The organism is Pseudomonas sp. ASL4 (assembly GCF_056680395.1).
Genome location: NZ_CM155280.1, coordinates 5254555 through 5366094, shown reverse-complemented (window position 1 = coordinate 5366094; position 111540 = coordinate 5254555). Strand labels below are relative to the sequence as shown.

The window sequence follows — 111540 nt, the reverse complement described above, 5'->3', positions numbered from 1 at the left end:
CCGGTGACGATGGGCAGCGGCGCGATATTGCCGCCGAACCAGAGGGTGAACAAGTCCCGGACCTTTCCATGGCGATCTTGCGGTGGGACGTAGCCAATCGTGTGCTTCTCGATCAGCGGGGCGGAGGTTGTTGCGGAGGTGACCATGACGAACTCCAAGGCAATATGAGTACGTGTACGTACTTCGGTGAGCGCCACGTGAGCGACGCTTTTCTTGTTGGAGTGATCATGTGCAATGCTTCGGGATAGATAAATTAGTAAGTTTGTTGCTTCAAACCTTAAAAAATATATGCCCGGGGTTTTGGCGGCTCCGGTATGTTCTGGGTTGATCATTTGCCCAAAATCTTCAGGTCTGACACGGACCTGTGGCGAGCGAGCTTGCTCGCGCTGGGCTGCGGAGCGGCCCCCAAATCCGGGATCGATTGTAGATTTTGTGAGTGCTACGCACTCAAGCGGGAGCAAGCTCCCTCGCCACAACAGCATATGGGTGCACCCCGATGTTTTCTGGAGGTCCGCATGGCCGCTTACAACCTGCGACAGCTTCGCTATTTCGTCACCACCGCCGATTGCGGCAGCGTGGCGGAAGCTTCGCGCAAGCTCTATATCGCCCAGCCGTCGGTGTCGACGGCGATCAAACACCTGGAAGAAAGCTTCGGCGTGCAGCTGTTTATCCGGCATCACGCCCAGGGTGTTTCGCTGACGCCGAGCGGGTCGCGGTTTTACCGCAAGGCGCTGGAGTTGCTGCGGGTCGCGCACGAGTTTGAGCAGAACGCGTTGGCGGACAACGACGTGGTGGCGGGGCAGATCGATATTGGTTGTTTCGAAACGGTGGCGCCGCTGTACCTGCCGCGCCTGATCGCCGGTTTCAAAGAACGCTGGCCCGGCGTGGAAATCCGTATTCGCGACGGCGAGCAGCAGGAGTTGGTGCATGCACTGACTGCCGGCAGCATCGATGTGGCGATGCTGTTTGAACACGATCTGGACAGCACGATTGAGACCGTTGCGCTGATGCCGCCGCAGCAGCCTTACGCGTTGCTGCCGGCCGATCACCGTTTTGCGCAACAGGCAAAAGTGTCGCTGGACGACCTGGTGCTGGAGCCAATGATTTTGCTCGACGTGGTGCCGAGCCGGACCTACTTCGTCAGTATCTTCGAAGAGCGCGGGCTGACGCCGCACATCGTGTTCAGCTCGCCTTCAATCGAGATGGTGCGCGGGATGGTCGGGCGCGGTTTTGGCTTTTCGATCCTGGTGACCAAGCCGTTTTCGCCCTACACCTATGACGGGCAAAAAGTGGTGTGCGTACCGCTGGCGCAAACCGTGACCGGTTCCGGATTATCGGCGGCATGGTTGAAAAGGTCGCAGCTGACCAAACCGGTGCAGTTGTTCGTCGATTATTGCCAGGAAGAACTGGCCCGACTCTATACCTGAGCGTCGGGCCAACCCTCAGCAGCAGATCGATAGCAGCATCCGTTGCAGCATGGCGTCGCAGCTATTCAGTTGCTCAACGCTGACAAACTCGTCCGGTTTGTGGCCTTGATCCATGCTGCCTGGACCGCAAACCACTGTTGCAATTGCGGCAGCGTCAAACAGGCCACCCTCGGTGCCGAACGCCACTGTGCCGAACTCCCGAGAGCCCGAAAACGCAGCGATCAACTCAGCGGCTTCGCTGTGCGCATCGGTGGCCAAACCGGGGTACGCCGACAACTCGCTGAAGCGGATTTCACTCTGATCACTCACGGCACGCATACGCGGCAAAACGTGTTGTTCGGCGTAGGCTTTCAGCTCCTGCGCGACATCGCTTGGGTCGTATGAGGGCAGGGCGCGGATTTCAAAGTCGAAACGGCAATCGGCGGGAACGATGTTCAAGGCTTTGCCGCCAGAAATCACTCCGGTTTGCACCGTGCTGAACGGCGGATCGAAGCGTGCGTCGTGAAGCTCGGGGGCTTTGAGTCGTTGGCCGATGCGCCCGAGCTCACCGATCAGTTCGGCGGCGTATTCGATGGCATTAACCCCGAGCGGCGCATACGCCGAATGGCAGGCTTCACCATGAATGTCGCAGCGCATCGCCAGTTTGCCTTTATGGCCGAGCACCGGTTTGAGCTCGGTCGGCTCGCCAATGATGCAGAGCATCGGTTTGACCGGGCGCTGCTCCAGCACTTTGAGCAATGAGCGGACGCCGAGGCAGCCGATTTCTTCATCGTACGACAGCGCGATGTGCACCGGCAGCCGCAGCGAGGCCTGCACCAACGATGGCACCAGGGCGAGTACGCAAGCGATGTAGCCTTTCATATCCGCTGCGCCGCGCCCGTATAGCTTGCCGTCGCGCTCGGTGAGTTCGAATGGCGGTACGGTCCACGGTTGGCCATCGACGGGCACCACGTCGGTGTGCCCCGACAGCACGATGCCCGGTCGATCCGCCGGGCCGATGGTCGCGAACAGATTAGCCTTGCTGCGTGGCTCGTTGTAGACCAGTTCGCACGGCACATCGAAGCTGGCGAGGTAGTCACGGACAAACTCGATGAGGTGCAGGTTGGATTCGCGGCTGGTGGTGTCGAACGCCACCAGCGTTTTCAGCAAATCGCGACTGTGGCTCATCGGTCGTCTCCGGCGACGCCGTAACCAGGGGATTTGTCCGGGGCGAGGGCGCGGTCGATGTAGTCCTGAACTTGTGGGCGATAGGCGTCCCACAAATGTTCCAATTGGCCGATTGGGTCTTCATCGGCCCAATCGACGCGCAGGTTGATGATTGGCCAGGTCAGTTCGCCGACCACCACCATCGCCGACGAATGCACCGGCCCGGCTTCGCCGCCCGCCACGATGGCGGCTTGCATTGCCGCCAGCAAGCGATCGGCCAGTTGACCTTCGCCCTGTTCGAATGCCCGGACCATCGCCTCTACAACAGAACGATCCGCCAACATGTTGCCGGCTGCGACGCATTGTTCGCCGCAGACCGCGTTGTGGTTGCCGAGGGTTTGCGCGCCGCTGAAGTGCGCGGTGCGACCGAGGTGGTCAATGGCGGTGATCTGGCGATATTGGCTGTAGCCGTTGCGGGTCAGGACTTTGTCCAGCGCCTCGGCAGGCGCGAGGCCTTGCTCAATAAGGGCGAGGGTTTCCGGGCCGAGGGATGGCAGGGTGATGTTTTGAGTGGAAACGGCGCCAACGCCGGGCAGCAGCCACGGGCAGCGGGCGCCGACGGCGATGCTGGAGGAACTGATGGCGATGCCGAGCTGACCGGTTTCGGGGCAGCGGGCGGCGATGGAGAAGGTCATGGTTTTGCTCCTTGTTTTGCCTTGGCGAAATGGTCGTCTGTGCGGGCGCCTTCGCGAGCAAGCCCGCTCCCACATTTGATCTTCGTCGTACATAAATCTGTGCCCACTGGAGATCTAGTGTGGGAGCGGGCTTGCTCGCGAATGCCGCGACGCGGTCTACCGGTGTTTACTCAGGAATCACCGCAATCACATCAATCTCCATCAACCACTGCGGTTGCCCCAACGCCGACACCACCAACCCGGTCGAAATCGGAAACACGCCTTTCAACCACTTGCCCACTTCCTGATAAACCGGCTCGCGGTAACGCGGATCGATCAGGTAAGTGGTGGTTTTCACGATGTGGCTAAGGTCGCTGCCAGCCTCTTCCAGCAACTGTTTAACGTTGCGCATGGCTTGCTCGGTTTGCGCCCGTGGGTCACCGAGGCCGACCAGTTTGCCCTCGAAATCGGTCCCGACCTGACCACGAACATAAACGGTATTGCCCGCCCGGACCGCTTGGCACAGGTCATTGTCCAGGCTCTGGTTCGGGTAGGTTTCTTTGGTGTTGAACATGCGAATACGGGTGTGGGTTGGCGTGGACATTTGCAGCTCCTGAAAAGAATTCGACGTGGCGCGCTTAAGCGCTGACCGTGGTTTTATGGGCGAGCGGGGCGGCTTGCGCTTCGCGTTGCTCTGCATCGCGGTAGTCGAGGTACGAACGCTGGATGCCGATGTGATCAGCCACGTACTTGGCGTCGTGCCAAACACCCCAGATAAACGAAGAACCGCGCCGCGACTGCCATGGCAGACCAAGGAAATACACGCCTGGCTCGCTCGAAACGCCGCGCTGATGTTTTGGTTTGCCGTTTTCGTCGAAGGCATCAACCTTCAGCCAGCTGTAATCCGTGGCGAAACCGGTGGCCCAGATGATCGAGGTCACGCCGGCCTGGGCCAGGTCGAGTTCCAGAATCGGGTTCGTCACGCAGTCCGGATCCGGGAAGGTGATGCGGGCTTCAGGTTCTTGCGGCAGGTCCAGGCCATTGCGCTCGATGTAGGCGTCCGCAGCATTGAGCAGCGCCAGATAGTTTTCATCGCCGCGTGCCAGGTTGTCGGCCAGGTTCGGTTGGAAGGTGGCCACGGAACCGTTGAACGATTGAGTCAGGCCGACCAGCGTCATGCCGCGATGGGCCAGGCCACGGAAGTCCACCGTACGACCGCCGTGCGCACCGCTGACCGCGATGGTCACGTGTTCCCGGCCGGGTTTCATGGCCGCTTGATCCCACTCACCGAGCACGCCCAGCCACCAGCAAAAATCACGGTTGCGATAGGCGCGAGGAGGGCGGTCATGGGCGCCGACCGAGAGATAAACCTTTTTGCCAGAACGCTGCAGTTCATCGGCGATCTGTACCCCCGACGACCCGGCGCCCACCACCAGCACAGCGCCTTCAGGCAACTGCTGCGGATTGCGGTACTCGGCGGAGTGGATCTGGGTGAATGGCGCGTCTTTCGGCGCAATCGGCGGAATGACTGGACGCTGGAAAGGCCCGGTCGCGGCCACCACGCGGCTGGCTTCGATCACACCCCTAGAGGTTTCAATGGTGAAGCCCGGACGACCGATATTGCGCTCGACTTTCAGCACGTCGACGCCCGTTTGAATCGGCGCCTTGAACTTCTTGGCATAGGCTTCGAAATAGTCGGCCACTCGCTCTTTCGGGGCAAAGCCGTCAGGGCTGACGTCGTCGAACTCAAGGCCCGGAAACCGGTCGTGCCAGGCCGGACCATTGGCCACCAACGAATCCCAGCGCCCGGTGCGCCAGCGCTCGGCAATGCGGTTACGCTCGAGCACCAGGTGCGGCACTCCGAGTTCGCTCAAGTGCTCACTCATGGCCACGCCAGCCTGACCGGCGCCGACAATCAAGGTGTCTGTTTTTATTGTTTCTGTGGTCATCTCTCTACCCTTCGAAGTGGGAGTCAGGTCGGTTATGGCCTGCCATCTCTTGGGTTAAAGACTAGGGATCACCTTGGTATCGGTAAAATATTATTAAGCTGGGAACTGAGCATAAATAACGGAGGCAGAGCGTATGGTTCAGGATTGAAAAGGTTTAAAGGGAGATAGTGAGCCATGAACAAGCACGCACTCAGCGACACCTATCGCGCCTATATCGACTGCCTCAACCGACAGGATTGGCCAGCCCTGAGTCAACTCGTCGATGAAAACGTGCACTACAACGGCCTGCGCGTCGGGCTGTCCGGTTACCGGGCGATGCTGGAACGCGATTTTCGCTCGATCCCCGATCTGCACTTTGTGATCGACCGCCTTATAACCGACCCGCCGCATATCGCCGCCAGGCTGTGCTTCGATTGCACGCCAGTGGGGGAGTTGTTCGGCCTACAGGTGAATGGTCGGCGAGTGGTTTTTACCGAAAACGTGTTCTATGAGTTCAAGCACGCAAGGATCTGCAACGTCTGGTCAGTCATCGACAAGGCTGCGGTCCAGGCGCAGATTATTTAAAAGGGGCAGATACACTTTTCGAAGTACCCACGAACCCCTATGGGATGATCCTTTAAAAGGGGACTGGCTTATTTTCGAGAAAGTAAACCTGCCCCTTTGTCGTTTAAAGATCAGGCCTGCTAGATTGGCCCTTCAATCAACCTGATCAGTACCACCCTACGATGACCGACCTGAACAACGGAATGTCCTTGCCCGCGTCACAACCCGCCGATGCCTCCATGCGTCGCCGATCTTTACTGGCGGCTTGCAGCGCGCACGCCGTGCATGATGGTTTGACCGACGTTATCTACGTGTTGCTGCCCCTTTGGCAGTTGCAGTTTGGCCTGAGCTTCGCGCAGGTCGGGCTGTTGCGCGGCGCCTATTCCGGGGTGATGGCCAGCATGCAGCTGTTGGCGAGCCGTGCGGCCAAACGTTGGGGGCGCGGACGCCTGCTGGTGGGCGGAACAGCACTGGTTGGGGTGGCTTATCTGTGTGTGGGGCTGGCGGATGGGTTGCCGTTGCTGTTGCTGGCCCTGATGTTGGGTGGGTTGGGCGCGAGTACCCAGCATCCACTGGCGTCTTCGATGGTCAGTGATACTTTCGAGGCGGGCGGCGGGGTCAAGGAGGCCTTGTCGCAATACAACTTTGCCGGCGACATCGGCAAGATGCTGATACCGGCACTGGTCGGCGTATTGCTGACGGTCGTCAACTGGCGCACCAGCGTGACGCTGATGGGTTTGCTGGGCCTGGCTGCAGCCGGGTTGTTGGGGTGGTTAATTGCGGCGCGCGGCGTGCCAGCCTCCCGTTTGAAGAAAGCCCCCAAGGTGTCGGCCGGGAACGGCTCGGTCGGCGGGTTGCGGGCACTGCTGGTGACCGGCATCCTGGACAGCGCGGTACGGATGGGGTTTCTCACCTTCTTACCCTTTCTGTTGACGAGTAAAGGTGCCGGGACGGCGGGTATCGGTCTGGCGTTGGCGTTGTTATTCGTGGGCGGCGCATTCGGCAAGTTGCTGTGCGGCTACCTGGGCGCCCGGATCGGCATGATGAAAACCGTGTGGCTGACGGAATCCGCGACCGCACTATTGATCGTTCTGGCGGTGTATTTGCCGCTGACCAGCATGATGGTGATGTTGCCGCTGCTAGGGCTGGCGTTGAACGGCACATCGTCGGTGCTCTACGGCGTGGTGCCGGAGTTATCGAATGCAGACAAACGTGAACACGCCTTCGCACTGTTCTACACCGGCACCATCGGTGGCGGGGCGCTGGCGCCGGTGTTGTTTGGGCGCCTGGGGGATGCTACCGGGATCCCGGTAGCGGTGATGACGCTGGCGGCGATTCTGTTGCTGACACTGCCATTGGCCTGGTGTGTGCAGCGGGGGCTGGACCGCAATAGTGGCCTGAGTCAAAGCCAGGCTTAGAGCAAAAGGGGCAGATACACTTTTTGAAGTACCCACGACCCCCTGTGGGAGCGGGCTTGCTCGCGAAGGCGGTGTGTCTTTAGCATTGATGATGACTGACACACTGCCTTCGCGAGCAAGCCCGCTCCCACAGGGATGATAGAAATCGATCAGGCTTTACTGGCGGTCAGGTAGGCGCCAAGACGCTGGCCCATTTCTGCGCCCAACGCCTGTAAGCCGCTCAGCGGACGGACCATGACTTCAAATTCAACGATTTTTCCTTCTTCGTTGAACCGGATCATGTCTATCCCTTTCAGCTCTTTGCCGCCAACCGTCGCGCTGAATTCCAGCACGACATTCAACCCGTCCGCCGTCGCCAATTCGCGGTGGTATTCAAAATTCTCGAAGACGTCGAGCACTGTTGCGAGAATCATCGCAACCACGTTCGCGCCCGGGTAAGGCGTGTGCGCCATGGGCGAGCGGAACACCGCTTGCGGGTCCAGTAATTCGGGCAGGGCTTTCAAGTTCCCGGTGCTGATCATGTGGTGCCACTGCTTCAGGGACTCCGCGGCGTTGGGGTGCAAGTTCAGTTCAGACATTTTCAACTCCTGTTTTATTGTTGTTCTGCAAGCGTCAAACGGTGCGCGTTGGCCCGTAAAGACTCAGCCATCGCGACAAAGCGCTGGCGGGTTTCATGTTCGAAAAGACGGTTGGCCAGCGAGTCGGGCAACCATTCCAGCTAACGCGACCGTAAATGTACGCTAAAGGTGTAGATCAACTCCGAGGTGTTGTCATCGAGATCACGATGGTGCATCGACGCGGCCCACCACTCAAATACGCCTTGCGGCTCGACCAACAGGGCCGCTGCGACCTGTGCAGGCTGAAGGTTGACGAAACGGGCACGCATTGAAAAATAACGTTTCCAGCCCGTTACCGGAGGCGATATCGGTTTTCAGGCACCAGGGTGGGGAAGGTCGGCTTGAGGTGCGCGCGCTGATCGGGTGGATTGAAGAGCAATTGCGAAGTGAGCGCTGACCTGAACGGGGGCTGCAACGCTACCGGAAAACCCCTCCAAAGCGCGGCACTCTCGGATACACTCCGGTGATGCCAAAACATCATCACGCGCCCCTGAATCTCGCCCGCATCGGTAACAGCATCGTCACGCGACTGCTGATATTGGCGTTGTGCATCGTCATTTTCGGTGCCGTGGTGCGCTATTACGTGTTGACCAACTTCTTGCGCGAAGATTTGAGCGCAGTGGTGGAGGGCCAGCAGTTAACGCTGGCCACTTACGTCGCCCGCGATATCGATAACAAAATTGTTCAGCGCCAGCAGTTGTTGGAGCATCTTGCCGCCACCGTCCCGGCTGATCTCCTGACGCAGCCCGAACGGCTGAAAGCGTGGCTGAAAGAGCATTACGACGACCAAACGCTGTTCACCGCAGACTTGTTCATCGTGAACACAAAAAGGCGTTTACTTGCGAACTATCCCGTCCTGGATACCGATTACCCTGACGGTGATTACATTCAGGCGGGGTTGGCGGGGCGTCCGTTTATCGGACAGCCGAGGATGGGGCGCGCCACTAAAGCACCGATCCTGCCGATGTCGGCGCCCATCAAGGATGCCGGCGGTGAGGTCCAGGCTGTGCTGGTTGGCGTGACCGCGCTGGGTGCTTCAGGGCTGCTTGATTCGTTGCTTCAAAGCCGCGTGGGCGACGCCGCCAGTGATTTCCTGTTGGTGTTCCCGGACAGCAAGTTGTTTGTCGACACCTCGACACTGAATGTGCAGCTCAAGCCAACGTCGTCTCCCGGCATCAATGCGCTGCACGATCGAGCCATGGCCGGGTTTCGCGGCGCCGGGATAACGCTCAACGCCAAGGGTGTCGAGGAGGTGGCGGCGATGGCTTCTGTCCCAAGCGCCGGTTGGTTCATAGTTGCCCGTTTGCCGACCAGCGAAGCGTTTGCCACCGTGGATCGAACCCAGCACTTTTTGATCAAGGGTGCGTTTTTATCGATTCTGTTTTTTGCCACGTTCGCCTCCATCGGTTTGTACTTTGTCTTTCGTCATCTGTTTAGTGCTGCCGCCCAGGCGGACCGCATGACCCGAGATGAATTGCCGCACGCGCCGTTGGCGGTTGTTCGGGATGATGAAGTCGGGCACTTGATCTCGGCGTTCAATCGTTTGCTGGTCAAGTTGAATGACAAGCAGGACGAACTGAAAAAGATCGCGCATCACGACACCCTGACAGGGTTAACCAACCGGCATTATCTTTCCGGCCGGCTTAGGCTGGTGTTGGCCCAGGCACAACGCAACCAGACGCAGGTGGGCTTGTTGTTTATGGACCTTGATGGGTTCAAGCACATCAACGATTCCCTCGGGCACGAGGCTGGCGATGAGGTTCTGCGGCAGGTAGCGCGGCGTTTTTCAGCTGTCGTGCGAGTGAGCGATACCCTGGCCCGCATCGGCGGAGACGAGTTTGTGGTGCTGCTCAATGACCTCGGCGACAATGCCGAAGAGACATTGACCCGCGTGGCGACGCAATGCATCGATGCCTTGGCCGCGCCGTTTTTTATCTCCGGCTCGGTGTGCATCGTCGGCGTTTCGATTGGTATCGCGCTGGGAGACGGGCAGAGTTCTGCCGATAAACTGTTGCTGGCCGCTGATCGAGTGATGTACCAGGCCAAGAAAACCGGGCGCGGTCGGTATCTGACCTACAAGCTTTAGGCCGCTACGACGTTTAACCCGAGGAGCACCAAGATGACCCAGACCCTGGAACGAGCCATTGCCATCGCTGCTGCCGCCCATGCGGGACAGGTCGACAAGGGCGGGGCGCCTTACATCCTGCATCCGCTGAAAGTCATGCTGCGGGTCAACACCCTGGAAGAGCGGATCGTCGCGGTGCTGCATGACGTGGTTGAAGACACCGGCATCAGCCTCGAAGACTTGCGGCAAGAAGGCTTCAGCGAAACGGTGCTGACGGCCATTGCCTCGGTCACCAAGGTGCCGGGGGAATCCTATGAGGCATTCGTCGAGCGTGCGGCGTTGAACCCGATTGGCCGGGTGGTCAAACTCGCGGATCTGGAAGAGAACAGCGACCTGTCCCGGATTGCGCAACCGTCCTGGGAAGATCTGGAACGGATCGAGAAGTATCGGCGGGCGATCGGAGTTCTACGCTCTTAAGCGCTACGCCAAACCTTGTGGCGAGGGAGCTTGCTCCCGTTCGGTTGCGCAGCAACCGCCTTCAAGGGCCGCTACGCAGCCCGGCGGGAGCAAGCTCCCTCGCCACAGGTTTTCATTGCACCACAGGACCTGTTCAACTCTCCCCATACCTTTGTCGCACGCTGCAAAGGCGTAGACTCGCCAAGTTGTGTCCTGAAAGCGCTGCTCCAATCCCGATTTCCTCATCAAATCGACCGCTGATTCACGCGCCGGGTCAGTTCTTCAGCTGACTCCTTGCGCTCCGAATAGCGGTCAACCAGATCCGGACGATCCCGAAGCAGCAGCGTGAACTTCACCAGCTCCTCCATCACGTCCACCACCCGGTCATAAAGCGCTGAGGGTTTCATGCGGTTGCCTTCGTCAAATTCCAGATAGGCCTTCGGGACCGAGGATTGATTGGGGATGGTGAACATCCGCATCCAGCGCCCCAGCACGCGAAGTTGATTAACGACGTTGAAGGATTGCGAACCGCCACACACCTGCATCACCGCCAGGGTCTTGCCCTGGGTCGGGCGAATCGCGCCAATGGCCAGCGGCACCCAGTCTATTTGAGCCTTGAACACCGCAGACATGGAGCCGTGGCGCTCCGGTGAGCACCAGACCTGGCCTTGCGACCACTGCATCAGTTCCAGCAGTTCCTGGACTTTCGGGTGGTCGTTCGGTGCGTCGTCCGGGAGCGGCAAACCGGATGGATTGAAAATCCGCGTCTCGGCGCCGAAGTGTTCGAGCAAACGCGCCGCTTCCTCGACCAGCAATCGACTGAAAGAGCGGGGGCGGGTTGAACCGTACAACAGCAAAATCCGGGGTTTGTGCTGGCCGTTTTGATCGGTGGCGATGGGTTGAGTCAGTGATGGGTCGAGGTTGGGCAGCGGGTGAGTCATGAGGCGCTCCAGTTACAGCGTGCCGATGCGGTCGAGTTCACGCTTCAGCGCATCGCGATCAAGTTGGGCGAAGGGCAGTGCCAGAAACGCCCGGCAACGGGTTTCGATTCGCGCCAGGGTCGAGTGAAAGGCGGCGGATACGGCCGCTTCGTCCCCCGTGACCTCCGACGGATCTTCCAGTCCCCAGTGGGCTTTCAACGCCGGCCCGAAATACACGGGGCAGGCCTCACCGGCGGCCTTGTCGCAGACGGTGATGACGATGTCCGGTGGGTTGCCCTCGAAGGCGTCATTGCCTTTGCTGCTCAAGCCATCAATGGCGATGCCGGCTTCTTGCAGTGTGGTCAGGCTGCGCGGCAAGACCTGGCCCTTGGGAAAGCTGCCGGCGCTGACCGCCTCGAAACCTTCTGGCGCCAGGTGATTGAACATCGCTTCGGACAGGATGCTGCGGCAGCTATTGGCGGTACACATGAACAGAATGCGCATGGAGACTCCTTTTGTCAGGCGGACAAGCCGAGGCGCAGGGCCAGGGCGGATAAGGTGATGAACAGGATTGGCACGGTCAGCACGACACCGACCTTGAAGTAGTAGCCCCAGGTAATACGCAGGCCTTTACGTTCTAGAACGTGCAGCCAGAGGAGCGTCGCCAGGCTACCGATCGGGGTGATTTTTGGTCCCAGGTCACAGCCGATGACGTTGGCGTAGATCATGGCGTCGCGCACCACGCCAGTGGCGTCGCTCGCCTGAATGGACAGCGCGCCCACCAGTACCGTGGGCATGTTGTTCATGCCCGAGGACAGCGCTGCCGTCAGAAAGCCGGTTCCCAGCGCGGCGCCCCACACGCCGTAGTTGGCCAGGTAGTTCAGGGCTGTGGTCAGGTAGAGGGTCAGGCCTGCGTTTTTCAGTCCATAAACAACCAGGTACATGCCCAGCGAAAAGATCACCACTTGCCACGGCGCCTCGCGCAACACCCGCCGCGTCGAAATCACATGGCCGCGTGCAGCCACGGCGAACAGCGCGGCAGCACAGACGGCGGCAATCGCACTGATGGGAATGCCCAGCGGCTCCAGTGCAAACAGGCCGACCAGTAACACGACCAACACACACCAGCCGACTCGAAACGTCAGCGGGTCTCGCACCGCGAGACGCGGATCTTGAAGCTCTTGGACGTTGTAGCTGCGCGGTATATCGCGCCGGAAAAACACGTACAGCGCGCCCAGCGTGGCAGCCACTGCCACGAGGTTGACCGGCACCATCACCGAGGCGTACTCGCTGAAGCCCAGGCCGAAGTAGTCGGCCGAAACAATGTTGACCAGATTCGACACCACCAGCGGCAGGCTGGCCGTATCGGCGATAAAGCCAGCGGCCATGACAAACGCCAACGTAGACGCCGGCGAAAAGCGCATCGCGATCAGCATCGAGATAACAATCGGGGTCAGAATCAGTGCTGCGCCGTCATTGGCAAACAGGGCTGATACGGCGGCGCCAAGCAGTATCGTAAAAGCGAACAGGCGACGACCATCGCCTTTGGCCCAACGCGCCACATGCAAAGCAGCCCACTGAAAGAAGCCCGCTTCATCCAGCAACAAACTAATGATGATGACCGCGATAAACGTGGCGGTCGCGTTCCAGACAATGCCCCACACCAGTGGAATGTCGTCCAGCGTCACCACGCCTGTGGCCAGCGCCAGAATGGCACCCAACGATGCACTCCAGCCAACGTCCAAGCCCTTGGGTTGCCAGATGACCAAGACAATGGTGAATAGAAAAATCGAAACCGCAGCCAACATGAGAGCGCTCGATGAGTAAGAGAGTCAGCAGCACGCTGCAGTATTGAGAGGCCGGTCGCCCATCTGTCTGAGCCGGGCGCTGTTTTCTTCAAGCCAGTCGGCGTTGGCTTGCAGCGTGGTCTCAAGGACAGCGCGTACCCAGGCAGGCAGTTCGGGATTGAGTCGGTAATACACCCATTGCCCCTGGCGTCGATCAAGCAGCAAGCCGCACGCCCGCAGTTGTGCCAGGTGACGAGAGATCTTCGGCTGACTGTCGTCCAGGGCACAGACCAGCTCGCAGACGCATAACTCGCCTTCACGGGTGATCAGAAGGGTGGCGCGGGCGCGGGTCTCGTCGGACAGGCATTTATAGATGGCTGGAGGGCTGAGCATGGGGCTGCCTATAATGTGTGGAAATCCGAATATACGGATATCCATATGTATTGCGCAAGACGCTTTTTTGTTTGAGTTGAGGCAGGACTCCTCTCGCTGGAGTGAAATGTACGCAACGACAAATGACCGGGTTTGAATCAGCACATCGAAAAAGCTGTCGCTGCTATTCGAAACCTTCCTGATCTTCCGTTTACCTCAAGTCCTTCGGCATTAAAGATCCTGATTTTCGAGGTGTTTTTGGAAAGCCCCAAGCGCCGTACTGATCTGTGGGCCCATCACAGGATCATCGGCAATGCTTTCGGCACTCAACTGGGTGGACAGGAGGTTAACCGTAATTGACGCTTCCTCAATGAGGCGAGCTGACATCGTATCTAAAACCAGCCGCAGTGCGGCCTGCGCATGGCTGGCTCTGGGCGAGGCGTTGAAAAGTGCGACCGATTTGCCCGGGAAGGCTTCACTGCTGACGAGCCAATCGAGCATATTTTTGAACGAGCCCGGAATCCCTCGAGCGTATTCCGGGCATGAAATCAGAAGCCCATCGGTCTGGGCGATAATCGAGTGTAATTCCAGGATTTTCTCAGGAGGATGTTCAATCAAGTCCGGGTTGAAGTGCGGTAGCTCACCGATCCCTTCGTAATGCGTGATCAAGACCCCTTTGGGGCGCAAAAGCTCGGTTGCACGTAGCAAAATCGAGTTGGAAGAGGCCTGGCGCAGACTTCCTGAGACCGCAAGCAAATGCACCATTTCAACACCATCCGTGATTTATAAGTCGGTGGAGTTTCGCACGAGGCAGACATGACTGCCATCGCCCCACCCAGTACTCGCCCCTTCGCCAACCATTCGTCCAATCGATAGTCATCATCAAAAAAAGCGAGTTTCGTTTTTCCAGCAACGGAGGAGGATAGCGCTATACCGATCTCGCTTCTGAAGGAACCTGCGCGATGAGAATCTCAACTGTTTTGGCCCTTATCGCCGTACTGACCAGCGGTTTTGCCGCCACCGCCCCGGCCTACGCTGGCGACCCACAAGCCTGCCATTTCCTGCCGATGGGCGACAGCAGCGCCAACCTGAAGCATTCCCAGTCGGTGGGTGTGCTCTACAGCGAAAACACCGTCAACACTATCGAATACCTTGAGCGTTACCATTCTGTTGCGGTGAACGGCAGCAAGAACCCTGCACTCGATTCGCGCATCAGCAACGCGTTCGTCAGCAGCTCTGATCCGAAACTGGCGATCAACTGGCTGATGAGTTCGCTGCAAAAAGAATTCGCCTCGGTGACCGTCTACGACAACCTCGACGCACTGGTGCAAGCGCACCCGGACGTGGTGGTGATGCTTGACACCTACAGCCGTCTGGTCAGCAAACGCAATGATCAGGTCGAAGCACGGTTCCTCGCCAAGTTCTACGATTCGAACCTGCAATACATCGGCCAGGCCGAAGGCTCCCGTGAACAGAAAATGCCTTCGGTATGGGTTCACGGCAAAGCAGCGTCGGAGATTGCTGCGCAGATCGACCAGCAAACCGCATTGCAAGTGAACGCCTTGAAGCAGTTCGATGCGTCGCTCAAAGCGTTGGTGACCTCGGGCAATGTGGCTCAGGTGGCGAACAACTGAGGATGCGGTTATCTGGCTGTTGCGCTCAGGAGTTTTGCACGATACTGGCTGCCCATCATGATAGTCAGAGCGCAAATGATGCCCGTATCACCTGATCAAAATCCGTCGCTTGTTCTGGTCCCTGCTCAACAAAACGACCTGGACCCACTTGTCGCCATTCGAATTGAGGCCATGCGCGAAAGCCTCGAGCGCGTCGGGCGATTTGATCCGGTGCGTGCGCGTGAACGTTTTGCCAGCGGCTTTGACCCCACTAGCACACGTCACATCGAAGTGGCCGGTGAGCGGGTTGGTTTTGTGGTGGTCAAGCATCACCTCAATGAACTGCTGCTTGATCACTTGTATGTGAAACCGGGGGCGCAGGGATCAGGGATTGGCGCCGCTGTTCTTGCTCATGTTTTCCAAGAGGCGGATGCAGCCGCGCTGCCTGTCAGGGTGGGCGCGCTCAAGGAAAGCGCTTCCAACCGCTTCTACATCCGCCATGGCTTCCAATTCGTGGAAAGCGCTGAATTCGACCATTACTATGTTCGGCCGAGCGTTCCTGCAACTCGTCCAGCCGATTAGCCTGCGGTCATCCGTTGGCTACGTTTAACCACACCGACACACGCAAACCGCGGTTTTGTACCTCATCGGCGAAGCCCAGGCTAACCCGTGCCCCGGTACGCTGCGCAATCGCCTGAACAATGGACAACCCCAGCCCGGACCCAGCCTCATCGGTCCCCAGGCTGCGATAAAACGGATCAAACACCCGCGCTCGCTCTTCCACCGCGATCCCTGGCCCCGAGTCCTTGATCTGCAGCAGCGCCGTGCCGTTATCCATGACCACAGAAAGGTCAATCCGGCCACCCTCCGGTGTATAGCGGATCGCGTTGTCCACCAGGTTCTTGACCAGTGTCATCAGGTCCATTTCGTTGATCAGTACTCGCACGTCTTGCTCACCCTCGACGCCAACGTCGAGGTGTTTTATATCGGCCAGCGGCAACAGATCTTCCAGCACTCGACGATAGACCTCATGCACCGAAACCGGCGACGTCGGCGCGCTGGTTTCGGCTTGCACCTTGGCCAGGGTCAGCAGTTGATCAATCAGGTTTCTGCCGCGCTCAATGCCCCGGCGCAATGGCACCAGACGCTCATGGGCCACGGCCGACATATCGGCGCCAGACAGGCGTTCGGCCTGCAAGGAGAGGGCGGTCAGCGGTGATCGAAGTTCGTGGGCTGCGTCGGCGACGAAGCGGCGCTGGGTTTCCATCGCATTCGCCACACGTTCGAGCAAGCGATTGATCGCCACCACAAAGGGCCGGATCTCGGTCGGCAAATGGCTTTCGTTGATTGGATGCAGTTCCTGCTCGGCGCGCTGATCGATTTCAGAAGAGAGTGTCGCGATGGGTCGAAACAGCTTGCGCACCAGGTCGCCGACCACCAGCAACAGCACCGGAAATAAAATCAAAAACGGCAGCAGACTGCGCCAGGCACTTTCGCGGGCGTCCTTGTCACGGGCGCCGGTTTCCTGGCCAACGGCAATGCGTTCGCCACGGGCGGTGGTCCTGACCAGCACGCGAAACGCTTCGCCGCCGACATTCACCGTGGACAAGCCATCGGCCAGCGTCGTCGGGAAGGGCAGCGGTGCAGTGTCGTCATCGTTACCGGAGGCTTTGTTGCCATCGGCCAGGTGCTGAATGATCAGCCGGGATTCTTCATCGTCGCCGGCAATGCCTTTGCCTTCGGGATATTTCAGCGTCATGTGTTGCCGATCAAACAGCACGGCCACCTGGCGCAAGGTGTCATCCTGCATTTCGTGGGCTTCGTCGAACGCGGAAATGAACGCAAAGACGCCGGCCACAATCGCGACGATCAGGATCGCCAGCGACAGGGTGACGGACAGCCTGAGTTGTACCGATTCGCTCAAGCGTTTTTTGAAACCATCCATCCCACACCCCTAACGTTCTTGATGACTTGGCTACCCAACTTGCGCCGCAATGCATGGATCAAAAACTCCACGGCGTTGCTTTCCACTTCATTGCCCCAGCCATAGAGGCGGTCTTCGAGTTCGCTGCGCGAAAGGATCGCGCCCGGCCGGATCAACAACGCCTGCAGCAGGGCGAACTCGCGGGCCGAAAGCTGCACGCCGGGACTCTCTGCGGTCGAGGCTTCTTTGCTGACCAAGTCCAGCGACACCACGCCGTTGTCGAGCACGGACAGGGCGCTGCCGCCCTTGCGCCTTAAAACCGCGCGCATGCGCGCCAGCAACTCGGCCATGTCGAAGGGTTTGAGCAGGTAGTCGTCTGCACCGCCATCGAGGCCGCGCAGCCGGTCGTCGAGGCTGTCTCGGGCGGTGATGATCAGTAACGGCACGGGATTGTTGTTGGCGCGAATGCGGGTCAACACGTCGAGGCCGTCCTTGCCGGGCAAACCGAGGTCGAGCAGCACCAGGTCGTAGTGTTGAGTCTCCAGCGCCGCCAGGGCGGTGAGGCCGTTCTTCACCCAGTCGGCGGCATAACTCGCATCGTTCAGTGCACCGTGGATTGCATCGCCAATCATCGGGTCGTCTTCGACCAGCAGTATCCGCATGTCCCGCTCCGGCAAAAAAAAGGCGCGAGGGTCATGACCCGCGCGCCTGTATTGAAGCATCTGTGCCCGGTTACTGCTTCCCTTTCATCGAGTCGAAAGCCTTCAGCAAGTCATCCATCGCAGCTTTGCAGTCGCTCTGCTTCGGGCTGCTGGCACGCACGGCATCGAGGGCGCGGTCGATGGCTTTGTCTACCACGTGCCAGTCGCTCGCGGCGCGGGGCTTGATGCCGGCTTCTGCCGAGTCCCAGGAGGTTTCCAGGTCCTTGATGCGGGCCTTGGCGGCGGGCAGATCGTTTTTGTCGACCAGGCCGGCAACGTCGGCGGCGATGTTGCGGAACTCGGACAAGTCGCCCAGTTTAGAGGCCGAACCCTGGGTCATCTCGACCGCCGAAGTCGTATCGGCCTTGGGTTTGTCGGCCGGTTTCGAGCAACCGGTGGCGATGCTCAGCATGAAAATGGCCGAGACAATGCACACGTGACGAATGAGGTTTTGAACGTGGCGCATGGTGATTCCTTAATGGCTTTTGAATGAGTTATTGAGTGATTGCTTTACGATTGCCGACGCTCATTTGCGCTACGGCGACCAGAATGACGATGACGCAGAGGAACAGCGCGCTGGTCCACATGGCACCCATGCCGAGGCCGCCATAGGTTTTGGCCTGGGTCAGCAAGTCGCCCAGGGACGCACCGAATGGGCGGGTCAGGATGTAGGCGATCCAGAAGGTCAGCACCACATTGCCGCCCAAGCGCCAGGCCAACAGGGTGGCGGCGATCAGCGCGCCGAAAATTACCGCGCCGAGGGTGAAACCCAATCCCAGTGCTTCGGTGGCCAGGTCACCTGCCGCGGTGCCGAGGGCAAAGGTGCAAAGTACGGTTGCCCAATAGAACAGCTCGCGCCGTGGCGTGACGATTTCGCGGATCGACAGGCTGTGTTCCACCCGGTACCAGACCCAAAAGTTGACCGCCAGCAGCACCGAAAAAATCGCCGTGCTGGTGTACAGGCTGACGTCGAGCTTGTCGGTCAGGATGTCAGTGATCTGCGTGCCGACGATGCTCACCAGCACCACGGTCAACCAGTAAATCCAGGGTGTATAGGCCTTGGTCCGCAGTTGGCAGAACAGCGCGATCGCCAACAGGACCGCCATGCCGATACTGGTCCAGCCCGCACCGAAGCCGGCATCGACGGCCAGGAAATCGGCGCCGGTTTCGCCCACGGTGGTGGACATGATCTTGATCACCCAGAACGACAGGGTGACCTCGGGGACTTTGTTGAGCCAGCCGGCTAGGGTCGGATTCATCTGGATTGTCTCTCCTGAGCAAGTGCTTTAAGTGCGTGAGGGAGAGGCTACGGGCCGAAACTTAGCTGAGACTGAGGCGCGGGAAATTAATCGGGTGGTGCAGCTGAATTGTGTTTGCCTGGCGCTTTGGCTAATCTCGCATAAACCCGCAAAAGCAGGCATTACCATGCAAGGTCAGCATTCCATCGCCGAGCTTCCTTCGTTGCGTCGGCAGAAAATCCTGTTGATCCTGGAGCGTGACGGCAAGGTCATGGCGTCCGAGCTCAGTCAGCATTTCGCTGTGTCCGAAGACACCATCCGCCGCGATCTGGCAGAACTGGACAACGCCGGCCTGGTGCAGCGGGTGCATGGCGGGGCGCTGCCGCGACCCAAGGACACCGGCAAGGACTTCTTCACCCGGGTCGGCGAAACCGATGAGGTGAAAACGAACCTCGCGCAATTTGCTGCCCGGCGCGTGCAGGATGGCCAGATTGTGATGTTCGATTCCGGCTCCACGACGCTGCAGATCGCCCGGTCGCTGCCAGCAGACATCACCATCACTGCGGTCACGGCTTCACCGATGATCGCGATCACCCTGGCCGAATACAAAGGCATCAAAGTGATTCTGGCCGGCGGTCAGCTCAACCCGGCCACGATGTCGGCGAGTGGGCATGAAACCCTGCGATTGCTTCAGGGCATCAAGGCTGATCTGGTGTTCACCGGTGTGTGCGCGATTCACCCCGACGTCGGCATCAGCTCGCTGCATTTCGATGAGGTGCCGGTGAAGCAGGCGATGCTCGACAGCGCTGCCCATGTGGTGGCCGTCACCACGGCGGACAAGCTGGGTGCGGTAGAACCCTTTGTTGTCGCGCCTTGCGGGCGCATCCATACGCTGATCACCGAGCGTCATGTGGCCTCGGGCGATATCGAGTCTTATCGACGGCTGGGGATCGAAGTGGTGCAGATGGACGCATGAAGCGCCTCGAGCATTCAACCTCTGAGCCGTTAAGTCAGGTTGTGTGAGTCAGCCAGTTAACAAACAGAGCGAACGCTGAATAACCTGTGGCGAGGGAGCTTGCTCCCGTTGGGCTGCGCAGCGGCCCCAACGTCTATAAACCGCTGCCGATTTTTGTGAGTGCTGCGCACTCAAGCGCGAGCAAGCTCGCTCGCCACAGGTTTAGCGGTTATGTCGCAGCAACTCGATCTGCTCTGCCGGGATCAGCGTCCTCAAGGTTTTGTAGAGGGCACGGGTTTCCAGCAGGTTCCATACCCGCAGCATGGTTTCCAGGGCATCCAGCGGTTTACTGATGAAGTCCTTGGCGCCCAACGCCAGGGCGCGCAGGCGAGTGTCGCGGGTGGCGTCGGCGGTGAGCACGAGGATCGGCAGGTATTCGCCGTGCGGGATGCGTCGGTTGAGTTGTTCGAGTACCGCAAAGCCATCGAACTCCGGCATGTGCAGGTCGAGAATGACCAGGTCCGGCTCGAAGCTGTTGAACAGGTCCAGGGTTCGCAGCGGCTGGGTGCTGCTCAGCACGTTGGTCAGTCCCTCGCGCACCAATAGTTGTTCCACCAGATCGAGATTGGGCCGTTGGTCGTCGATGATCAGAATGCGCAGGTCGGTGTTCACACGGGCTCCGGAAAATACTGGTCGAGGTGGGCGAGGAACGAGGGGACGTGAATCGGTTTGGTCAGAACCGCCGTCGCGCCGGCTTCGCACAAGGCCAAATGGGTGAGGTCGCTGGCGTCGGCGGTGATCATCAGCACCGGCGTGGTCCGGGTGATCACCGACTGGCGCAAACGCTGCAGAACGTTCAGCCCGTCGATGTCCGGCAGTGAGACGTCGAGCAGAATCAATCGCGGCGCGTGTTGCGCGGCCAGGTCCAGCCCCAGTTGGCCTTGCATGCTCGACAGCAACTTTATCCCCGGCCGGCGTTGCAGCAAGGTTTCGATCAGCGCCAGGCTAGAGAGGTTGTCTTCGATGCACAACACCTTGCCCTGAATGTCAGGGCCGGCGAGGGTGGGGGTCAGTGGTGGCTGCTCGACGGGCGCAGCAGCGGCGGTTTGCTGCAGGCGCACAAAGGGCAATTCCAAGGTAAATCGGGAACCGGCGCCGGGTTGGCTTTGCACGTTCAGGCTGCCGTTCATCATCTCCAGTAGGTTCTTGCTCAGCGCCAGGCCGAGGCCGCTGCCTTCCACGTTCGGGTCGGTCTCGAGGCGTTCGAAGGGCTTGAACAGCTGACCCAAACGATCAGCCGCAATGCCCTTGCCGGTATCGCTCACAGACACGGCAATACGTTGTTGATCGATCGCGACCTCGATACTCACCTGACCCTGAGGCCGGTTGTACTTGATGGCATTGGACAGCAAGTTCAGCAACACCTGAGTCAGGCGTTGTCGATCCGCGACGATTGCTTGGTCAGCGGCCATCGTCGGCAATGGAACCAGATGGATGCCAGCGTCGGCGGCCATCGGTGAGACCAGATTCAGGGCTTCTTGCAGCGCAATCGCCAAGGGCACCGACTCGATGTTCAGTGGCAGGCGTCCGGCTTCGATCTTGGCAATGTCGAGCACTTCGTTGATCAGCGTCAGCAGGTGCTGGCCGGCGCGCAGGATGTGACCGATCTGGGCCTTTTGCCCGGGCGGCGAATCCATGTCCAGCAACTGCGCAAAACCCAGGATCGAGTTCAGCGGCGTGCGCAGTTCGTGGCTCATGCGCGAGAGGAATTCGCTTTTGGCCCGGCTGGCGCGCTCGGCTTCTTCGCGGGCGGTGCGCAGCGCAATTTCGGCGGCGCGGCGGTCGGTAATGTCCCGGGTGATCTTCGAGAACCCACGCAACGCTCCGCTGCTGTCGTATTGCGCAGTAATCACCACGCTGGCCCAGAAGCGGCTGCCATTCTTGCGAATGCGCCAGGCTTCTTCCATGTAGTGACCGTTGCGCGTGGCCTCACGCAGGGCCATGTCGGGATGCTGCGGGCACTCTTGCGCGAGGTAGAACACCGAGAAATGCTGGCCGATGATTTCCTGTTCCGTGTAGCCCTTGATCCGCTCGGCACCGGCGTTCCAACTGGTGACATAGCCTCGGGTGTCGAGAGCGAAAATCCCGTAGTCCTTCACGCCGTCGATGATCAGTCGCAAGCGTTCTTCGTTGTCACGCAATGCGCGCTCGCGTTCGGCCAGTAGCAGGCCGGCCTCCACCAGGCGGGTGCCCAACTGACCAATCTCATCGTTCTCCGGCGGTTGCGGCAGCAACGGCTTACCGAGGGCCAGGCGTTGGGCATTACCCTGGACTTTCTGCACTCGGGCAACGATGCCCTTGGACAAAAACAGCACCGCGACAATGGCGCCAAACAGTCCGCAAAGGGCCGCCAGTAACGTCGAGAACAACAGCCGTTGGCGGGTCGCAGACGCGGCGGCAGTGCGCTCGGCCAGCAACGTGTCCTCAAGGGTGAGCATGGTGCTGATGTGTTCGCGCAATTCGTCGAGGATGTGTTTGTTGCTGATCAGGATGCTGGTGATCGCTTCGGGTCTGGCGTCGCGATCACGGAGCATTTCCTCCAGTCCTTCGACTTTGTTGTTGATCAGCGGCGTGATCGCGGTGAGCTGCGCGCGCACCCGTTCATCGCGCACGTTGCTGTCGAGCCGACGCAGGGCTGATTCGATCAGCGGCTTGGCTTTCAGGTAACCCGGCAGGAAATCTTCGCGATGGGTCAGCAGGTAGCCGCGCACGCTGGCGGCCGCTTCGGCGAGCAGGGTGTGCACAGTCTGGATGTCGCCTTGAACCAGCAACACCCGACGCACGTCTTCTTCGGCGCGGGCGGTCTGGCGCTCGGTGATGTAGATCAGCACCAGCGACAACAACAGCACCACCAACGGCAGGGAAATCACCACCAGGGCTTTGCCCCGCAGTGGCAGATCGGCCCAGCGTCGGGCGTAAAACACCTTCATGGTTGAGTCACCAGGCCCAACGCAATTCCGCGCACGGCAGCCTGGGTCCGATCTGCCGCCCCGAGTTTGCCAATGACCCGTTCGACGTGGGCTTTGGCGGTGCCGGTGGTAATCCCCAGTTGCTCGCCAATTTGACGATTACTCATACCGTTGGCCACCAGCGCGAGGACCTGGCGTTCCCGTGCGGTCAGGTTTTCGGACGGTGTGCTGCCACTGGCATTGCGCTCGGTCATGCGCCGTAGCAGACGGGCGCTGACTGCACTATTCAGGGCTTCTTCGCCAGCGGCGACCCGCTGCAAGGCGTCGATCACTTCATCACGGCTGGCGTCTTTGAGCAGGTAGCCCACGGCGCCGGCATTCATCGCCGCTTCGAGGTGATCGGGGCTGTCGTCCATGGTGAAAATCACCACTTTCAATGCCGGCAGGCGTTGTTGAAGCAGGCGTGCGGCGCCGAGGCCGTTGAGCACCGGCATGCGAATGTCGAGGATGACGATGTCGGGCAGCAGCTGTTCGCACAGTTCGACCGCTTCCTGGCCATCACGGGCCTGACCAACCACTTCGAATTGCGGATGACCGGCCAGCAGCGCGACGAAACCGGTGCGTGTGACTTCGTGATCGTCGGCCAGCACCAGGCGTAAGGCTTGGCTCATTGCGGTGTTCCATTCAGGTCAAAAGGTACGCTGACGCGCAGGTGCGTTCCGCATTCGGCACTGCTGACACAGGTGAGTTGCCCGCCCAGCAGGCTCGCGCGCTCCTGCATGGCCGCCAGCCCCAAGTGCCGGGCGCCGGCCGTGTCGAGGCGTTGTTCGACGGCAAACCCTTTGCCGTTGTCGTCCACCCGCAGCAAGGCCTGGCCTTCGTGCAGTTCCAGTGCCAGTTGTGCGTGGCTGGCGTGCGCGTGTTTGAGGATGTTGTTGATCGCTTCCTGGGCGATCCTGAACAAGGCGATTTCCACCTGGCTGGGCAACCGCGCCTCGCAGCGGGTGACCCATTGCACGCTGATCCCGGCATCGCGCAGGCGATCGGCTTCTTTGTCGACGGCTTTGAGCACACCGAAATCGTCGAGCACTGTCGGACGCAAGCCGCCGATCAGTTGCCGGCCTTCCACCACGCAATGCTGGGCCAGCGCCAAAATGGCCTGCAGGTCTGCACCCAAGGTGTCCGGCAGTGTCGGGCAGCGTCCGGCAAAACCTTGCAGGCGCTGGTGCAGCCCGGCGAGGGTTTGGGCCAAGCCGTCATGCAGGTCGTAGGCCACGCGTTTGCGTTCGTCTTCCTGGGCGCGAAACAACCGGTTGACCAGGTCCGACAGCGTGCGATCCCGCGTCTTGAGCGTCGTCAGCAGTCGATCGTTTTCAAGGTGCGCGGCCAGCAGGGTGGCGAGCAAGTGCAGGGATTCGATGTCTTCGTTGTCGGGCGCCCGCAGGCTGACGCTGTTGGCCAGCACCAGTGCGCCAAAGGCATTGCCGTCGCCGCCGCGCAACGGCACCCGCAGCACGTTGGGCAAGGCATCCCCCGGACGATCCTGCCAGCACGGCGTGCGCATTGTGCTGTCGGCAACCGCTTCCAGGCTGTTCACTTGATCGAGGCTGCCATGTCGGGCGGTGATACTGACGCGGCCGCCGGCGTCCCATTCCAGCAGCAGCCCGTGGTCCATCGCAAGGAACGCGCAAGCCCGGGCCAACACGCATTGGCGCATGGCGTCCGGGGCCAGTTGGGTCAACGCTTGCCCGGTGTCCACCAACAATCGCAGGCGCGCCGCGCGACTTTGGGATTGTCGATACTCAGTGCGAAAGGACAGGGCGCTACCGGGGTCGTGCGGTGGGCTTTGCATGGTTCGGCTCCGGATTTAGACAGGCCCGCGGGCGCACGGGAAAGTCATTAAACCTTGTTAACGGGGGCGGGCGCTATCTGCCGAATGGCATAGGCAAATGACTCCGGTTGGCCGATGTCGCACGCTTGGCGAGTCGGCAAAGTGTGCTCATCGACCACCCCTGGAGCATCGTAATGAAATTGAAGATCCCGGCCATCGCCCTGTTTTTTGCCCTCAGCGCCCCGTTTGCACACGCAGCAGAGCCGGCCCCGCACGTTTACCGGTCGGTCGCCAAACAGCCGGTTAATGCCAAAGACCGGGAAATCGCTGGGCTGTTTGACCGCTGGAACAGCGCCTTGAAAACCGGCGATGCGCAGAGTGTGACCGCCCTGTACGCACCGAATGCTGTGCTGCAACCGACGGTGTCCAATCAGGTGCGCACCACGCCCGCAGAGATCAAGGACTACTTTGATCACTTCCTGCCGTTGAAACCGGTGGGCCAGATCAACTACCGCGAGATCCGCCAACTGGGCAGCAACGTGGCCATGGACAGCGGCGTCTACACCTTCACCCTGACCGAGCCAACCGACAAGACCAAGCATGTGCAGGCGCGCTACACCTTCGTTTACGAACAGGTCGATGGTCAGTGGAAGATTCTCAACCACCACTCTTCGGCAATGCCGGAAGCGCAGGCGCAACACGCGTCGAAGTGATCGTGAACCCAGCGTCCATACCCTTCGAGGGTGGACGCTTTTTGCGATCCGCTAGCGCAACAGGTGCACGGCCAGACCGATCAGCGCACAGCCGATCAAGACCTCGATCACCCCGCGCTTGAAGCGAAACAACGCAATCGCTGCCGCAATGGCAATCAGCAACGAAGGCCAGTCGAGGTGACCGCTGAAGCCATTCGGCCACAGCACGTGGTAGCCGAAAAAGCACGCCAGGTTGAGGATTACCCCGACCACAGCGGCGGTAATCGCGGTCAGCGGTGCGGTGAATTTCAGTTCGTTATGCGTCGATTCCACCAGCGGTCCGCCGGCGAGGATGAACAGGAATGAAGGCAGGAACGTGAACCAGGTCACCAGCGTGGCGGCGAGAGCGCCGGCCAGAAACACGTGGTCGGCACCGAACACCTGTTGCACATAACCCCCGATGAAACCGACGAACGCCACCACCATAATCAGCGGTCCGGGGGTGGTTTCGCCCAGTGCCAGGCCATCGATCATCTGCGTCGGCGTGAGCCAGCCGTAATGGCCGACCGCGCCCTGATACACATACGGCAGCACGGCGTAGGCGCCGCCAAACGTCAGCAATGCGGCTTTGGTGAAGAACCAGCCCATCTGGGTAAAGGTGCCATCCCAACCGAACAGCGCGGTGAGAATGCCCATTGGCACCAGCCACAAAACGGCGCCGACGACGGACAGTCGCAACAGTTTTATCGCGCTGAAACGCGCATGTTCAGGTGTCGGGGTGTCGTCATCAATCAATGCCGTGCCGTAGGATTTTTGCGCTGCACTGTGGCCGCCAGTCTTGAACGTTTCCGGCGCCAGACGTCCGCCGAGATAACCGATAACCGCAGCCCCCAGCACAATCAACGGAAACGGCACATTGAAGGCGAAAATCGCCGCGAACGATGCCGCCGCGATGCCCCACAACCAGTTGTTCTTCAGCGCCCGTCCGCCGATTCGATGGGCCGCTTGCAGCACAATCGCAGTCACCGCGGGTTTGATTCCATAAAACAGCCCGGCCACCACCGGCACGTCGCCGAAGGCGATGTACATCCACGACAACCCGATCAGGATGAACAGCGACGGCAGCACAAACAGCACACCGGCAATCACGCCGCCCCAGGTCCGGTGCATCAGCCAGCCGATGTAGGTCGCCAACTGCTGCGCCTCCGGGCCCGGCAGCAGCATGCAGTAGTTGAGTGCATGCAGAAAGCGCCGCTCCGAGATCCAGCGTCGGCGCTCGACCAGTTCCTGGTGCATGATCGAAATCTGCCCGGCCGGGCCGCCGAAACTGATGAAACCGAGTTTGAGCCAGAAGAGGAAGGCTTCGCGCAGGGGAATTGCCTGAGGTTTTGGTTGAGCCTGTTCGAGTACGTCACTCAAGAGAGGAGCCTTTTTTCAGAGACCGGCGGGTTGCTTACAGTAGCGGGGAAGGGCCGGTTCGGATAGTCGGATAGTCGGCTAGGGGCGTGAGGTGGGCGTCGTGGGTGTCGGGCAGGGGCGGACTTCTCGAAATGGCAGCGCGGTGCGCCATTTTAGAGGCCCGGCGGTTCAGAGATTAGTCAGCTAAAAGGCATTTACCCTATTAGGGTGGCTCATGAATCGAGCCACCTGTGAGAACTCTAGCCAGGCAAACCCTGTGGCGAGGGGCTTGCCCCCGTTGGGTCGCGAAGCGGCCCCGGCATTCTTCCAGTCTTACCGTGCAAGCAGGTATTGCGACTGCTTCGCAGTCGAACGGGGGCGAGCCCCCTCACCACAGGTTTTGGTGAATGCTCAGGTGTGGGGCGCTTCAGCCCTTATAACGCAACGCATCCAGCAACAGCGCAAACGCCGGTGACGCCTGCCGGCGGCTCGGGTAGTAGAGGTGGAAACCGGCAAACTGTGGGCACCAATCTTCAAGCACTCGCACCAATCGGCCATCCGCCAGGTGCGGCGCCACCAGGTCTTCAGGGATGTAACTCAAGCCGAATCCATCCAGCGCCGCGTTCAGGAGTTGATAAACACCGTTGAACGTCACCTGGCCAGACACCCGAACATTCAGGCTTTCCCCGGCCTTTTTAAACTCCCAGGCGTACAAGCCACCGTTGGTGGGCAGCCGCAGGTTGTTGCATTGATGCTCAGTCAGGTCGCGAGGTGTCTGGGGACTCGAGCGGTCGGTAAAGTAGGCCGGCGAACCCACCACGGCCATGCGCATGTCTGGGCCGATACGGGTGGCGATCATGCCTTGGGCGACGTCTTCGCCCAGGCGCACACCGGCATCGAAACCTTGCGCGGCGATGTCGACAAAGCTGTAGTCGCAACAGACTTCGACCGAGATGTCCGGGTATTTCGCCAGGAACGGTTTCAACACCGGCCACAGGATGAACTCCAGCGCGTGGTCCATCGCGTTGAGGCGAATATTGCCGGCCGGTGTGTCGCGCAGGTCGCTGAGGGCCGCCAGCTCAATTTCGATTTCTTCGAAGTGCGGGCCGATGGTTTCCATCAGCCGTTGCCCGGCTTCGGTCGGCGACACGCTGCGGGTGGTGCGGGTCAGCAGACGCAATCCCAGTCGCGCTTCCAGGCCACGAATCGTATGGCTCAGCGCCGATTGTGAAACCCCCAGTTTGGCGGCGGCCTTGGTGAAACTCCGCTCCCGCGCAACCGCCAGGAAGGCGAGCAGATCATTGGCGTTTTCCCGCAACATCCATGAGTCCCCCTCATAAGTCTTTTCGAATTGTAGCGGCTAATCAGGAGAATACGCGGCTGATAGATTGAACGCACTTTCATAGGCTCAGGAGACCCCGATGCTGACCGTTACCCCCAATGGCTCTCAACCTTCGGCCAAAGGCCCCGCCGACTATTTCACCGGGACCGTGCGTGTCGATGCGCCGTTCAAAGGCACCGAACCGGCTCAGGTCAGCGGCGCCACAGTCACCTTCGAACCCGGTGCCCGTACGGCTTGGCACACTCATCCGCTAGGGCAGACGTTGATCGTCACCGCAGGCTTGGGTTGGGTGCAGGAATTGAACAAACCCGTTCAACAAGTCCGGCCGGGCGACACCGTATGGATTCCACCCCATGTGAAACATTGGCATGGCGCCACCGCTACCACCGCCATGACCCACATCGCGATTGCCGAAGTGCAGGACGGCAAAGTGGTGGACTGGATGGAGCAGGTCAGCGACACGCAATACCCTGCCGCGCAATAACCCCTTCAGATCATCGCGGGCAATTTATCCAGGATCTTGTCCAGCGTGATCGGATACTCCCGAACCCTTGCGCCGGTGGCGTTGTAGACCGCGTTGGCGATGGCCGCACTGACGCCGCACAACCCCAGTTCGCCGACACCTTTTGCCTTCATCGGCGACGAATAAGGGTCGGTTTCATCGAGGAAAATCACTTCTTGATGCGGGATGTCCGCATGCACCGGCACCTCGTAGCCAGCCAGGTCGTGATTGACGAAAAAGCCCTGGCGTTTGTCCACGGCCAGCTCTTCCATCAACGCCGCGCCCACGCCCATGGTCATCGCGCCGATCACCTGGCTGCGCGCCGAGGTCGGGTTGAGGATTCGCCCGGCGGCGCACACGGCCAACATGCGGCGTACGCGGATTTCCCCGGTGGCGCTGTCGACTGCGACTTCGACAAAGTGTGCGCCAAAGGTCGATTGCTGGAACTGTTTGGCCAGATCACCAAACTCGATCGAGTCTTCGGCGACTATTTCTCCGGCCTGCGCGGCATCGCGCAACGGCACGCTTTTATCGCCGGCGCGCACCTGGCCATCGGTGAACAGCGCATCCTCTGCGTTCAGGCCCATCTGTCGCGCGACCGCTTCGCGCAGCTTGACGCAAGCGGCATAGACGCCCGCCGTCGAGCAGTTGGCGCCGAACTGGCCGCCAGAACCGGACGACACCGGAAAGCTCGAATCGCCCAGGCGCACGACCACGTTGTCCAGCGGCACGCCCATCATTTCCGCTGCCGTCTGAGCAATGATCGTGTAGCTGCCGGTGCCGATATCGGTCATGTCGGTTTCCACGGTCACCGTGCCCTGGCCATCAAGCCGAACCCGTGCCCCGGACTTCACCAGATTGTTATTGCGAAAAGCCACGCCGACACCCATGCCGATCAGCCAGCGACCGTCACGTTGTGTGCCAGGTTGTGGGTGACGCTGGCTCCAGTCGAACTGTTCGGCGCCGGTGCGCAGGCATTCGATCAGTTGCCGCTGCGAGTAACGCCGTTCTGGATTGGTCGGGTCGACCTGGGTGTCATTGAGGATGCGGAACTCGATGGGGTCGAGGTTCAGTTTCTCGGCCATTTCGTCCATGGCGATTTCCAGTGCCATCAACCCCGGGGTTTCACCCGGTGCGCGCATGGCGTTGCCCTCAGGCAGGTCGAGGGTGGTGAGGCGCATGGAAACCACGCGGTTGGCCCCGGCGTACAGCAATTTGCTTGGCTGTGCAGCCCGCTCGACTTTGCCGCCGGGCAAGTCGCCCGACCAGCCTTCGTGGGCGATGGCGGTGATTTTGCCGTCGCGCGTGGTGCCGATACGGATTCGTTGAATGGTGGCGGGACGGTGCGTCGAGTTGTTAAACATCAGTGGCCGGGTCAGCGCCACTTTCACCGGCCTGCCGGCCATACGCGCGCCGAGGGCGGCGAGCACCGCATCAGCCCTGAGAAACAGTTTTCCGCCGAAACCGCCGCCGATGTAGGGCGAGATCAACCGCAGGTTTTTCCTTGGCATGCCCAATGTGGTCGCGATGTCGGTAGCGGCCCAGTCGATCATTTGATTGGAGGTCCATACCGTCAGTTGATCGCCGTTCCAGACCGCCGTTGAGGCGAAGGGCTCCATCATCGCGTGGGCCTGGTCGGGGGTGGTGTAGGTCGCATCCAGTTGCACCGGCGCGGCGGCAAATGCGCCCTCGAAATCGCCGTGGACAACATCTGGCATATCCTTGGGTTCCAAACCGGAGTCGCGAATGCTGGCGAGATCGAAGGCGCCGTCGGTACTGGCGTAGGTGATGTCGAGCAACTGCGCGGCGGCCCGCGCTTGTTCGAAGGTTTCAGCCACGACTAATGCGACGGCCTGGTGATAATGCTCGATGTCGGGTCCGGCGAGCAGTTTTGCGGTGTTGTATTTGCCCTTGCCGAGTTTTCCCGCATTCGCGGCGGTGACAATCGCAATCACCCCCGGCGCAGACTTCGCCTCTTCAAGGTTCATCGATGTGATGCGGCCCTTGGCGATGGCCGAGCCGACCACGAAGCCATAAGCCGGGTTCGAGGCGACGTCGTGGTGTTCGTAGGCGTAAGGCGCGCGTCCTGTGGTCTTCAAGTGCCCTTCAATACGTGTCGTTGGCTTGCCGACGACCTTCATCTGGTCGATGGGGTTGGTGCCGGCCGGGGTCTCGAACTTCATGCGTGAGTCCTCGCTTGCGCCATCACCGAAGCGAGCGTGCGCTCGACCAGCGTCAGCTTGAAGGCGTTTTGATCGGTGGGTGTGGCCCCGGCGAGCAACTGCGCCGTGACCGCTTTTGCGCCTTGGGACATGGCGGCTTCGGCGCTCTCGTTGCGCCAGGGTTTGTGCGCGACGCCGCCGAGCGCGATACGGCCTGAGCCATCGTTCTGAATGACCGCAGCCACCGAGATCAGGGCGAAGGCGTAAGAGGCGCGGTCGCGAACCTTTTGGTAAATGTGCGTGCCGCCGAGTGGTGCGGGCAGCGTGACGGCGGTGATTAACTCGTGCGCGCCGAGGGTGGTTTCGATGTTCGGTGTATTGCCCGGTAGGCGATGCAAGTCTGCAATCGGAATGCTTCGGGTGCTGCCGTCCGGGCGGACTGTCTCGACCTGTGCGTCGAGCAGCCGCATTGCTACCGCCATGTCGCTGGGATGGGTGGCGATGCAGGCTTCGCTGACGCCGATGATCCCGAGCGGGCGACTGAATCCGCCGATGGCCGAACAACCACTGCCGGGCTGGCGCTTGTTGCAGGCCTGATTCGTGTCATAGAAGTACGGGCAACGGGTGCGTTGCAGCAGGTTGCCGGCGGTGGTGGCGACATTGCGCAACTGGCCGGAAGCGCCGGCGAGCAGGGCGCGGGAGAGCACCGCATAGTCCTTTCTGATCCGCGGGTCGGCAGCCAGGTCGGTGTTTCGTACCAGTGCTCCGACTCGCAAACCACCCTCAGGCGTGGCTTCAATCCGGTCAAGAGCAAGGCCATTGACGTCGATCAGGTGCGTCGGCGTCTCGATGTTCAGCTTCATCAGGTCCAGCAGATTGGTGCCGCCGGCAATGAACTGCGAGCCGTTGATCTGCGCTGCCAATGCCGCGGCTTCGGTTGGGGACTGGGCGCGAGAATAGGTAAAGGGTCTCATGCGCTAGCCTGCGCAACGTCGGTGATGGCCTCGATGATGTTGGAGTACGCACCACAGCGGCAGATATTGCCGCTCATGCGTTCCTGCAATTCACTGGCGATCAGCCGGGGTGGTTCGGTAAGGCTGGGGCTGGCATGACTGGGAATCCCTTGGCGGATTTCCTCCAGCACGGCGACAGCGGAACAGATTTGCCCCGGCGTGCAATACCCGCACTGGTAACCATCGTGCTTGATGAAGGCCGCTTGCATCGGGTGAAGTTTTTCAGGACTGCCAAGGCCCTCGATGGTGGTGATTTTCGAGCCCTGGTGCATGACCGCCAGGGTCAGGCACGAATTGATCCGCCGACCATCGGCAATCACCGTGCAGGCGCCGCACTGGCCGTGGTCGCAACCCTTTTTGGTGCCGGTCAGTTGGAGGTGCTCACGTAGCGCGTCGAGCAGGGTGGTACGGGTATCGAGGTCCATGTCGTGCAGTTCGCCGTTGACCTCGATGGACAGTTTTGACAGGACCGGCCGCGCGGCGTTGGCGGCACTGGCTTGCGCGCAGATGAAGGGCGGCAGGGCGATGGCCGTCGCGGTCACGGCGCCGATAATTAGAAAGGTGCGGCGGGAAATCGGCTTCTGCTCACGGGCGTCCATGGGGTCGATTCCTCTATCTGGCGTTTTTCGCGCAGCAACGTGCCTGCGCCATGGCGGTACTCGTTAATAAGAGTGACCTGCGCGCGAGCGAAATGTTTTTGCGTTATTCGTCTATAGAGTTATGCGTAGGGCTCATGAATCGTCAGAACTGTAGAGCGAAGCTTGCTCGCGAAAGCGGTATATCTGTCACATCGTCGCAGGATGTGCCGCCGTCTTCGCGAGCAAGCTTCGCTCCTACAGGGGGAGGAGTGCGCTGGAGATTTATTGAGTACCAAACATCGCCGTCCAGTAAATCCCCGCATCGCTCTTCGGGTCCACCGCATACGCTGCGCCCAGTTCACGGAACTGCGGGTTCATCAGGTTGGCGCAGTGCCCTGGGCTGCCGAGCCAGCCATCGACGACTTTGCGGATGGTGTCTTGCCCGGCGGCGATGTTTTCGCCGATTTGCTGGTAACTGTAGCCGGCGAGTTCAGCGCGGTCGCCCGGCGTGCCGCCCGTGCGGTCCTTGTGGTCGAAGTAATTGTTGTTGGCCATGTCCCGACTGTGAGCTTCGGCGGCAGTGCCCAGCGTGGCATTCCAGGCCAGTGGCGCGGTGGCGGCAAACGGTTGGCCGCCGCACTGCCGCGGCTGGGCGCGGGCGGCGTTGAGCAGTTCGAGGAGTTTTTGGCCTTCGGCCGAGGCGTCGCCCAGACGCCCGCTCAACAGCGGACGAGCGAGCACAATGCGCCATTCGCTGCCGGAGCGGCTGACCCCGACATCAATGAATTGCGGGTTCAGCACCACTTGGCAGAAGCTCTCCTGCACAGCCTTCATGGCCGACTGCGCATCACGCGGGCCGGACAGGGTGATCGCCTGCACGTTGACCATCGGATAGCCCGCACGGGCCATCGACTGCTGCAGGTCAACGGCGCCGCTGGCGGGCAGGATCAGGCGCGGATCGGCTGCCAGCGGTGGCAGCTCCGGCGAAGCCTGGCCGCCGCAGCGCTGTGCCTGGCTGCGATAGGTGTTGATCGACTGAACCAACTGCGTCTCGTCAGTGGCCAGGGCCGACGTGGCAAACACCAGGCCCGACGACAACGCCGCAACACGCAAAACGGATGATAGAACGCGCATGAAAATCCCCCTTGAACGGACTGCGCCCATGATGCGCGATTTCGCCCCTCACAGGGCAACGGGTTTTTGCCGTTTGTGGGGCGTTTGATGGCGCGATTTGCCGGCTACAATTAAGCGAAGTCGGCCATCGACGTCCTACAGAGCCTGCCCATCATGCGCCTCCCGTGGATAGCAACCTGCCTCGCCCTTACCCTGCTTGCAGGCCAGGTCATCGCTGATGACCAGGAGCAAAAAAAAGAAGTCGCGGTGGACAAGGCCCAGGTCCTGGAACAGAAAGCGGCCGAGAAGGGCGGTGAAGCACCGGCGCCGAAAAAGGCCGAGACCATCACTCAGTCCGAAGTCCAGGCCGTCGACCCGACGGGCACCGCGCCAATGGACGAGGCCATCACCTGCCTGGCCCGCTCCATTTATTGGGAGGCCAAAGGCAAGGACTCCGCCGCCATGGAGGCCGTTGCCAACGTGGTAATGAATCGCCTCGGGCACGAGGGCTTTCCGGATACGGTATGCGGGATCGTCAAGCAAGGCTCGGAAAAGCATGCCTGCCAGTTTTCCTGGTGGTGTGACGGCAAGCCAGACACGGCCCAGGAAGAAGCGCCTTACGCGATCGCCAAGGAAATCGCCAGAAAGGCGCTGAACAAACAGCTACCGGATCGCACCCACGGCGCGATGTATTTCCATGACAGGACGGTGAAGCCGAATTGGGCGCATCAATACATCAAAACCGCCCAGGTCGGGCTGTTCACGTTTTACAAACCCCATGACGGTTCGGCGAAGTAGCGTTTCTCGCTCAGACGTGACTCAGCGCAATGGCGAAAGACACCACGATCATGCAGGCAATCGCCAAATTGAAGTTCATGAGAGAGTCGTCCGAGCGGTTAGGGGAGCGGCTATCGTGAACAGGTCGAGGCGAAATGAAAAATTCGCTTTGGTGATTTGTATGATCGAAAAAAATGATGGGTTATCGGCGAGGGTGCAATATCTGCACTGACTGTCAGTCCGCCTTCGCGAGCAAGCCCGCTCCCACAGAGGATGTATGACCGACACAGATCCAATGTGGGAGCGGGCTTGCTCGCGAAGGGGCCATCAGCGCCTATTCAGTAAGCCCGCCAATGCCCCGGCACCCACATCCACTGATTGTGCCCCCAACGATAATGCCCGGCTACCCAGTGGTAACCCGGTGCCGGCATGACCGGCACGACTTCAACCAGCGGCGGCGGCCGGTGCGGGCGTGCTGGCTCGACGATGCAGCCTGACAGGGTAATCGCCGTGAGACTGGCGACGATGAGCGTCTTGAATGTTCGCAGCATGGCTGGATTCCTGGTTTTCATACTTGCGAGCGCCTGAGTGGCAGGCTCGCAAAGGTTTAACGTCGGCCGACGGAAAATCCGTCGCCAGCGGCTAATTCTTGTTGGCGGCCTTGCCCTTGGCGTTACCCCGCGCATACAGCGAATCAGCGAGGGTTTGCCGCTCTTTGGCCGGCAATGTGGCGGCGAAGTCCGCCAGGTTGGCGTCGACCTTCGCCCGCAGCGTGATGTCCGCGTCACGGGCCTTGGCCAGATCGCTGTCCAGCGCGGCGCGATCCAGCGTCGGCGCTTGTAGCTGACGCACCACGTCGAGCCGCGCATCGCGGCTGGCGGCGATCAATGCCTGATTCTCGTCTCGAGTCTGGCGCAGCAACTGGCGCAGTTGATGGCGTTTGGCGGGCGGCAACTGCAACATCACCTGGCGCACGCCGTGTTGCGGCAATACCAGCGCGGGTTTGGCCTGGCTGTGCCACTGATAGTAACCGCCGACCGCGCCGCCGATCAGGAACACGTTGAGCACTAGCGACACCGCCAGCAGGGCTTTGAAATGCTTGGGTGGCTGGGTCACTGGTCACTCTCCTCGGCGTTGATACTCATGACGATATCGGCATCGCTCTGCTCAAAAATGCTGGGCAGGGCTTCGGATGAGCTCGGCAACGGCAGGCCCAATGAAACCACCAGCATCCCCGCCGCAATGCCGGCCAGGCCAGCGCCGACGAAACCGATACGTGACAGCCAGCCCGGATGCCGGCCCCAGAACGACGGCGGTGCGGCCGCTGGCGCTGATGCGACGATGCGCCGAATCAGCTCCGGCGTCGGTGCGGCGACCCGATGGCTATCGAGCAGACCATCGAGCCAGCGCGCCTGGTTCAAGGCTTCAAGTAACTCGGCGTTGCCCTCGGCGAGTAACGCCTGAGCGCCGGCGCGCTCAGAGGCGGGCCAGCGTTGCAGGTCGGCGCCGTAGGCATCGGCCAGATGAGTGAACCGTTCGGGCGTCATCTTTTTCCCCTCCTTAGGCGCGCGGGGTCGTGGGCATCGACCAGATGATTGCGCAAGTTGCGCCGTGCCCGCGACAGCAGGCTTTCCAGTGCATCGACGGTAATGTTCATCAGCGCCGCCGCCTCGATGTTCGACAGGTCCTGGTAATAAGTCAGCACGATGGCTTCGCGCTGGCGGTCGGGCAACGCGGCCAGTGCAGCCGCCATCAGTTCGTTGCGCGCGCTGGCTTCCAGTTGCTCTTCCGGCAGCGGCGCAGGGTCCACCGGCTCGGGCAACTCATCGTTGTCTGGCAGGGGTTGTTCTTTGCGACTGCGCAAGCGGTCGTAGCACAGATTGAGCGCGACCCGATGCAACCAGGTGTCAAACCGTGCCTGCCCGCTACGCCAGTTCGCGGCCTGTTTCCAGATCCGCAGAAAGCTTTCCTGAGCGACGTCTTTCGCTTCATCGGCATCGCCCAGCAAACGACTGGCGAGTGCCAGCAGACGGGGCAGCTTGCGCGACACCATCTCGTTGACGGCCTGTGCCTCGTTGTTGCCGATACGGGCCAACAACTCGACGTCCGGATCAGTTTCGTTCAAATGACAGCTCTCGGTCCGGTGGCGGGATCAGATTGTGCCGGGCAGGGAAGGGGACGAACCCGGTTCGTCCCGTGCCGATACACCCGTGGGATCAACGTACCCAGCGCCCTTCGATCCAGTACCAGTTCGGCCCGCGCGCTTCCCAATGACCGGGCATCCAGCGTCCGCCGTGGTGCATCCGCTGCCAATGACCGGGCGCCCAGACATAACCGCGACCGTCCCAGCGCCAGTGGCCGTTATCCCAGGCATAACCGGGACGTGCCATGGGCACCTGCTCCATGCGCACGGGCGGTGGCGCCTGGCGAATGATGATCTCGGGCTGAGCAAACACCGGCGTGCTCGCCAGCGCCGCCAGCGCCAGGGGAATGAGCAAAATCTGCCGCAACTTGATCAGGGGGTGCACAACTTTCATGACAACTCCTCAAGGCTTGCATCCGAAAGTGGATGTTGCTGATGAGTTGAACGCCGGATCGGCAAAAGATCCGTCGCACGGAATATGAAATTTTTTTCAGGTTGGGGCGCGACGGATATCGGAGGGCAACCCGTTCAATCAATAACCGCCAGCGCAGCGTTTTGTGCCGGCATTTATGATTGACCCAAGAGGAATCGACCATGTCCCGCCCTTTGAAACTGTTTGCCTGTGTAGCCGTATTCCTGACCTTGAACGGTTGCGTCTATTGGGGGCATCCGCACCGTTGCTGCTGGCGGTATGACGCTGTTGAGGTGCGTTGAGTTGGGTGAACTGGGTTTAGTTGAATTGAGTTGAACTGAGTCTGTGGCGAGCGAGCTTGCTCGCGCTTGAGTGCACAGCGCTCTCATCAGGGTCTGCTGTGCAGGCCGGCGCAAGCAAGCTCGCTCGCCACAAAAGCAGGATGTGGCCTGATCGTTCCAGGCCGCACAATCATGGGCACGATGTAATTGTAAGAGCGGTTGCCTGCGGCTAGACTCCAGCCCCATGAAACGCTATCTGCGGTTTTGCCTCATTTTCCTGATCAGCCTCGCGCTTCCCTTGAGTGGAATGGCGGGCGTTCAGGCACCCGCCGAACCTTGCCCGATGAAAGCGATGGGCATGTCGATGATGGGTGACATGGGCAAGGACTGCTGTCAGGACAAGGGCATGCCGTCTGATCACGGCAAGCCTTGCAAGCCCGGTCAGGAGTGCAAGACCGGCGGCATGCTGCAAGTGTTCATCACGCAACCCCCCGTTAATATGTTCAGCCCCGTGGTAGCGACGTTCTTTGTCGACGTGCTGCCTGTCAAGACCCCGTCCGGGGTATGGCGACCCCCGCGCATCTGATTCCTGTTCCCCGTTAAGCCCCGTTTCGCCTGCGCGAAATGGCGTTGCTGTGCGCTTTTTAAAGCGCGCAGTGGATCCTTACAGGAATCATAAACATGAACTCCATGTGTTCCCGCACAAGGTGGCCGCTGGCGGCTGCCCTGGCGGCAAGCGTACTGGCTTTGCCGTGCGTTGCTGCCCCGTTGACCCTCGATGAAGCCTTGCGGCTGGCCGATAACAACGCGCCATCCCTCACCGCCGAGGCGCAAAAGCTCCAGGCGGCCAGAAGCGCCGCGATCCCGGCCGGTGAACTGCCCGACCCGAAGCTATTGCTCGGCGTGCAGAACTTCCCGGTAGGCGGTCCCGACCGCGGAACCCTCGATCACGATTTCATGACCATGCAAATGGTTGGCGTGAGGCAGGAAATGCCCAACGGTGACAAACGTCGAGCGCGTACCGAAGTTGCCGACGCAGCGGTTGATCTGGCGGCCGCCCAAGGTCGGGTCGAACGCCTGAACGTGCGCCAGGCCACGGCGCTGGCCTGGATCGGCAGTTACTCGGTTGAACTCAAGCAGGCGTTGTTCCAGCAGTTCTACCGCGAGAATCGACTGTTGAGCGACACCGTCCGCGCCCAGATTGCCAGCGGTCGCGCTCAGCCTGCCGATGCCGTCACGCCCAAGCTGGAAGCTGCGCAACTGGACGAACAACAGGACCAGTTGCAGCTTGAGCGTGCCCAGGCCCGCGCCGCGCTCAAACGTTGGATCGGCCCCGCCGCTAATGAGCAACCCTCCGGCAACTGGCCGCAATGGCCCATCGATACCTTGGGTTACTCCCACAAACTTGAGCATCATCCGGCCCTGGCCGCGTTCGGCCCCATGACCCGCGAAGCCCAGGCCAAAGTCCGCGAAGCCGAAGCCGACAAACAATCGGACTGGAGCTGGGAGCTTGACTACCAGAAGCGCGGACGTGAGTTCGGCGACATGGTCAGCGTGCAGTTCACTTTCGATCTGCCGCTGTTCCCTGAGACCCGGCAAAACCCGAAGATCGCTGCCCGGCATGCCGAACTCAATCAATTGGAGGCCGAGCGCGAGGCACAACTGCGTGAGCACACCGAGCAACTGGAAACACAACTGGCCGACTACCAGCGCCTCGACCGTGCAGCGCGACGAACCCAGGAAAGCTTGCTGCCGTTAGCCAAGGAAAAAGCCGAGTTGACCCTGGCCAGTTATCGCGCCGGCAAAGGTGATTTGTCGGCAGTGGTCGCTGCCCGGCGTGAACTGATCGACGCGCAGATGAAACAGATCGACGTCAACCAACAGAAAGCGCTGACCAGCGCCCGGCTGTATTTCGCCTACGGGGAGGCTGGCCAATGAGCCTTTATAAAGGTGTTCTGTGGGTCGGTTTATCGTTGGCATTGGGGGCTGTCGGCGGCTATTGGCTGGCGCACAAACCCGTATCGGTCGAGGCGGCGACCATGGCTCAGGACGAGCGCAAGGCGCTGTATTGGTACGACCCGATGTACCCGCAGCAGAAATTCGACAAACCCGGCAAATCGCCCTTCATGGACATGGAACTGGTGCCGCGCTACGCCGCCGGCGCGGCGGACACTGCCTCGATCCAGATTGACCCCCGCGTGGCCCAGAACCTCGGCGTTCGCCTGGCGACGGTCACCCGTGGCGCACGGGCGTCCAGCGTCGAAGCGTCAGGGGTGCTGGCCTACAACGAACGCGAAGTGGCAGTAATTCAGGCGCGCGCACCGGGGTTCGTCGAGCGGGTGTATGCCTTGGCTCCGGGGGATGTGCTCAAGGCGGGCGCGCCGTTGGCGGACATTCTGGTGCCGGAATGGGCAGCGGCTCAGGAGGAGTTTCTGACGCTCAAGCGCATGGGTGACGCCGGGCTGCTGGCAGCGGCACGCCAGCGTCTGCGTCTGACCGGGATGCCGGCGGCGTTGATTGCCGAGGTTGAACGCAGTGGCAAGGTTCACGTGAATCAGACTCTCACCACGCCGATTGCCGGTGCGTTGCAGGAACTGAATGTGCGGGCCGGCATGACGTTGGCTGTCGGCGAGACACTGGCGCGGGTCAATGGCCTGAGCAGCGTCTGGCTGGCAGTGGCGGTGCCGGAATCACTTGCCGGTTCGGTGCAGATCGGTCAGACGGTCGAGGCCAGGCTGGCGACCTATCCGGACACCATCCTGCGCGGCACCGTCAGCGCGATCCTGCCGCAAACCACGGCCGACAGCCGCACCGTCAGCGTGCGGGTAGAGCTGCCCAATCCTGACGGCCGCTTGCGTCCGGGCCTCACGGCGCAGGTGCGCATGAACAATACGGACGGACAATCGATGCTTTGGGTCCCGAGCGAGGCGTTGATTCGCACCGGCAAGCGGGTGCTGGTGATGCTTGCTGAAGACGGCGGGCGCTACCGTCCGGTCGAGGTGCAGGCAGGATCGGAAAACGCTGGCCGAACCGCTGTGATCAAGGGACTGGAGGAGGGGCAGAAGGTCGTCAGCTCGGGGCAGTTCCTGCTCGATTCCGACGCCAGCCTCAAAGGCATTGGCGCCCGGCCCCTGGACAACACCGGAGGCCAGCCATGATTGCCGCACTGATCCGCTGGTCTGTGGCCAACCGTTTTCTGGTGCTGCTGGCGACCCTGTTCGTCATGGCCTGGGGTGTGTGGTCGGTTCAAAGTACGCCCATCGATGCACTGCCGGACCTGTCCGATGTGCAGGTGATCATCCGCACACCCTACGCCGGCCAGGCGCCGCAAATTGTCGAGAACCAGGTGACCTATCCGCTGGCGACCACCATGTTGTCGGTGCCGGGGGCGAAGACGGTGCGCGGCTATTCGTTTTTCGGCGACAGCTTTGTGTACGTGCTGTTCGAGGATGGCACCGACCTGTACTGGGCGCGCTCCCGGGTGCTGGAGTATTTGAGCCAGGTCCAGAGTCGCTTGCCGGCCAGCGCCAAACCGGCGTTGGGGCCGGACGCCACCGGGGTCGGCTGGATCTACCAGTACGCCTTGGTGGATCGCAGTGGCGGACATGACCTGGCGCAACTGCGGGCCCTGCAGGACTGGTTCCTCAAGTTCGAGCTCAAGACCCTGCCCAACGTCGCGGAAGTCGCCACCGTCGGCGGTATGGTCAAGCAATATCAGGTGCTGCTCGATCCACTGAAAATGGCCACTCTGGGGATTACTCAGGCCCAGGTGACCGAGGCCATCGGCAAGGCCAATCAGGAAACCGGCGGCGCCGTGCTGGAGATGGCGGAAACCGAATACATCGTGCGCGCTTCCGGTTATTTGAAGACCCTCGATGATTTTCGCGCCATTCCCCTCAAGCTCGGTGTCGGCGGCGTACCCGTGACCCTAGGTGAGGTGGCAACGATCCAGGTCGGCCCGCAAATGCGTCGTGGCATCACCGAGCTCGATGGCCAGGGCGAGACCGTCGGCGGGGTGGTGATCCTGCGCAGTGGCAAGAACGCCCGGGAAACCATTGCCGCGGTCAAGACCAAACTCGATCAGCTCAAAAGCAGCCTACCGCCCGGCGTGGAGATTGTCACCACCTACGACCGCAGCAAGTTGATCGACCGTGCCGTGGAAAACCTCAGCCATAAACTGATCGAGGAATTCATCGTCGTCGCGCTGATCTGCGGGATCTTCCTGTGGCATCTGCGCTCGGCGCTGGTGGCGATCATCTCGCTGCCGGTGGGGGTGTTGATTGCATTTATCGTCATGCGTCATCAAGGGATCAACGCCAACATCATGTCCCTGGGCGGGATTGCGATTGCCATCGGCGCCATGGTCGACGCTGCCGTGGTGATGATCGAGAACGCACACAAGAAGATCGAGGCCTGGCACCGGCGTCATCCGGGGGAAGCGCTGAAGGGCGAGCGGCATTGGCAGGTGATGACCGAAGCGGCCGTGGAGGTCGGGCCGGCGCTGTTTTTCTGCCTGTTGATCATCACGTTGTCGTTTATTCCGGTGTTTACGCTGGAGGCGCAGGAAGGGCGGCTGTTCGGTCCGTTGGCGTTCACCAAGACCTACGCCATGGCGGCAGCGGCGGGGTTGGCGGTGACGCTGGTGCCGGTGTTGATGGGCTACTGGATTCGCGGGCGGATCCCGGATGAACAGCAGAATCCGTTGAACCGTTGGCTGATCAAGGTCTATCAACCGGCGCTGGACGCGGTATTGCGTTGGCCGAAAGTCACCCTGTTAGTGGCCTTGCTGGTGTTTGTCAGCGCGCTGTGGCCGATGTCGCGCCTGGGCGGCGAGTTTCTTCCGCCCCTGGACGAGGGGGATTTGCTCTACATGCCTTCGGCGCTGCCGGGTTTGTCGGCGCAGAAAGCCGCGCAATTGCTGCAACTGACCGACCGCTTGATCAAGACCGTGCCGGAAGTCGAACACGTTTTCGGCAAGGCCGGTCGTGCCGAAACCGCGACCGATCCGGCACCACTGGAGATGTTCGAAACCACCATCCAGTTCAAACCCCGTGATCAGTGGCGTCCGGGAATGACCTCGGAAAAACTCGTGGAAGAACTGGACCGGGTGGTTCGGGTGCCGGGGCTGACCAACCTCTGGATTCCACCGATCCGCAACCGTATCGACATGCTCGCCACCGGCATCAAGAGCCCCATCGGGGTCAAGGTCGCCGGCAGCGATCTGGCGCAGATCGATGCCGTCACCCAGGCGGTCGAGCGCGCGGCCAAAGGCGTGCCGGGGGTCAGTTCGGCGCTGGCCGAACGCTTGACCGGCGGGCGCTACATTGATGTCGATATCGACCGTCAGGCGGCTGCTCGCTACGGCCTCAACATTGCCGATGTGCAAGCAATTGTCTCGGGAGCTATTGGCGGTGAAAACGTCGGCGAAACCATCGAAGGCCGGGCGCGGTTCCCGATCAACGTGCGTTACCCCCGTGAGTGGCGTGACTCGGTGGGCGCGCTGGAGCAACTGCCGATCTCCACGCCGCTGGGCAGCCTGATCACCCTTGGTACGGTGGCGAGAGTAGTGGTCACGGACGGCCCGCCGATGCTCAAGAGCGAAAACGCCCGACCGTCCGGCTGGGTGTACATCGACGTGCGCGGGCGGGACATCGCTTCAGTGGTCGCCGACTTGCGTCGGGTCGTCAGTGAACAGGTCAAGTTGCAGCCGGGCATGAGCCTGAGCTACTCCGGGCAGTTCGAGTTTCTGGAACGGGCCAACGCCCGGCTCAAACTAGTGGTGCCGGCCACGCTGCTGATCATCTTTGTGCTGCTGTACCTGACGTTCGCCCGGTTCGACGAGGCGTTGCTGATCATGGCCACGCTGCCGTTCGCGCTGGCGGGCGGCGCCTGGTTCCTCTATGGGCTGGGGTTCAATTTATCGGTGGCCACTGGGGTCGGCTTCATTGCATTGGCCGGGGTGTCTGCCGAGTTTGGCGTGATCATGCTGCTCTATCTGAAGAACGCCTGGGCCGAGCGTGAAGACGCGGGCGAGCGTACCGATTCGGGGCTGGTGGCGGCCATCCGCGAGGGTGCAGTGCAGCGGGTTCGCCCCAAAGCCATGACCGTGGCCGTCATCATCGCCGGCCTGTTACCGATCTTGCTGGGCAGCGGCACCGGCAGCGAAGTCATGAGCCGCATTGCCGCGCCGATGGTCGGCGGGATGGTCACCGCGCCGTTGTTATCCCTGTTTGTCATTCCGGCTGCGTATCGCTTGATGCGCCGCCGTCAGTTGCTTGTTAAACCCACTCTTACTGAAGGAAATATCCAATGAAACTGACTCTGATTGCCGTAGCAAGTACCGTCGTTGCGCTATCTTTTGCTGTCCATGCCGAGGACATGCCGGGGATGCCAGGGATGAAGATGGACGACGCGCCAGCGAAACAGCCGGCCACGCAAGCACCGGTGGCCAAGGCTGCCGGGACGGTGAAGGCGATTGATAGTGAGAAGCACACAGTCACCATCGCCCACGGCGCAGTACCGGCGGTGCAATGGCCGCCCATGACCATGGGGTTTCGGGCCACCGACGCGCAATTGGCCGGGGTGAAGGTCGGGGATCAGGTGAATTTCGAGTTTCAATTGGCGGGATCGACAGCGACGCTCGTGTCGATTGATTTAGCGAAGTAACGTGACATCAGCCAGCGGCGCGAACCAGGTTCGCGCCGCCGGTTGAGCGGTATTACAGTTCCATACCCAGGAAAATCAGGGTGTTGCCGTGAGCCTCAACCGCTGCACGCTGGTTATAGCTCTCGCGGTGCGAGCAGTTGAAACCGTGCTCGGCTTCCGGATACACGACGATTTCAACGTTGTCGTTGGTGTCGAAACGCTCGGCGATTTTCTCCACGGCTTCCAGGGAGATGTGGCTGTCCGCTTCACCGAAGTGCATCAGCAACGGCACCTCGATTTCATCGGCACGGTCCAACTGGTTCTGGATGCCGCCGCCGTAATAGGCGATGGCCACGTCCACGAAACCGTTGGCGGCGGTGTGGTACGAAAGCAAGCCGCCGAAGCAGTAACCGATGGACGCGATGCCGCCATCCAGGCCCGGTTGGGCTTGCAGGGCATCGATGGCTAGCTTGATGTCGGCTTGAGCTGCATTCACGTCGGTGGCATTCATTAATTCAACCGCACGTTTCCAGCCGGCTTCGTCGTAGCCCAGCTCGATGCGCGGGCCGCTGCGCCAGAACAGATCCGGTGCAATCACCAGGTAGCCGTCGGCCGCATATTGTTCGGCGACCGAGCGGATGTGTTCGTTGACGCCGAAAATCTCCTGAATCAGCACGATCCCCGGGCCTTTTTGGGTATGGGGGATGGCCAGGTAAGCGCCGAATTTGCCTTCGGGGCTATCGATTTCGATCCATTGGGTGGTCACGCTCATGGTGGCTCCTGTCTTCGCAAGTGGGGGGAGGTTGCAGCTTATTAAGTGGGTGTGTCAGTCAGTGTGACAGTGCCCTGGGCAAGTTCACCCAATGTAGACCAATCGGCTGGCCAGTGAACAGCCGCCGTTTCAACGACCGTTACCATAACCCGGCAAAGCCCGGCACTTCCAACCACCCCAATACCAATGTGGGAGCGGGCTTGCTCGCGAAGAGGCCGGCACATGCTGCATCAATGTTGTTCTGATAGACCGTTTTCGCGAGCAGGCTCGCTCCCACAAGGGATAAGTGGTGAAGGGCGCTGCAACATTCACGAACTAAACTGTGATCTACCTCGCACCAGCGGCGTCTAGCGTCTGTGACCCCGCAATCCCATGGGGCGAGACTTCGGAACCCGGCATGCAAGCGCTGTTGAACGAGATTCTTGACGCAGTTCGTCCCCTGATCGGCCAGGGCAAGGTGGCTGACTACATTCCTGCCCTTGGTACCGTGCCGGCCAATCAACTGGGGATTGCTGTGTATGGCAATGACGGCGAGCTGTACTGCGCCGGCGACGCGCACACGCTGTTCTCGGTGCAGAGTATTTCCAAGGTGTTCAGCCTGGTGCAGGCCATCGAACACTCCGGCGAAGCGATCTGGGAACGCTTGGGTCACGAGCCGTCCGGCCAGCCGTTCAACTCGCTGGTGCAGCTGGAATTCGAACGCGGCCGCCCGCGCAATCCGTTCATTAACGCCGGGGCGCTGGTGATCTGCGACATCAACCAGTCACGTTTCGCCGCGCCGGCCCTGTCGATGCGCGATTTTGTCCGGCGCTTGTCCGGCAACCCGCAAATCATGGTGGACGGCAAGGTCGCCGAATCCGAATACCAACACCGCGCTCGCAACGCCGCCATGGCGTACCTGATGCAGTCGTTCGGCAACTTCCACAATGACGTCGAAGCCGTGCTGCGCAGCTATTTCAGCCACTGCGCGCTGCGCATGAGTTGCGTGGACCTGGCGCGAGCGTTCTGCTTCCTGGCCAACGACGGTTTCTGCAAACACAGCGGCGAACAAATCCTCACCGCCCGCCAGACCCAGCAAGTCAACTCGATCATGGCCACCAGCGGCCTCTACGACGAAGCCGGTAACTTTGCTTACCGCGTCGGATTGCCCGGCAAGAGCGGTGTGGGCGGCGGGATTGTCGCGGTGGTGCCGGGGCAGTTCACAGTGTGCGTCTGGTCGCCGGAATTGAACGCCGCCGGCAACTCGCTTGCCGGGATGGCGGCGCTGGAGTTGTTGAGTCAGCGGATCGGCTGGTCGGTGTTCTAAAGCGGTGTGGGCGGGCGTCGGTAATGACGCTTCGGGAAATTTGCTATACATTTTCCGGCCGCCCACTGCATGGTGAAACTGCTTCATGTCCCTGATGCTCGAACGTCTCGTCGCTGGTACGCCGATTCCTTTTGCCGGTAACCGTGTCTCGGTGGTCAGCCCCGAATTGGCGGCACGCTTTCAGCCCGGTGACCATCTGCTGGTGGAGCAGGTCAGCGGTGAGCTGTTGCTGATCCCGGTGGTGGACCAGCAAGCGGCGGCGGTGGCGATTGAGCGCGCACAAACGGCGTTTACCGCGATGTCGGCAGTGTCGGATGAAGCCATCAGCGAGTTCTTTGATCGGTTTGCCGAGCGCCTGGAAACCCCGGCCTGCTGGGCCTTGATCGAGGCCACCAACCTGGCCGACATCGAGCGCGCCAAGGCCCGCGGGCGTTCCACCACGCGGTTGCTGGCCGACGAACGCATGCGCCGCGACATGATCGCAGGCCTGCGTGCCTGGCGCGATGCGACGGCCACCCGTGGCAAAGTCATCAGTTGCGTCGAGCATGACGGCTGGAAAGTCGAGCAAGTGGTGTCGCCGCTGGGCATCGTCGCTTTCGTCTTCGAAGGCCGACCGAACGTCTTTGCCGACGCCGCTGGCGTACTGCGCACCGGCAACACCGCCGTGCTGCGCATTGGCAGCGATGCGTTGGGCACAGCGCAAGCCATCGTCACCCACGCCTTGAACCCGGCACTGGCTGAGGCCGGCTTGCCGGTGGGCGCGGTGTCGCTGGTTGAAAGCGTCAATCACGCGGCCGGTTGGGCGATGTTTGCTGACCGACGTTTGTCGTTGGCCGTGGCCCGGGGTTCGGGCCGGGCCGTCAGCCAACTGGGCAGCATCGCCCAACAGGCCGGCACCGCCGTCAGCCTGCACGGCACTGGCGGTGCCTGGCTGATCGCCGATAAAGACGCTGATGCCACGCGTTTTGCCGCCGTGGTGCGCAACTCGCTGGATCGCAAGGTCTGCAACACCCTGAACGTCTGCCTGATCCAGCACGACCGTGCTGCCGAACTGGTGCCGCTGTTTCTCGATGCGCTGCAACAGGCCGGCACTGCCCGTGGCCAGGGCTGCAAATTGCACATCGTCGAAGGCAGCGAGTCGTACTTGCCGAGCGATTGGCAGGGCGCCAGCGTCGAGGTCTACCGCGCCGAAGGCTATGTGACCGAAGCATTGGCCGAGCCGCTGGCGGAGGATCAATTGGGTCGCGAGTGGGAATGGGAAGAAACCCCGGAAGTCAGCCTGAAAATCGTCGACGACCTGGACCAGGCCATTACGTTATTCAATCGCTACAGCCCGCAATTCACCGTGTCGCTGATCAGTGAAAACGCCGAGGCTCATGAGCGTTTCTACAACGCGGTGAATGCGCCATTTGTCGGCAACGGCATCACCCGTTGGGTCGACGGCCAGTACGCGCTGAACAAGCCGGAACTGGGGCTTTCGAACTGGGAGAGCGGTCGCCTGTTCGCTCGCAGCGCGATTCTGTCGGGCGATGGCGTGTTCACCATTCGCAGCCGCATGACTCAGATAGATTTGTCAGTCAAACGCTGAACGCTCCGGCCGCAAACCACAGGCGCACTATAATTAATGTGTCTGTTTTTGCGTGACAGAGGGTTGCACCATGAAACTTCATTCCTTTGAACATTATTCTCATGACCTGGCCATGGTTGCTCACGATACATTGCTGACTGCCAAGGTGAAGTCGGCCCTGACCAAGGCCGAACCCATCTTTGGCCTGCATATCCACGTCAAAACCCATGGCGGCGAAGTGCTGCTGAGCGGCATGGTCGACACTCATCGACAAAGTGAGCAGGCAGTTGACCTGGCTCGCTCGGTTCCGGGTGTCATCGACGTCGATGCCAGTGGCTTGCGCACGCATGTGTTCAAACCGGGTAGTCCTGACGAATGAGTCAGATGATCAGCGGGAAAACTTCCTCGCCCCGGCCACACAAAGGATCACCGCAACGGTGACCCCCAGCATGCCCAGGCTGACCTGCTCGTGCAGTAGCGTGGCGGCCAGCGCCAAGCCAAAAAACGGTTGCAGCAACTGAAGCTGGCCCACGGCGGCAATTCCGCCTTGGGCCAGCCCGCGATACCAGAAAACGAAACCGATCAGCATGCTGAACAGCGAGACATACGCCAGGCTCAGCCAGGCCGGTGTGCTGACCGTCGAAAACGACGCGGGCAGCAAAAACCAGGTCAGCGCCGCCATCACCGGCAACGACACCAGCAACGCCCAACAAATCACCTGCCAACCGCCGAGGGTTCTGGATAGTTTTGCCCCTTCGGCATACCCGAGCCCGCAAACCACCACCGCCAGCAGCATCAGCAGGTCGCCTTTGGGCGAGGCGGTCAGTCCTTTAGAAACCGCATAACCGACCACCAGCAAACTGCCGAGGATCGAGAACAGCCAGAAGGCCCGCTTTGGTCGCTCACCACCGCGCAGTACACCAAACACCGCGGTGGCCAGCGGCAGCAGGCCGATAAAGACGATGGAGTGAGCGGAAGTCACGTATTGCAGGGCCAGCGCGGTCAACAGCGGGAACCCGAGGACCACGCCCAGCGCGACGACGATCAACGGCACAATCTGATGCCGGGCCGGGCGCTTTTCCTTGAACAGCCACAAAAGGCACAGCGCAAGGACACCGGCAATGGTCGCGCGCGCCACCGTCAGAAACACCGGGTCGAACTCCAGCACCGCCACCCGGGTGGCCGGCAGCGAGCCGCTGAAGATCACCACGCCGATCAATCCATTAAGCCAACCGCTGCTGTTTTTTTTCGATAGCGTCGGGCTGTTCAGGTTCGAGGTACGTTCCATCGGGTTCACGCTCCGGGCAAAGGGCTGATGTGGCGGGTTGCGTTAAGCGCATCCTATGACTGAGTATTAAGACAATCAAAAAATTGTCATGGATACATTCCCGATGCCGCGCTCCCGGTACAAGTCATTGGTTGACCGTTTTGCCGCCGATATCCGTTCAGGACAATTGCCGCCCGGTACACGCTTGCCGACCCACCGGCAGCTCGCGGCGACGGAAGGTCTGGCGCTGGTCACGGCCAGTCGGGTTTATGCCGAGCTGGAAGCCATGGGTTTGGTCAGCGGCGAAACCGGTCGCGGCACGTTTGTCCGGGAGACGGCGCTGCCGCCGAGTCTGGGCGTGCATCAGCCGAGTGTTGTCGCGGGGATGATGGACCTGAACTTCAACTATCCGTCGTTGCCGGGCCAGGCTGATCTGTTGCGTACGGCGTTGCGCCAGTTGGCGTTGTCCGGTGATCTGGAATCTCATCTGCGCTACCAGCCTCACGCCGGGCGTCTGCATGAACGGGCTTCGGCGGCGCGACATCTGCGTAGTCGCGGCTTGAACGTGGCGGCTGAACAGGTGCTGATTGTCAGTGGTGCCCAGCACGGGTTGGCGGTGACGATGATGGGGTTGCTGCAACCCGGCGACGTGATCGCCGCCGATGCGTTGACCTATCCGGGGTTCAAGGTCCTGGCCGAAGCGCTGCATCTGGAGGTGGTGCCGATTCCGGTCACGGACACCGGGCCTGATCTCGCCGCCCTGGAAAAACTCTGCCGAAGCCGTTCGGTCCGGGCTGTCTACAGCATGCCAACCCTGCATAACCCGTTGGGTTGGGTGATGGCCGCCGATGAGCGCGAGCACCTGGTGTCGATTGCGCGCCAGCATGACCTGCTGATCATTGAAGACGCCGCTTATGCGTTTCTGGCTGAAGCGCCGCCACCTCCATTGGCTGAGTTAGCGCCCGAAAGGACGGTCTACGTGACCGGCTTATCCAAGAGTATCGCCACCGGGTTGCGTGTCGGTTTCGTCGCCGCGCCAGCGTCAAGGGTGCCGGCGCTGGAGCGCACGATCCGGGCGACGACCTGGAACACCCCCGGGGTGATGACGGCGATTGCCACGGCGTGGCTCGACGACGGTACCGTCACGCTGCTGGAAGCGCAAAAACGCGCCGATGCCCAGACCCGACAGGCCTTGGCCGACGAGGTGCTGAGCGGGCTGCGTTACGTTCGTCATCCGTCTTCTTACTTTGTGTGGCTGCCCTTGTCGGAAGAGGCAAGGGCAGATCAGATCGCCATGGCGTTGCTGCATGAGCAGGTGTCGGTGTCGACTGCCGAACCTTTTGCGACGTCAGTCCATGTCCCTCATGCTATTCGGCTAGCCCTTGGTTCGGTCGACATCAACACGCTTCGACGGGCGCTGATGAAAGTGAAGCAAGTGGTTGGGGCTTATTCATAGCGCTTTACGGTGTTGTTCAGGCGACTTGCGAGGCCTTGGCGTACACCGCGCAGGTGGTCGGATGCTCAACCAGGGAGACAAAGCTGCGGCTGTCGGCGTCCAGCGCATCGATCGAACCGGTTTCGATGTCGTACACCCAGCCGTGCAGGTTCAACTGACCTTTTTCCTGGGCCAGACGCACGCTCGGGTGAGTCTGGATGTTGGCAAGTTGGGCGATCACGTTCTCGCGCACCATCGAACTGACCTTGGCCGCTTCATTGGCGTGAGGGCGAGATTCGTTGATGACTTTCGCCGACTCCGCGTGCTGCAACCAGCCGCTGACAGCGGGCAGGTGATCCATGCATTTGCACTTGGCAACGGCGGTCATGGCGCCGCAATCCGAATGGCCGCAGATCACGATGTCGGTGACGCCGAGCACGGCGACCGCATATTCGACCGTGGCCGATACACCACCGGGATGCGGGCTGTAGGACGGGACGATGTTGCCGGCGTTGCGGATCACAAACAGTTCGCCGGGTTCTTGCTGGGTCAGCAGTTCAGGCACTACGCGGCTGTCGGAACAGGTGATGAACAAGGTGCCGGGGTGCTGGGTGGTGGCCAGGTGTTTGAACAAGTCAGTGCGTTGTGGGAAGGCTTCGTTCTGGAACTTCAAAAAACCGTCGATGAGCGCTTTCATGTTTGCTTCCTCAAAAGTGATGAACCGTGGCGACTCAGTTCGAGCAACCGGTACCGAATTCGCTGTACTGCAAAATGTGCGTAACGCCTTTGGAGTCGAGGTAGGTCATCTCCACCGGCGTCGGACCGCAAACATCGGCGACCGGGGTGATGTTCACGACCCGAGCGATGTCTAGGTCCATGCCGTACTGGTAGGCAACGGCGCCGTCCTGGGCTTGAGCCTGGGCAGCCAGGCCGGCGATCAACGACAGTGCGAAGAGAATTTTTTTCATGGGGCATCCTCCAGATGAATTTGGTGAATGAAATGTTTTGGGTGGTGGGCCCGCACGTTAAGTGCGGGCCGGTACTGATTTAGAAAGGACGCAGTGGCAGGAACTTGCCGTCCAGGGTGATCACGGCGCGGGAGCCGCCTTCCGGGTCTTCGACTTTCTTCATGTCGAGCTTGAAGTTGATCGCGCTGATGATGCCGTCGCCGAACTGCTCATGAACCAGGGCTTTCAACGTAGTGCCGTAGATCTGGATCATTTCGTGGAAACGGTAAATGGTCGGGTCGGTCGGTACACCCGACAGGCTGCCGCGCAGCGGGATGATTTGCAGACGGGCGATGCTGTCAGCGTCTAGGTCCAGCTTCTCGCCGACCACTTTGGCGGCGGCTTCCGGCAGCGGGTGCTGGCCGAGCAGGGCAGCGGTGACGTAGGCCAGGCCGAGGCCGGTGCCATCGGTCAGGTCCTGCCAGGACAGGTTTTTGCGGGCCTTGGCATCAAGGATCGAAGTGGTCAGGGCCAGACTCTGGTCGTTGTAAGCGTGGGACTGTTGCATGGTGTGACTCCTATCGGGTTGAGCTATTGGGTGGTTGCTGTGTGTGGAGCAATCTTCTGCCGATTGACTCATAGCGTCCAAGACCGATATACAATGTTGCGCATAAGCACAGCCTATAGATGGAATGTCCCATGCTGCTCCGACATCTGCGTTACTTGATCGCGGTCGCTGATAACGGCGGCTTCACCCGCGCAGCCGAAGCGCTGCACGTTTCTCAGCCGACTCTGTCCCAGCAAATCCGCCAATTGGAAGAAACCCTGGGCGTGACCTTGTTCGACCGCACCTCGCGCACGGTCAAACCCACCGATGCGGGCGAGGCCTACATCGAATGCGCCCGACGGGTGTTGGTGGAACTGGAGGCGGGTAAGCGCGCGCTGCATGACGTGAAGGATTTGTCTCGTGGCGCTTTGCGCCTGGCCATGACGCCGACTTTCATGGCGTATCTGGTGGGGCCGCTGGTGCGCGATTACACAGCACGGTTCCCGAACATCCACCTGGAGATTTTCGAGTTGTCCATGGACGGCATCGAGGCCGGGCTGGCGGATGACTCACTGGACATCGCTATTGCCTTTACGCCAGTCAGAAACCCCGAGATCGAGTGCATCCCGGCGTTTATCGAGACGTTGGGGATTGTGGTCGGGCGTGATCATCCGCTTTACGAGAGCCAGGGTGCGCTGGCGCCGAGCGAGGTAGCGCAACTGGAGTTCGCGTTGCTGGCGCCGGAGTTCATTACCCGATCGTCCATCGACGAATACTTCCGCCAACAAAGCATCACGCCCAAAGTGGTGATCGAGGTGAATTCGGTGAGCACCTTGCTGGAGGTGATTCGCCATACGGCGGTCGCGACCATTTTGCCGGAGGCGATTGCCACCGAGGATCGAGCGTTGCGCAAGATTCCGTTGCAAGGTGAAGCGCCGCAGCGCGGGGCGGCGTTGTTGCGTCGTCGCAATAATTACCACAGTGCGGCGGCGCTGGCGTTTGTGGAGTTGGTGTTGGGAGCAGAGCTTTCCTAGTCACCGTCATTCAACTGTGGGAGCGAGCTTGCTCGCGATAGCGGTGGGTCAGTCGACAGTGATGTTGAAGGTGATGGCCCCTTCGCGAGCAAGCCCGCTCCCACAGGGATTTAGGGTGTTCACTAAACGTGTGTGAAAACCCATGCATAAAAAAGGGCCTGCTCCTTGATGGGAGCAGGCCCTTTTTTCAATCTTACTCAGTAGAACCGATCAATCACTCGAACTTCGTTCTGGTTCTGCATCGATGCCCACGCCTGTTTCAGAGTTTGCAGAACATTACCCATGAAGTCCTTGTCGGCTGCGGCTTTCTTGCCGACATAACCCTGGCCGCGACGGTACATCTTCAGTCGGGCCAGCAAGTCCTGGTTGTTCTGGTCGAACTCTGCTTCGTGAGCATGGGGCGACAGGCTGTCCATGTGCACCTGGCCCGACTTGCTGATCCACAGGATATGGCTGTCGTGGCTGTCTTTCTGCGCAGCGAACATACGAGCCAGTTCATCGATAGTAGGTTGATTGTTCAGATTCATATTAAGCCCCTTGACCATTTGGTGATCTTTCAAAGTTGATTCGCTAATACAGGTAGCCCATCGGTTAGTTGATCCCTGGCACCGAAACCAGGACGTCAGCGGTCAGCCGTCGAAATGACGGGGTCTCGCGTCTGTTGCATGTAGTCGTGTTGAATAACTGCTACGCAATAGCGTCACAACGAAGAGAAGCGGCGAAAACCTGGAGGCCACTGCCGACGTTTTCAGGGTCGGCCACAAGCTTCATGAGAATGTTTCGCCAGCGCTTCTCGTCTTTGTACTGGACGTTCGGGCCAGGTCAGCTTCTTCAATCTGCCTTGTGGGCAGCGTGTATCCGGGAAAAACAGCTCGGCGGTCAGACGAGCTTGCTCAAACGTGTTGCCTGTACTCCCGATCGGGGAGACGTCTGCATCATGCAAGGGCAAATCGACGGCGTCAACGGTTATGTAGTGATTATTTTTAGTCACTACATATTGTCGGACAAAGTGGTTTTGGTATTAGGAAAGGGTGTCTAGAGCCCGGTGGTTGGGCTTTCCAAGCGGTAGAACGTGCAGGGATAGCCGTCTACCGTCTGTTGCTGCGTTGTGAAATTTTCCTGCGCAAGGGCAGGGATCACCTTTGCCCAAAACAACCGCGCAGGCTGGTTCGCATCGATGTGGAAAATTTGCCATTGACCGGGGAGCTGGCTCAAGAGGGTGGATGCGACAAACTTCGCGACGCCTTGGCCACGAAAGCGTCGGCTGACAAAAAAGTAGCCGATGTTGAGATATGCGCCAGGCAGGTGGGTTTGATCATCCACCGTTACGAACCCGGCCAGCTCTCCATCAACCTTGATCAAAAACGGCCGCGTCGCCGGTTTTCGCCAGTAATCCAGCTTCGGCTGAATGTTGAACAAACCCTGTTCGCCAAGCTTCAGCGGCAGCCACTCGCTGAAGTCGTACGTGTAGAACTGCATCAGGTTTTCAATCGTCTCCAGTTCGTCGCGTTGCGCGGCGTAAAGTTCTATGAGAGGCATGGCGGGCTCCTGATTTCGCGGACCATCCCTGGCCCGCAGATGTTCACTCAGTGGGGCGCGAAGTCGTACTTGCCACCCTTTTTCAAGGCGGCGATGTAAGCCGGGCGCGCCTGGAAGCGTTCAATCCAGGCCGCTACATGAGGGTAGTCGCGAAGCTTGCCCTGGGCCCTGGCGATTTCGCCAATGAAACTCATCTGGATGTCGGCGGCGCTGAATTCATTACCCAGCAGGTAGTCGGACTGGCTCAGTGCCGTGTCGAGGTAGCTCAGGTAGTTGGCCACTTCCGAATTGATGCGCGGATGCAGCGGCGCGCCGGCTTCACCCAACTTGCCCACATAGAGATTCAGCATCATCGGCAACATCGCCGAGCCTTCGGCGAAGTGCAGCCATTGCACGTATTGATCGTAGGCGGCGGTGGATGGATCAGGTTGCAGGCGACCCTGGCCGTGACGGCGAATCAAGTAGTCGATGATCGCGGCGGACTCGATCAGCTTCTGCGAGCCATCCTCGATCACCGGCGATTTGCCCAAGGCATTGATCGCTTTCAACTCTGGCGGCGCGAGGTTGGTTTTCGGGTCGCGCTGATAGAGCTTCAGTTCGTAGGGGATGGCCAGCTCTTCCAGCAGCCAGAGGATGCGCTGGGAGCGGGAGTTGTTCAGGTGGTGGACGATGATCATGGTCGGTACCTTTTCAGAAAGTAGGGCGATCGCCGGGCTTGAGCAACACTAGACCATCCGTGGCTTGTCGAAGTGCCCTCATGCTTTGCTCGCCGGTTTGGCGGCGCGTTTTGCACCGGCTGCGGGCTTGCGCGGGGTGGACTTGCGTTTCTTCTTCCAAGGAGTTGCGCCGCTACCGGCGGGGCTGGCCGGCCCGCTGATGGTCAGGCTCAGGCCGGCGCAGCGAGCGACCTGCTTGCTCATCCAGGCGGCCTGCTTGGTGACGAATTCTTCCAGGCTCATTTCACCACTTTGCACCATGTCCAGCGCCTGTTCCCAGATCGCGGTGGTGCCAGGGTCGGCGATGGCCCGTGGCACGGCGTCGATCAGGCTGAACGCGGCCGGCGTTGCGGCCAGGGCCTTGCCGTTCTTCACCAGATAACCCCGGTCGAGCAGGCCCTGGATGATCGAGGCGCGGGTCGCTTCGGTGCCGATCCCGGTGGTGTCCTTGAGTTTTTGCTTGAGCAGCGGGTCTTCCACCAGTTTGGCGACGTTCTTCATTGCCTTGATCAAGTCGCCCTCGGTGAACGGCTTGGGCGGTTGGGTCCAGAGGTCCTTGAGTTTGACGTCGGCCACCGCACAATCGCGCCCTTCGGTCAGGGCCGGTAGGGTTTGTGGCGCTGGCGCCTCGCGGCCCTTGGCCGGAGCGAGGGCCTCGGGCAGGGCACGCTTCCAGCCAGGTTCGACGATCTGCTTGCCCACGGCGCGCAGAGCTTCGCCAGCACAGTCGAAGTCGGCCTGGGTGCGGTCGTATTCATGGTTGGGCAGGAACTGCGCCAGATAACGCGCGCGGATCAGCGTGTAAACCGCCCGTTGCTTACCCACCAACCGCTCGAGGTTTTTCGCTGCCGCGGTGGGGATGATGCCGTGGTGAGCGCTGACCTTGGCATCGTTCCAGGCCCGTGAGCGTCGCTGAGGCTCCAGATGCTCGTTCAAGGCGTTGAGGCTTGGGTCGGCCTGGCGCAGAGCGGCGAGAATGCCAGGCGCTTCGCTGTGCTGACTCAGGGGCAAATAGCCGCAGTCACTTCGCGGGTAGGTGATGACTTTGTGGGTTTCGTAGAGTGCCTGGGCGATGTCGAGGGTTTCCTGGGCGCCGAGGCCGAGCTTCTTCGAGCAGACTTCCTGCAAGGTGCCCAGATCAAACGGCAGCGGAGCGATTTCGCGCATGCGTTCGGTCCGAAGTTTGATCACCCGGGCGCTTGACGCACTGCCCATCGCCGCTGCCGCTTGCTGCGCCAGAGCCTGATTCAGGCAGCGATCCTGATCGTCGCAAACGTCTGATGCTGCGCGCCATTGCGCGGTGAACGTCGTGCCATCGTGCAGCAATTGCACGTCGATGGCCCAATAGGCGACAGGGACGAAATCGGCAATGCTGCGATCCCGATCCACCACCAGCCGCAAGGTCGGGGTTTGCACGCGGCCGACCGGCAGCACGCCTTGATAACCGGACTGTCGCCCCAGCAACGTGAACAGTCGACTCATGTTCATCCCGATCAGCCAGTCGGCCCGGGAGCGGCCCAGCGCCGAGTGGTAGAGGCTGAAGGTCTCGACCCCCGGCTTGAGCGCCGCCAAGGCCTTGCGGATCGACGCATCATCCAGCGCCGATAGCCAAAGCCGCCGGATCGGCCCGCGATAGCGGCAATGCTCCACCAGTTCCCGGGCGATCATCTCGCCCTCGCGGTCGGCGTCCGTGGCGATCACCAGTTCAGTGGCCTCGCCAAGCAAGCGTTTGACCGCTTTGTACTGGCTGGCGGTACGCGGCTTGACGGTCATCTTCCATTTGTCGGGGATGATCGGCAGGTCTGCCAGCACCCAGCGCTTGTAGCGCGCGTCGTAGGCATCCGGCGGCGCGGTTTCCAGCAGGTGGCCGATGCACCAGGTCACCGTGACGTTCGTTCCCAGCCAGCAACCGTCGCCCCGGCGCTTGGCGCCGAGCACTGCTGCAATGTCTTTGGCCTGGGAAGGTTTTTCACAGAGGTACAGCTGCATAACCACCATCGTTCAAGTCGGTTTGAAGAAGGTGGACAGAATGCGCAGGGATTGCGATTGGAGCAACCTTTATCTGTATGGATATACAGATAAAAGGTTGCCGATGATGACGAGACCTTAGACCGAGGCTTCCGAGCCTGCGACCGCTTTCCAGCCCGCCAGCGGCGTCAGGAAGTGCAGCTCGAACCGGCGTTCGATGAACGCCCAGCGGCCGTCACGCCGTTCGAATCGATCGTGATACAGGCCGCTGATCTGCACCTGTCCCATTTCGACATGAGTACACAAACAGTCCACCGCAACCCGCCCGGCGGCGGTTTCGCCGTCGATATCGATCACGGCGTTGGCCATCCAGTGATGCATGTGGGGCATCGTCGCCCAGTTGCTGTGGGCTGATTCGATGATCGCGTCGATGCCTTGATAACTGCCGAACGCTGCACCCAGATCCAGTCGTGCGCCGTCGTGCCAGATACTTCTGAGCAGGTGTTCGTCGCGGCCCTCGAAGGCCAGGACGTATTCGGCGATCAGCCGATGGGCGACGCTGCCGCCAACAAGCCCGCTCCCACAGGGGATTGTGGTCGTACACAGATACTCGATTCATCCACGATCAAAGGTGGGAGCGGGCTTGCTCGCGAAAGCGATGCGTCTGGCGATATCGATGGTGAATGTGCCGGCCTCTTCGCGAGCAAGCCCGCTCCCACACAGGGGAATGGCAGCATCACTCAGTGCGACGACACAAACACCGAATCCTCCATTGGCGGCGGCAAGGCAAACGCACCTTTCATCCGCGCCACTTCATCGGTGGGCGTACGGCTGAACAGCCTTTTGAATTCCCGGCTGAACTGTGAGCCGCTTTCATAACCGACTTCAGACGCCGCCATCGCCACGCTATAGCCGTTGCGTGCCATCAATAGGCGAGCCTGATGCAGGCGTGTCGATTTCAGGTACTGCATCGGCGAGGTGTGGGTGATGGCTTTGAAATGCGCGTGAAAGGTCGGCACGCTCATGTTTGCTTCCGCGGCCAACTGCTCGACGTCCAGCCGTTCACCGAGGCTGCCGTGGATTTTTCGCAGGGCTTGGGACACTCGGCCGAAGCGACCTCGAGCAGTGAGGGCTGCACACATCGATCCACCCTGGGCACCGGTGAGAATCCGGTAATAGATTTCCCGCAGCAGTGACGGCCCAAGGATGCGGGCATCCAGCGGCGAATCGAGGGCTTCCAGCAGGCGCAGGACGGATTGGTTCAAGCGCGGTTCCATCGGCGAGGCGTACATGCCTTTAGGCTCGGCGGTGGGCTCGTCGTTGAGTTGCAGCATCAGATCGGCGGCGAGTTTGAAGTCCAGGTGAAAGTAGATCGCCAGCAGCGGTTCCTCGGCGCTGGCATCGGTTTCCATGGTGAACGGTACGGGCACGGCAACTGCCAGATAGTGTCGGGCATCGTACAGGTAAGTCGCGTCGCCCCAATATCCGCGCTTGCGCCCCTGACAGACGATGACGATGCCCGGATCGTAGAGCACCGGCGTGCGCTCCAGCGCACGGTTGGAACGCAGTAAACGCACGCCCGGCAGCGCCGTGAGGTTGTAACCCTCATCCGGTGCGAGCTTCGTCAGCAGCGCAATCATCCGTGGCTGGCAATCGTTTTGATCAACACCTGAATTGCTCAACTGATCTACTCGCTCGATAACACAGGGCTTGAATGTGAACTCGCTCGCCCCGCAAATCAATCGACTCAGAGGAATAGGCAAAAGACCCACAGTTATGGGCGTTCATTCAGGGGGGCTACGCTCTTAGCATGGCTGTCAGCTTGACTGCCGCGTGGTGCGGCAGCAAAACACCAGGTGGAACGTGATCATGACTGCAAAAAAGACCCTCTTCATAACCGGTGTCAGCAGCGGCTTTGGCCAGGCGCTGGCCAACGAAGCACTGGCCGCGGGGCACCGCGTGATTGGCACCGTGCGCAGCGAAGTGGCCCGGGCCGAATTCGAACAACACGCCTCAAAGAATGCGTTCGGTCGGTGCCTGGATGTCACTGATTTTGAAGCCATCAATGTTGTCGTCGCTGAGGTCGAAAAAAACCTCGGGCCGGTGGATGTATTGGTCAACAACGCCGGTTACGGCCACGAAGGCATTTTCGAGGAGTCGGCGCTGGAAGAGATGCGCCAGCAGTTCGACGTCAATGTGTTTGGTGCAGTGGCCGTCACCAAAGCGTTTGTGCCGTTTTTCCGCCAGCGCAGGGCCGGGCACATCATCAACATCACGTCCATGGGCGGCTTAATCACCATGCCCGGCATCGCTTATTACTGCGGTAGCAAATTCGCCCTGGAAGGGATTTCCGACACCTTGAGCAAGGAGCTCAAGCCTTTCGGTATCTCCGTCACGGCGGTGGCGCCAGGATCGTTTCGCACCGATTGGGCCGGGCGTTCGATGCGCCGCTCCGAGCGCAGCATCGCCGACTATGACGCCTCTTTCGACCCGATCCGAACAGCGCGCCAGAACAAAAGCGGCAAACAGTTGGGCGACCCGATTAAAGCTGCCCAAGCCATGCTGGCCTTGATCGCCAGCGATTCACCGCCAGCGCATTTGCTGCTGGGCAGCGATGCGCTGCAACTGGTGCGCGAGCGGTTGGCTCACATGGCGCAGGAGATCGATGCTTGGGAAGCGGTGACTCGATCCACGGATGGCTGACCCGCCCCTGGTATCGAGAAATTGATTAGCGCCAGGTTTCAAGCTGTGTCAGTTTCACCGCGCCTGCATTAGGCGAGTGACAGGACGATCTCGCCAAGGGATCGCCGTGGTCTGTCGGAAACTGACTACTTTTAAACAAGGACGTAAGCAATGTCTCAAGCAAAATCCCGGGCCAGTGACGCCTACTCGACAGTCGACACCTTCAGCCACTTGTACGACCGTGGCGGCAGCGTTTTGGTGAACGGCAAACCTTCGTTCACCGCTGATCAGGCCGCCGACCAGATTCTGCGCAAGGGCGCGTCCTGGCATGACCAGAATAGCGACGGCAAGATCGACCTCAGCTACACCTTCCTGACCTCGAAACCAGCGAACTACAATCCGGCCCTCGGCACGTTCGGCGAATTCAGCGCCCAGCAAAAAGCCCAGGCGGTGCTGGCGATGCAATCCTGGTCGGACGTGGCCAAAGTCACCTTCAGCGAAGGCACCGGCGGCGACGGTCACATGACCTTCGGCAACTACAGCAACAACACTGGCGGCGCGGCGTTCGCCTATTTGCCACAAGGCAGCCAGTACGACGGCCAGTCCTGGTACATGATCAACGACCAATACCAGGTCAACAAAACCCCGGACACCAACAACTACGGGCGCCAGACCCTGACCCACGAAATCGGCCACACCCTGGGCCTGTCGCATCCTGGTGTCTACAACGCCGGCAACGGCAACCCGACCTATAACGACGTGACTTACGCCCAGGACACACGTGGCTACAGTCTCATGAGCTACTGGAGCGAAAGCAACACGCAGCAGAATTTCAGCAAGGACGGCAGCGGCGCCTATGCCTCGGCACCTTTGTTGGACGACATCGTGGCGGTGCAGAAACTCTACGGCGCCAACCTGGAAACCCGCGCCAGCGACACGGTCTACGGCTTCAACTCCAACGCCGAACGGGACTTCTACAGCGCTACTTCGGCCGCCTCGAAAGTGGTGTTTTCGGTGTGGGATGGTGGCGGTAACGACACCCTGGACTTCTCCGGTTTCAGCCAAAACCAGAAGATCAACCTCAACGAAGGCTCGTTCTCCGACGTGGGCGGTCTGGTCGGCAACGTATCCATCGCCCACGGCGTGACCCTGGAAAACGCTATCGGCGGTTCGGGCAATGACCTGCTGATCGGTAACGCGGTGGCGAACATCCTCGAAGGCGGGGCCGGCAACGACATCATCTACGGTGGCGGTGGCGGTGATTCGCTGTGGGGCGGGGCCGGGGCGGACACCTTTGTGTTTGGCGCCGCCAGCGATTCGACCATGACCGCACCGGACTGGATCATGGATTTCACCAGCGGCCAGGACAAGATCGACCTGTCAGGCATTGCCGAATTTGCTGCGGGCAACGCGGCGCTGAACTTCGTCAGCGGTTTCACCGGGCACGCCGGCGACGCGATCCTCACGTACTTTGCGCAGACCAACCAGACCAGTTTGATGGTGGATTTGACCGGGCACGGGGCTGTGGATTTTGCGGTGGGAACGGTAGGGCAGGCATTGGCGACCGATATCGTCGCTTGATTTGACGACAGATAAAGATCAAAAGATCGCAGGCTTCGCCAGGTCCTACATTGACCGTGTAAACCGTGATGTTTGTACTGCGCTCGTACCCTGTAGGAGCTGCCGAAGGCTGCGATCTTTTGACTTTGCTTGTGAACTTGTGGCGAGGGAGCTTGCTCCCGTTCGGCTGCGAAGCAGTCGCATAGCTCAAACTTGGGTTATACCTGACAGTCGGGGCCTCAGGTTTTGGGGCCGCTCTGCAGCCCAGCCTTGCTCCTACAGGTTCATCAGCGTCATGAGGAACGTATTCCATGAAAAGCTCCGGTCCCAGTCCTGTCATCACCATCGCCGAGCAGCCCGGCTGTCTATTGGTGAAGTTTCACGGTATTCAGGTGGCCGCGTCCGCCCGGGCGCTGATTCTGATGGAAGCCAACTATCCGCCGGTGTATTACGTCCCGCGCGAAGACATCGACGAAAAGTACTTTGCCCGCACCGATCACACCAGTTATTGCCCTTACAAGGGCGATGCCAGCTATTTCAGCCTGCAAATCCCGGGGCATGAAGGCGCCAATGCGGTGTGGAGTTATGAGAACCCCAAGGTGTCGGTCGAGCAGATTCGCGACCACGTGGCGTTCTATCCCGATCAAGTGACGTTCGAGATTCTCGAAAATTACGAGTGACTGTGGCGAGTGCGCTTGTTTGTGGTCAAGGAACTTGGTTGTGGCGAGGGAGCTTGCTCCCGCTGGGCTGCGTAGCGGCCCCAAGATTTTGTGAGCGCTGCGCACTCAAGCGGGAGCAAGCTCCCTCGCCACAGGTTCGGTGTCAAAAGCCTACTACCGAAGCGTTTCCACCAACGTTGATTCATTGATCTGACTGATCGAAGTCACCCCGGTCAAGGTCATGGCCACGCGCATTTCCCTGGCGAAAATATCCAGCATGTTTTCGACCCCGCGTTGACCATCGGCCGCCAGTGCGTAAGCCATGGAACGCCCCAGTAGTACGCCTTTTGCGCCCAGCGCCAGCATCCGCACGACATCCAGCCCCGAGCGGATGCCCGAGTCGACCAGCACGGTCAGGTCATTGCCCACCGCTTGCATGATCGGCGGCAACGCCTTGGTGGTCGAGAGCACGCCGTCCAGTTGCCGCCCGCCGTGGTTCGACACCACGATGCCGTCAGCGCCAAAACTGACCGCGTCCCTGGCATCTTGCGGGTCGAGAATGCCTTTGATGATCATCGGGCCTTCCCAGAACTCACGAATCCACTCCAGGTCGCTCCAACTGATCGAAGGGTCGAAGTTATTGGCCAGCCAGCCCATGTAGTCTTCCAGCGTTACGGCTTTGCCGAGGTACTTCGAGATATTGCCAAGGTCGTGTGGGCGCCCCATGACCCCGACGTTGAATGCCCAGTCGGGCCGGGTCATCGCCTGCAAAATACGCCGCGATGAAGCAAAAGGCCCGGACATCCCCGAGTGCGCGTCCCTATACCGGGCGCCGGGCGTGGGCATATCGACGGTAAAGACCAGGTTTTTTACACCGGCAGCCTTCGCCCGTTCCAGTGCGTTCTTCATGAAGCCACGGTCTTTCAACACGTACAGCTGAAACCAGATCGATTGTTGGCTGTGTGCCGTCACTTCTTCGATCGAACATACCGACACTGTTGAAAGGCACAGTGGAATCCCTTTGTTCTCTGCCGCTTTGACCGCTTGGACTTCACCACGGCGGGCGAACATCCCGGTCAGGCCTACCGGCGCCAGGATGATCGGCATTGAAAGGGGTTGATTGAATAGGGTGGTTTCAAGGCTCAGGGTTTCGACGTTTTTCAGAATGCGCTGACGAAGCTTGATATCCGTCAGATCGGCGCTATTGGCCCACAGCGTGTGCTCGGCATAAGCGCCGCCATCGATGTAATCAAACAAAAATCGGGGAAGTTTGCGACGTGCCGCCTCGCGATAGTCAGATGCAGATGAAATGATCATGGTGCCTCGGTCTGGGGAGTGGCGGGGCTGTAGTGTTCATCGAGCTTAACGAAAATGTGGGCAATGAGGATGAACACTTCACCTGTGGCGAGGGAGCTTGCTTGTGGCGAGGGAGCTTGCTCCCGCTGGACTGCGCAGCAGTCCCATTCTTTTGGGGCCGCTTCGCAGCCCAGCGGGAGCAAGCTCCCTCGCCACAGGGGGTTGCAGTAAACTCAGGCTCCGTCAGTTGGTATCCAGATCCACGTTCTTCGTCTCCCGCAAACAAATCAGCCCCACAATCAGGCTCACCCCGGTAATCACCACCGGGTACCAAAGCCCATAGAAAATGTCCCCGGTGTACACCACCAACGCAAACGACACCGTCGGCAGGAACCCGCCGAACCAGCCATTGCCGATGTGGTAGGGCAGGGACATCGAGGTGTAGCGGATGCGCGTCGGGAACAGTTCGACCATCAGCGCCGCCAGCGGGCCGTAGCACATGGCGGAGATGATGATCAGCGCGACAATCAGCGCGACGATCATCGGTTTGTTGATCTGCTGGGTGTCGGCTTGCGACGGATAACCCGCCAGCGTCACCGCGCCACGCAGGGCCGCTTCGTCGTAGCCATCGATCTTCACGTCACCCACGCTGACCTGCACGCCACTGCCTGCCGGGGCCGCCGCACTGGTGTAGGGCAGGCCCTGCTTGACCAGAAAGGTTTTGACCTTGTCGCACGGGCTATCAAATTTCGCCTTGCCCACCGGGTCGAACTGGAAGGTGCAAGTGGCCGGGTCGGCCAGTACGGTGATCGGTGCCTGATGGCTGGCCTGGTCGATGGCCGGGTTGGCGTAGTGGGCCAGGGTCTTGAAGATCGGGAAGTACAGCGCGGTGGCCAGCAACAGGCCAATCATCAGCACCGGTTTGCGCCCGACCTTGTCCGACAGCCAGCCGAAAAAGATGAAGAACGGCGCGCCGATGATCACGCTGACAATCAGCAAACTGTTGGCCAGCGCCGGGTCCATTTTCAGGAATTGGGTGAGAAAGAACAGCACGTAGAACTGCGCAGCGTAGAAGGTCACCGCTTGCCCGGCGTTGATGCTGAACAGCGCAATCAGTACGACTTTGAGGTTCTCCCATTTGCCGAAGGAATCGCGCAGCGGTTGCTTGCAGAGCTTGCCTTCCTCTTTCATTTTCACGAAGGCTGGCGACTCGTGCAGGCTCAGGCGAATCCAGGTCGAGATGCCCAGCAGCACGATGGAAAACAGGAACGGAATGCGCCAGCCCCAAACTTCAAACTGGTCGCCGGTGAAGTAACGGCAACCGAGCACCACCAGCAGCGACAGCAACAGGCCGAGGGTGGCCGTGGACTGAATCCAGCTAGTGTGGAAACCGCGTTTGCCCATCGGTGCATGTTCTGCGACGTAAGTCGCGGCGCCGCCATACTCGCCGCCGAGGGCCAGGCCCTGGAGCATGCGCAGAAGCACCAGAATGATTGGCGCGGCGATGCCGATGCTGGCGTAGGTCGGCAGCAACCCGACACAGAACGTCGCCAGGCCCATGAGGATGATGGTTGCGAGGAAGGTGTATTTGCGCCCGATCATGTCCCCCAACCGACCGAACACCAGCGCACCGAACGGCCGCACGATGAACCCGGCGGCAAACGCCATCAGCGCAAAAATGAACGCCGTGGTGTCGTTGACCCCGGCAAAGAACTGCTTGCTGATCACCGCCGCGAGGGCGCCGTAGAGGAAAAAGTCATACCACTCGAACACCGTCCCCAGGGACGAGGCGAAGATGACTTTCTTGGTGCCGCTGCTGACGCCCGCGCTGCGCGTGGCTTCCAGAGGCTGAACGTGTTCTGACATATCGGTATCCCTCACAGTGATTGTTTTTGTTGTTCCACTGTCGGCGCCGGCCTTGTGGGCGGGTGCCGCGTTTTTCCATAAATCGGGGTGTACATCGATCCTGTGGGAGCGAGCTTGCTCGCGATGGCGGTCTTCCAGTCAAAGAGATATTGCCTGACACACCGCTATCGCGAGCAAGCTCGCTCCCACAGTGTGATTCAAGCGTTACTCAGCAGTTCCTTCTGTGGATTGAGGCTTCTTGTGCCGGGGTTAAGGATCAACTGCGCAGCCTTCTCGGCAATCATCAGCGTAGGCGAACACGTGTTGCCCGAGGTGATGCGCGGCATGATCGAGGCGTCGGCGATGCGCAGGCCAGGAATGCCGTGGACGTTGAGCTGCGCATCAACCACCGCATCCGCGTCGCTGCCCATCCGGCAAGTGCCCACCGGATGGAAAATTGTCGTGCCGATTCGCGCAGCGGCTTCGTGCAATTCCTCTTCACTCTGCAAACTGTCACCGGGCAAATACTCAACCGGTTTGAACGCCGCCAGGGCCGGCGCGGCAACGATGCGGCGTGTCAGGCGAATCGCGTCCGCCGCGATGCGCAAATCCTCGGGATGGCTCAGGTAATTGGGCTGAATCAGCGGCGCTTCCTGCGGGTCAGCGCTGCGGATTTCAATGCGGCCACGGCTCTGCGGGCGCAGATCACAGACCGACGCGGTGAACGCAGGGAAGGGGTGCAACGGCTCGCCAAAACGCTCCAGCGACAGCGGCTGCACATGGTATTCAAGATTCGCCGAAGTCTGCTCCGGCCCCGAACGGGCAAACGCGCCCAACTGACTCGGCGCCATGGACAACGGCCCGCTGCGGTCATACAGATAACGCAGGCCCATGCCCATCTTGCCCCACACGCTGCCGGCGATCTGGTTCAGGGTGCGGGCGTTTTCCAGTTTGTAGATAAGCCGCAGTTGCAGGTGATCCTGCAGGTTGCCGCCAACCCCCGGCAGTTCATTGGCAACGCCGATCCCCAAACGTTGCAGCAGCGAACGCGGACCGATCCCGGAGCGTTGCAGGATGCTCGGCGAACCGATGGAGCCGGCGCACAAAACGATCTCCCTGCGCGCCTTGAAGGTTTTCGCCTGGCCCTGCCAACGGGTGAGGACCGCCGAAGCGCGACCGTTTTCCAGCAATACGCGATCGACTTCAACATCAGTCAAAACAGTGAGATTGGCGCGATGACGGATCGGTTTGAGAAACGCCTTGGCTGCGTTCCAGCGAATCCCGGCCTTCTGATTGACCTGGAAGTAGCCGCAACCTTCGTTCTCGCCCTGGTTGAAGTCATCGATGCTGGCGATGCCGCTTTGCTCGGCGGCGCTGCGGAATGCATCGAGAATCGGCCACGACAACCGCTGACGCTCCACGCGCCATTCCCCGGCAGCGCCGTGAAATTCCGAGTCGCCGGCAAAATGGTTTTCGCTTTGTTTGAACAGCGGGAATACGTCTTTCCAGGACCAGCCCGGATTGCCCTCGGCCGCCCAGCCATCGTAATCGCCAGCCTGGCCGCGCATGTAGATCATGCCGTTGATCGAGGAGCAGCCACCGAGCACTTTGCCCCGTGGGTAACTCAGTGCGCGACCTTGCAGACCGGGTTGCGCTTCGGTCTTGAAGCACCAATCGGTGCGCGGGTTGCCGATGCAGAACAGGTAACCCACCGGGATGTGAATCCACGGGTAGTTATCGCGGCCGCCGGCTTCGAGCAGCAGCACCCGGTGTTGCGGGTTGGCGGACAATCGATTGGCCAGCAAACACCCGGCCGGCCCGGCGCCGACCACGATGTAATCGAATTCATCTAGGGAAGTCTGCATCCCTTACCTCTGATTGTTTTTGTTGTTGGGGTCATCCTAGTTGTTAGCTTTCGTATAAAGAATGTTAGATTTTGCGCAGCCGCTGTGCGTTTTTAGACAGTGCTTCTATCAGCGTAGCCCCAAGGAAGATTCATGTTCGATTGGAATGACCTGCGGTTTTTTCTCGAATTGCAGCGCAGCGGCCGCTTGCTCACCGCTGCCCGGCGCTTGAACACCACCCACGCCACCGTGGCCCGGCACATCGAGGCGATTGAAAAGAGCCTCGGCACCGCGCTGTTTGTCCAGCACGCCCAAGGCTATCAACTGACCCCGGCCGGTGAAGCGCTGCTCAAACACGCCGAAGCCATGGAAAACGTCGCGCTGCTGGCCCAGGAAGAAATCACCCAATCCACAGCGCCACTGGGCAAAATCCGCGTCGGCGTGACCGAAGGACTGGGCATCATGTTCCTCGCCAGCCGCATGAACGGCCTGTTCGAACGCTACCCAGGGCTCGAAGTGGAACTGGTCGCCGTGCCGCGCTTCGTCAGCATCCTCAACCGCGAAGCCGAAATCAGCATCCACCTCGAACGCCCGGCCGCCGACATGCTCGTCACCCGCAAACTCACCGACTATCGCCTGGCGCTCTACGCCAGCCAGGCCTACCTCGACAAGGCACCACCGCTGCGCAGCCGCGAAGACCTCGGCCGCCATGCGTGGATCGGCTACGTCGATGATCTGCTGTTCAGCCAGGAGCTGATGTTTCTCAACAGCTTCTGTCGCAACCCCCAGGTCGTGTTCCACAGCACCAGCGTCATCGCCCAGCATCAGGCTGCGCGTTCGGGGTTGGGGATCGCGGTGTTGCCTTGTTATATGGCCAATGCCGATCCGGAACTGGTGCCGTTGCTGCCGGATGAGAGCATTCAGCGCAGCTACTGGATCAGCACGCGGCGGGAGTTGCACAAGTCGGTGAGGTTGCGGGTGTTGTGGGATTACGTGGTGGAGTTGTGTGAGCGCGAGCAGGGCCTGCTTCTAGGCCCCAATCCCCTGTAATTGCAAATTCCCTGTGGGAGCGGGCTTGCTCGCGAAGGCGTCAGGTCTGGCGCACCGCATAAACATGTTTAACGGCGCCTGTTTAAAGACACTCGCGGTTACGTCCTAAAGGCTACAACGCCTTGCGCCGTTACCTACGCCTAAGACAGAATCCGCCGGCTTGTGCGTCTACATGGCGGGCTATATCGTTTCCCGGTCACTGAAAAACAGTGATCGGGTTTGGTAGCCCGGATGTAAGAACCGCATAGCATCACCATTCGTGGCGTTTCTCGTCTCGGCATTATGGTGGTCATGCGCAGGGCACCTTTGGGTGCGCCGGTTTCCTTATGTCCCGGTCTACCAACCTGCGTATGGCCACCACCCTTCGTTTGGTAGCGAGGTTGGTTGGCTCCTTTACTAACGGCATAAGGAGTTTCATCCATGTTCAAAGTCACGCCGAATCCCCAACTCTTGATCCAGTACCCTTCGACGCCTCTCTTGACCCCAAAAAACTGAAAGAGGCGGCAGACCGCGCGCTCAACTTCTACCTCAACCCCGGGGCGCTGAAAGAGCCGATACCGCCCCGCAAGCCGGGCATCCTCCTCCTCATCGACCCCACGGTGGATGACGAAACGCTGCTGGTCCAAGCCTGCGAATCGCTGGGCTCGGCCAGCGACATGGCGAGTGAGATCGCCAGCTTAATGGACGGCCCGCAGCGCAATAAGATGCTGATGCTGCAACAGGCGATCATGTTGAGTGGGTTAGTGGGCAATCGGGTGCTGGATAACCACAAGCCAGGCTGATAGCCCGGCATTTCCCCTGTAGGAGCGAAGCTTGCTCGCGAAGGCGTCAGGTCTGACACACCGCGTTATCGTTTTTCGCGAGCAAGCTTTGCTCCTCCAGACCTCAAAATAGTTCGGTCTCTTGATGAAACACTCTGTGGCGAGGGGGCTTGCCCCCGTTGGGTTGCGAAGCAGCCCCAAATCGGTCATCGAGTTCTTTCTGAAAGACCGCGTCAGCTTTATTGGGGCTGCTGCGCAGCCCAACGGGGGCAAGCCCCCTCGCCACAGTGTTCAGCGATCAGAATTGATATCAGGGGAGGATTTCGAATGAGGTGCTGGCCAGCCGTTCGCCATTCACCATGATGTGCACTGCATGCTTGCCGGCGTAATGCCGGCGTGTGGTCAGTTCCTTGATCTGCTGCCCACGGCTAACGAATTCACTGGCATGACCGGGCAGGGTGAGTGCCTTCAGCTTGAACACTTTCGCCGAAGTACTGCCATTCGCTTTGACGTAATCAATCGCATAGTCGATCACCAGCCGCTGACTCTCCGCCACCGTGGATTTCACGGTAAACGACAAAGTGATTTTCTCCCCGAGCCGAATCACCGCCGGTTCAACCTTCACGCCAATAATCTCAACTTCGGGTTTGCCACCCGCGCCATTAACCGCCAACGCCCGCTGATTCCCCTGTTTGATCAAACTACGCAGCGCATGCTTGGCGATCCAGGCCGTGTGCTTGTTCTCCAGCGACCAACCTTCAATCAAATCCAGCACCCACTCCGGATGATCCTTGGTGATGTCATTAAGGTGATTGGCCACGGACTTGCGCACGTACAGGCTTTCATCAGCCTTGAGATTATCGAGGATCACCGCTGCCAGGCTCGGGTCAGCCTGAACCGGTTCCAATCGAAACGACCACGGCAATCGCGGGCGACTGCCTTCGCTTGCGAGCCGCCGAACGTGTTCGTTTTCATCCTGCGACCAGACCTCCATCAGCGCCAATGAACGTTCAAGATCACTGCGCAGAAAATGCCGGATTGCAAACTCGGAAGAACCGAACGAGGTGAAAAACTTGAGCGCTTCCATCGACTGCTCAAAATCATGAGCGCCATACATCGCCACATAATTCGGCAACGAGATACTGACAAAACCACTGTTCAGCCGAGGGGCCAGGGCACGCAGCACCTCAAGTGACTCTTCATATCCGAGCGGCAGCACCGCATGCAGACACTCACTGACCCGCGCCATGCGCTGCATGATCGACAATTCAGCAAGGCCTTCATTGGCCATTTTCAGAAAGGCCTTGGCGTTGAACGCCGGGTAAACCGCCGTCATCTCTTTCGCGATGTGCTTGAGGCGCTCGGCGTTGAAGATTTCCTTCAACGCCGGGGCAGAGGTGTCAGCGGTGGTCATGAGCGAGTCCGGGACGATGGGCGGCTCAGGTTATCGGGGTACTGATGAACGCCTCAAGCTTTTCTGCCTGCGCGGTGAATTGAGCGATGTGCGGGAAGCGCGAGTCATCGACTTGATCCGGCACCACTAGGTTGGTGAAGCTCCAGGCGACTGCGACGGTGATTCCGTCCTGCGCAATCGCGCTGCCATTCACCAACGGCTGCTTTTCAAGCTCTCGCTCCAGCGCTGAATAGGCCGCAGCGAGCTGGCCTTCAACCCGCTCAACCCACGGCTGATACTGAATATCCGCCGGCCGCAGATTCCGTTCGTAGTAAAGCTGCACCGATTTTTCGCACGCCGCCAGCGCCAACCCGATCACCCGTAACGAGCGCGCCCGTTGCTTCAGATCACTCGGCATCAAGCTTTTCGAAGGCCCGGCGAGGGCTTCGAGGTAGTCGATGATCAGCGTCGAGTCCATCAACACTTCACCGTCATCCAGCACCAACGTCGGCGCCTTGACCACCGGGTTGATTTGCTGGAATTGCTCGAAATGCCGGAACACCGACACCGAGTCGTGCTCCAGCGCGATGCCCAAGTGTTGGGCAGAAATGGCCACGCGCCGTACATAAGGCGAATCCAGCATGCCGATCAGTTTCATGACACGTTCCTTCAAGTCGAACTGGGAGAGGGCATAACCTATCCGAGCTTGAAGGAATTGTCAGTCCTCGAAACCGACCTGCTCATGAATCTCATCCACCTTCAATTCCAACCGATACGCGACCGCAATAAACAACGCCTGACACAAACACAACGTCGCACTCAGCGAACGAAACGCAAACGAACTCCCTTCATTCACCAGCAACACCGTGCTCGCCCGCTTGGCCAGCGGCGAAAGGTTGCTATCCGTGATGATCAAGGTTTTCGCCTGATGATGCTGGGCGATGCGCAGGCAGTGCTGGGTTTCCTTGCCGTAGGGCGTGAAGCTGATGGCGATCACCAGGTCATTGGCGCGCACGCTGCGCATCTGCTCGCGGTAGCTGCCGCCAAGCCCTGAAACCAGGTGAATACGCTTGTTGGTGTGTTGCAGGTTGTAGACCAGGTAGTCGGCGACCGCGAACGAGCGGCGCACCCCGACCACGTAGATGTTGTCGGCATTTACCACCAGATCCACTGCCTTGTCGAAGGCGACGTCGTCGAGTTCCATCCCCAGCCGTTCGATGCCCGACAGCGTGGCGTTGACGCATTCGCGCGCCAGGTCGCCGCCGCTGGCCTTCTGCGACTTGTTGGCGATCATGCTGCGGATGCGCTGCTGGTAGTTCTGCACCGGCGTGGTTTTGTGCGTGTAGGCCTCGCGGAACAACGCCTGCATTTCGCTGAAACCGCTGAAACCAAAGCGCTGGGAGAAGCGCACGATGGCCGACGGGTGCACTTCGCACTCACGGGCTATGTCGCTGATGCGATCAACCATGATCCGGTCGCTTTGCTGGCTCATGTAGCTGGCGATGCGTTTGAGCTGGCGCGGCAGGCTTTCGTATTCGTTGGTGATCAGCTGCAGCAAACGCTCGGCATTGATCGGGGGGCTGGGGAGGTCGCTCTCGGGCGTGCTCTCGGTGGTAGCCGGCTGATCGGTGCGGGACATAAAGGATCCTTCTGGCTTGTTCTTATAGGAATGACGAAAAGGTCATCCCCTGACAATAGGTTGGCTGTGCGCAGTCTACAGGGTAGGCCGGAATAAAATCTTGAGCTTGCCGATCGACAGACACTTGCTGAAACGATGCACTGTGTCTGGAGCGCTCGTTCAGAGTTTATTGGAAAAAATATTCCACGTAAAAAATATATAGAATAAATATTGATTATTCAGTCCGAGACGTTTTAGTCTGCATCCACCAAGAGTGTTCGGCACGGCCATCGTCCCGAACGCAGGCTGATAAAAATAACAGGAGCCAGCATGGGCCAGACTCGTTTTGCCAGTGGGCGTCAATTGGATCTGATTTGCCTGGGGCGCCTTGGCGTCGACCTTTATGCGCAGCAAGTCGGGGCGCGGTTGGAGGACGTTTCAAGCTTCGCCAAATACCTCGGTGGATCGTCCGCCAACATCGCTTTTGGCACCGCGCGCCTGGGCCTCAAGTCGGCGATGTTGAGCCGGGTAGGGGACGACCACATGGGCCGCTTCCTGCTCGAATCCCTGGCCCGCGAAGGTTGCGACGTCAGCGGCATCAAGGTCGATCCGGAACGCCTGACCGCCATGGTCCTGCTCGGTCTCAAGGACCGCGAAACCTTCCCTTTAGTCTTCTACCGCGAAAACTGCGCCGACATGGCGTTGCGGGCCGAAGACATCAGCGAAGCCTTTATTGCCTCCAGCAAAGCCTTGCTGATCACCGGCACCCATTTCTCCACTGACGGCGTCTACAAGGCGAGCATTCAGGCGCTGGATTACGCCGAGAAGCACAACGTCAAACGTATTCTGGACATCGACTACCGCCCGGTACTCTGGGGCCTGGCCGGTAAGGCCGACGGCGAAACCCGTTTTGTCGCCGATCAGAATGTCAGCCAGCACGTGCAGAAAATCCTCCCGCGTTTCGACTTGATCGTCGGCACTGAAGAAGAGTTTCTGATTGCCGGCGGCTCCGAGGATTTGCTCACCGCGCTGCGCAATGTGCGGCGTCTGAGCGCCGCGACCTTGGTGGTCAAACTCGGCCCGCAAGGTTGCACGGTGATTCACGGGGTGATTCCGGTGCGTCTCGAAGACGGCGCGATCTATCCCGGTGTTCGTGTCGAAGTGCTGAATGTGTTGGGTGCCGGCGATGCCTTTATGTCGGGCTTCCTCGCCGGTTGGCTCGAAGACGCCAGCGACGAGCGCTGCTGCCAGTTGGCCAATGCTTGCGGTGGTCTGGTGGTGTCGCGCCATGCCTGCGCCCCGGCGATGCCGACCCGCGCTGAACTCGATTACCTGTTCAACAGCCCGGTGCCGATCACCCGGCCGGATCAGGACGCGACGCTGCAACGCCTGCATCAGGTCAGCGTGCCGCGCAAACAGTGGAAGCAACTGTTCATCTTCGCCTTCGACCATCGCGGGCAACTGGTGGAACTGGCGCACAAGGGCGGTCGCGACTTGAGTGCGATCTGCGAACTGAAACAACTCTTTATTAAAGCGGTGGAACGGGTTGAAGCCGATTTGCGTACGCAGGGCATCGAAGCCGATGTCGGGCTGCTGGCCGATCAACGCTTTGGCCAGGACTCGCTGAACGCCGCGACCGGTCGTGGCTGGTGGGTGGCGCGGCCGGTGGAAGTCCAGGGTTCACGGCCGCTGGCGTTCGAGCACGGGCGCTCCATCGGCAGCAACCTGATTGCCTGGCCGCAAGAACAAATCATCAAGTGCCTGGTGCAATTTCACCCGGACGACGAGCCGCTGTTGCGGCTGGAACAGGAAGCGCAGATCAAGGGTTTGTATCAGGCGTCTCAGGTCAGCGGTCACGAACTGCTGCTGGAAATCATCCCGCCCAAGGATCACCCCTCGACGCACCCGGACGTGCTCTATCGCGCGCTGAAACGCCTCTACAACCTGGGCATCTATCCGGCGTGGTGGAAGATCGAAGCGCAAAGTGCCGAGGAATGGAAACAGCTCGACGAACTGATCCAGGAGCGTGACCCGTACTGCCGCGGCGTCGTGTTGCTGGGCCTGAATGCCCCGGCGGCAGCCTTGGCCGAAGGCTTTCAACAAGCCAGCCAGAGCCAGACCTGTCGCGGGTTTGCCGTGGGCCGGACGATCTTCCAGGAGCCGAGCCGCGCGTGGATGGCCGGTGAAATCGACGATGAAACGCTGATCCGCCAGGTGCAGGGCACGTTTGTCGAACTGATCGATGCCTGGCGCACGGCCCGGGCCTGAAGAAACACCGCAAAACCAATGTGGGAGCGGGCTTGCTCGCGAAGAGGCCGGCACATTCAACATCAATGTTGCCTGACCCACCGCCTTCGCGAGCAAGCCCGCTCCCACAGGGGATTAGCGTCGGTCTTACTGATTTGTAAAAACAATAATAGGTGCAGCCATGCCCGCTATCCGAATTGGCATCAACCCGATCTCCTGGAGCAACGACGACCTGCCGTCCCTCGGTGGCGAGACGCCGCTGAGCACCGCGTTGAGCGAAGGCAAAGAGATCGGCTACGAAGGTTTCGAACTCAACAGTAAATTTCCCAAGGATGCCAAAGGCGTCGGTGACGTGCTGCGGCCTTACGATCTGGCGCTGGTCTCCGGCTGGTACTCCAGCCGTCTGGCCCGCCGTTCGGTGGCCGAAGAAATCGACGCCATCGGCAGCCACGTCGAGCTGCTGGCCAAGAACGGGGCCAAGGTGCTGGTCTACGGCGAAGTTGCTGACTCGATTCAAGGCCAGCGCATTCCACTGGTCGAACGCCCGCGTTTCCATACCGAACAAGCCTGGCAGGAATACGCCGACAAACTCACTGAACTGGCGCGTTTCACCCTGTCCCAAGGCGTGCGTTTGGCGTATCACCACCACATGGGCGCTTACGTCGAATCCCCGGCCGACATCGACAAACTGATGGCGCTGACCGGCAGCGAAGTCGGCCTGCTGTTCGATTCGGGCCACTGCTACATGGGCGGCGGCGAACCGTTGCAGGTGCTGCGCAAACACATCGAACGAATCTGCCACGTGCATTTCAAGGACGTGCGCAAACCGGTGGTGCAACTGGCGCGCAACAACCTCTGGAGCTTTCCGGACTGCATCATCAACGGCACCTTCACCGTGCCCGGCGATGGCGACATCGATTTCGGCGCCTTGCTCGACGTGTTACTTGCCGCTGATTACCACGGTTGGCTGGTGGTCGAAGCTGAACAGGATCCGGCAGTAGCGCCAAGTTATGTCTACGCCAAAAAAGGCTTCGACACCCTGCGCGCACTGCTCGATGAGAGGACTAAGTGATGAGCCTGCTGGTCAAAAGCAATGCCCGTGGCCGGACCATGGTCGAGCTGGGCAAAGGTGAATTGGAATACGTCGGTTTCGCCGCGTACCGCTTGAGCCTCGGTGAAACCTTGCCGGTGTCTGCGGGCGATAAAGAACTGTGCCTGGTGCTGCTCAGCGGTCGCGTCAGCATCAAGGGCGAAGCGCCGGGGCAGGGCGCGTTCGATTGGGACAACCTCGGCGACCGCCAATCGGTGTTCGAAGACAAATCGCCGTTCGCCGCCTACTTGCCGCCGGGCAGTCAGGCGCAAGTGGTTGCGCTCAGCGATGTGCAAATCGCTGTGTGTGCTGCGCCGGGTTCGACGAGCAATGGCATCGGTCCGCGCCTGATCAAACCCGACACCATGAAGCGCAGCGTGCGCGGCAAGGGCGCCAATACTCGCTACGTCTGCGACATCCTGCCGGACACCGAGCCCGCGCATTCGCTGCTGGTGGTGGAAGTGCGCACGCCGTCCGGGCACTCGTCGAGCTACCCGCCGCACAAGCACGACACCGACGACCTGCCGCACCAGAGCTTTCTCGAAGAAACCTATTACCACCAGATCAACCCGCCCCAGGGTTTTGTGTTTCAGCGGGTCTACACCGACGACCGCAGCATCGATCAAGCCATGGCCGTGGAAAACAGCGACCTGGTCGTGGTGCCCAAGGGTTACCACCCGGTCAGCGTGCCGTACGGCTACGAGTCGTACTACCTGAACGTGATGGCTGGGCCGAAACGCGTCTGGCAGTTCCATAACGATCCGCAGCACAGTTGGCTATTGGATCTTTGAATTAGAAAGCCTGAATTCCAACACTTTCACGGAGAACAAGAACAATGAGCAACGCCCCGGTTTTAGGCCATTACATCGACGGTCAGGTGCAGGACAGCGGCAGTGAGCGGTTCAGCAACGTGTTCAACCCGGCCACCGGCGCGGTCCAGGCACAAGTCGGTCTGGCCAGCCAAAAGACCGTCGACCAAGCCGTCGCCTCGGCGTTAAAAGCATTCCCGGCCTGGTCCGAGCAATCGTCCCTGCGTCGCTCCCGGGTGATGTTCAAGTTCAAGGAACTGCTCGACCGTCATCACAACGAGCTGGCGGAAATCATCAGCCGCGAACACGGCAAGGTGCTGTCCGACGCCAAGGGTGAAGTCACTCGCGGCATCGAAATCGTCGAATACGCTTGTGGCGCGCCGAACCTGCTGAAAACCGATTTCAGCGACAACATCGGCGGTGGCATCGACAACTGGAACCTGCGTCAACCGCTGGGCGTTTGCGCCGGGGTCACACCGTTCAATTTCCCGGTGATGGTCCCGCTGTGGATGATCCCGCTGGCGCTGGTCACCGGTAACTGCTTCATCCTCAAGCCGTCCGAGCGTGATCCGTCCGCCAGTTTGCTGATGGCCCGTTTGCTCACTGAAGCCGGGTTGCCGGACGGTGTGTTCAACGTGGTTCAGGGCGACAAAGTGGCGGTGGATGCCTTGCTGCAACACCCGGACATTGAGGCGATTTCCTTTGTCGGTTCGACGCCGATTGCCGAGTACATCCACCAGCAAGCCACTTCTCGTGGCAAACGCGTGCAAGCGCTGGGCGGGGCGAAGAACCACATGATCGTCATGCCCGACGCCGATCTCGATCAAGCCGCCGACGCGCTGATTGGCGCGGCTTACGGCTCGGCTGGCGAACGTTGCATGGCGATCTCGATTGCCGTCGCAGTCGGTGATGTCGGCGACCAATTGATTGCCAAACTGCTGCCGCGCATCGATCAACTGAAGGTCGGCAACGGCATGCAGGGCGACAGCGATATGGGGCCGCTGGTCACCGCGGAGCACAAGGCCAAGGTTGAAGGTTTTATCGGCGAAGGCGTGGCCCAAGGCGCGCAGTTGATCGTCGATGGCCGCAACTTCAAGGTGCCGGGGGCCGAGAACGGTTTCTTCGTTGGCGCGACGCTGTTCGATAACGTCACGACCGAGATGAGCATCTACCAGCAAGAAATTTTCGGCCCGGTGCTGGGCATCGTCCGCGTCCCGGATTTTGCCAGCGCCGTCGCGTTGATCAACGCCCATGAGTTCGGCAACGGCGTGTCCTGCTTCACCAGTGACGGCGGCATTGCCCGCGCATTTGCCCGCACGATCAAGGTCGGCATGGTCGGCATCAACGTGCCGATTCCGGTGCCGATGGCCTGGCATTCGTTCGGTGGCTGGAAGCGCTCGCTGTTCGGCGATCACCACGCGTATGGCGAAGAAGGCATTCGTTTCTACAGTCGCTACAAAAGCGTGATGCAACGCTGGCCCGACAGCATCGCCAAAGGTCCTGAATTCAGCATGCCAACCGCCAAATAACTCACCCTTTTGGAGAACAACAATAATGAGCAAGCCCCTGCGTTTCGCCTTGAACCGTATGGTCGCCCCCCGTTTGTCCCTGCCCGCGTTCATCGAGTTGGCGGTGACCCTCAAGGCCGACGCCATCGAGATCCGCAACGACCTAAGCGGCGTCGAGATCGAAGACGGCACCGCGCCTGAGCGCGTGCGTGAGTTGTGCGCGGCCAAAGGCATCACCGTGCTGTCGATTAACGCGCTGTACCCGTTTGATGTGTGGAATGACGAGCGTCGGGCTCAGGCTGTGAAGCTTGCCGCTTATGCTCGTGATTGCGGCGCTCAAGGTTTGGTGATGTGCCCGTTGAATGATCGCGCCGACTCGCGCAATGAAGCCGAACGTGCTTCGGGTTTGCGCACGGCGTTGACTGAACTGGCGCCGATCCTGCGCGATCACGGCATTCTCGGTTTCATCGAACCGCTGGGGTTTGAAGAGTGTTCACTGCGGCGCAAACGCACGGCGGTGGACGCGATCAAGGTGATTGGCGGGCTGGATGTGTTCCGGTTGGTCCACGACACCTTCCACCATCACCTGGCCGGGGAGCAGGAGTTCTTCCCTGAGCTGACCGGGCTGGTGCACATCTCTGGCGTCGAGGATGCCGAAGCACCGCTGAACAGCATCCGCGACGGCCATCGCGTGCTGGTGGGCGAGGGCGACATCCTTGGCAATGCGGCGCAGATTGAGAAGTTGCTCGCCAGCGGTTACAGCGGCTATCTGTCGTTCGAACCGTTTGCCGACAGCGTGCATGGTCTGGCGGATATCGAACAGGCGATCGGCGCGAGCATGAACCACCTGCAAAAATCTCAAGGTTAATGAAGATCCCCTGTGGGAGCGGGCTTGCTCGCGAAAGCGGTAGGTCCGCCAACGAAGATGTTGAATGTGACGGCCTCTTCGCGAGCAAGCCCGCTCCCACAGTGATTGGATTTCAGAGCACATACCGGATTTAGCTTCAAAGGAAGGTGCAAGCATGACCACAACAAGACTGACCATGGCCCAGGCCCTGGTGAAATTCCTCGATAACCAGTACATCGAGGTCGATGGGGTTCAGAGCAAATTCGTCGCCGGGATCTTTACCATTTTCGGCCACGGCAACGTGCTCGGTCTGGGCCAGGCCCTGGAGCAGGACAGCGGCGACTTGATTGTCCATCAGGGTCGCAACGAGCAAGGCATGGCCCATGCGGCTATCGGTTTCGCCAAGCAAAATCTACGGCGCAAGATCTACGCCTGCTCTTCATCGGTCGGCCCCGGCGCGGCGAACATGTTGACCGCTGCCGCCACCGCCACTGCGAACCGCATTCCGTTGTTGCTGCTGCCTGGCGATGTCTACGCCTGTCGCCAGCCAGACCCGGTGCTGCAACAGATCGAACAGTTCCACGACCTGAGCATCAGCACCAACGATGCCTTCAAAGCTGTGAGCAAATACTGGGACCGCATCAACCGTCCCGAGCAATTGATGACCGCGGCGATCCACGCCATGCGCGTGCTCACTGACCCCGCGGAAACCGGCGCCGTGACCCTGGCCTTGCCGCAAGACGTGCAAGCCGAGGCCTACGATTACCCGGATTACTTCCTGCAAAAACGCGTGCACCGCATCGAGCGGCGTCCGGCCACCGAAGCCATGCTGGGTGATGCGCTGGCGCTGTTCAAAGGCAAGCGCAAGCCGCTGATTATTTGCGGTGGCGGCGTTCGTTATTCCGGGGCTAATGCCGCGTTGCAGGCGTTTGCCGAGCGCTTCGATATTCCTTTCGCTGAAACCCAGGCCGGCAAGAGCGCGGTGGTGTCGAGCCATCCGCTGAACGTCGGCGGCATCGGCGAAACCGGTTGTCTGGCGGCGAATCTGCTGGCCAAGGACGCTGATCTGATCATCGGAATCGGCACCCGTTACAGCGACTTCACCACCGCGTCGAAGTCGTTGTTCCAGCATCCGGACGTGCAATTCCTCAACCTCAATATCAGCCCGTGCGATGCCCTGAAACTCGACGGCGTGCAGTTGTTGGCCGACGCCAAAACCGGTTTACAGGCACTGGCGGTCGCATTGGGCGATTACCGTTCGAGTTGGGGCGATCAACCCCGTCAGGCCAAGGCGCAACTGGACGAAGAAGTCGACCGCATCTACCAAGTCGAATACCAGGCCAAGGATTTCATCCCGGAAATCAACGACCACATGGACCCGGCGGTCCTGCGGGAATTTATCGAACTGACCGGCTCCTGCCTGACCCAAAGCCGCGTGCTCGGCGTGCTCAACGAAACCCTGGCCGACGACGCGGTGATCGTCGCCGCTGCCGGCAGCCTGCCCGGTGACTTGCAGCGCAGCTGGCGCAGCAAGGGCGTGAACACCTACCACGTCGAGTACGGCTATTCCTGCATGGGTTACGAGGTCAACGCCGCACTCGGCGTAAAACTCGCCGAGCCGGAGCGCGAGGTCTATGCGCTGGTCGGTGACGGCTCTTACATGATGCTGCACTCGGAGCTGGCGACCTCGATTCAGGAGCGGCGCAAGATCAACGTGGTGCTGCTGGACAACATGACCTTCGGCTGCATCAACAACCTGCAAATGGAACACGGCATGGACAGCTTCGGCACTGAGTTCCGTTTCCGTAATCCGGAGACCGGCAAGCTCGATGGCGGCTTCGTCCCGGTGGATTTCGCCATGAGCGCAGCGGCTTATGGCTGCAAGACTTACAAGGTGAACACCGTTGAAGAGTTGCAAGCGGCGCTGGCGGATGCGCGGTTGCAGACGGTTTCGACCCTGATCGATATCAAGGTTCTGCCCAAGACGATGATTCACAAATACCTGTCGTGGTGGCGGGTCGGTGTGGCGCAAGTCTCCACCAGCGCCCGTACCGATACGGTGGCCAAGACCCTGAACGAACGACTGGCCAAGGCCCGTCAGTACTGATTGCCCTGAACGAACAACTACAACTCCAGGAGTCTCTACATGTCTTTAAAGATTGGCGTCATCGGCACCGGGGCCATCGGCCAGGACCATATCCGTCGTTGCAGCCAGACCTTGCTCAATAGCCAGGTCGTTGCCGTCACCGACATCAATTTGCAGCAAGCGGCGAAAGTCGTGTCCGACCTGAAACTGACCGCCGAGGTTTATCCCGACGGTCATGCGCTGATCAAGGCCCCGGAAGTCGAGGCAATCCTTGTTACCTCCTGGGGCCCGAGCCACGAAGAATTCGTATTGGCTGCGATTGCCGCCGGCAAACCGGTGTTCTGCGAGAAGCCCCTGGCCGTCACCGCTGAAGGCTGCCGCAAGATCGTCGAGGCCGAAGTGGCCCACGGCAAGCGTTTGGTTCAGGTCGGTTTCATGCGTCCGTACGATGAAGGTTATCGCGCCCTCAAAGCGGTGATCGACAGCGGCCAGATTGGCGAACCGCTGATGCTGCACTGCGCACACCGTAACCCGACCGTGGGCGAGAACTACAAGACCGACATGGCGATCACCGACACGCTGATCCATGAACTGGATGTGCTGCGCTGGTTGCTCGATGACGATTACGTCTCGGTGCAAGTAGTGTTCCCACGTAAGACCAGCAAAGCCCTCGCACATCTGAAAGACCCGCAAATCGTCCTGCTGGAAACCGCCAAGGGCACGCGCATCGACGTCGAAGTCTTCGTTAATTGCCAGTACGGCTACGACATCCAGTGCGAAGTGGTGGGGGAGACCGGCATCGCCAAATTGCCGGAGCCGCAACAGGTGCAGTTGCGCAGTGGCGCGAAGCTGTCGAACGCGATTCTGATGGACTGGAAGGATCGGTTTATCGCGGCCTACGACGTTGAGCTTCAAGCCTTCATTGATGGCGTGCGTGCAGGTCAAGTCGGTGGCCCATCGGCATGGGACGGCTTCGCAGCAGCAGTGGCGGCGGACGCGTGCATCGAAGCACAAAACAGCGGCCAGATCGTCAAAGTCGGCCTGCCAGAGCGCCCACACTTCTACGGTTAACAATGGTCCCCTGTGGGAGCGAGCTTGCTCGCGATAGCGGTGTGTCAGGCGACTTCAATGTTGAATGTACCGCCGTCATCGCGAGCAAGCTCGCTCCCACAGGGGGAGTGGTGAAGGAGAACAAGAACATGCGCATCGCACTAGACCCCTACATGTACCGCAATCTGTCCCTGGGCAAGATGGTCGACAAGGTCGCCGAGCTCGGCTACGAACACATCGAGCTGTCGCCTCGGGAAGATTTCCTGCCGTTCTACAAGGCCCCGCGCGTCGACAAGGCGCGGATCAAGGAATTTCGCAAAGCCCTGAGCGACACCGGGGTCAAACTCTCGTCTTTATTACCGATGTACCACTGGGCCGCTGCCGACGAAGGCCTGCGAGTCGCCGCCGTGCGCAACTGGAAGCGCGCTATCCAGATTGCCGTGGAGATGGACTGCGAACTGGTCAATACCGAATTCACCGGCCAGTCGGACAACCCGCTGGTGTGCGAAAACCAGTTCATGCGCTCCATGGATGAGCTGATGCCCGAGTTCGAACGCGAAGGCATCAAGCTCGACATCCAGGCGCATCCGTATGACTTCTGCGAGCGCAACAACGAGTCGGTGGACATCATTCGCGGGCTGGATTGCGAGTGGATCAACTACCTCTACGCCGCGCCGCACACGTTTTTCTATGACGACGGCGTCGGTGATATTGCTTCGATGCTCAAGTACGCCGGCTCGAAACTCAGCCACCTGATCATCGCTGACACCTACAACCACAAGGCCTCTTCGGGGTTGCGCTACATCGTCAACCCGCCGGGCGTCGTCGCCACCGTGCACCAGCACTTGGACATCGGCCAGGGTGAGGTCAATTGGGATGCGTTCTTCGGCACGTTGCGCGAGATCCAGTTCGACGGCATCGCCACGGTTTCGGTGTTCGCCTGGGAAGACCGGCCGGACGAGTCCAACCGGATGATGCTGGAACGGGTCAAAAGCGAACTCTGCCGCTAAGCCCACCACAAAACCCTTGTGGGAGCGGGCTTGCTCGCGAAGGCGGCGGACCAGTCAATATTGATGTCGACTGACACACCGCTTTCGCGAGCAAGCCCGCTCCCACAGGGGCCGCGTACACCCGGTGAGTGGTTAACAGAACAATAAGAAGGAATGCACACATGCGTATCGGACTTGTCGGTTACGGCCATGGCGGCCGGTTTTTCCATGCTCCGCTGCTCAGCAGCCTGCCGGGCGCGACCTTTGTTGGTGTGGTCACCCGTTCACCAGAGCGCCGACAATTGCTGGCCGCCGAACACCCCGGCGTGCCGGCCTTCGACAGCATCGGCCAACTGGTCGAAGCCGGGGTCGATGTGCTGGTGGTGTCCACACCGCTCAAGGGCCGGCCGGCGCTGGTACTCGACGGCATCGAGCACGGCGTGGCGGTGGTCAGCGACAAACCGTTCGCCGCTGATGCGCAACAGGCGCAAACCCTGATCACCATGGCCGAGCGTCAGGGTGTGCGGCTCAGCGTCTACCAGAACCGGCGCTGGGATTCGGACTTCCTCACCGTGCGCAAACTCATTGAGTCCGGCGCGCTGGGCCAGATCACGCGTTTCGAATCGCGGATCGAACGCTACTCGCCGCAAGCGGTGAACAATGGCAGCGGCGGCGGCTTTCTCCGCGACTTGGGCAGCCATCTGGTGGATCAGGCGCTGCTGCTGTTCGGTCCGGTGACGCGGGTGTACGCCGAACTGGAATACCTGGAAAAAGGCCAGGTCTTCGACAACGGCTTCTTTATGTCCCTGACCCACGCCAGCGGTGTGACCTCGCACCTGGGCGGCAGTTGTCTGCAAAACACCCCCGGACCGCGTTTCCGCGTGACTGGCACCCAAGGCTGCTACAGCGTCGATGGTCTGGACGGGCAAGAGGACTCGGTGCTGGCCGGGCTCTCGCCTAAATCCGAAGGCGACCGCTGGGGCGTGGAAGAACACCGACGCTGGGGCTGGTTTGAACAGGGCGAGGTGCGCGAGCGGGTTCCGTCTGAGCGTGGCTGCTGGAATCAGTTCTATTTACAGCTACAAGCCGCGTTGCAGAGCGGTGGCCCACTGCCCGTCGAGGCCCGTGATGCACTGGCGACCACTCGCGTACTGGACGCTGCGCGAATGAGTGCTGAGCGCCATCAAGTGGTGGATTTGGGGCAGTTCGACCACCGTGGAATAAAAACAGAATAAAATTCTAAAATTAGTTGATATAGAAATTATTTTCCAATAAAGTCATTTCCAGGTTGCCGACTATCAACGTTCAATCTCGCTCAAGCCAAGCTCGAACGAGTGCAGGACGAACCAAAAACAAGAAACAAAAGCCAGGTACCGTCGATGAAAACCTTTAACGCTGCTTTGCATGTTTTACGTTCCGCTACACATCTCTTACGCGACCTGCCTCGCGCCTCGTTCCTTTTCTTTACCCGCTTGTCCATTCCCCGCTTGCTCTGCGTTGAACGCAAGGGTGCCCTGGTCTGCTGCATTCCCGGTGCGCCGATTGTCCGCTTGCCCAGTCACTGAAATCGTCACGCCTTATCCATAAAACCAACAAGAATGTGGAGAAAGACTTTTCATGAAGACCCAGATCCGTTTCACCGCACTTGCCTTGTCCCTGATGTTCGTCAGCGGCGCTGCATTGGCCGATATGAGGATTGGCGTAAGCATGTCCCAGTTCGATGACACCTGGCTGACCTACCTGCGCGAATCCATGGACAAGAAAGCCAAGGCCTATCCCGATGGCGTGCAGCTGCAGTTCGAAGATGCCCGCAGCGACGTGGTCAAGCAATTGAGCCAGGTAGAGAGCTTCATCAGCCAGAAAGTCGATGCCATCGTGGTCAATCCGGTTGACACCGCCGCCACCAAAAAAATCACCGAAGCCGCCGTCAAGGCTGGCATTCCGCTGGTCTACGTCAACCGCCGCCCGGATGACCTGAAGTTGCCTAAAGGTGTGGTCACGGTGGCCTCCAACGACCTGGAGGCCGGTGAAATGCAGATGCAATACCTGGCCGACAAAATGGGCGGCAAGGGCGACATCGTGATTCTGCTCGGCGACCTGGCCAACAACTCCACTACCAACCGCACCAAAGGCGTAAAAGAGGTGTTGGCCAAGTACCCGAACATCAAGATCGAGCAAGAGCAGACCGGCACCTGGTCGCGGGATAAAGGCATGACCCTGGTCAACGACTGGCTGACCCAGGGTCGCAAGTTTGACGCGGTAGTGGCCAACAACGACGAAATGGCCATCGGCGCTGCGATGGCCCTGCAACAGGCCGGCGTCGAGAAGGGCAGTGTGCTGATTGCCGGTGTCGACGGTACGCCGGACGGCTTGAACGCGATCAAGAAAGGCAACATGGCGGTGTCGGTGTTCCAGGACGCAAAAGGTCAAGCGGACGGCTCCATCGACACGGCCGTGAAAATGGCCAAGAACGAGCCGGTTGAACAGGCCGTGTGGGTGCCATATCGCCTGATCACCCCGCAAAACGTCGATACCTTTAAATAGTCCGTCCGTTCAATAACAACAATAAGTACGCAAGGTCGCCACCGCGATCTTGCTGATGGAGTACCTGATCATGTTCGCTTCAGCGACTGCTTCGAGCACCCCGTTGGTGGGTATCCAGCCAACCGCAACACCTGTCGATGAGCCGTACCTGCTGGAGATCATCAACGTCAGCAAGGGTTTTCCCGGTGTGGTGGCCTTGTCCGATGTGCAGCTTCGGGTGCGTCCCGGTTCCGTGCTGGCCCTGATGGGCGAGAACGGCGCAGGCAAATCGACCCTGATGAAAATCATCGCTGGCATCTACCAGCCGGACGCTGGCGAACTGCGCCTGCGGGGCAAAAAGGTCGTTTTCGAGACGCCTTTGGCGGCGCTCCAGTCCGGGATCGCGATGATCCACCAGGAACTCAACCTGATGCCGCACATGAGCATCGCCGAGAACATCTGGATCGGGCGTGAGCAGCTCAACGGTTTTCACATGGTCGATCACCGCGAGATGCATCGCTGCACCGCGAAACTGCTGGAACGCCTGCGGATCAACCTTGATCCGGAAGAACAGGTCGGCAACCTGAGCATCGCCGAGCGGCAGATGGTCGAGATTGCCAAGGCTGTGTCCTACGACTCCGACATTCTGATCATGGACGAACCGACCTCGGCCATCACCGACAAGGAAGTCGCCCATCTGTTCTCGATCATTGCCGACCTCAAGAGCCAGGGCAAAGGCATCATCTACATCACCCACAAAATGAACGAAGTGTTCGCCATCGCCGATGAAGTAGCGGTGTTCCGTGACGGCGCCTACATCGGCCTGCAACGGGCCGACAGCATGGACGGCGACAGCCTGATTTCGATGATGGTCGGTCGCGAACTGAGCCAATTGTTCCCGGTGCGTGAGAAGCCGATTGGCGATCTGCTGCTTTCGGTGCGCGACCTCAAGCTCGACGGCATTTTCAAAGGTGTGTCCTTTGATCTGCACGCCGGGGAGATTCTGGGGATCGCCGGATTGATGGGTTCGGGGCGGACCAACGTCGCCGAAGCAATTTTCGGCATCACCCCCAGCGACGGCGGCGAGATTCGCCTCGACGGCAAGGTAGTGCGTATCAGCGATCCGCACATGGCCATCGAGAAAGGCTTCGCGCTGTTGACCGAGGATCGCAAGCTCAGTGGCCTGTTTCCGTGCCTGTCGGTGCTGGAAAACATGGAGATGGCCGTACTGCCGCATTACGCCGGTCACGGTTTCATTCAGCAGAAAGCCCTGCGGGTGTTGTGCGAAGACATGTGCAAAAAGCTGCGGGTCAAAACCCCGTCGCTGGAGCAGTGCATCGACACTTTGTCCGGCGGCAACCAGCAGAAAGCCTTGTTGGCGCGCTGGCTGATGACCAATCCACGCATCCTGATTCTCGACGAGCCGACCCGTGGCATCGATGTCGGCGCGAAGGCCGAGATCTACCGGCTTATTTCCTACCTCGCCAGCGAAGGCATGGCGGTGATCATGATTTCCTCGGAGCTGCCGGAAGTGCTTGGCATGAGCGACCGGGTGATGGTCATGCACGAGGGCGACCTGATGGGCACCCTCGACCGCAGCGAAGCGACCCAGGAACGGGTGATGCAACTGGCCTCGGGCATGTCCGTGGTTCACTAATTCAAGGGTAAACACAATTTCTGTGGTGAGGGAGCTTGCTTGTGGCGAGGGAGCTTGCTCCCGCTGGGCTGCGAAGCGGCCCCAATGGCATGGGACTGCTGCGCAGTCCAACGGGAGCAAGCTCCCTCGCCACAATTAAGCGCCCTGGCCACAAGCAATCTCAGGCCACAGGGTATGTAGTCGATACCGGATTTTTTAGAAGGGTGAGTGGTTATGAACGCGATACTGGAAAACAAGCCAGCAACGGCACCGACCAAGAGTCGTCGGCGCTTTCCGACCGAACTGAGTATCTTCCTGGTGCTGATCGGCATCGGCCTGGTCTTCGAAGTGTTTGGCTGGATCGTGCGCGACCAGAGCTTCCTGATGAACTCCCAGCGCCTGGTGCTGATGATCCTGCAAGTGTCGATCATCGGCCTGCTGGCCATCGGCGTAACCCAGGTGATCATCACCACCGGTATCGACCTGTCGTCCGGTTCGGTGCTGGCGCTGTCGGCGATGATTGCCGCCAGCCTGGCCCAGACCTCGGACTTCGCCCGGGCGGTGTTTCCGTCGCTGACCGACTTGCCGGTGTGGATACCGGTGATTGCCGGGCTCGGGGTCGGATTGCTGGCGGGGGCGATCAACGGCAGCATCATTGCCGTTACCGGGATTCCACCGTTCATTGCCACCCTCGGCATGATGGTCTCGGCACGTGGCTTGGCGCGGTATTACACCGAAGGCCAACCGGTGAGCATGCTCTCCGATTCCTACACTGCCATTGGCCACGGCGCGATGCCGGTGATCATCTTCCTGGTAGTGGCGGTGATCTTCCATATCGCCCTGCGTTACACCAAGTACGGCAAGTACACCTACGCCATCGGCGGCAACATGCAGGCGGCGCGGACCTCCGGGATCAACGTCAAGCGGCATCTGGTGATCGTCTACAGCATCGCCGGGTTGCTCGCTGGCCTGGCCGGTGTGGTGGCTTCAGCCCGAGCCGCGACGGGGCAGGCCGGGATGGGCATGTCCTATGAACTGGATGCGATTGCCGCTGCGGTGATCGGTGGTACGAGCCTGGCCGGCGGCGTAGGGCGCATTACCGGGACCGTGATTGGCGCGCTGATCCTCGGGGTAATGGCCAGTGGCTTTACCTTTGTCGGGGTCGATGCGTATATTCAGGACATCATCAAAGGATTGATTATTGTGGTGGCGGTGGTCATCGACCAGTACCGCAACAAGCGCAAACTCAAGCGCTAAAACCGCTATAAACAGCAAAATGCGCCACGCCTGACCCGCGTGGCGCAGCCGTTTGTCTTCTATATACAGCCGCTGGACTGAATTTCTTGCTATAAACGCACTCCGATGACCGCCACAACGGCTGCCATAGAGCACTTTCCGGGTGTTGTCGGACAAATTCGCTGTCTTTTCAGTTGCTGAGGCCTCAAGTCGGCCTTAGACTGCCGCCCCTCGTAAATTGAGTGCCGGGTGGCGCTTGGAATAAACGGCGCCTTTCCGACGGCCTTCGAGGTTCGTCGGAACGCTCCCTAATTCGCCTTAATGCACGTTTTTTTATAGAGATATCAATGACAAAGGACAAGTTGCTGGCCATGCCGGCGGATGACTACATGAATGCCGAGCAACATGCTTTTTTCTTCGAGCTGTTGCAGAACATGAAAGTCGAAACCCACGAGCGCATCGAGCAGAACCGCATCGCCATCGAAAGCCTGGACACCCCGGCTGACCCGGCCGACGCTGCTTCTGTTGAAGAAGAGCGTACCTGGCTGGTCAACGCGATCGATCGCGACCAGCGCATGCTGCCTCAGTTGGAACAGGCTCTGGAACGCATCAAAGAAGACAGCTTTGGCTGGTGCGATGACAGCGGCGAGGCCATTGGCCTGAAACGCCTGCTGATCAGCCCGACCACCAAGTACTGCATCGAAGCTCAAGAGCGTCACGAACAGATCGACAAGCACCAGCGTCAGGCCTGATTCAGTAGCGCCGCAATCGCGGGCAAGCCTTGCTCCTACACACATCTTGTAGGAGCGAGGCTTGCCCGCGAAGCTTTTCGCCGTCCGCAAAACCCGAATACTTCTATTGACCTGCTGCAACATCCGCTACTAACGGACCATAGATAATGGCCCACTAGTGGCGTTTAATGCAGTCACAACAAATAGAAGACGCATGGGGTGACGAAGATGACGAGAGACGGATCTCTGGTTGGGGCAGTACCTGCTCCCGTGCCAGCGCTAAAAAACCTTTGGCTGACGCCCACCTTGCAAAGCATCGCCCTGGTGCTGTTGCTCTGTGGCATCTCCTTGGGCGGTGCATCGCTCTACATCGGCCTGCCCGTGGCCGTGCTGGTCATCTGGCTGCCGCGCCTGCGCGCGCGCGCGATCCCCGATTCAACCCCTGCCGATGGCTCAAGCGCCATCGCCGAGCTGACCCGCGATCTTTCCTACACCACCAGTCATAACGCGTTGTCCGCCGCTGGCGTGGCCTATTCAGTCAAGCAGTTGGCCGAGAAGGTGCAATCGCAACTCGATGCAGCCAAGCGGATCGTCAGCAACGCCGAAGTGATGATTTCCACCGAACAGGCGACGTCGACACTCAGTCGAGAAGCCTTGAGCGCGGCCAGCGAGGCCCATCAGAGCAGTGCGGCGGGGCGAACCGAACTGATCGAGTCGATCTCGCGTATGCACCAGCTCAGCCAGCGGGCCAGCGCCAGCCGTGAACTGATCGAAGCCCTGAGCCTGCGCAGTGACGACATCCAGCGGGTCACCCTGGTGATTCAGTCCATCGCCAGCCAGACCAATCTGCTGGCGCTGAACGCCGCCATCGAAGCCGCGCGCGCCGGGGAGCACGGTCGCGGGTTTGCCGTGGTGGCGGATGAAGTTCGTGGTCTGGCCGCGCGCACGGCGATGGCGACCGGCGAAGTCGGAGAAATGGTTGCCGACATCCAGCAACGCACCGCGCAAGTGGTGGAGCAGATCCGCCAGCTCTCCAGTGATCTGGACGTCGGGGTCAAACAGGTAGAGCACACCGGCCAACATCTGGAAAATATCGCGCGCCTGGCTGCTGGTGTCGAACACCAGGTCGGCGAAATTGCCCGCGGTGCCGACACCAACCGCGAACAACTGGACAGCCTGTTTCACGCCATCGAACAGATGCGCAGCGACCTGGCGATCAGTGATCAGCAGACTCAACGCCTAGCCCAGGCCGCCGTGCAAATGGAAGGTCAGGCCGAAACCATCAGCGAGCGCTTGGCAGAGGTCGGGCTCGATGACTATCACCAACGGATTTACGACCTCGCCCGCGAAGGCGCGCGCCAGATCGCCGCGCGTTTTGAAGCGGATATCGATCAGGGGCGTGTCAGCCTCGATGACCTGTTCGATCGCAATTACCAGGCCATTCCCAACACCAGCCCGGCCAAGTTCCAGACCCGCTTCGATCGCTACACCGATCAGGTCTTGCCGGCGATTCAGGAACCGCTGCTGCCGCGCCATGAAGGTTTGGTGTTTGCCATCGCCTGCACTCAGCAAGGCTACGTGCCGACTCACAACACGGTATTCAGCCAGCCGCTGACCGGTGATGCGCTGGTCGATACCCTGCAAAACCGTACCAAGCGCAAGTTCGCCGACCGCACCGGCATCCGCTGTGGCAGTCATCAGCAACCGGTGCTGTTGCAGACCTATACCCGCGACACCGGCGAATTGATGCACGATTTATCCGTGCCGATCATGCTCAAGGGCCGGCATTGGGGTGGATTGCGACTGGGCTATAAGCCGGAAAAGCCGCGCTAGACACCTGATTGTTACCGGTTGTGCAACGAACCTGTGCACGGCGCTTGCTGTTTCCTCACGAAAGAACTCATTACTCTGCCTATATAGTTAGGTGGCTAATGAAAATTCGAGAGGTCAGCATGCAAAGTAAAGTCGATGTTGCGGTGATGATCGGCAGCGGTGTGCCTGCCTGTTTGCGCGCAATGGGGCAGAGTGTTTGCTGGGTCGTGCTACTGAATGGCGAGCGCCGGGGGACGGCGTTTTCCAGTCGCGATGAAGCCGAAGAGTGCAGGGCTGCCTGGCTGGCGCAACTGAGTGTCGAGCGACCTGACAGCCTGCATTGACTGCCCGGGCTAGTGAGTCTGATGCATGCGCAGGTTCAGGTCGTCGACCACCCGCGCCCAATCGGCATCTTCACGCAGTTGTTCTTTGAGAAAACCGGCCTGTTGCGGGGTCCAGAATTCGGCATCGATCAGTTTTTTGTCGTCGGCCATGGGTGAGTGGCTGGCGATGAAATCGTCGATGGCCTTCTCGCTGGAGTCCAGGCCGAGCTGATCGAACAAGCCTTTCAAGTCGTGTGTAGGTGAATCCATCTTCATCTCCTTGCGGGTCGCGTCGAATGCGAAATCTGAGGTGCGGCTTCAATGCATCTGAGGGAGCCGCGCTTCAGGAGTTCGATAGCGATGGTCAAAAGCAGGAGTGAGCATAGACTGCAAACCGGAGTCAGACTTTCAATGCACCTTCATCGACCGCCAGCTTCAGGGCCTTGGCGGCTTCCTGGGCAGCGATGGCCGCAACGTCCGAGGTCTTGAACCAGCGATCCTTCTCGACCTGGTGATAGGTCACGGTGTTCAAGGGTGGTTTGGCGCGCATGATAATGACAGCCTGGAATTCGCCTTCGACCTCTCTGGCTTCGCCCCGGATAAAAAATTCGCCGATATCAAATTCCGTCACGTAGCAGCCTTCCCTTGGAAATAGTCTGTTGTAGTGAAAGCCGTCCGCCGAGGGGACGGGTTTCATGGGGCGCGCAGTATGGCAGTAGTTGCCCGCCGACGGCTGAGTTAAGTCGTCGGCATGACGAAACGTCATTTGATGCTCGGCGTCAGGTACGCGCTGCCAGAGAGCGGGCGAGGGCGCAGGCTTCGTTATGGTCGGTGCGGAAACCTCTGACGCGACCGGTGGCGGTTTCCTTGATGTGGAAGAATGACTTGCCGGCCGGTACCACCTGAAAACGCGGCAGGGCAAGCGCTTGAAGGGGCAGGGCATGGGCCTGAAACAGCAGCGGGTGCAGGGGCGCAAGGTGGTTTGTTTGAGGCGTTGAGTGATTTGCAAAGTGGGTCATCGTGCACATAAGAAGTCCTTTTCCTGTTTTTACCGACGTGTGTGCGTCGTTTTGAGTAGTCGGGTTGAGCATCGCTGCTCTAGAATCGCCATCAGTGGTTGGCGATTGGTAGCCATCTAAAGCAATTTTTTACGGGCGATATGTCGGAAAAGTGCTTTTCTTGAAGCGTTTTTTCCCTAAAGTTAGTAGTCCGGCTTTTCTGGTCCCCAGAAGGATGTTTTCCTTCAACTTCTGGCGAACGTCAGGGAGGACGGCGCGAGTGACAATCCAGTAATCTTACTTACCTCGCGATGGATGAGCGCTCTGCTCAATCCAGGATTTCAACTCGGCTCATTCGGCAACACATTCGCCATGGCCGCTTTTTTCTGCTGTGCGTTTTTCCTGCGTACAGCATCATTTTCGATGTGGGGATGTTTCCTTGGCAGTAAGTAATCTTGATATGCATGCGTTGTTCGTACTGGGTGATTTGCGTGCAAAGTTGGTTAAACAGTTTCAGTCGCGTTTTGTCTATGTCACCGAACAGAACGCGGAAGGCATTTACATTGCCGAAATCGATACCGAAGCCGCCCTGGTGGTGGACGACAAACCTGGCCTTAAACTCAAGGTCGGCGATCATTTCAGCGCCTCGGTATTACCCAGCCGCGAAGGCGGCAAACTGGACATCAAGTTCCGCGAAATCAAACTGACCGTTTACGGCTTGGGTGACTATGCGTTTGTGACGACAGCTGACGGTCACGGCATTGTGTTCAAGGAAGGTCATAGCGTGGTGATGGTGTTCGCCGCCCACGAGCAGTTGCAGGAAGGCCTGACCAAAACCCTGAAAGCCGTGACGGCCAAGGCTGCCAAGTGGCGCAAGGGTGAACTGGTGACCTTCAAGGCCAGCGAGTAATGCCGCTGACCCGCGCCGATTTCCACGAGCAGAACCTCGCCAGTGCGCAAGCCGAGGCCCAGCGCCTTTTCGCACAAAAGGCTGTTCTGCAAGGCGGTTGGCTGACTTGGGTGGCTTCACAGCTCTACACCTTGCGTCCGGCGGAGTACGCCAGCATGGTGCGAAGGGAGCTTGCGTGCTTGCAGCAACCTTCTGAAAAATAATTACGCCCCTCGTTTGCCGCTAAAAAGCAGGAACCTCTACTACAGTCAGTTGACTGAGTATTCAGAGGCTTGCGGTCTAGTCTGTCAGGCCATCCTGCTATTGCTGTGAACAGCATGAGGTGCAAAAGCATGAAAGGACTTCGACGGTTGCTGGCCGCTACCCTGGCCACGTTCGGTTTGCTCGCTGCGCCGGTCCCGGTATTTGCTGCCCAGGCCCCGATTCACTTCGCCGACCTGAACTGGGAAAGCGGCAGCCTGATCACCGATATCCTGCGGATCATCGTCGAAAAGGGCTACGGACTGCCGACCGATACCTTGCCGGGAACCACCATCACCCTGGAGACCGCCCTGGCCAACAATGACATCCAGGTCATTGGCGAAGAGTGGGCCGGGCGCAGTCCGGTGTGGGTCAAGGCCGAGGCCGAAGGCAAGGTCGCCAGCCTGGGCGATACGGTGAAGGGCGCCACCGAAGGTTGGTGGGTGCCGGAATACGTGATCAAGGGCGATCCGGCCAAGGGCATCAAGCCGCTGGCGCCGGACCTGCACAGTGTCAGCGACCTGCCGCGCTACAAGGATGTGTTCAGTGACCCCGAAACCCCGGGCAAGGGGCGCTTTCTCAACAGCCCGATCGGCTGGACCTCCGAAGTGGTCAACAAGCAAAAACTGACGGCCTATGGGTTGAACGACAGTTATGTGAATTTCCGCAGCGGCTCGGGTGCCGCGCTGGACGCGGAAATCACCTCGTCGATCCGTCGTGGCAAGCCGGTTCTGTTTTATTACTGGTCACCGACGCCGTTGCTCGGGCGCTTCAAGCTGATTCAGCTGGAAGAGCCGCCGTTTGACGCCGAAGCCTGGAAAACCCTGACCGACGCCGACAACCCGAATCCGAAGCCGACCCGTTCGTTGGCCTCGAAACTGTCGATTGGGGTGTCCACGTCGTTTCAGAAGCAGTACCCAGAGGTCGCCGCATTCTTCAGCAAGGTCGATTTGCCGATTGGACCGTTGAACAAGGCCCTGGCCGAGATGAGTGAAAAGCACACCGCTCCGCGTCAGGCTGCCGAGGCATTTATGAAGATGCATCCGGAGGTTTGGCAGGCGTGGGTGCCGAAGGATGTGGCGGATAAAGTTACCGCCAGCCTTCAGTGAACATTGTGGCGAGGGGGCTTGCCCCCGCTCGGCTGCGCAGCAGTCGTAAACACTGAAAACGCGGTGCGACTGAACAAATGCCGGGGCCGCTTCGCAGCCCAACGGGGGCAAGCCCCCTCGCCACAGGTATTTGCAGGTTTTAGAACTTCGTCTGTACGGCTAACTCGAAGGTGCGCGGTGTGCCGAGGTAATACGCCGGCGAAACATGCGCAAACTCGGCATACACCTCGTTGGTCAGGTTACGCACCCGGCCGGTGACGGTGGTGTGCCGGTCGACCTTGTAGCTCAGGAAACTCCCGAGCAACGTATAGGACGGCACGGTCATGGTGTTGGCGCTGTCGGCAAACACCGAGGCGACGTACCGCGCATCGACGCCGCCCTGCCATTGCGGCGCGAAATCGTAGGTCAGCCACAGGTTGCCGACCCGATCCGGCACGTTAGTCGGCGTGTTGCCCTTGCGTGAGACCACCACGCCAGCGGCGTTCTTCTCGGTGAACTCGTCGTATTGCGCATCGACCCAGGCTAAGTTGCCTTCGGCCAACAACTTGTCGGTGATCCTGAAGGAGGTCGCCAACTCGATGCCTTTGGATGTTTGCTGACCCACCGGGATACTTTGGGTCGGGTCCAGCGGATCGGTCACGGCAAAATCCTTACGCTCAATCGTGTACGCTGCCACCTTCGCCGAGCCGCGACCGTCCAGATAATCGAATTTGCTGCCGACTTCCCACTGCTTGCCGGTGGACACGTCAAAGTCCTGCGTGCCGCTGGGCTGTTCGGCGGCGGTGCTGTACTGCACGTAGACGTTGGCTGTGGGAATGATCTGGTAGGTCAGGCCGGCCCGGCCGGTAATCGGCTCCCAACTGCGCTTGAAGTGTCGAGGATTGCTGGCGGTCACGGCCCGGTGATTGGTCACGTCCAGGTCGATGTCGTCGTAACGCAGGCCGGTCAGCAGCGCCAGTTTGTCGGTCAATGCGAGTCGGTTTTCGACGAACAGGGCTTTGGTGGTGACCTCATTGGTCTTGTCGCTGACCCGTTCTGGATTTGTGCCCGGGATGTCGTAGAAGTGCCCCGGCTGGAAGTTGTTCGGGTCGACGCTGCTGGTGCCTTTGACGTTCAGCGGCGAGTTGGTGGTCTGGTTGACCTTGTACTCGAAGCCGCCGGACCAAGTGGTGTCCAGGCCCAGCAGGGTATTGTCGTGGCGCAGCTCGAACTGGTTGCCGTTTTGCTCACCCTGATGCCGAACCTGATACGCCGTGGAGCGATTCACCGCGCTGTTGTCGGCGTTGTACTGATAGGTTTCGAGGTTGCGGTAATCGCGCTGGCTGTCGAGGTGGTACAGCGTGTTGCGCAACGTCGTGCTGTCGTTGATTCGGTAGTCGATGATCGAGCGAACCCGGATTGTGCGCTGTTCGTAGCGCCCGTCTTCGACGTTGTAGTTGTTGAATCGGTTGTGTTTGTCGATCTTCAGCTCGCCAGCCTTGGGATTGAGCACCGGAGTGCCCCAATAAGGACTGTCCTCATGTTCGTCCTGATATTCCAGGGCCAGGGTGTGGGACAGGTTTGGCGTCAGGTCGCTGAGCAACGAGAACGCCACACTCCAGGCATCGCGCTCCTGACGGTCGATGTAGCCGTTGCTGGTGTTGTGGCTGACGTCGAGTCGCGCGTAGTGCTGCACGTCCGCGCCGGCTTCGCTGAGGGCGTGGTTGAGGCCGAATGCGGTCTCGGTGGTGTCGTAGCTGCCGTAGCTGACCCGACCTTCGACCGCTTGCTCCTCGCGGGTGGCCTGTTTGGTCACGTAATTCAACGAGCCACCCACGGAACCAGCGCCATTGATCAGCGACGAAGGGCCGCCCACCAGTTCGACCCGATCATAAATCCACGCGTCCACGGGGCGAGCCAAGCCGCCCGATACGTTGATGCCACTGACGCCGGGGTTTCGCGTACGCTCAGGCCCAGCCTGGAGGCCGTACCGCTGGATTGGTCAAGGCTCAGCCCCGGTTCGGCATTGGCCTCGCCATCAATGGTGATTGGCGCCAGATCGACGGTGGATTGCGCCCAGGTGTTAACGGACAGGCAGCCGAACAGGCTGGCCAAAAGAGGAAGGTGTTTCATCGATGAATCCTGAATTCTTGACTAGGAAACAGCGCACAGGCAAACGCCACGCGTAGGCGAAGTGGGCTGATCGGAAAGACGAAAAATCAGGCGAAAGGTGGGGCGCGAGGGTTGGCCGAAGGCCAGGTGTGGCGGGCAGGAAGGTCGATGCTGGCAACGGCGGCCAGCGGCGGGCTGTGTTGTTGCGGGAGAATCGCCAGGGTCAGGCTGGAGTTGAGCGCCGGGCCCATGCCGCCGGTGGAGCACAGCGGGCAACCGAACGCCTTGGACAGGGTCGGCAGCTTTTCCTCGGAGGTGTTCGACGAGGCTGGCGCCTGAGTTGCCGGGTCCACGGCACAGAACTGGCCGCCGAGGCCGATGAGTTGCATCCCGACCATTTGCCCATGACCGATGCTGCAGGCGAACACGTTGAACAGGACGCAGCAATAAAGCATCCAGGCCATCAATGTGCGATCAGTTCGGGCGAATCTCATGGGGCGGCACTTTACCTCGCCGAAGACGAATACCCTTACAAAAAAGTTCAATGAAGTTCATCCTGCTGCGACATTTCACGCTGGATGTCTGAATATGAGCCTAATGGTCGCGCAATGGATTGCTGCAATCTTCCTGTTGATCAGTCTGGTCCACCTGTATTGGGCCGCGGGCGGCACGCTCGGGAGTGAAGCGGCGGTGCCGAGAATCCCGGGAGAGGGTGGAGGGGAATCAAGGCCGGCGTTCAAGCCTTCGGGCTTTGCGACGTTGCTGGTGGCGGTCGGTTTACTGCTGATCGCGATGCTGGTGTGCCTGCGGGTCGGCTTGTATTTGCCGACGGTGCAGCACTGGTCGCTGCAATGGGTGATCAGCGCCATCGCGATGCTGATGTTTGCCCGGGCAATCGGTGATTCAAACCTTGTAGGGTTCTTCAAGCAGGTCAAGGATTCGAGATTTGCCCGGCTCGACACCTGGGCTTATTCGCCGTTGTGCGTGGTGTTGGGGGCCGGGTTGTTGGCTGTCGCCTGGGTCTGATCGGCAGGTAAAGCAAAATCAAAAGATCGCAGCCTTCGGCAGCTCCTATGGGTGTACACATTCCCCTGTAGGAGCTGCCGAAGGCTGCGATCTTTTCGCATCTAGCTACCGATTTCGGTACGCCGACTACTCACCTCGGCCGGCACATCATCCCCAGCCATGCGCTTGCGAAACAACGCCGCCCGCGCCAGCAGCAACGTGGTCACCGGCACCGTAATCGCCAACAGAATCGGAATTAGCCATGCATGCAGCACTGGCGCGGACTTGAGCGCCGAAAAGTAAATGATCGACGCCAATGCCACACACCACGCGCCCAAGGTCGAAGCCAGGGCTGGCGGGTGCATGCGCTGGAAGTAATCCTTCATTCGTAACAACCCGACCGCGCCAATCAGTGCGAACAAACTGCTGAGCACCAGCAGGATCGCCACCGGAATCTCGACCCACAACGACAGTTCGCCATTCATTCGATCACCTCGCCACGCAGCAGGAATTTGGCCAGGGCAAACGAACCGACGAAGCCGAACAGGGCGATCAGCAGCGCGGCCTCAAAGTAAGTGTCACTGGCATAACGAATACCCAGCGCCAGCATCATCAGCATGGCGATGATGTACAGATAATCCAGCGCCAGAACCCGGTCCTGGGCCGATGGTCCCTTGAATAGCCGGATCAGGGTCAGGATCATCGCCAGCGAAAAGATGAACAGGCTCAGCACGATCGCGTTCGACAGCAATTCGCTCATTCGAAGATCTCCATCAAAGGACGCTCGTAGGCCGACTTGAAGTGCTCGATAAACGACGCCTCGTCATCCAGATCGAACACGTGCAGCAACAGAATGCTGCGGTCCAGCGCCAGTTCCGACCAGACCGTGCCGGGCACTACCGTACAGATCATTGACAGCGCAGCCAGGCCGTTGGCGTCGCGCAAGTCCAGCGGCACCTTGATGAACGCCGAGCGCGGTGGCCGTCGACCGGCGTTTAGTACGCCCCAGGCCACGGCGATGTTGGACAGCACCACGTCACGACCGATCAGGAAAAACAACCGCACAATCACCCCTGGTCGCCGAATCCGGATAGGCAATGGCCGCAATTTGCGCATCATCAACGGCGCGCAAAACCCCAGCATCGCGCCCAACAGCAGATTGCCAGGGCTGATCGACAGGTTCAGCACCAGCCACAACAGCCACAGTGCCAGGGACAACCACGGCGCAGGAAACAGACGCTTCATGGTTGCACCTCCAGCATCGCCGCTTTCGCTTCGGGACTTGGGACGGAGCGGGTGCCGAGCACCGCCATCACGTATTGCTCCGGGTTGTTCAAGGCTGTTGCGGCGGCCTGGGTGTAGCGCATCAGCGGTTCGGCGTTGAAGGTCAGCGCGATGCTCAGCCCCAGCAGGGCGATGATCGGCACGCACTCAAGGCGTCGCAGCAGCGGCGATGGCCGCTCCTCGGGGGTCCAGAAACGCTGGATACCCAACCGCGAGAAAGCAATCAGCGACGCCAGCCCGGACAGGATCAGCAACGCCAGCAAGCCCCACGCCGCGTTTGATATCGGGACGTCACCGCTGTTGCCAATCCCCAGCGGGTTGAGCAGGGCACTGAGCAAACCGAGCTTGCCAATAAACCCGGAGAGCGGCGGCATGCCGATGATCAGCAAGGCGCAGGCAATGAAACTCAAGCCGAGGAAGGCCATGGTCCAGGGGATCACTTGGCCGACCACGGCTTTCTGTTCGTCGTCGAGGTTGATGCCTTTGGTCGGTTGCAGGGATTGCGGAGGTCGCGTAATGAGATCGGCGTCGTCGAACAGCGGCATTTCATTGACTGAGCGGGAGCGCTCGATCAACTCGGCCAACAGGAACAGCGCACTCAGCGCCAACGTCGAGCTGACCAGGTAGAACAGTGCCGCGCCGATAAGGTTTGGTTGTGCGAAGCCGATGGCCGACAACAGAATCCCGGCCGACACCAGAATGCTCAGGCTGGCCATGCGTTCCAGCCGTTGCGCGGCAAGAATCGCCACGGCCGCGCAGACGATGGTCGCCATGCCGCCGTAGATCAGCCAGTCGCCACCAAAGTAGGCGGACGCCCCGGCCTGGCCGGAGAACAGTAGCGTCCACAGTCGCAGCAAGGTGTAGACACCGACCTTGGTCATGATCGCGAACATCGCTGCCACTGGCGCACTGGCCGCGGAATAGGCCGGTACCAGCCAGAAGTTCAGCGGCCACATCCCGGCCTTCGCCAAAAACGCCACCGCCAGAATTGCCGCACCAGCATGCAGCAGGCCGCGATCAGCTTCAGGTACCAGCGGGATTTTCAGCGCCAGGTCGGCCATGTTCAGCGTGCCGGTGACGCCATAGATCAGTGCCGCGCCAATCAGAAACAGCGACGAGGCCAGCAGGTTGATCGAGATGTAATGCAGCCCCGACGACACCCGTGCCCGGCCCGAACCATGAAGCATCAAGCCGTAAGACGCGGCCAGCAGCACTTCGAAGAACACGAACAGGTTGAACAGGTCTGCCGTCAGGAATGCGCCGTAAAGGCCCATCAACTGTATCTGGAACAGCGCGTGGAAGCTCGAACCGGCGCCGTCCCAACGGGCCATGGCGAACAGCAGGGCGCTGACGCCGATGATCCCGGTCAGCACCAGCATCATCGCCGACAGACGATCGACCACCAGCACGATGCCGAACGGTAATTGCCAGTTGCCCGGCAGGTACACCCCAATGGAGCCAGGCACGCCGGTGGTTTGCGTCCATTGCAGCAGCATCACGGAGATGCCCAGGCCCAGCAGGCTGGAGAACAGGTTGATCTTGGCTTTCAGCGGGCGATGTTTCTCGCCGAGCATCAGCATGATGGCGGCGGTCAGCAGCGGCAGCAGAATCGGTGCGGCGATCAGGTGCGTCATCGCATTCATTCTTTAGGCTCCCGGCCATCCACATGGTCGGTACCGGTCAGGCCCCGAGAGGCCAGCAGCACCACCAGAAACAACGCGGTCATGGCGAAGCTGATCACGATTGCGGTCAACACCAGGGCTTGGGGCAGTGGGTCGGTGTAATGCAGCAAATCCTGCGGCACGCCGTTCTTGATGATGGGCTCCCTGCCAATGAACAGGCTGCCCATGCTGAAGATGAACAGGTTGACGCCATAAGACAGCAGGCACAGGCCCATGACCACCTGGAACGTCCGTGGCCGCAGGATCAGCCAGACGCCGGACGCGGCCAGGACGCCGATGGCGATTGCGATGACTTCTTCCATCAGACGGCTCCTTTGGCGGCAACGGATTTCGGCGCAGCAGCGGATTTCGGCTGCGCGGCGGTTTTGTGACCCCGAACCGACTGGTGAGCCAGGGCGGTGAGGATCAATAGCGTCGAACCGACCACTACCGCGTACACGCCGATGTCGAAGAACAGCGCACTGGCGATATGAATATCGCCCAGAACTGGCAGTTCGAAATGCCAGGTGTGGGTGGTCAGGAACGGATACCCGGCGGCCATCGCGCCAAGCCCGGTGACCGTGGCGAACAGCAGCCCGGTGCCCATCCAGCGCAGCGGCCGCAGGCTCATTTGCGCCTCTACCCACTGAGTGCCGGCGACCATGTATTGGAGGATGAAGGCCACCGACATCACCAGGCCGGCAACAAACCCGCCGCCCGGTTGGTTGTGCCCGCGCATGAACAGGTAGAACGAAATCACCACGGCGATCGGCAGCAACAGGCGCACCAGCACCGCTGGCACCATCATGAAACCGAGGGCGGTGTCGCTGGCCTGACGCGGGTTGACCAGGTCGGTGACCACGTCGGGCGCCAGCAAACGCTGCTGGGCCGGCAATTGCAGGCTTTCTTTCGGTGGGCGGAAGCGGCGCAGCAGGGCGAATACCGTCAGGGCCACGGCCGCCAGCACGGTGATTTCACCGAGGGTGTCGAAGCCACGGAAGTCCACCAGCATGACGTTGACTACGTTGCTACCGCCACCTTCCGGCAGGGCGCGGCTGAGGTAGAACGAAGAAATGTCGTTAGGCGTCTGCCGGGTCAGCATCGCATAGGCCAGCAGCGCCATACCGCCGCCGACCACGGTCGACAACAGCAAGTCGCGGATACGCCGGATGCGCGCCTTGCGCAGGCTGCTTGGTAACGGAGAGACCTCTTCGATCCGTCGCGGCAACCAACGCAGGCCCAGCAGGATCAGCACCGTGGTCACCACTTCGACCACCAGTTGCGTTAGCGCCAGGTCCGGCGCCGAGAACCAGACAAAGGTCACGCAAGTCATCAGGCCACACACGCTGACCATGGTCAGGGCGGCGAGACGGTGATACTTGGCCTGCCATGCCGCGCCGAGGGCACAGGCAATCGCCAGCAGCCACAGGATCACAAACACGATCGACCCCTGAATTTTCGGCCGCTCGCCCCAGCTCAGGCTGCTGTGGAGCATCGGGATCAACCCGGCCAGCACGGCGGCGAGCACCATCAGGAACAACTGGGTTTGCAGGCGCTTGGTGCCGATCCGCCGCTCCAGGCGACGGGCCACGCGCATCATGATCACCAGGCTGCGTTCGAACAGGCGCTTGCCGTTGAACCGGCCAATCAGCGGCGGGTACTTGAAGCGCCCGCGCTTGAGTTGGTTACGAAGCAGCAGGTAAAGCACGATGCCGCCGGACATGGCGATCAGGCTCATGATCATCGGCGCGTTCCAGCCGTGCCATATCGCCAGGCTGTATTCGGGCAGAGTGCCACCGACGACGGGCAGGGCCGCCGCCGCGAGCAACGGGCCGACGACCTGGGCTGGGAAAATCCCGACGATCAGGCAGGTGAACACCAGCAGTTCTACCGGCGCGCGCATCCAGCGAGGCGGCTCGTGCGGAGTGTGCGGGAGGTCGGTGGCGGTCGGGCCGAAGAACACATCGACGGTAAAACGCAGGGAATAGGCGACGCTGAACGTACCGGCAATGGTCGCGACAATCGGCAAGGTCATCTCGACCCAGGCAGTGGCGTTGATGAACACGGTTTCGGCGAAGAACATTTCTTTGGAGAGGAAACCGTTGAGCAGCGGTACGCCTGCCATGGAGGCGCTGGCGACCATTGCCAGCGTGGCAGTGAACGGGATCAGTTTGATCAGGCCGCTGAGCTTGCGAATGTCCCGGGTGCCACTTTCGTGGTCGATGATCCCGGCGGCCATGAACAGCGAAGCCTTGAAGGTGGCGTGGTTGAGAATGTGGAACACCGCGGCCACGGCGGCCAGCGGACTGTTCAGGCCCAACAGCAGGGTGATCAGGCCCAGGTGGCTGATGGTCGAGTACGCCAGCAAGCCCTTGAGGTCGTTCTGGAACATCGCGCAGTACGCGCCGAGCAACAGGGTGCAGGCGCCAGCCCCGCCAACGATGTAGAACCATTCTTCACTGCCGGACAGCGACGGCCATAGACGTGCCAGCAGAAACACCCCGGCCTTGACCATGGTCGCCGAGTGCAGATAAGCCGAAACCGGGGTCGGCGCCGCCATCGCGTGGGGCAGCCAGAAGTGGAAGGGGAATTGCGCGCTTTTGCTCAGGGCGCCGATCAGGATCAGGGGTAGCAGAATAGGGTAGAGGGCATGTGCGCGAATCAGATCGCCGGCGGCCAGGACCTTGTCCAGGTCATAGCTGCCAACCACATGGCCGAGCAGCATGACCCCCGCCAGCAGGCACAAACCCCCTGCGCCGGTGACCATCAGCGCCATATAGGCGCCACGTCGGGCATCGGCGCGGTGGTGCCAGTAGCCGATCAAAAGAAACGAAAAGAGGCTGGTCAGCTCCCAGAAAAACACGATCTGGATCAGGTTGCCGGAGATCACCAGCCCGAGCATGGCGCCCATGAACGCCAGGAAAAACGCGAAAAACCGCGGCACCGGATCGTCCGGCGACATGTAATAGCGGGCGTACAAAGAAACCAGCGTGCCGATGCCCAGCACCAGCAGCGAGAACAGCCAGGCGAAACCGTCCATGCGCAGGACGAAGTTCAGGCCGAGGCTCGGTAACCAGAAGAATTCTTCGCGTATCACGCCGCCATGGGCGATCTGCGGGTACAAGAGAGCGACTTGAATAGTGCCCGCGAGGGCAACCAGACCAGCCAGAAGTGATTCGCTGTTACGCGCGTTATGTGGCAGCAAAGCCGCGACACAGCTGCCGATAAAAGGCAGAAGCAGTAGAACTATCAGGGACATAGGCTTCTAATCTGCGGAAGTTTGTGAAGCATCATACGTGCCAGTTCCCGGATCGCCAAACGCCAACCTGTGGCAGGATCCTACAAGGTAGGCACAAAAAGACGGTTTTTCATTGTTTCAACGCTTTGAAACTCCGCGGGCGCAAAAAGATCGCAGCCTTCGACAGCTCCTACATTGGAATGCGTACCCCTGTAGGAGCTGCCGAAGGCTTTAACGTTCGCCTTCGCGCTCCAATGCTTCGTCGACCGCAATGGCACCTTTACCCTTGGTCTTCAACTCACTGACAATCACCGCCGCCACAATCAATGCTGCCCCAAGCAAGGCAATCGCCGGCAGCCGCTCCCCGGCCAAGCGTCCGGCAATCCCGGCCCACACCGGTTCGCCGGCATAGATCAATGTCGCCCGAGTCGGTGAAACACTCTTCTGCGCCCAGTTCATCGCCACCTGAATCGCCGCACTGGCCGCACCCAAACCCAGGGCGCTGCATAGCAGTAACCAGGAGAAGTCCGGGATCACTTCGTTTGTCGGTACCACCATCAAAAATGCCAACACCGAGGTAGTCGCCAATTGCACCACGGTCACCCGCCGCACATCGACCTGACCGGCATAGGTGCTGATCAGAATAATCTCCGCCGCAATCGCGATAGCGCTGATCAACGTGGCGATTTCACCCGGACTGAAATTCAGCGAAGCCCCGGAAGGCCCCGACAGCAACATCAATCCGGTAAACGCCAGCATGATCCCGATGCTCGGCATCAACCCCGGCCGCCGCCCCAGCACCAGCCATTGCAGCAACGGCACAAACGGCACGTACAACGCGGTAATAAACGCCGACTGACTGCTGGGAATCGTCTGCAACCCGACGGTCTGCAAGCCATACCCAAGCATAATCGCCACGCCGATAAAGGCACCGGCCTTGAGTTCGAACAGGGTCAGTTCCCGCAGCTGACGCCAGGAGAACAGCGCGACGATACTTGCCGCCGCCGCAAAGCGCAGGCCAACGAAAAACATCGGCCCACTGACGGTCATCGCATGCTGTACCAGCAAAAAGGTCCCGCCCCAGACCATGGTAATCAGCACCAGCACGCACTCGGCCTTGCTGAACCGCGAGAAACGGGAAGAAGCCTGAGGGGAATTCACCGACGTCATGACCTTGCGCGCTACCTGAGGCGGACGCACAATGCGCCCGAATGTTGCGCAGTATACTGCCCAACCCTGCCAAGTGAGCAATATAGTGCACAAAGATTCTCCCCCGCGGGCTTCGGTCCTCCAGCACGTCAGCCAGAACGTTCGACGGCTGCGCCACGCCGCCGACATGAGCCAGACCGCCCTGGCCGAAAAGTCCGGTGTCAGCCGGCGGATGCTGGTGGCGATCGAAGCCGGCGAGAAAAACGTCAGCCTGACCACCCTCGACCGAGTGGCCGAAGCGCTGGACGTCGCCTTCAGCGATCTGATCCAGGCCCCGGATGCCCGCGACCCAAGCCGCATCAACGAACTGGCCTGGGCCGGGACGATTTCCGGGAGTAAAGCGGTGTTGCTGTCCAAAGCCACTGCTACCCGCGAGGTGGAGCAATGGGAATGGTGCCTGCAACCGGGCGAGGTTTATCCGTCACAACCGGATGCCGAAGGCTGGAGTGAGCAGATTTTTGTGTTCGAAGGCTGCCTGACGCTGATGCTGGGCGACACAGCGCAGCAAATCGCGGCGGGGGAGTTCTTCATGTTCGCCAGCAACCAGCCCCATACCTATCGCAACGATGGACCGGTGGCGGCGCGGTTTGTGCGTAATGTGGTGATCTGAACACGCAGTCCCGTTCATCGGAAACGCTGCGGAACCTGACATTTTTGACAGTAGACGTCGCTCAGAACATGGCGCATTTGTGGGGTGTATTTTCACATCGGTGATTCGCGCCTCACGAGGGTATAGCCATGAACGACAAAACTCACGCCTCCGACTTTCCAGCCCCTTCCATCCCTTCGGCACAGGACGGTGTCGTGAGGTACACCGCATATGTTGGGTCCTTTGTTTACGTCAAGATCGAGCCTTACGAGAGCATGAGCATCGGGCAAAAGCCGGTTATCCAGGTGCGTTTTAGCGCAGGCGGGAGTACCAACTGGGCGGTTGAGGTGAAAACACAACGCGAGCTCATTGATGGATTATCCAGCGGTTTCACCCGAGAGCATTTGAAAGGCAGCACAAGCCTCACTGTCAGCTTCATGCTCGGTTCCAAAGGGTCCGAAATCCGGACATATGCTGTTGAAGCCCCCGCGAACGAGATGACCTGAGCCCAAGTGTTTCAAGGGCAACAGTTGTTGAACAGTTTGTCTGGTTGAACCGTTTGTCATGGTTGAGTTAATACTTTTAACCTATTGAATAATAAAGATTTTAATTTCAGGCACGACTCCTGCAGAAGCTCCAGGGTATTCACCCGGAACCACGGAGTCGGCCCCATGACAACTTCACCCATTACCGCCCACATCATCCGCTCGGACGCCGAGGCCATCGCCGTCGCGCACAAACTTGCTGCACGCTTCGCCGTCGAAGCCAGCGTCCGTGACCGCGAGCGACGCCTGCCGGTGGCCGAACTGGACGAGTTCTCCGCCAGCGGTCTGTGGGGCGTCACCGTTCCCAAGGAATACGGCGGCGCGGGCGTGTCCTACGTGACGGTCGCCGAAGTGATCAAGATCATTTCCGCCGCCGACTCATCCCTCGGCCAGATCCCGCAAAACCATCTCGGCGTGCTCGACATCCTGTTGCAAACCGCCACCGAAGAGCAGAAGCGCTATTACTTCGGCAAAGTCCTGCAAGGCTACCGTTTCGGCAATGCTTTCTCCGAATCCAAAAGCAAAAACGCCGGGGCGTTTGAAACCCGCATTCGTTTCGACCAAGACACCGCGCAAATCGACGGCGAGAAGTTCTACTGCACTGGCGCGTTGTTCGCGCACATCGTGCCGGCGGTGGCGGTCAACGAACAGAATCAGGCGTTTATCGCGTTCATCGAACGCGACAACCCTGGCCTGACGGTGATCGACAGCTGGGATGGTTTCGGCCAGCGCACCACGGCCAGCGGTGGCGTCACGTTGAATGCGGTGAAAGTCCCGCTCAGCGCAGTGATTCCGGCCCACAAGGCGTTCGACGAGCCCACGGCCGACGGCCCGATCTCACAAATCATCCAGGCCGCCGTGGACACCGGCATCGCCGTCGGTGCATTGGAAGAAACCAAGCGCTACGCCCGTGAATCCCGGCCATGGATCGACAGCGGCCAGGATCACGGCTGGCAGGACCCGTTCAGCATCGCCGCCATCGGCGACCTCGAATGGCGAGTGCACGGCACCGAAGCGATCCTGAAAAAGGCTGGCCTCGCCATCGATCAAGCGTTACTCAGCCCCAACGAAGACACCGTGGCCCACGCCTCGGTCGTCGTCGCCCAAGCCAAAGTCTTGTCCGCCGAAATCGCCTTGCTCGCCAGCAGCAAGCTCTTCGAACTGGCCGGCACGCGCTCGGTGCTCGGCAAGTACAACCTCGACCGCCACTGGCGCAACGCCCGGACCCACACGTTGCACGACCCGGCGCGCTGGAAATACCACCTGATCGGCAACTACCTGCTCAACGGCGTGAAGCCCGCGCGCCACGCCTGGAACTGAGGAGCCCACCATGAACGCTTTGACCCAACCGATTATTGCCGGGCAACCCCTGGCCAAAAGTCTGCACGACTTGCACAACGCCCGCAGCCTGCTCGATGCAACGCTGCGCTTCGTTCGCCAACAGGCGCAAGTCACCGATGATCCTTACGTCATCAGCCGCTTCGGCGATTTGCACATCCGCATCGAAGTCGCCGCCGCACTACTCGAGCGCGCCGAAGACTTTCTGAACAGTCACGAAGACGATACCGAGATCAGCGTCGCCATCGCCGAATCGCATCTGGCCAGCGCCGAGGCCTTGAATGCTGCCAGCAACGCCGAATTCGAACTCACCGGCCAACGCACCGCATTGCACGGATCGCTGCACGACCCGCTGCGCTGGAAGCTCCACCTCATCGGCAACTTCCGCCTCAACGGCATCCATCCCCCTGGCTTTCCCAAACCTGAAAAGGGAGCTGTTTGATGGCCCGTGAAATTCGTCTCAACGCCTTTGACATGAACTGCGTCGGCCACCAGTCGCCCGGTTTGTGGGCGCATCCGCGGGATCGCTCCTGGCAGTACAAGGATCTGGAGTACTGGACCGATCTGGCGAAAATCCTTGAGCGTGGCAAGTTCGACGGCTTGTTCATCGCCGACGTGCTCGGCATCTACGACGTCTACAACGGCAACGGTGATGCGGCGATCCGTCAGGCGGCGCAGGTGCCGGTCAACGATCCGCTGCAACTGATCCCTCCGATGGCATTGGTCACCGAGCACTTGGGGTTCGGCCTGACCGCGTCGTTATCCTTCGAACACCCGTACCCGTTCGCCCGACGCCTGTCGACCCTCGATCACCTGACCAAGGGCCGCGCCGGCTGGAACATCGTCACTTCGTACCTGGAGAGCGGCGCGAAAAATCTCGGTCAGAAAAACCAGACCGAGCATGACGCCCGTTATGACTTTGCCGAGGAGTACCTGGAGGTTTGCTACAAGCTCTGGGAAGGCAGTTGGGAGGAGGGCGCGATCCTGCGTGATCGCGAGCGGCGGATCTTCAGTGACCCGAGCAAAATCCATGAAATCCAGCACGTCGGCAAACACTTCCAGGTGCCGGGCATTCACCTTTGCGAACCTTCGCCGCAGCGCACGCCTGTGTTGTATCAGGCCGGCGCGTCGAGTCGCGGCAAGCAATTCGCGGCGGAACATGCCGAATGCGTGTTTGTGGCGGCGCCGTCGAAAGTGCTGCTGAAGAAGACCGTTGCCGATATTCGTCGTCGTGCGGCTGAAGCGGGGCGCGATCCGAAGAAGGTCCTGATCTTCAACCTGCAAACGGTGATCCTCGGCGAGACCGACGCCAAGGCGAAGGCCAAGTTTGAGGAATACAAAACCTGGGTCAGCTACGAGGGCGCCATGGCGTTGATCTCGGGCTGGACCGGGATTGATTTCAGCCAGTTCAAACCGGATGAGCCGCTCAAGCACGTACACACCAATGCGATTCAGTCGGCGGTGGAGGCGTTCTCCACGGCGGACCCGAACAAGGTCTGGACCCCGAATGAATTGGCGGACTGGGTCGGTATCGGCGGGTTTGGACCGTTGTTTGTCGGCAGCCCGGAAACCGTTGCCGACCTGCTGCAAGAGTGGGTCGAAGAGACCGACGTGGACGGCTTCAACCTGGCCTATGCGTTGACCCATGAAACCTTTATCGACGCCGTGGAATTGCTGGTGCCGGAGTTGCAGAAGCGTGGCGTATACAAGACCGAATATGCGCCGGGGACTCTGCGCGAGAAGTTGTTTGGCGAAGGGCCGCGGTTGCCGGATATCCATCCAGGCGCGGGGTATCGGGACCTGGCGGCATTGCGGCAGCAGGAGAAGAAAGTGGTATCGGCGTAGACGCCTTCGCGGGCCAGCACATTCAACATCGATGGCGACTGATACACCGCCATCGCGAGCAGGGGATGGCGATAACCCTTCAGCCCAGCGGACCACCGCACGCTTTTGCCCATGAACAGGAGGTCAATCCATGAGCGTGCATGAACTCAAACGTCCGCCCAGTGCGGACACCGCCGAGTGGCAGGTCAAGGCGCCCCAGGCCCTGGAGCAATTGCGCCATTGGAGTCAGGTCAGTCCGTTGCAAACGGCGCTGCGGCACAAGCGTCATGGCCAGTGGTTTGTCTGGCGCTGGATCGATGCCTTGCGCGACGTCGAGCGTCTGGCCGATGGGTTGCGCCAGCAAGGGTTTACTGAAGACTCGCGGCTGGCCCTGAGCGGTGCCTTTGAACCGGATCTGTTGCTGCTGGCATTGGCTGCCCGGCATGTCGGCGGTGAAGTGCTGACGCTGCCCGACACCCTCGACGCCGAAGCTCTGCATAAAGCGCTGTGGCGCAGCCGTCCGACTCACGCTTTTATCCAGGGGCGGCAGACGCAGCAACTGTGGCTCAACCAAGGCCAAACGATGTTGAACTTCGCTGAGCTGCTCGGCCCGGTAGAACCACCACAACGCCTGCGCCTCGGGGTCAATGGCGCCCAACTCTGGAGCGAAGAGGGCACTCAATGGCAGGACGGCCTCAGCGTGTTGCTCGATCAATGGCTGACCAGCGGCCAAGCCCTGGCGTTCCCGGAAAGCCCCGGCAGCGCGAGCCGTGATCGCCGGGAAGTTGCTCCGTCCGGGTTGCTGCTCTCCGCCGAACGCCTGCAACGGCTAGCCGATGAAATCGACAGCCGCCTCGCACCGCTGGGCACCTGGCGCCGCCGCCTCTGTGACTGGGCCATCGCCCATCCCGAGAAAGGCCTGCAACGGCTGATCAAAAACCGTGTTCGCCGATTGCTGGGCTTCCACAACCTGCATTTCATCTGGCAAGCCACCCGCACCCCCGACGCTCAACCCGCGCCGACCTGGCTCGCCGAATTCAAACGGGACATCGCATGAGCTCGACCGATTCCATCCTGCAAGTCAGCGGCATCTCCTTGTCGTTTAAAGGCGTGAAGGCGATCAACGATTTGTCCTTCGACGTGCGCAAGGGCGAGATCTGCGCGCTGATCGGCCCCAACGGCGCGGGCAAGAGTTCGCTGCTCAACGTGTTGAACGGCGTGTATCGCTTTGATGCCGGCTCGATTGTCTTCGAGCAGCAGCCATTCAAACGCATCGACCCGCTGAGCGCCGCGCGCCGAGGCATCGGTCGCACGTTCCAGAACAACGCGCTGTTCAAGAAAATGAGCGTGATCGACAACATCCTCACCGGCCTGTCCCGGCACTTGCGCAGCAGTTTCATTGAGCAAGCCCTCAATCTGCCGCGTGCCCGTCGTGAAGCTGAAGACTTCCGTCAGCAGGCCCAAGGCATTCTCGAATTTCTCGAACTGCAAGCCCATCGCGACGTGCCGGTGGGCAATCTGTCCTACGGCCTGCAAAAGCGCGTGGAGCTGGGCCGTGCCTTGATCGCCGGGCCACGCCTGTTGCTGCTGGACGAACCGATGGCCGGGATGAACGCCGAAGAGAAACAGGAAATGGCCCGCTTCATCGCCGACATCAACCGCGACCTCGGCACCACCGTGGTCTTGATCGAACACGACATGAGTGTGGTCATGGGCCTGTCCGACCACGTGGTGGTACTCGATTACGGGCGCAAGGTCGGCGATGGCACGCCCGCCGAAGTGCAAGCCGATCCCGAAGTAATCGCGGCGTATCTGGGAGTGGTGCATTGATGACGTTCTTCTTCGAAACCCTGCTCGGCGGCTTGCTCGCCGGGACCATGTATTCGCTGGTCGCCATTGGTTTTGTGCTGATCTACAAGGCCAGCGGTGTATTCAATTTCGCCCAGGGCTCGATGCTGCTGTTCGCCGCACTGACCTTCGTCAGCCTGCACGACCAGGGTGTGCCGTTCGCGTTGGCACTATTGCTGACCGTGCTGGTGATGATCATCGGCGCGCTGCTGATCGAACGACTGGTGCTGCGGCCCCTGGTCAATCGCTCGCAGATAACCCTGTTTATGGCGACGCTGGGGCTGTCGTTCATCATCGAAGGCTTGGCTCAAGGACTGATGGGTTCGCAAGTGCGAGCGCTGGATCTGGGCATCGACGATGTGCCGATTTTCATCGGCGGGATGATGGTCAGCCAGTTCGACCTGATCGCCGCAGCCGCCGCCATCGTGCTGGTGACGGTGCTGGCGTTGCTGTTCAACAAGACCCGGATCGGCGTGTCCCTGCGCGCCGTGGCGGATGACACCACCGCCGCGTTGTCGATTGGCATCAACCTCAATCGGATCTGGCAGATCGTCTGGGCGGTGGCCGGCGTGGTCGGGCTGGTGGCCGGGTTGCTCTGGGGCGCTCGGCAAGGGGTGCAGTTTTCCCTGTCGCTGGTGGTACTCAAGGCCTTGCCGGTGTTGATCATTGGCGGCTTCACCTCGATTGGCGGGGCGATTGTCGGCGGGTTGATTGTCGGTGCGTCGGAGAACCTCGCCGAGGTCTACATCGGCCCGCTGATTGGCGGCGGCATCACGCCGTGGTTCGCCTATGTCCTGGCCTTGGCCTTCCTGTACATCCGTCCCGCCGGCCTGTTCGGCGAGCGCGCCATCGAGCGAGTCTGACCCCATGTCGATTTCCCTTACCCGCGAAACCGCGCCGTCGGTGCTGATCCAGCGGCGTGTACCGTTTGGATTGCTGGGCCTGTTGTTGATCGCTTTCGTGATCGTGCCGCTGACCGGCAACGACTATTGGCTGAACGCGATTTTGATTCCTTTTTTGGTGCTGTCCCTGGCCGGGCTCGGCCTCAACCTACTGACCGGTTACACCGGCCAGACCTCGGTCGGTGCGGCCGGGTTTATGGCGGTCGGCGCCTTCGCCACCTACGGTTTTCTGCTGCGACTGCCCGAATTGGGCTTGCCGGTCGCGCTATTGGGCGGCGGATTGATCAGCGCCGTAGTGGGTTTCGTCTTCGGCCTGCCGAGTTCGCGGATCAAAGGCTTTTACCTGATGGTCACGACGTTGGCGGCGCAATTCTTCCTCGAATGGCTGTTCGT

General features: G+C 60.2%; 111 protein-coding genes and 5 pseudogenes (2 of these 116 cut by a window edge). 55 read left to right on the top strand and 61 right to left on the bottom strand.

Translation table 11 applies throughout. The features are described from left to right. Positions 1–146: the 5' end (the start) of a purine-cytosine permease family protein gene (locus tag AC1MEW_RS24295; protein WP_323570547.1), read on the bottom strand. 1270 nt of this gene lie to the left of the window's left edge; only the first 146 of its 1416 coding nucleotides appear in the window; the start codon lies at positions 144–146; the stop codon falls past the left edge of the window. 369 nt (positions 147–515) lie between these two features. Here AC1MEW_RS24295 and AC1MEW_RS24290 point away from each other — a divergent pair, with 369 nt between their 5' ends. Then, positions 516–1427, top strand: coding sequence for a LysR family transcriptional regulator (locus AC1MEW_RS24290; protein WP_480423841.1), 912 nt, complete (start codon positions 516–518; stop codon positions 1425–1427). A 15-nt stretch (positions 1428–1442) separates the two neighbouring features. On the opposite strand, the gene argE is transcribed toward AC1MEW_RS24290, so the two are convergent. The 4 genes from argE to AC1MEW_RS24270 form a co-directional block, all read right to left on the bottom strand. Continuing rightward, entirely contained in the window at positions 1443–2594 is a 1152-nt protein-coding gene (argE, locus tag AC1MEW_RS24285) for an acetylornithine deacetylase (protein WP_480423840.1), read from the bottom strand. Continuing rightward, on the bottom strand, positions 2591–3268 hold the full coding sequence (locus AC1MEW_RS24280; RefSeq protein ID WP_480423838.1) for a DUF1028 domain-containing protein: 678 nt from the start codon (positions 3266–3268) through the stop codon (positions 2591–2593). Before AC1MEW_RS24280 ends, argE begins: the two co-directional genes overlap by 4 nt. Positions 3269–3434: 166 nt before the next feature. Then, positions 3435–3851, bottom strand: coding sequence for a RidA family protein (locus tag AC1MEW_RS24275; RefSeq protein WP_201202981.1), 417 nt, complete (start codon positions 3849–3851; stop codon positions 3435–3437). Positions 3852–3885: 34 nt separating this feature from the next. Continuing rightward, on the bottom strand, positions 3886–5232 hold the full coding sequence (locus tag AC1MEW_RS24270) for a flavin-containing monooxygenase (RefSeq protein WP_480427326.1): 1347 nt from the start codon (positions 5230–5232) through the stop codon (positions 3886–3888). A 138-nt stretch (positions 5233–5370) separates the two neighbouring features. On the opposite strand from AC1MEW_RS24270, the gene AC1MEW_RS24265 reads away from it, so the two are divergent. Both AC1MEW_RS24265 and AC1MEW_RS24260 read left to right on the top strand, forming a co-directional pair. Continuing rightward, positions 5371–5760, top strand: a complete 390-nt coding sequence (locus tag AC1MEW_RS24265) for an ester cyclase (RefSeq protein ID WP_322268177.1) — start codon at positions 5371–5373, stop codon at positions 5758–5760. A 182-nt stretch (positions 5761–5942) separates the two neighbouring features. Beyond that, a complete protein-coding gene (locus AC1MEW_RS24260) occupies positions 5943–7157 on the top strand; it encodes an MFS transporter (protein ID WP_480423836.1) in 1215 nt (404 codons plus the stop codon). Between the two features lie 149 nt (positions 7158–7306). On the opposite strand, the gene AC1MEW_RS24255 is transcribed toward AC1MEW_RS24260, so the two are convergent. Both AC1MEW_RS24255 and AC1MEW_RS24250 read right to left on the bottom strand, forming a co-directional pair. Continuing rightward, on the bottom strand, positions 7307–7735 hold the full coding sequence (locus AC1MEW_RS24255; protein ID WP_480423834.1) for a nuclear transport factor 2 family protein: 429 nt from the start codon (positions 7733–7735) through the stop codon (positions 7307–7309). 14 nt (positions 7736–7749) lie between these two features. Then, positions 7750–8064, bottom strand: a pseudogene (locus tag AC1MEW_RS24250) (hypothetical protein); the annotation flags it as partial. A gap of 176 nt (positions 8065–8240) precedes the next feature. Here AC1MEW_RS24250 and AC1MEW_RS24245 point away from each other — a divergent pair. Together AC1MEW_RS24245 and AC1MEW_RS24240 are read left to right on the top strand one after the other, a co-directional pair. Further along, entirely contained in the window at positions 8241–9860 is a 1620-nt protein-coding gene (locus AC1MEW_RS24245) for a bifunctional diguanylate cyclase/phosphodiesterase (protein WP_322268180.1), read from the top strand. Between the two features lie 33 nt (positions 9861–9893). Beyond that, the gene (locus tag AC1MEW_RS24240; protein WP_201256655.1) at positions 9894–10316 is read left to right on the top strand and encodes an HD domain-containing protein; all 423 of its coding nucleotides are present in this window, start codon (positions 9894–9896) and stop codon (positions 10314–10316) included. Positions 10317–10540: 224 nt separating this feature from the next. On the opposite strand, the gene arsH is transcribed toward AC1MEW_RS24240, so the two are convergent. The 5 genes from arsH to AC1MEW_RS24215 all read right to left on the bottom strand — a co-directional run bounded on the left by arsH (position 10541) and on the right by AC1MEW_RS24215 (position 14139). Further along, positions 10541–11236: an arsenical resistance protein ArsH gene (gene arsH / locus AC1MEW_RS24235; RefSeq protein WP_201256656.1), complete on the bottom strand. Its 696-nt coding sequence runs from the start codon at positions 11234–11236 to the stop codon at positions 10541–10543. Between the two features lie 12 nt (positions 11237–11248). After that, positions 11249–11719: an arsenate reductase ArsC gene (locus AC1MEW_RS24230; protein WP_201256657.1), complete on the bottom strand. Its 471-nt coding sequence runs from the start codon at positions 11717–11719 to the stop codon at positions 11249–11251. Between the two features lie 14 nt (positions 11720–11733). Then, positions 11734–13023: an arsenic transporter gene (locus AC1MEW_RS24225; protein ID WP_480423833.1), complete on the bottom strand. Its 1290-nt coding sequence runs from the start codon at positions 13021–13023 to the stop codon at positions 11734–11736. Positions 13024–13047: 24 nt separating this feature from the next. Beyond that, positions 13048–13395 (bottom strand): metalloregulator ArsR/SmtB family transcription factor, encoded by a 348-nt coding sequence (locus tag AC1MEW_RS24220; protein ID WP_201256659.1) that lies wholly within the window; start codon positions 13393–13395, stop codon positions 13048–13050. Between the two features lie 210 nt (positions 13396–13605). Beyond that, entirely contained in the window at positions 13606–14139 is a 534-nt protein-coding gene (locus AC1MEW_RS24215; RefSeq protein ID WP_480423831.1) for an NADPH-dependent FMN reductase, read from the bottom strand. A gap of 197 nt (positions 14140–14336) precedes the next feature. Here AC1MEW_RS24215 and AC1MEW_RS24210 point away from each other — a divergent pair, with 197 nt between their 5' ends. Both AC1MEW_RS24210 and AC1MEW_RS24205 read left to right on the top strand, forming a co-directional pair. Next, the gene (locus tag AC1MEW_RS24210) at positions 14337–15008 is read left to right on the top strand and encodes an ATPase (protein WP_201256661.1); all 672 of its coding nucleotides are present in this window, start codon (positions 14337–14339) and stop codon (positions 15006–15008) included. A 78-nt stretch (positions 15009–15086) separates the two neighbouring features. Continuing rightward, on the top strand, positions 15087–15569 hold the full coding sequence (locus AC1MEW_RS24205) for a GNAT family N-acetyltransferase (RefSeq protein ID WP_480427324.1): 483 nt from the start codon (positions 15087–15089) through the stop codon (positions 15567–15569). A 7-nt stretch (positions 15570–15576) separates the two neighbouring features. Here AC1MEW_RS24205 and AC1MEW_RS24200 read toward each other — a convergent pair whose 3' ends face one another. The 4 genes from AC1MEW_RS24200 to AC1MEW_RS24185 all read right to left on the bottom strand — a co-directional run bounded on the left by AC1MEW_RS24200 (position 15577) and on the right by AC1MEW_RS24185 (position 18871). Beyond that, positions 15577–16932 carry an ATP-binding protein gene (locus AC1MEW_RS24200; RefSeq protein WP_201256663.1) on the bottom strand — a complete coding sequence of 452 codons (1356 nt, stop codon included), beginning with the start codon at positions 16930–16932 and terminating at the stop codon, positions 15577–15579. Then, complete coding sequence (locus AC1MEW_RS24195; RefSeq protein WP_201256664.1) at positions 16908–17573, bottom strand: response regulator; 666 nt, start codon at positions 17571–17573, stop codon at positions 16908–16910. Before AC1MEW_RS24195 ends, AC1MEW_RS24200 begins: the two co-directional genes overlap by 25 nt. A gap of 70 nt (positions 17574–17643) precedes the next feature. After that, entirely contained in the window at positions 17644–18078 is a 435-nt protein-coding gene (locus tag AC1MEW_RS24190) for a hypothetical protein (protein WP_201256665.1), read from the bottom strand. Between the two features lie 28 nt (positions 18079–18106). Beyond that, the gene (locus AC1MEW_RS24185) at positions 18107–18871 is read right to left on the bottom strand and encodes a COG4705 family protein (protein WP_201256666.1); all 765 of its coding nucleotides are present in this window, start codon (positions 18869–18871) and stop codon (positions 18107–18109) included. Between the two features lie 166 nt (positions 18872–19037). Between AC1MEW_RS24185 and AC1MEW_RS24180 the strand changes: the two genes are divergently transcribed. Next, on the top strand, positions 19038–19826 hold the full coding sequence (locus AC1MEW_RS24180; RefSeq protein ID WP_323570336.1) for a DeoR/GlpR family DNA-binding transcription regulator: 789 nt from the start codon (positions 19038–19040) through the stop codon (positions 19824–19826). A 201-nt stretch (positions 19827–20027) separates the two neighbouring features. Here the strand turns inward: AC1MEW_RS24180 and AC1MEW_RS24175 are convergent, their stop codons facing one another. From AC1MEW_RS24175 to AC1MEW_RS24160, 4 genes are read right to left on the bottom strand one after another with little or no spacing between them, the layout of a single operon-like run. Then, positions 20028–20477, bottom strand: a complete 450-nt coding sequence (locus AC1MEW_RS24175) for a response regulator (RefSeq protein ID WP_201256668.1) — start codon at positions 20475–20477, stop codon at positions 20028–20030. Further along, positions 20474–22795 carry an ATP-binding protein gene (locus AC1MEW_RS24170; RefSeq protein WP_480423829.1) on the bottom strand — a complete coding sequence of 774 codons (2322 nt, stop codon included), beginning with the start codon at positions 22793–22795 and terminating at the stop codon, positions 20474–20476. The genes AC1MEW_RS24175 and AC1MEW_RS24170 overlap by 4 nt, the downstream gene beginning before the upstream one ends. Continuing rightward, entirely contained in the window at positions 22792–23445 is a 654-nt protein-coding gene (locus AC1MEW_RS24165; protein ID WP_480423828.1) for a response regulator, read from the bottom strand. The genes AC1MEW_RS24170 and AC1MEW_RS24165 overlap by 4 nt, the downstream gene beginning before the upstream one ends. Next, a complete protein-coding gene (locus AC1MEW_RS24160) occupies positions 23442–24626 on the bottom strand; it encodes a sensor histidine kinase (RefSeq protein WP_201256671.1) in 1185 nt (394 codons plus the stop codon). The genes AC1MEW_RS24165 and AC1MEW_RS24160 overlap by 4 nt, the downstream gene beginning before the upstream one ends. 173 nt (positions 24627–24799) lie before the next feature. On the opposite strand from AC1MEW_RS24160, the gene AC1MEW_RS24155 reads away from it, so the two are divergent. Then, positions 24800–25318 carry an SgcJ/EcaC family oxidoreductase gene (locus AC1MEW_RS24155; protein ID WP_480423827.1) on the top strand — a complete coding sequence of 173 codons (519 nt, stop codon included), beginning with the start codon at positions 24800–24802 and terminating at the stop codon, positions 25316–25318. A gap of 51 nt (positions 25319–25369) precedes the next feature. Here the strand turns inward: AC1MEW_RS24155 and chrA are convergent, their stop codons facing one another. Next, positions 25370–26716, bottom strand: a complete 1347-nt coding sequence (gene chrA / locus AC1MEW_RS24150) for a chromate efflux transporter (RefSeq protein WP_201256673.1) — start codon at positions 26714–26716, stop codon at positions 25370–25372. Between the two features lie 406 nt (positions 26717–27122). Then, a complete protein-coding gene (locus AC1MEW_RS24145; RefSeq protein ID WP_480423826.1) occupies positions 27123–28016 on the bottom strand; it encodes a LysR family transcriptional regulator in 894 nt (297 codons plus the stop codon). Positions 28017–28116: 100 nt separating this feature from the next. Between AC1MEW_RS24145 and AC1MEW_RS24140 the strand changes: the two genes are divergently transcribed. Beyond that, on the top strand, positions 28117–28521 hold the full coding sequence (locus AC1MEW_RS24140; RefSeq protein WP_480423825.1) for a (R)-mandelonitrile lyase: 405 nt from the start codon (positions 28117–28119) through the stop codon (positions 28519–28521). A 5-nt stretch (positions 28522–28526) separates the two neighbouring features. On the opposite strand, the gene paoC is transcribed toward AC1MEW_RS24140, so the two are convergent. From paoC to AC1MEW_RS24120, 4 genes are all read right to left on the bottom strand, one after another. Continuing rightward, entirely contained in the window at positions 28527–30722 is a 2196-nt protein-coding gene (paoC, locus tag AC1MEW_RS24135) for an aldehyde oxidoreductase molybdenum-binding subunit PaoC (RefSeq protein WP_480423823.1), read from the bottom strand. Next, positions 30719–31675, bottom strand: a complete 957-nt coding sequence (locus AC1MEW_RS24130; protein ID WP_480423822.1) for an FAD binding domain-containing protein — start codon at positions 31673–31675, stop codon at positions 30719–30721. The genes paoC and AC1MEW_RS24130 overlap by 4 nt, the downstream gene beginning before the upstream one ends. Then, the gene (gene paoA / locus AC1MEW_RS24125) at positions 31672–32313 is read right to left on the bottom strand and encodes an aldehyde dehydrogenase iron-sulfur subunit PaoA (protein WP_322268189.1); all 642 of its coding nucleotides are present in this window, start codon (positions 32311–32313) and stop codon (positions 31672–31674) included. The genes AC1MEW_RS24130 and paoA overlap by 4 nt, the downstream gene beginning before the upstream one ends. A 261-nt stretch (positions 32314–32574) precedes the next feature. Continuing rightward, positions 32575–33426, bottom strand: coding sequence for a CAP domain-containing protein (locus AC1MEW_RS24120; RefSeq protein WP_480423820.1), 852 nt, complete (start codon positions 33424–33426; stop codon positions 32575–32577). Between the two features lie 153 nt (positions 33427–33579). Here AC1MEW_RS24120 and AC1MEW_RS24115 point away from each other — a divergent pair, with 153 nt between their 5' ends. Continuing rightward, positions 33580–34203, top strand: a complete 624-nt coding sequence (locus AC1MEW_RS24115; RefSeq protein ID WP_480423819.1) for a cell wall hydrolase — start codon at positions 33580–33582, stop codon at positions 34201–34203. A gap of 317 nt (positions 34204–34520) precedes the next feature. Here the strand turns inward: AC1MEW_RS24115 and AC1MEW_RS24110 are convergent, their stop codons facing one another. The 5 genes from AC1MEW_RS24110 to AC1MEW_RS24090 all read right to left on the bottom strand — a co-directional run bounded on the left by AC1MEW_RS24110 (position 34521) and on the right by AC1MEW_RS24090 (position 36719). Continuing rightward, entirely contained in the window at positions 34521–34733 is a 213-nt protein-coding gene (locus AC1MEW_RS24110; RefSeq protein WP_322268191.1) for a YXWGXW repeat-containing protein, read from the bottom strand. 91 nt (positions 34734–34824) lie between these two features. Further along, complete coding sequence (locus AC1MEW_RS24105; protein ID WP_322268192.1) at positions 34825–35298, bottom strand: periplasmic heavy metal sensor; 474 nt, start codon at positions 35296–35298, stop codon at positions 34825–34827. Beyond that, entirely contained in the window at positions 35295–35729 is a 435-nt protein-coding gene (locus AC1MEW_RS24100; RefSeq protein WP_322268193.1) for a hypothetical protein, read from the bottom strand. The genes AC1MEW_RS24105 and AC1MEW_RS24100 overlap by 4 nt, the downstream gene beginning before the upstream one ends. Beyond that, a complete protein-coding gene (locus AC1MEW_RS24095) occupies positions 35726–36307 on the bottom strand; it encodes an RNA polymerase sigma factor (RefSeq protein ID WP_322268194.1) in 582 nt (193 codons plus the stop codon). Before AC1MEW_RS24095 ends, AC1MEW_RS24100 begins: the two co-directional genes overlap by 4 nt. Positions 36308–36398: 91 nt before the next feature. Further along, positions 36399–36719, bottom strand: coding sequence for a YXWGXW repeat-containing protein (locus AC1MEW_RS24090; protein WP_322268195.1), 321 nt, complete (start codon positions 36717–36719; stop codon positions 36399–36401). A 543-nt stretch (positions 36720–37262) separates the two neighbouring features. On the opposite strand from AC1MEW_RS24090, the gene AC1MEW_RS24085 reads away from it, so the two are divergent. The 5 genes from AC1MEW_RS24085 to AC1MEW_RS24065 all read left to right on the top strand — a co-directional run bounded on the left by AC1MEW_RS24085 (position 37263) and on the right by AC1MEW_RS24065 (position 43684). Then, positions 37263–37604 carry a hypothetical protein gene (locus AC1MEW_RS24085; protein WP_480423817.1) on the top strand — a complete coding sequence of 114 codons (342 nt, stop codon included), beginning with the start codon at positions 37263–37265 and terminating at the stop codon, positions 37602–37604. A 95-nt stretch (positions 37605–37699) separates the two neighbouring features. Beyond that, on the top strand, positions 37700–38956 hold the full coding sequence (locus AC1MEW_RS24080) for a TolC family protein (RefSeq protein WP_480423816.1): 1257 nt from the start codon (positions 37700–37702) through the stop codon (positions 38954–38956). Beyond that, positions 38953–40176, top strand: coding sequence for an efflux RND transporter periplasmic adaptor subunit (locus AC1MEW_RS24075; protein WP_480423815.1), 1224 nt, complete (start codon positions 38953–38955; stop codon positions 40174–40176). The genes AC1MEW_RS24080 and AC1MEW_RS24075 overlap by 4 nt, the downstream gene beginning before the upstream one ends. Then, a complete protein-coding gene (locus tag AC1MEW_RS24070; RefSeq protein WP_480423814.1) occupies positions 40173–43331 on the top strand; it encodes an efflux RND transporter permease subunit in 3159 nt (1052 codons plus the stop codon). The genes AC1MEW_RS24075 and AC1MEW_RS24070 overlap by 4 nt, the downstream gene beginning before the upstream one ends. After that, positions 43328–43684 (top strand): copper-binding protein, encoded by a 357-nt coding sequence (locus AC1MEW_RS24065; RefSeq protein WP_480423813.1) that lies wholly within the window; start codon positions 43328–43330, stop codon positions 43682–43684. The genes AC1MEW_RS24070 and AC1MEW_RS24065 overlap by 4 nt, the downstream gene beginning before the upstream one ends. Positions 43685–43736: 52 nt before the next feature. Here the strand turns inward: AC1MEW_RS24065 and AC1MEW_RS24060 are convergent, their stop codons facing one another. Together AC1MEW_RS24060 and AC1MEW_RS24055 are read right to left on the bottom strand one after the other, a co-directional pair. Beyond that, positions 43737–44435 (bottom strand): dienelactone hydrolase family protein, encoded by a 699-nt coding sequence (locus AC1MEW_RS24060; protein WP_322268197.1) that lies wholly within the window; start codon positions 44433–44435, stop codon positions 43737–43739. 71 nt (positions 44436–44506) lie between these two features. Next, positions 44507–44584 (bottom strand): annotated as a pseudogene (locus tag AC1MEW_RS24055) (HvfX family Cu-binding RiPP maturation protein); the annotation flags it as partial. A 248-nt stretch (positions 44585–44832) separates the two neighbouring features. Here AC1MEW_RS24055 and glsB point away from each other — a divergent pair. From glsB to AC1MEW_RS24040, 3 genes are all read left to right on the top strand, one after another. Beyond that, positions 44833–45741, top strand: coding sequence for a glutaminase B (glsB, locus tag AC1MEW_RS24050; RefSeq protein ID WP_480423812.1), 909 nt, complete (start codon positions 44833–44835; stop codon positions 45739–45741). 85 nt (positions 45742–45826) lie between these two features. Next, on the top strand, positions 45827–47329 hold the full coding sequence (locus AC1MEW_RS24045; RefSeq protein ID WP_480423811.1) for an aldehyde dehydrogenase family protein: 1503 nt from the start codon (positions 45827–45829) through the stop codon (positions 47327–47329). 70 nt (positions 47330–47399) lie between these two features. Further along, on the top strand, positions 47400–47687 hold the full coding sequence (locus AC1MEW_RS24040; RefSeq protein WP_201257549.1) for a BON domain-containing protein: 288 nt from the start codon (positions 47400–47402) through the stop codon (positions 47685–47687). A 9-nt stretch (positions 47688–47696) separates the two neighbouring features. On the opposite strand, the gene AC1MEW_RS24035 is transcribed toward AC1MEW_RS24040, so the two are convergent. Continuing rightward, positions 47697–48596 (bottom strand): DMT family transporter, encoded by a 900-nt coding sequence (locus tag AC1MEW_RS24035; protein WP_480423810.1) that lies wholly within the window; start codon positions 48594–48596, stop codon positions 47697–47699. 103 nt (positions 48597–48699) lie between these two features. Between AC1MEW_RS24035 and AC1MEW_RS24030 the strand changes: the two genes are divergently transcribed. Further along, a complete protein-coding gene (locus AC1MEW_RS24030; RefSeq protein WP_480423808.1) occupies positions 48700–50031 on the top strand; it encodes an aminotransferase-like domain-containing protein in 1332 nt (443 codons plus the stop codon). Between the two features lie 16 nt (positions 50032–50047). Here AC1MEW_RS24030 and AC1MEW_RS24025 read toward each other — a convergent pair whose 3' ends face one another. From AC1MEW_RS24025 to cynS, 3 genes are all read right to left on the bottom strand, one after another. Further along, on the bottom strand, positions 50048–50707 hold the full coding sequence (locus tag AC1MEW_RS24025; RefSeq protein ID WP_201257546.1) for a carbonic anhydrase: 660 nt from the start codon (positions 50705–50707) through the stop codon (positions 50048–50050). 34 nt (positions 50708–50741) lie between these two features. Next, positions 50742–50978, bottom strand: coding sequence for a DUF2790 domain-containing protein (locus AC1MEW_RS24020; protein ID WP_201202845.1), 237 nt, complete (start codon positions 50976–50978; stop codon positions 50742–50744). A gap of 79 nt (positions 50979–51057) precedes the next feature. Beyond that, positions 51058–51525, bottom strand: coding sequence for a cyanase (gene cynS, locus AC1MEW_RS24015; RefSeq protein WP_133836027.1), 468 nt, complete (start codon positions 51523–51525; stop codon positions 51058–51060). 131 nt (positions 51526–51656) lie between these two features. On the opposite strand from cynS, the gene cynR reads away from it, so the two are divergent. Continuing rightward, complete coding sequence (gene cynR, locus AC1MEW_RS24010; protein ID WP_322268202.1) at positions 51657–52538, top strand: transcriptional regulator CynR; 882 nt, start codon at positions 51657–51659, stop codon at positions 52536–52538. Between the two features lie 197 nt (positions 52539–52735). On the opposite strand, the gene AC1MEW_RS24005 is transcribed toward cynR, so the two are convergent. From AC1MEW_RS24005 to AC1MEW_RS23980, 6 genes are all read right to left on the bottom strand, one after another. Continuing rightward, the gene (locus AC1MEW_RS24005) at positions 52736–53065 is read right to left on the bottom strand and encodes a hypothetical protein (protein ID WP_201202847.1); all 330 of its coding nucleotides are present in this window, start codon (positions 53063–53065) and stop codon (positions 52736–52738) included. A gap of 508 nt (positions 53066–53573) precedes the next feature. Beyond that, positions 53574–54077: a GNAT family N-acetyltransferase gene (locus AC1MEW_RS24000; protein WP_322268203.1), complete on the bottom strand. Its 504-nt coding sequence runs from the start codon at positions 54075–54077 to the stop codon at positions 53574–53576. 47 nt (positions 54078–54124) lie between these two features. Beyond that, positions 54125–54754 (bottom strand): glutathione S-transferase family protein, encoded by a 630-nt coding sequence (locus AC1MEW_RS23995; RefSeq protein ID WP_322268205.1) that lies wholly within the window; start codon positions 54752–54754, stop codon positions 54125–54127. Between the two features lie 78 nt (positions 54755–54832). Continuing rightward, the gene (locus AC1MEW_RS23990; protein WP_480423807.1) at positions 54833–56782 is read right to left on the bottom strand and encodes a DNA topoisomerase III; all 1950 of its coding nucleotides are present in this window, start codon (positions 56780–56782) and stop codon (positions 54833–54835) included. Between the two features lie 117 nt (positions 56783–56899). Next, complete coding sequence (locus AC1MEW_RS23985) at positions 56900–57262, bottom strand: nuclear transport factor 2 family protein (protein WP_480427322.1); 363 nt, start codon at positions 57260–57262, stop codon at positions 56900–56902. 239 nt (positions 57263–57501) lie between these two features. Beyond that, positions 57502–58401, bottom strand: coding sequence for an AraC family transcriptional regulator (locus tag AC1MEW_RS23980; RefSeq protein ID WP_201257554.1), 900 nt, complete (start codon positions 58399–58401; stop codon positions 57502–57504). Between the two features lie 229 nt (positions 58402–58630). On the opposite strand from AC1MEW_RS23980, the gene AC1MEW_RS23975 reads away from it, so the two are divergent. From AC1MEW_RS23975 to AC1MEW_RS23965, 3 genes are all read left to right on the top strand, one after another. Beyond that, a complete protein-coding gene (locus AC1MEW_RS23975) occupies positions 58631–59464 on the top strand; it encodes an oxidoreductase (protein ID WP_480423806.1) in 834 nt (277 codons plus the stop codon). A 150-nt stretch (positions 59465–59614) separates the two neighbouring features. Then, on the top strand, positions 59615–61024 hold the full coding sequence (locus AC1MEW_RS23970) for a serralysin family metalloprotease (protein WP_322268207.1): 1410 nt from the start codon (positions 59615–59617) through the stop codon (positions 61022–61024). Positions 61025–61314: 290 nt separating this feature from the next. Beyond that, on the top strand, positions 61315–61683 hold the full coding sequence (locus AC1MEW_RS23965; RefSeq protein ID WP_201257540.1) for a DUF427 domain-containing protein: 369 nt from the start codon (positions 61315–61317) through the stop codon (positions 61681–61683). A gap of 153 nt (positions 61684–61836) precedes the next feature. On the opposite strand, the gene lldD is transcribed toward AC1MEW_RS23965, so the two are convergent. The 3 genes from lldD to AC1MEW_RS23950 all read right to left on the bottom strand — a co-directional run bounded on the left by lldD (position 61837) and on the right by AC1MEW_RS23950 (position 66668). Then, positions 61837–62979 carry an FMN-dependent L-lactate dehydrogenase LldD gene (gene lldD, locus AC1MEW_RS23960; protein WP_480423805.1) on the bottom strand — a complete coding sequence of 381 codons (1143 nt, stop codon included), beginning with the start codon at positions 62977–62979 and terminating at the stop codon, positions 61837–61839. Between the two features lie 222 nt (positions 62980–63201). Beyond that, positions 63202–64824, bottom strand: coding sequence for an MFS transporter (locus AC1MEW_RS23955; protein ID WP_322268209.1), 1623 nt, complete (start codon positions 64822–64824; stop codon positions 63202–63204). A gap of 197 nt (positions 64825–65021) precedes the next feature. Beyond that, a complete protein-coding gene (locus AC1MEW_RS23950) occupies positions 65022–66668 on the bottom strand; it encodes a GMC family oxidoreductase (RefSeq protein ID WP_480423802.1) in 1647 nt (548 codons plus the stop codon). Between the two features lie 132 nt (positions 66669–66800). On the opposite strand from AC1MEW_RS23950, the gene AC1MEW_RS23945 reads away from it, so the two are divergent. Both AC1MEW_RS23945 and AC1MEW_RS23940 read left to right on the top strand, forming a co-directional pair. Beyond that, positions 66801–67697, top strand: a complete 897-nt coding sequence (locus AC1MEW_RS23945; protein WP_322268212.1) for a LysR family transcriptional regulator — start codon at positions 66801–66803, stop codon at positions 67695–67697. Between the two features lie 420 nt (positions 67698–68117). After that, positions 68118–68479 (top strand): annotated as a pseudogene (locus tag AC1MEW_RS23940) (DUF6124 family protein). A gap of 289 nt (positions 68480–68768) precedes the next feature. Here the strand turns inward: AC1MEW_RS23940 and AC1MEW_RS23935 are convergent. From AC1MEW_RS23935 to AC1MEW_RS23925, 3 genes are read right to left on the bottom strand one after another with little or no spacing between them, the layout of a single operon-like run. After that, positions 68769–69872: a DNA alkylation repair protein gene (locus tag AC1MEW_RS23935; protein ID WP_480423801.1), complete on the bottom strand. Its 1104-nt coding sequence runs from the start codon at positions 69870–69872 to the stop codon at positions 68769–68771. Positions 69873–69897: 25 nt separating this feature from the next. Then, positions 69898–70509 (bottom strand): glutathione S-transferase, encoded by a 612-nt coding sequence (locus tag AC1MEW_RS23930; RefSeq protein WP_201257531.1) that lies wholly within the window; start codon positions 70507–70509, stop codon positions 69898–69900. Between the two features lie 60 nt (positions 70510–70569). Then, on the bottom strand, positions 70570–71490 hold the full coding sequence (locus AC1MEW_RS23925; RefSeq protein ID WP_201257530.1) for a MurR/RpiR family transcriptional regulator: 921 nt from the start codon (positions 71488–71490) through the stop codon (positions 70570–70572). A 309-nt stretch (positions 71491–71799) separates the two neighbouring features. Between AC1MEW_RS23925 and AC1MEW_RS23920 the strand changes: the two genes are divergently transcribed. From AC1MEW_RS23920 to AC1MEW_RS23845, 16 genes are all read left to right on the top strand, one after another. Beyond that, the gene (locus tag AC1MEW_RS23920) at positions 71800–73737 is read left to right on the top strand and encodes a bifunctional 5-dehydro-2-deoxygluconokinase/5-dehydro-2-deoxyphosphogluconate aldolase (protein ID WP_322268215.1); all 1938 of its coding nucleotides are present in this window, start codon (positions 71800–71802) and stop codon (positions 73735–73737) included. A gap of 160 nt (positions 73738–73897) precedes the next feature. Continuing rightward, positions 73898–74788: a myo-inosose-2 dehydratase gene (gene iolE, locus AC1MEW_RS23915; protein ID WP_480423799.1), complete on the top strand. Its 891-nt coding sequence runs from the start codon at positions 73898–73900 to the stop codon at positions 74786–74788. Continuing rightward, positions 74788–75597: a 5-deoxy-glucuronate isomerase gene (gene iolB, locus AC1MEW_RS23910; protein ID WP_201257527.1), complete on the top strand. Its 810-nt coding sequence runs from the start codon at positions 74788–74790 to the stop codon at positions 75595–75597. Before iolE ends, iolB begins: the two co-directional genes overlap by 1 nt. A gap of 44 nt (positions 75598–75641) precedes the next feature. After that, the gene (locus AC1MEW_RS23905) at positions 75642–77144 is read left to right on the top strand and encodes a CoA-acylating methylmalonate-semialdehyde dehydrogenase (protein ID WP_323570602.1); all 1503 of its coding nucleotides are present in this window, start codon (positions 75642–75644) and stop codon (positions 77142–77144) included. Between the two features lie 25 nt (positions 77145–77169). Further along, entirely contained in the window at positions 77170–77991 is an 822-nt protein-coding gene (locus tag AC1MEW_RS23900) for a TIM barrel protein (protein WP_480423798.1), read from the top strand. Between the two features lie 154 nt (positions 77992–78145). Then, the gene (iolD, locus tag AC1MEW_RS23895) at positions 78146–80077 is read left to right on the top strand and encodes a 3D-(3,5/4)-trihydroxycyclohexane-1,2-dione acylhydrolase (decyclizing) (protein ID WP_480423797.1); all 1932 of its coding nucleotides are present in this window, start codon (positions 78146–78148) and stop codon (positions 80075–80077) included. 39 nt (positions 80078–80116) lie between these two features. Next, positions 80117–81127 carry a bifunctional inositol 2-dehydrogenase/D-chiro-inositol 1-dehydrogenase gene (gene iolG / locus AC1MEW_RS23890; protein WP_480423796.1) on the top strand — a complete coding sequence of 337 codons (1011 nt, stop codon included), beginning with the start codon at positions 80117–80119 and terminating at the stop codon, positions 81125–81127. 128 nt (positions 81128–81255) lie between these two features. Further along, a complete protein-coding gene (locus AC1MEW_RS23885; protein ID WP_201257522.1) occupies positions 81256–82116 on the top strand; it encodes a sugar phosphate isomerase/epimerase family protein in 861 nt (286 codons plus the stop codon). Positions 82117–82277: 161 nt separating this feature from the next. Then, positions 82278–83330 (top strand): Gfo/Idh/MocA family protein, encoded by a 1053-nt coding sequence (locus AC1MEW_RS23880; protein WP_322268220.1) that lies wholly within the window; start codon positions 82278–82280, stop codon positions 83328–83330. Between the two features lie 144 nt (positions 83331–83474). Continuing rightward, positions 83475–83660: a hypothetical protein gene (locus tag AC1MEW_RS23875; protein ID WP_480423795.1), complete on the top strand. Its 186-nt coding sequence runs from the start codon at positions 83475–83477 to the stop codon at positions 83658–83660. A gap of 52 nt (positions 83661–83712) precedes the next feature. Next, the gene (locus tag AC1MEW_RS23870; protein WP_201257520.1) at positions 83713–84639 is read left to right on the top strand and encodes a sugar ABC transporter substrate-binding protein; all 927 of its coding nucleotides are present in this window, start codon (positions 83713–83715) and stop codon (positions 84637–84639) included. Positions 84640–84709: 70 nt separating this feature from the next. Next, positions 84710–86275 carry a sugar ABC transporter ATP-binding protein gene (locus tag AC1MEW_RS23865; RefSeq protein WP_201257519.1) on the top strand — a complete coding sequence of 522 codons (1566 nt, stop codon included), beginning with the start codon at positions 84710–84712 and terminating at the stop codon, positions 86273–86275. Between the two features lie 213 nt (positions 86276–86488). Next, positions 86489–87511, top strand: coding sequence for an ABC transporter permease (locus AC1MEW_RS23860; RefSeq protein ID WP_054052830.1), 1023 nt, complete (start codon positions 86489–86491; stop codon positions 87509–87511). Between the two features lie 326 nt (positions 87512–87837). After that, positions 87838–88242: a TraR/DksA family transcriptional regulator gene (locus AC1MEW_RS23855; RefSeq protein WP_074875645.1), complete on the top strand. Its 405-nt coding sequence runs from the start codon at positions 87838–87840 to the stop codon at positions 88240–88242. Between the two features lie 207 nt (positions 88243–88449). Continuing rightward, positions 88450–90054 carry a methyl-accepting chemotaxis protein gene (locus AC1MEW_RS23850; RefSeq protein ID WP_322268222.1) on the top strand — a complete coding sequence of 535 codons (1605 nt, stop codon included), beginning with the start codon at positions 88450–88452 and terminating at the stop codon, positions 90052–90054. Between the two features lie 119 nt (positions 90055–90173). Next, a complete protein-coding gene (locus AC1MEW_RS23845) occupies positions 90174–90377 on the top strand; it encodes a hypothetical protein (RefSeq protein ID WP_201257518.1) in 204 nt (67 codons plus the stop codon). A 9-nt stretch (positions 90378–90386) separates the two neighbouring features. Here AC1MEW_RS23845 and AC1MEW_RS23840 read toward each other — a convergent pair whose 3' ends face one another. From AC1MEW_RS23840 to AC1MEW_RS23830, 3 genes are all read right to left on the bottom strand, one after another. Next, positions 90387–90626: a DUF2789 domain-containing protein gene (locus tag AC1MEW_RS23840; protein ID WP_201257517.1), complete on the bottom strand. Its 240-nt coding sequence runs from the start codon at positions 90624–90626 to the stop codon at positions 90387–90389. Between the two features lie 130 nt (positions 90627–90756). After that, positions 90757–90987 carry a hypothetical protein gene (locus AC1MEW_RS23835; RefSeq protein ID WP_201257552.1) on the bottom strand — a complete coding sequence of 77 codons (231 nt, stop codon included), beginning with the start codon at positions 90985–90987 and terminating at the stop codon, positions 90757–90759. Positions 90988–91135: 148 nt separating this feature from the next. Then, positions 91136–91384, bottom strand: coding sequence for a hypothetical protein (locus AC1MEW_RS23830; protein WP_201257551.1), 249 nt, complete (start codon positions 91382–91384; stop codon positions 91136–91138). A gap of 409 nt (positions 91385–91793) precedes the next feature. On the opposite strand from AC1MEW_RS23830, the gene AC1MEW_RS23825 reads away from it, so the two are divergent. From AC1MEW_RS23825 to AC1MEW_RS23815, 3 genes are all read left to right on the top strand, one after another. Continuing rightward, the gene (locus AC1MEW_RS23825) at positions 91794–92264 is read left to right on the top strand and encodes a hypothetical protein (RefSeq protein WP_201202904.1); all 471 of its coding nucleotides are present in this window, start codon (positions 91794–91796) and stop codon (positions 92262–92264) included. Beyond that, positions 92264–92467 carry a hypothetical protein gene (locus AC1MEW_RS23820; protein WP_201202906.1) on the top strand — a complete coding sequence of 68 codons (204 nt, stop codon included), beginning with the start codon at positions 92264–92266 and terminating at the stop codon, positions 92465–92467. Before AC1MEW_RS23825 ends, AC1MEW_RS23820 begins: the two co-directional genes overlap by 1 nt. Positions 92468–92596: 129 nt before the next feature. After that, entirely contained in the window at positions 92597–93613 is a 1017-nt protein-coding gene (locus tag AC1MEW_RS23815) for an ABC transporter substrate-binding protein (RefSeq protein ID WP_480423792.1), read from the top strand. A gap of 139 nt (positions 93614–93752) precedes the next feature. Here AC1MEW_RS23815 and AC1MEW_RS23810 read toward each other — a convergent pair. Beyond that, a pseudogene (locus AC1MEW_RS23810) lies at positions 93753–95725 on the bottom strand (TonB-dependent receptor). A gap of 86 nt (positions 95726–95811) precedes the next feature. Next, on the bottom strand, positions 95812–96198 hold the full coding sequence (locus AC1MEW_RS23805; RefSeq protein ID WP_480423791.1) for a DUF2946 domain-containing protein: 387 nt from the start codon (positions 96196–96198) through the stop codon (positions 95812–95814). 94 nt (positions 96199–96292) lie between these two features. Here AC1MEW_RS23805 and AC1MEW_RS23800 point away from each other — a divergent pair, with 94 nt between their 5' ends. Further along, entirely contained in the window at positions 96293–96730 is a 438-nt protein-coding gene (locus AC1MEW_RS23800) for a DUF3995 domain-containing protein (protein ID WP_201257515.1), read from the top strand. Positions 96731–96831: 101 nt separating this feature from the next. Here AC1MEW_RS23800 and AC1MEW_RS23795 read toward each other — a convergent pair whose 3' ends face one another. The 7 genes and pseudogenes from AC1MEW_RS23795 to AC1MEW_RS23765 form a co-directional block, all read right to left on the bottom strand. Beyond that, the gene (locus AC1MEW_RS23795; protein ID WP_201202911.1) at positions 96832–97194 is read right to left on the bottom strand and encodes a Na+/H+ antiporter subunit G; all 363 of its coding nucleotides are present in this window, start codon (positions 97192–97194) and stop codon (positions 96832–96834) included. After that, entirely contained in the window at positions 97191–97469 is a 279-nt protein-coding gene (locus tag AC1MEW_RS23790; protein ID WP_201196316.1) for a K+/H+ antiporter subunit F, read from the bottom strand. The genes AC1MEW_RS23795 and AC1MEW_RS23790 overlap by 4 nt, the downstream gene beginning before the upstream one ends. Continuing rightward, on the bottom strand, positions 97466–97954 hold the full coding sequence (locus tag AC1MEW_RS23785) for a Na+/H+ antiporter subunit E (protein WP_201202912.1): 489 nt from the start codon (positions 97952–97954) through the stop codon (positions 97466–97468). Before AC1MEW_RS23785 ends, AC1MEW_RS23790 begins: the two co-directional genes overlap by 4 nt. Further along, positions 97951–99636, bottom strand: coding sequence for a monovalent cation/H+ antiporter subunit D (locus AC1MEW_RS23780; RefSeq protein WP_201202914.1), 1686 nt, complete (start codon positions 99634–99636; stop codon positions 97951–97953). The genes AC1MEW_RS23785 and AC1MEW_RS23780 overlap by 4 nt, the downstream gene beginning before the upstream one ends. Then, a complete protein-coding gene (locus AC1MEW_RS23775) occupies positions 99633–99977 on the bottom strand; it encodes a Na+/H+ antiporter subunit C (protein WP_201196321.1) in 345 nt (114 codons plus the stop codon). The genes AC1MEW_RS23780 and AC1MEW_RS23775 overlap by 4 nt, the downstream gene beginning before the upstream one ends. Next, a complete protein-coding gene (locus AC1MEW_RS23770; protein ID WP_201202918.1) occupies positions 99977–102913 on the bottom strand; it encodes a monovalent cation/H+ antiporter subunit A in 2937 nt (978 codons plus the stop codon). Before AC1MEW_RS23770 ends, AC1MEW_RS23775 begins: the two co-directional genes overlap by 1 nt. Before the next feature lie 210 nt (positions 102914–103123). Then, a pseudogene (locus tag AC1MEW_RS23765) lies at positions 103124–104153 on the bottom strand (DMT family transporter). Here AC1MEW_RS23765 and AC1MEW_RS23760 point away from each other — a divergent pair. The 9 genes from AC1MEW_RS23760 to AC1MEW_RS23720 all read left to right on the top strand — a co-directional run. Further along, entirely contained in the window at positions 104148–104711 is a 564-nt protein-coding gene (locus AC1MEW_RS23760; protein WP_201202920.1) for a helix-turn-helix domain-containing protein, read from the top strand. The pseudogene AC1MEW_RS23765 and the gene AC1MEW_RS23760 sit on opposite strands and share 6 nt — an antisense overlap. Positions 104712–104839: 128 nt before the next feature. After that, positions 104840–105196 carry a hypothetical protein gene (locus AC1MEW_RS23755; RefSeq protein ID WP_322268229.1) on the top strand — a complete coding sequence of 119 codons (357 nt, stop codon included), beginning with the start codon at positions 104840–104842 and terminating at the stop codon, positions 105194–105196. A gap of 165 nt (positions 105197–105361) precedes the next feature. Next, the gene (locus AC1MEW_RS23750) at positions 105362–106555 is read left to right on the top strand and encodes an SfnB family sulfur acquisition oxidoreductase (protein ID WP_201257513.1); all 1194 of its coding nucleotides are present in this window, start codon (positions 105362–105364) and stop codon (positions 106553–106555) included. 10 nt (positions 106556–106565) lie between these two features. Further along, the gene (locus AC1MEW_RS23745) at positions 106566–107015 is read left to right on the top strand and encodes an acyl-CoA dehydrogenase (protein ID WP_480423788.1); all 450 of its coding nucleotides are present in this window, start codon (positions 106566–106568) and stop codon (positions 107013–107015) included. Further along, positions 107015–108418 (top strand): LLM class flavin-dependent oxidoreductase, encoded by a 1404-nt coding sequence (locus AC1MEW_RS23740; RefSeq protein WP_323570410.1) that lies wholly within the window; start codon positions 107015–107017, stop codon positions 108416–108418. Before AC1MEW_RS23745 ends, AC1MEW_RS23740 begins: the two co-directional genes overlap by 1 nt. Positions 108419–108548: 130 nt before the next feature. Beyond that, positions 108549–109454 (top strand): AMP-binding protein, encoded by a 906-nt coding sequence (locus AC1MEW_RS23735; RefSeq protein ID WP_480423787.1) that lies wholly within the window; start codon positions 108549–108551, stop codon positions 109452–109454. After that, positions 109451–110227: an ABC transporter ATP-binding protein gene (locus AC1MEW_RS23730; RefSeq protein ID WP_480423786.1), complete on the top strand. Its 777-nt coding sequence runs from the start codon at positions 109451–109453 to the stop codon at positions 110225–110227. The genes AC1MEW_RS23735 and AC1MEW_RS23730 overlap by 4 nt, the downstream gene beginning before the upstream one ends. Then, positions 110227–111108 carry a branched-chain amino acid ABC transporter permease gene (locus AC1MEW_RS23725; RefSeq protein ID WP_201257508.1) on the top strand — a complete coding sequence of 294 codons (882 nt, stop codon included), beginning with the start codon at positions 110227–110229 and terminating at the stop codon, positions 111106–111108. Before AC1MEW_RS23730 ends, AC1MEW_RS23725 begins: the two co-directional genes overlap by 1 nt. 4 nt (positions 111109–111112) lie before the next feature. Beyond that, positions 111113–111540 carry the start of a branched-chain amino acid ABC transporter permease gene (locus tag AC1MEW_RS23720; RefSeq protein WP_201257507.1) on the top strand. The gene runs 622 nt beyond the window's last position, so only the first 428 of its 1050 coding nucleotides appear in the window; its start codon is at positions 111113–111115; the stop codon falls past the right edge of the window.

Bases quoted from the DNA above. Each gene is read 5' to 3' on its own strand.
- AC1MEW_RS23740 (WP_323570410.1), top strand. From the start codon at position 107,015: ATGGCCCGTGAAATTCGTCTCAACGCCTTTGACATGAACTGCGTCGGC.
- AC1MEW_RS23995 (WP_322268205.1), bottom strand. From the start codon at position 54,754: ATGATCATCGTCCACCACCTGAACAACTCCCGCTCCCAGCGCATCCTC.
- AC1MEW_RS23745 (WP_480423788.1), top strand. From the start codon at position 106,566: ATGAACGCTTTGACCCAACCGATTATTGCCGGGCAACCCCTGGCCAAA.
- AC1MEW_RS23725 (WP_201257508.1), top strand. From the start codon at position 110,227: ATGACGTTCTTCTTCGAAACCCTGCTCGGCGGCTTGCTCGCCGGGACC.
- AC1MEW_RS24005 (WP_201202847.1), bottom strand. From the start codon at position 53,065: ATGAATCTGAACAATCAACCTACTATCGATGAACTGGCTCGTATGTTC.
- AC1MEW_RS23805 (WP_480423791.1), bottom strand. From the start codon at position 96,198: ATGAGATTCGCCCGAACTGATCGCACATTGATGGCCTGGATGCTTTAT.
- AC1MEW_RS24030 (WP_480423808.1), top strand. From the start codon at position 48,700: ATGCCGCGCTCCCGGTACAAGTCATTGGTTGACCGTTTTGCCGCCGAT.
- argE (WP_480423840.1), bottom strand. From the start codon at position 2,594: ATGAGCCACAGTCGCGATTTGCTGAAAACGCTGGTGGCGTTCGACACC.
- AC1MEW_RS23730 (WP_480423786.1), top strand. From the start codon at position 109,451: ATGAGCTCGACCGATTCCATCCTGCAAGTCAGCGGCATCTCCTTGTCG.
- iolG (WP_480423796.1), top strand. From the start codon at position 80,117: ATGTCTTTAAAGATTGGCGTCATCGGCACCGGGGCCATCGGCCAGGAC.
- AC1MEW_RS24230 (WP_201256657.1), bottom strand. From the start codon at position 11,719: ATGCGCATTCTGTTCATGTGTACCGCCAATAGCTGCCGCAGCATCCTG.
- AC1MEW_RS24075 (WP_480423815.1), top strand. From the start codon at position 38,953: ATGAGCCTTTATAAAGGTGTTCTGTGGGTCGGTTTATCGTTGGCATTG.
- paoA (WP_322268189.1), bottom strand. From the start codon at position 32,313: ATGGACGCCCGTGAGCAGAAGCCGATTTCCCGCCGCACCTTTCTAATT.
- iolE (WP_480423799.1), top strand. From the start codon at position 73,898: ATGCCCGCTATCCGAATTGGCATCAACCCGATCTCCTGGAGCAACGAC.
- AC1MEW_RS24215 (WP_480423831.1), bottom strand. From the start codon at position 14,139: ATGGTGCATTTGCTTGCGGTCTCAGGAAGTCTGCGCCAGGCCTCTTCC.
- AC1MEW_RS24140 (WP_480423825.1), top strand. From the start codon at position 28,117: ATGCTGACCGTTACCCCCAATGGCTCTCAACCTTCGGCCAAAGGCCCC.
- glsB (WP_480423812.1), top strand. From the start codon at position 44,833: ATGCAAGCGCTGTTGAACGAGATTCTTGACGCAGTTCGTCCCCTGATC.
- AC1MEW_RS23875 (WP_480423795.1), top strand. From the start codon at position 83,475: ATGAAAACCTTTAACGCTGCTTTGCATGTTTTACGTTCCGCTACACAT.
- AC1MEW_RS24205 (WP_480427324.1), top strand. From the start codon at position 15,087: ATGCCCGTATCACCTGATCAAAATCCGTCGCTTGTTCTGGTCCCTGCT.
- AC1MEW_RS24240 (WP_201256655.1), top strand. From the start codon at position 9,894: ATGACCCAGACCCTGGAACGAGCCATTGCCATCGCTGCTGCCGCCCAT.
- AC1MEW_RS23990 (WP_480423807.1), bottom strand. From the start codon at position 56,782: ATGCAGCTGTACCTCTGTGAAAAACCTTCCCAGGCCAAAGACATTGCA.
- AC1MEW_RS24115 (WP_480423819.1), top strand. From the start codon at position 33,580: ATGCGCCTCCCGTGGATAGCAACCTGCCTCGCCCTTACCCTGCTTGCA.
- AC1MEW_RS24160 (WP_201256671.1), bottom strand. From the start codon at position 24,626: ATGCAAAGCCCACCGCACGACCCCGGTAGCGCCCTGTCCTTTCGCACT.
- AC1MEW_RS24280 (WP_480423838.1), bottom strand. From the start codon at position 3,268: ATGACCTTCTCCATCGCCGCCCGCTGCCCCGAAACCGGTCAGCTCGGC.
- AC1MEW_RS24275 (WP_201202981.1), bottom strand. From the start codon at position 3,851: ATGTCCACGCCAACCCACACCCGTATTCGCATGTTCAACACCAAAGAA.
- AC1MEW_RS24070 (WP_480423814.1), top strand. From the start codon at position 40,173: ATGATTGCCGCACTGATCCGCTGGTCTGTGGCCAACCGTTTTCTGGTG.
- AC1MEW_RS24040 (WP_201257549.1), top strand. From the start codon at position 47,400: ATGAAACTTCATTCCTTTGAACATTATTCTCATGACCTGGCCATGGTT.
- AC1MEW_RS23750 (WP_201257513.1), top strand. From the start codon at position 105,362: ATGACAACTTCACCCATTACCGCCCACATCATCCGCTCGGACGCCGAG.
- AC1MEW_RS23905 (WP_323570602.1), top strand. From the start codon at position 75,642: ATGAGCAACGCCCCGGTTTTAGGCCATTACATCGACGGTCAGGTGCAG.
- AC1MEW_RS23855 (WP_074875645.1), top strand. From the start codon at position 87,838: ATGACAAAGGACAAGTTGCTGGCCATGCCGGCGGATGACTACATGAAT.
- AC1MEW_RS24265 (WP_322268177.1), top strand. From the start codon at position 5,371: ATGAACAAGCACGCACTCAGCGACACCTATCGCGCCTATATCGACTGC.
- AC1MEW_RS24180 (WP_323570336.1), top strand. From the start codon at position 19,038: ATGCAAGGTCAGCATTCCATCGCCGAGCTTCCTTCGTTGCGTCGGCAG.
- AC1MEW_RS24000 (WP_322268203.1), bottom strand. From the start codon at position 54,077: ATGCCTCTCATAGAACTTTACGCCGCGCAACGCGACGAACTGGAGACG.
- iolB (WP_201257527.1), top strand. From the start codon at position 74,788: ATGAGCCTGCTGGTCAAAAGCAATGCCCGTGGCCGGACCATGGTCGAG.
- AC1MEW_RS24225 (WP_480423833.1), bottom strand. From the start codon at position 13,023: ATGTTGGCTGCGGTTTCGATTTTTCTATTCACCATTGTCTTGGTCATC.
- AC1MEW_RS24185 (WP_201256666.1), bottom strand. From the start codon at position 18,871: ATGAATCCGACCCTAGCCGGCTGGCTCAACAAAGTCCCCGAGGTCACC.
- AC1MEW_RS24045 (WP_480423811.1), top strand. From the start codon at position 45,827: ATGTCCCTGATGCTCGAACGTCTCGTCGCTGGTACGCCGATTCCTTTT.
- AC1MEW_RS24080 (WP_480423816.1), top strand. From the start codon at position 37,700: ATGAACTCCATGTGTTCCCGCACAAGGTGGCCGCTGGCGGCTGCCCTG.
- AC1MEW_RS23800 (WP_201257515.1), top strand. From the start codon at position 96,293: ATGAGCCTAATGGTCGCGCAATGGATTGCTGCAATCTTCCTGTTGATC.
- cynS (WP_133836027.1), bottom strand. From the start codon at position 51,525: ATGCAACAGTCCCACGCTTACAACGACCAGAGTCTGGCCCTGACCACT.
- AC1MEW_RS23870 (WP_201257520.1), top strand. From the start codon at position 83,713: ATGAAGACCCAGATCCGTTTCACCGCACTTGCCTTGTCCCTGATGTTC.
- AC1MEW_RS23845 (WP_201257518.1), top strand. From the start codon at position 90,174: ATGCAAAGTAAAGTCGATGTTGCGGTGATGATCGGCAGCGGTGTGCCT.
- AC1MEW_RS23950 (WP_480423802.1), bottom strand. From the start codon at position 66,668: ATGCAGACTTCCCTAGATGAATTCGATTACATCGTGGTCGGCGCCGGG.
- AC1MEW_RS24025 (WP_201257546.1), bottom strand. From the start codon at position 50,707: ATGAAAGCGCTCATCGACGGTTTTTTGAAGTTCCAGAACGAAGCCTTC.
- AC1MEW_RS24290 (WP_480423841.1), top strand. From the start codon at position 516: ATGGCCGCTTACAACCTGCGACAGCTTCGCTATTTCGTCACCACCGCC.
- AC1MEW_RS23885 (WP_201257522.1), top strand. From the start codon at position 81,256: ATGCGCATCGCACTAGACCCCTACATGTACCGCAATCTGTCCCTGGGC.
- AC1MEW_RS24155 (WP_480423827.1), top strand. From the start codon at position 24,800: ATGAAATTGAAGATCCCGGCCATCGCCCTGTTTTTTGCCCTCAGCGCC.
- AC1MEW_RS23965 (WP_201257540.1), top strand. From the start codon at position 61,315: ATGAAAAGCTCCGGTCCCAGTCCTGTCATCACCATCGCCGAGCAGCCC.
- AC1MEW_RS23860 (WP_054052830.1), top strand. From the start codon at position 86,489: ATGAACGCGATACTGGAAAACAAGCCAGCAACGGCACCGACCAAGAGT.
- AC1MEW_RS23935 (WP_480423801.1), bottom strand. From the start codon at position 69,872: ATGACCACCGCTGACACCTCTGCCCCGGCGTTGAAGGAAATCTTCAAC.
- AC1MEW_RS24090 (WP_322268195.1), bottom strand. From the start codon at position 36,719: ATGAAAGTTGTGCACCCCCTGATCAAGTTGCGGCAGATTTTGCTCATT.
- AC1MEW_RS24120 (WP_480423820.1), bottom strand. From the start codon at position 33,426: ATGCGCGTTCTATCATCCGTTTTGCGTGTTGCGGCGTTGTCGTCGGGC.
- AC1MEW_RS24255 (WP_480423834.1), bottom strand. From the start codon at position 7,735: ATGTCTGAACTGAACTTGCACCCCAACGCCGCGGAGTCCCTGAAGCAG.
- AC1MEW_RS24260 (WP_480423836.1), top strand. From the start codon at position 5,943: ATGTCCTTGCCCGCGTCACAACCCGCCGATGCCTCCATGCGTCGCCGA.
- AC1MEW_RS24165 (WP_480423828.1), bottom strand. From the start codon at position 23,445: ATGAGCCAAGCCTTACGCCTGGTGCTGGCCGACGATCACGAAGTCACA.
- AC1MEW_RS24220 (WP_201256659.1), bottom strand. From the start codon at position 13,395: ATGCTCAGCCCTCCAGCCATCTATAAATGCCTGTCCGACGAGACCCGC.
- AC1MEW_RS23790 (WP_201196316.1), bottom strand. From the start codon at position 97,469: ATGAGCGAATTGCTGTCGAACGCGATCGTGCTGAGCCTGTTCATCTTT.
- AC1MEW_RS23955 (WP_322268209.1), bottom strand. From the start codon at position 64,824: ATGTCAGAACACGTTCAGCCTCTGGAAGCCACGCGCAGCGCGGGCGTC.
- AC1MEW_RS24130 (WP_480423822.1), bottom strand. From the start codon at position 31,675: ATGAGACCCTTTACCTATTCTCGCGCCCAGTCCCCAACCGAAGCCGCG.
- AC1MEW_RS23980 (WP_201257554.1), bottom strand. From the start codon at position 58,401: ATGATTGCGCTGCTGACGAAGCTCGCACCGGATGAGGGTTACAACCTC.
- AC1MEW_RS23925 (WP_201257530.1), bottom strand. From the start codon at position 71,490: ATGTCCCGCACCGATCAGCCGGCTACCACCGAGAGCACGCCCGAGAGC.
- arsH (WP_201256656.1), bottom strand. From the start codon at position 11,236: ATGACTCACCCGCTGCCCAACCTCGACCCATCACTGACTCAACCCATC.
- AC1MEW_RS23900 (WP_480423798.1), top strand. From the start codon at position 77,170: ATGAGCAAGCCCCTGCGTTTCGCCTTGAACCGTATGGTCGCCCCCCGT.
- AC1MEW_RS23775 (WP_201196321.1), bottom strand. From the start codon at position 99,977: ATGGAAGAAGTCATCGCAATCGCCATCGGCGTCCTGGCCGCGTCCGGC.
- AC1MEW_RS23830 (WP_201257551.1), bottom strand. From the start codon at position 91,384: ATGTGCACGATGACCCACTTTGCAAATCACTCAACGCCTCAAACAAAC.
- AC1MEW_RS23840 (WP_201257517.1), bottom strand. From the start codon at position 90,626: ATGGATTCACCTACACACGACTTGAAAGGCTTGTTCGATCAGCTCGGC.
- AC1MEW_RS24085 (WP_480423817.1), top strand. From the start codon at position 37,263: ATGAAACGCTATCTGCGGTTTTGCCTCATTTTCCTGATCAGCCTCGCG.
- AC1MEW_RS24060 (WP_322268197.1), bottom strand. From the start codon at position 44,435: ATGAGCGTGACCACCCAATGGATCGAAATCGATAGCCCCGAAGGCAAA.
- AC1MEW_RS23945 (WP_322268212.1), top strand. From the start codon at position 66,801: ATGTTCGATTGGAATGACCTGCGGTTTTTTCTCGAATTGCAGCGCAGC.
- AC1MEW_RS24190 (WP_201256665.1), bottom strand. From the start codon at position 18,078: ATGCGCCACGTTCAAAACCTCATTCGTCACGTGTGCATTGTCTCGGCC.
- cynR (WP_322268202.1), top strand. From the start codon at position 51,657: ATGCTGCTCCGACATCTGCGTTACTTGATCGCGGTCGCTGATAACGGC.
- AC1MEW_RS23770 (WP_201202918.1), bottom strand. From the start codon at position 102,913: ATGTCCCTGATAGTTCTACTGCTTCTGCCTTTTATCGGCAGCTGTGTC.
- lldD (WP_480423805.1), bottom strand. From the start codon at position 62,979: ATGATCATTTCATCTGCATCTGACTATCGCGAGGCGGCACGTCGCAAA.
- AC1MEW_RS23850 (WP_322268222.1), top strand. From the start codon at position 88,450: ATGACGAGAGACGGATCTCTGGTTGGGGCAGTACCTGCTCCCGTGCCA.
- AC1MEW_RS23755 (WP_322268229.1), top strand. From the start codon at position 104,840: ATGAACGACAAAACTCACGCCTCCGACTTTCCAGCCCCTTCCATCCCT.
- AC1MEW_RS24100 (WP_322268193.1), bottom strand. From the start codon at position 35,729: ATGACGCCCGAACGGTTCACTCATCTGGCCGATGCCTACGGCGCCGAC.
- AC1MEW_RS24035 (WP_480423810.1), bottom strand. From the start codon at position 48,596: ATGGAACGTACCTCGAACCTGAACAGCCCGACGCTATCGAAAAAAAAC.
- AC1MEW_RS23815 (WP_480423792.1), top strand. From the start codon at position 92,597: ATGAAAGGACTTCGACGGTTGCTGGCCGCTACCCTGGCCACGTTCGGT.
- AC1MEW_RS23820 (WP_201202906.1), top strand. From the start codon at position 92,264: ATGCCGCTGACCCGCGCCGATTTCCACGAGCAGAACCTCGCCAGTGCG.
- AC1MEW_RS23975 (WP_480423806.1), top strand. From the start codon at position 58,631: ATGACTGCAAAAAAGACCCTCTTCATAACCGGTGTCAGCAGCGGCTTT.
- AC1MEW_RS23780 (WP_201202914.1), bottom strand. From the start codon at position 99,636: ATGAATGCGATGACGCACCTGATCGCCGCACCGATTCTGCTGCCGCTG.
- AC1MEW_RS24145 (WP_480423826.1), bottom strand. From the start codon at position 28,016: ATGTTGCGGGAAAACGCCAATGATCTGCTCGCCTTCCTGGCGGTTGCG.
- AC1MEW_RS23785 (WP_201202912.1), bottom strand. From the start codon at position 97,954: ATGAAGCGTCTGTTTCCTGCGCCGTGGTTGTCCCTGGCACTGTGGCTG.
- AC1MEW_RS23970 (WP_322268207.1), top strand. From the start codon at position 59,615: ATGTCTCAAGCAAAATCCCGGGCCAGTGACGCCTACTCGACAGTCGAC.
- AC1MEW_RS24245 (WP_322268180.1), top strand. From the start codon at position 8,241: ATGCCAAAACATCATCACGCGCCCCTGAATCTCGCCCGCATCGGTAAC.
- AC1MEW_RS23795 (WP_201202911.1), bottom strand. From the start codon at position 97,194: ATGAATGGCGAACTGTCGTTGTGGGTCGAGATTCCGGTGGCGATCCTG.
- AC1MEW_RS24170 (WP_480423829.1), bottom strand. From the start codon at position 22,795: ATGAAGGTGTTTTACGCCCGACGCTGGGCCGATCTGCCACTGCGGGGC.
- paoC (WP_480423823.1), bottom strand. From the start codon at position 30,722: ATGAAGTTCGAGACCCCGGCCGGCACCAACCCCATCGACCAGATGAAG.
- AC1MEW_RS23930 (WP_201257531.1), bottom strand. From the start codon at position 70,509: ATGAAACTGATCGGCATGCTGGATTCGCCTTATGTACGGCGCGTGGCC.
- AC1MEW_RS24210 (WP_201256661.1), top strand. From the start codon at position 14,337: ATGAGAATCTCAACTGTTTTGGCCCTTATCGCCGTACTGACCAGCGGT.
- AC1MEW_RS23920 (WP_322268215.1), top strand. From the start codon at position 71,800: ATGGGCCAGACTCGTTTTGCCAGTGGGCGTCAATTGGATCTGATTTGC.
- AC1MEW_RS23735 (WP_480423787.1), top strand. From the start codon at position 108,549: ATGAGCGTGCATGAACTCAAACGTCCGCCCAGTGCGGACACCGCCGAG.
- AC1MEW_RS24110 (WP_322268191.1), bottom strand. From the start codon at position 34,733: ATGCTGCGAACATTCAAGACGCTCATCGTCGCCAGTCTCACGGCGATT.
- AC1MEW_RS23880 (WP_322268220.1), top strand. From the start codon at position 82,278: ATGCGTATCGGACTTGTCGGTTACGGCCATGGCGGCCGGTTTTTCCAT.
- AC1MEW_RS24200 (WP_201256663.1), bottom strand. From the start codon at position 16,932: ATGGATGGTTTCAAAAAACGCTTGAGCGAATCGGTACAACTCAGGCTG.
- AC1MEW_RS24020 (WP_201202845.1), bottom strand. From the start codon at position 50,978: ATGAAAAAAATTCTCTTCGCACTGTCGTTGATCGCCGGCCTGGCTGCC.
- AC1MEW_RS23865 (WP_201257519.1), top strand. From the start codon at position 84,710: ATGTTCGCTTCAGCGACTGCTTCGAGCACCCCGTTGGTGGGTATCCAG.
- iolD (WP_480423797.1), top strand. From the start codon at position 78,146: ATGACCACAACAAGACTGACCATGGCCCAGGCCCTGGTGAAATTCCTC.
- AC1MEW_RS24065 (WP_480423813.1), top strand. From the start codon at position 43,328: ATGAAACTGACTCTGATTGCCGTAGCAAGTACCGTCGTTGCGCTATCT.
- AC1MEW_RS24195 (WP_201256664.1), bottom strand. From the start codon at position 17,573: ATGCGGATACTGCTGGTCGAAGACGACCCGATGATTGGCGATGCAATC.